General features: G+C 69.8%; 113 protein-coding genes (2 of these 113 running past the window's edge). 60 read left to right on the plus strand and 53 right to left on the minus strand.

Features of this window, described 5'->3' with window-relative positions:
* Together K8940_RS17925 and K8940_RS17930 are read right to left on the minus strand one after the other, a co-directional pair.
* Positions 1 to 305, minus strand: the start of a protein-coding gene (locus tag K8940_RS17925) for an alpha/beta fold hydrolase (RefSeq protein WP_223391420.1). Its footprint begins 694 nt before the window's first position; only the first 305 of its 999 coding nucleotides appear in the window; it begins with the start codon at positions 303 to 305; its stop codon lies beyond the left edge, outside the window.
* An 87-nt stretch (positions 306 to 392) separates the two neighbouring features.
* Positions 393 to 812, minus strand: coding sequence for an organic hydroperoxide resistance protein (locus K8940_RS17930; protein ID WP_223391421.1), 420 nt, complete (start codon positions 810 to 812; stop codon positions 393 to 395).
* Positions 813 to 958: 146 nt separating this feature from the next.
* On the opposite strand from K8940_RS17930, the gene K8940_RS17935 reads away from it, so the two are divergent.
* The 3 genes from K8940_RS17935 to K8940_RS17945 all read left to right on the plus strand — a co-directional run bounded on the left by K8940_RS17935 (position 959) and on the right by K8940_RS17945 (position 3344).
* Positions 959 to 1444: a MarR family winged helix-turn-helix transcriptional regulator gene (locus K8940_RS17935; RefSeq protein ID WP_223391422.1), complete on the plus strand. Its 486-nt coding sequence runs from the start codon at positions 959 to 961 to the stop codon at positions 1442 to 1444.
* Between the two features lie 60 nt (positions 1445 to 1504).
* Entirely contained in the window at positions 1505 to 2659 is a 1155-nt protein-coding gene (locus K8940_RS17940; protein WP_223391423.1) for an energy transducer TonB, read from the plus strand.
* A 115-nt stretch (positions 2660 to 2774) separates the two neighbouring features.
* Entirely contained in the window at positions 2775 to 3344 is a 570-nt protein-coding gene (locus K8940_RS17945; protein ID WP_223391424.1) for a sigma-70 family RNA polymerase sigma factor, read from the plus strand.
* Here K8940_RS17945 and K8940_RS17950 read toward each other — a convergent pair.
* Both K8940_RS17950 and K8940_RS17955 read right to left on the minus strand, forming a co-directional pair.
* Positions 3341 to 4504: a class V aminotransferase gene (locus K8940_RS17950; RefSeq protein WP_223391425.1), complete on the minus strand. Its 1164-nt coding sequence runs from the start codon at positions 4502 to 4504 to the stop codon at positions 3341 to 3343. The two genes, K8940_RS17945 and K8940_RS17950, sit on opposite strands and share 4 nt — an antisense overlap.
* Positions 4505 to 4520: 16 nt before the next feature.
* The gene (locus K8940_RS17955) at positions 4521 to 5312 is read right to left on the minus strand and encodes a tryptophan 2,3-dioxygenase (RefSeq protein ID WP_223391426.1); all 792 of its coding nucleotides are present in this window, start codon (positions 5310 to 5312) and stop codon (positions 4521 to 4523) included.
* Between the two features lie 104 nt (positions 5313 to 5416).
* On the opposite strand from K8940_RS17955, the gene K8940_RS17960 reads away from it, so the two are divergent.
* Positions 5417 to 5869, plus strand: a complete 453-nt coding sequence (locus K8940_RS17960; RefSeq protein WP_223391427.1) for an Lrp/AsnC family transcriptional regulator — start codon at positions 5417 to 5419, stop codon at positions 5867 to 5869.
* Between the two features lie 46 nt (positions 5870 to 5915).
* On the opposite strand, the gene K8940_RS17965 is transcribed toward K8940_RS17960, so the two are convergent.
* The 4 genes from K8940_RS17965 to K8940_RS17980 all read right to left on the minus strand — a co-directional run bounded on the left by K8940_RS17965 (position 5916) and on the right by K8940_RS17980 (position 9367).
* A complete protein-coding gene (locus tag K8940_RS17965) occupies positions 5916 to 6554 on the minus strand; it encodes a ChrR family anti-sigma-E factor (RefSeq protein ID WP_223391428.1) in 639 nt (212 codons plus the stop codon).
* Positions 6551 to 7111 carry a sigma-70 family RNA polymerase sigma factor gene (locus K8940_RS17970; RefSeq protein WP_223391429.1) on the minus strand — a complete coding sequence of 187 codons (561 nt, stop codon included), beginning with the start codon at positions 7109 to 7111 and terminating at the stop codon, positions 6551 to 6553. Before K8940_RS17970 ends, K8940_RS17965 begins: the two co-directional genes overlap by 4 nt.
* Before the next feature lie 124 nt (positions 7112 to 7235).
* Positions 7236 to 8006, minus strand: coding sequence for a DUF1365 domain-containing protein (locus K8940_RS17975; protein ID WP_223391430.1), 771 nt, complete (start codon positions 8004 to 8006; stop codon positions 7236 to 7238).
* Positions 8003 to 9367 carry an NAD(P)/FAD-dependent oxidoreductase gene (locus K8940_RS17980; RefSeq protein ID WP_223391431.1) on the minus strand — a complete coding sequence of 455 codons (1365 nt, stop codon included), beginning with the start codon at positions 9365 to 9367 and terminating at the stop codon, positions 8003 to 8005. The genes K8940_RS17975 and K8940_RS17980 overlap by 4 nt, the downstream gene beginning before the upstream one ends.
* Before the next feature lie 122 nt (positions 9368 to 9489).
* Between K8940_RS17980 and K8940_RS17985 the strand changes: the two genes are divergently transcribed.
* From K8940_RS17985 to K8940_RS18010, 6 genes are all read left to right on the plus strand, one after another.
* Positions 9490 to 9891 carry a DUF2177 family protein gene (locus tag K8940_RS17985; RefSeq protein ID WP_223391432.1) on the plus strand — a complete coding sequence of 134 codons (402 nt, stop codon included), beginning with the start codon at positions 9490 to 9492 and terminating at the stop codon, positions 9889 to 9891.
* A 150-nt stretch (positions 9892 to 10041) separates the two neighbouring features.
* Entirely contained in the window at positions 10042 to 11328 is a 1287-nt protein-coding gene (locus tag K8940_RS17990; protein WP_223391433.1) for a cytochrome c, read from the plus strand.
* A 7-nt stretch (positions 11329 to 11335) separates the two neighbouring features.
* Complete coding sequence (locus K8940_RS17995) at positions 11336 to 11824, plus strand: (2Fe-2S)-binding protein (protein WP_223391434.1); 489 nt, start codon at positions 11336 to 11338, stop codon at positions 11822 to 11824.
* The gene (locus K8940_RS18000; RefSeq protein WP_223391435.1) at positions 11821 to 14130 is read left to right on the plus strand and encodes a xanthine dehydrogenase family protein molybdopterin-binding subunit; all 2310 of its coding nucleotides are present in this window, start codon (positions 11821 to 11823) and stop codon (positions 14128 to 14130) included. The genes K8940_RS17995 and K8940_RS18000 overlap by 4 nt, the downstream gene beginning before the upstream one ends.
* Positions 14131 to 14187: 57 nt before the next feature.
* Entirely contained in the window at positions 14188 to 15186 is a 999-nt protein-coding gene (locus K8940_RS18005; protein ID WP_223391436.1) for a glycosyltransferase family 2 protein, read from the plus strand.
* Positions 15183 to 15626, plus strand: a complete 444-nt coding sequence (locus K8940_RS18010) for a GtrA family protein (protein WP_223391437.1) — start codon at positions 15183 to 15185, stop codon at positions 15624 to 15626. Before K8940_RS18005 ends, K8940_RS18010 begins: the two co-directional genes overlap by 4 nt.
* Positions 15627 to 15637: 11 nt before the next feature.
* Here K8940_RS18010 and K8940_RS18015 read toward each other — a convergent pair whose 3' ends face one another.
* Entirely contained in the window at positions 15638 to 17806 is a 2169-nt protein-coding gene (locus tag K8940_RS18015) for a DUF6311 domain-containing protein (RefSeq protein WP_223391438.1), read from the minus strand.
* A 182-nt stretch (positions 17807 to 17988) separates the two neighbouring features.
* On the opposite strand from K8940_RS18015, the gene K8940_RS18020 reads away from it, so the two are divergent.
* On the plus strand, positions 17989 to 18537 hold the full coding sequence (locus tag K8940_RS18020) for a hypothetical protein (RefSeq protein WP_223391439.1): 549 nt from the start codon (positions 17989 to 17991) through the stop codon (positions 18535 to 18537).
* A 2-nt stretch (positions 18538 to 18539) separates the two neighbouring features.
* Here the strand turns inward: K8940_RS18020 and K8940_RS18025 are convergent, their stop codons facing one another.
* The 3 genes from K8940_RS18025 to carB all read right to left on the minus strand — a co-directional run bounded on the left by K8940_RS18025 (position 18540) and on the right by carB (position 23761).
* Positions 18540 to 19010 (minus strand): DUF2269 family protein, encoded by a 471-nt coding sequence (locus K8940_RS18025; protein WP_223391440.1) that lies wholly within the window; start codon positions 19008 to 19010, stop codon positions 18540 to 18542.
* Positions 19010 to 20302 carry an NAD(P)H-binding protein gene (locus tag K8940_RS18030; RefSeq protein ID WP_223391441.1) on the minus strand — a complete coding sequence of 431 codons (1293 nt, stop codon included), beginning with the start codon at positions 20300 to 20302 and terminating at the stop codon, positions 19010 to 19012. Before K8940_RS18030 ends, K8940_RS18025 begins: the two co-directional genes overlap by 1 nt.
* A 162-nt stretch (positions 20303 to 20464) precedes the next feature.
* Positions 20465 to 23761: a carbamoyl-phosphate synthase large subunit gene (carB, locus tag K8940_RS18035; protein ID WP_223391442.1), complete on the minus strand. Its 3297-nt coding sequence runs from the start codon at positions 23759 to 23761 to the stop codon at positions 20465 to 20467.
* A gap of 228 nt (positions 23762 to 23989) precedes the next feature.
* Here carB and K8940_RS18040 point away from each other — a divergent pair, with 228 nt between their 5' ends.
* The 5 genes from K8940_RS18040 (at position 23990) to K8940_RS18060 (ending at position 26514) form a co-directional block, all read left to right on the plus strand.
* Positions 23990 to 24298 carry an autorepressor SdpR family transcription factor gene (locus K8940_RS18040; RefSeq protein WP_223391443.1) on the plus strand — a complete coding sequence of 103 codons (309 nt, stop codon included), beginning with the start codon at positions 23990 to 23992 and terminating at the stop codon, positions 24296 to 24298.
* Entirely contained in the window at positions 24295 to 24930 is a 636-nt protein-coding gene (locus K8940_RS18045; protein ID WP_223391444.1) for a hypothetical protein, read from the plus strand. The genes K8940_RS18040 and K8940_RS18045 overlap by 4 nt, the downstream gene beginning before the upstream one ends.
* 116 nt (positions 24931 to 25046) lie before the next feature.
* Positions 25047 to 25388: an ArsR/SmtB family transcription factor gene (locus K8940_RS18050; protein ID WP_223391445.1), complete on the plus strand. Its 342-nt coding sequence runs from the start codon at positions 25047 to 25049 to the stop codon at positions 25386 to 25388.
* Positions 25385 to 25843 carry an SRPBCC domain-containing protein gene (locus tag K8940_RS18055; RefSeq protein WP_223391446.1) on the plus strand — a complete coding sequence of 153 codons (459 nt, stop codon included), beginning with the start codon at positions 25385 to 25387 and terminating at the stop codon, positions 25841 to 25843. The genes K8940_RS18050 and K8940_RS18055 overlap by 4 nt, the downstream gene beginning before the upstream one ends.
* On the plus strand, positions 25840 to 26514 hold the full coding sequence (locus K8940_RS18060) for a glutathione S-transferase family protein (RefSeq protein WP_223391447.1): 675 nt from the start codon (positions 25840 to 25842) through the stop codon (positions 26512 to 26514). Before K8940_RS18055 ends, K8940_RS18060 begins: the two co-directional genes overlap by 4 nt.
* Here the strand turns inward: K8940_RS18060 and K8940_RS18065 are convergent.
* The gene (locus K8940_RS18065) at positions 26474 to 27664 is read right to left on the minus strand and encodes a patatin-like phospholipase family protein (RefSeq protein ID WP_223391448.1); all 1191 of its coding nucleotides are present in this window, start codon (positions 27662 to 27664) and stop codon (positions 26474 to 26476) included. The two genes, K8940_RS18060 and K8940_RS18065, sit on opposite strands and share 41 nt — an antisense overlap.
* Positions 27665 to 27775: 111 nt before the next feature.
* Positions 27776 to 27985 carry a cold-shock protein gene (locus K8940_RS18070; protein WP_223391449.1) on the minus strand — a complete coding sequence of 70 codons (210 nt, stop codon included), beginning with the start codon at positions 27983 to 27985 and terminating at the stop codon, positions 27776 to 27778.
* A gap of 282 nt (positions 27986 to 28267) precedes the next feature.
* On the opposite strand from K8940_RS18070, the gene K8940_RS18075 reads away from it, so the two are divergent.
* Together K8940_RS18075 and K8940_RS18080 are read left to right on the plus strand one after the other, a co-directional pair.
* Positions 28268 to 28477 (plus strand): hypothetical protein, encoded by a 210-nt coding sequence (locus tag K8940_RS18075; protein WP_223391450.1) that lies wholly within the window; start codon positions 28268 to 28270, stop codon positions 28475 to 28477.
* Positions 28478 to 28519: 42 nt separating this feature from the next.
* A complete protein-coding gene (locus tag K8940_RS18080) occupies positions 28520 to 28684 on the plus strand; it encodes a hypothetical protein (RefSeq protein ID WP_223391451.1) in 165 nt (54 codons plus the stop codon).
* A 3-nt stretch (positions 28685 to 28687) separates the two neighbouring features.
* Here K8940_RS18080 and K8940_RS18085 read toward each other — a convergent pair whose 3' ends face one another.
* Both K8940_RS18085 and pgsA read right to left on the minus strand, forming a co-directional pair.
* On the minus strand, positions 28688 to 30469 hold the full coding sequence (locus K8940_RS18085; RefSeq protein WP_223391452.1) for an SLC13 family permease: 1782 nt from the start codon (positions 30467 to 30469) through the stop codon (positions 28688 to 28690).
* Between the two features lie 229 nt (positions 30470 to 30698).
* Entirely contained in the window at positions 30699 to 31316 is a 618-nt protein-coding gene (gene pgsA, locus K8940_RS18095) for a CDP-diacylglycerol--glycerol-3-phosphate 3-phosphatidyltransferase (RefSeq protein ID WP_223391453.1), read from the minus strand.
* A gap of 172 nt (positions 31317 to 31488) precedes the next feature.
* On the opposite strand from pgsA, the gene K8940_RS18100 reads away from it, so the two are divergent.
* From K8940_RS18100 to K8940_RS18115, 4 genes are read left to right on the plus strand one after another with little or no spacing between them, the layout of a single operon-like run.
* Positions 31489 to 33174 carry a sensor histidine kinase gene (locus K8940_RS18100; RefSeq protein WP_223391454.1) on the plus strand — a complete coding sequence of 562 codons (1686 nt, stop codon included), beginning with the start codon at positions 31489 to 31491 and terminating at the stop codon, positions 33172 to 33174.
* Between the two features lie 10 nt (positions 33175 to 33184).
* A complete protein-coding gene (locus tag K8940_RS18105) occupies positions 33185 to 34093 on the plus strand; it encodes a kinase (RefSeq protein ID WP_223391455.1) in 909 nt (302 codons plus the stop codon).
* Positions 34093 to 34293 carry a hypothetical protein gene (locus K8940_RS18110; protein ID WP_223391456.1) on the plus strand — a complete coding sequence of 67 codons (201 nt, stop codon included), beginning with the start codon at positions 34093 to 34095 and terminating at the stop codon, positions 34291 to 34293. Before K8940_RS18105 ends, K8940_RS18110 begins: the two co-directional genes overlap by 1 nt.
* Positions 34294 to 34325: 32 nt before the next feature.
* A complete protein-coding gene (locus tag K8940_RS18115; RefSeq protein WP_223391457.1) occupies positions 34326 to 34766 on the plus strand; it encodes a hypothetical protein in 441 nt (146 codons plus the stop codon).
* 61 nt (positions 34767 to 34827) lie between these two features.
* Here the strand turns inward: K8940_RS18115 and K8940_RS18120 are convergent, their stop codons facing one another.
* The gene (locus K8940_RS18120) at positions 34828 to 35982 is read right to left on the minus strand and encodes a vWA domain-containing protein (RefSeq protein WP_223391458.1); all 1155 of its coding nucleotides are present in this window, start codon (positions 35980 to 35982) and stop codon (positions 34828 to 34830) included.
* A gap of 159 nt (positions 35983 to 36141) precedes the next feature.
* On the opposite strand from K8940_RS18120, the gene K8940_RS18125 reads away from it, so the two are divergent.
* Positions 36142 to 37236 (plus strand): HPP family protein, encoded by a 1095-nt coding sequence (locus tag K8940_RS18125; protein ID WP_223391459.1) that lies wholly within the window; start codon positions 36142 to 36144, stop codon positions 37234 to 37236.
* Between the two features lie 77 nt (positions 37237 to 37313).
* Here K8940_RS18125 and K8940_RS18130 read toward each other — a convergent pair whose 3' ends face one another.
* Positions 37314 to 39524: a methyl-accepting chemotaxis protein gene (locus K8940_RS18130; protein ID WP_223391460.1), complete on the minus strand. Its 2211-nt coding sequence runs from the start codon at positions 39522 to 39524 to the stop codon at positions 37314 to 37316.
* Positions 39525 to 39634: 110 nt separating this feature from the next.
* Here K8940_RS18130 and K8940_RS18135 point away from each other — a divergent pair, with 110 nt between their 5' ends.
* Together K8940_RS18135 and K8940_RS18140 are read left to right on the plus strand one after the other, a co-directional pair.
* The gene (locus tag K8940_RS18135; RefSeq protein WP_223391461.1) at positions 39635 to 40297 is read left to right on the plus strand and encodes a glutathione S-transferase family protein; all 663 of its coding nucleotides are present in this window, start codon (positions 39635 to 39637) and stop codon (positions 40295 to 40297) included.
* Between the two features lie 101 nt (positions 40298 to 40398).
* Positions 40399 to 40827, plus strand: coding sequence for a VOC family protein (locus tag K8940_RS18140; protein WP_223391462.1), 429 nt, complete (start codon positions 40399 to 40401; stop codon positions 40825 to 40827).
* 56 nt (positions 40828 to 40883) lie between these two features.
* Here the strand turns inward: K8940_RS18140 and K8940_RS18145 are convergent, their stop codons facing one another.
* Positions 40884 to 41843, minus strand: coding sequence for an alpha/beta hydrolase (locus K8940_RS18145; RefSeq protein ID WP_223391463.1), 960 nt, complete (start codon positions 41841 to 41843; stop codon positions 40884 to 40886).
* Between the two features lie 271 nt (positions 41844 to 42114).
* On the opposite strand from K8940_RS18145, the gene K8940_RS18150 reads away from it, so the two are divergent.
* The 3 genes from K8940_RS18150 (at position 42115) to K8940_RS18160 (ending at position 45189) form a co-directional block, all read left to right on the plus strand.
* Complete coding sequence (locus tag K8940_RS18150; RefSeq protein WP_223391464.1) at positions 42115 to 43101, plus strand: glycoside hydrolase family 43 protein; 987 nt, start codon at positions 42115 to 42117, stop codon at positions 43099 to 43101.
* Positions 43102 to 43219: 118 nt separating this feature from the next.
* On the plus strand, positions 43220 to 43591 hold the full coding sequence (locus K8940_RS18155) for a hypothetical protein (protein ID WP_223391465.1): 372 nt from the start codon (positions 43220 to 43222) through the stop codon (positions 43589 to 43591).
* Positions 43588 to 45189, plus strand: coding sequence for a methyl-accepting chemotaxis protein (locus tag K8940_RS18160; RefSeq protein ID WP_223391466.1), 1602 nt, complete (start codon positions 43588 to 43590; stop codon positions 45187 to 45189). The genes K8940_RS18155 and K8940_RS18160 overlap by 4 nt, the downstream gene beginning before the upstream one ends.
* Here the strand turns inward: K8940_RS18160 and K8940_RS18165 are convergent.
* Positions 45186 to 46139 (minus strand): alpha/beta fold hydrolase, encoded by a 954-nt coding sequence (locus K8940_RS18165; RefSeq protein WP_223391467.1) that lies wholly within the window; start codon positions 46137 to 46139, stop codon positions 45186 to 45188. The two genes, K8940_RS18160 and K8940_RS18165, sit on opposite strands and share 4 nt — an antisense overlap.
* 200 nt (positions 46140 to 46339) lie before the next feature.
* Here K8940_RS18165 and greA point away from each other — a divergent pair, with 200 nt between their 5' ends.
* From greA to K8940_RS18195, 6 genes are all read left to right on the plus strand, one after another.
* The gene (gene greA / locus K8940_RS18170; protein ID WP_223391468.1) at positions 46340 to 46813 is read left to right on the plus strand and encodes a transcription elongation factor GreA; all 474 of its coding nucleotides are present in this window, start codon (positions 46340 to 46342) and stop codon (positions 46811 to 46813) included.
* A 98-nt stretch (positions 46814 to 46911) separates the two neighbouring features.
* Positions 46912 to 48057, plus strand: a complete 1146-nt coding sequence (locus K8940_RS18175) for a mitochondrial fission ELM1 family protein (protein WP_223391469.1) — start codon at positions 46912 to 46914, stop codon at positions 48055 to 48057.
* 441 nt (positions 48058 to 48498) lie between these two features.
* The gene (gene pseG, locus K8940_RS18180; RefSeq protein WP_223391470.1) at positions 48499 to 49479 is read left to right on the plus strand and encodes a UDP-2,4-diacetamido-2,4,6-trideoxy-beta-L-altropyranose hydrolase; all 981 of its coding nucleotides are present in this window, start codon (positions 48499 to 48501) and stop codon (positions 49477 to 49479) included.
* Positions 49480 to 49531: 52 nt separating this feature from the next.
* Positions 49532 to 50392, plus strand: a complete 861-nt coding sequence (locus K8940_RS18185) for an SDR family NAD(P)-dependent oxidoreductase (RefSeq protein WP_223391471.1) — start codon at positions 49532 to 49534, stop codon at positions 50390 to 50392.
* Positions 50393 to 50456: 64 nt separating this feature from the next.
* The gene (locus K8940_RS18190; protein WP_223391472.1) at positions 50457 to 51701 is read left to right on the plus strand and encodes a DUF418 domain-containing protein; all 1245 of its coding nucleotides are present in this window, start codon (positions 50457 to 50459) and stop codon (positions 51699 to 51701) included.
* Positions 51702 to 52898: a DUF418 domain-containing protein gene (locus K8940_RS18195; protein WP_223391473.1), complete on the plus strand. Its 1197-nt coding sequence runs from the start codon at positions 51702 to 51704 to the stop codon at positions 52896 to 52898.
* Here K8940_RS18195 and pseI read toward each other — a convergent pair.
* The 4 genes from pseI to K8940_RS18215 form a co-directional block, all read right to left on the minus strand.
* The gene (gene pseI, locus K8940_RS18200; RefSeq protein WP_223391474.1) at positions 52895 to 53947 is read right to left on the minus strand and encodes a pseudaminic acid synthase; all 1053 of its coding nucleotides are present in this window, start codon (positions 53945 to 53947) and stop codon (positions 52895 to 52897) included. The genes K8940_RS18195 and pseI overlap by 4 nt on opposite strands.
* Positions 53948 to 54015: 68 nt before the next feature.
* Entirely contained in the window at positions 54016 to 54219 is a 204-nt protein-coding gene (locus K8940_RS18205) for a hypothetical protein (protein ID WP_223391475.1), read from the minus strand.
* A 90-nt stretch (positions 54220 to 54309) separates the two neighbouring features.
* Positions 54310 to 54642 carry a DUF5615 family PIN-like protein gene (locus K8940_RS18210; RefSeq protein WP_223391476.1) on the minus strand — a complete coding sequence of 111 codons (333 nt, stop codon included), beginning with the start codon at positions 54640 to 54642 and terminating at the stop codon, positions 54310 to 54312.
* Entirely contained in the window at positions 54639 to 54866 is a 228-nt protein-coding gene (locus K8940_RS18215; RefSeq protein ID WP_223391477.1) for a DUF433 domain-containing protein, read from the minus strand. Before K8940_RS18215 ends, K8940_RS18210 begins: the two co-directional genes overlap by 4 nt.
* Positions 54867 to 54988: 122 nt before the next feature.
* Between K8940_RS18215 and trxB the strand changes: the two genes are divergently transcribed.
* Positions 54989 to 55996: a thioredoxin-disulfide reductase gene (gene trxB / locus K8940_RS18220; protein WP_223391478.1), complete on the plus strand. Its 1008-nt coding sequence runs from the start codon at positions 54989 to 54991 to the stop codon at positions 55994 to 55996.
* A 172-nt stretch (positions 55997 to 56168) separates the two neighbouring features.
* On the opposite strand, the gene K8940_RS18225 is transcribed toward trxB, so the two are convergent.
* Positions 56169 to 57401, minus strand: coding sequence for a cell wall hydrolase (locus K8940_RS18225; protein ID WP_223391479.1), 1233 nt, complete (start codon positions 57399 to 57401; stop codon positions 56169 to 56171).
* A 17-nt stretch (positions 57402 to 57418) separates the two neighbouring features.
* Positions 57419 to 57898, minus strand: a complete 480-nt coding sequence (locus tag K8940_RS18230) for a Dps family protein (protein ID WP_223391480.1) — start codon at positions 57896 to 57898, stop codon at positions 57419 to 57421.
* A 60-nt stretch (positions 57899 to 57958) separates the two neighbouring features.
* Between K8940_RS18230 and K8940_RS18235 the strand changes: the two genes are divergently transcribed.
* The 6 genes from K8940_RS18235 to K8940_RS18260 all read left to right on the plus strand — a co-directional run bounded on the left by K8940_RS18235 (position 57959) and on the right by K8940_RS18260 (position 62245).
* On the plus strand, positions 57959 to 60358 hold the full coding sequence (locus K8940_RS18235; protein WP_223391481.1) for a PAS domain-containing sensor histidine kinase: 2400 nt from the start codon (positions 57959 to 57961) through the stop codon (positions 60356 to 60358).
* 66 nt (positions 60359 to 60424) lie between these two features.
* The gene (locus tag K8940_RS18240; protein ID WP_223391482.1) at positions 60425 to 60748 is read left to right on the plus strand and encodes an ArsR/SmtB family transcription factor; all 324 of its coding nucleotides are present in this window, start codon (positions 60425 to 60427) and stop codon (positions 60746 to 60748) included.
* On the plus strand, positions 60745 to 61194 hold the full coding sequence (locus tag K8940_RS18245; protein ID WP_223391483.1) for an SRPBCC family protein: 450 nt from the start codon (positions 60745 to 60747) through the stop codon (positions 61192 to 61194). Before K8940_RS18240 ends, K8940_RS18245 begins: the two co-directional genes overlap by 4 nt.
* 4 nt (positions 61195 to 61198) lie before the next feature.
* Positions 61199 to 61402, plus strand: a complete 204-nt coding sequence (locus K8940_RS18250; RefSeq protein ID WP_223391484.1) for a hypothetical protein — start codon at positions 61199 to 61201, stop codon at positions 61400 to 61402.
* An 11-nt stretch (positions 61403 to 61413) separates the two neighbouring features.
* Entirely contained in the window at positions 61414 to 61821 is a 408-nt protein-coding gene (locus tag K8940_RS18255) for a DUF1801 domain-containing protein (RefSeq protein ID WP_223391485.1), read from the plus strand.
* A 16-nt stretch (positions 61822 to 61837) separates the two neighbouring features.
* Positions 61838 to 62245, plus strand: a complete 408-nt coding sequence (locus K8940_RS18260) for a DUF1801 domain-containing protein (RefSeq protein WP_223391486.1) — start codon at positions 61838 to 61840, stop codon at positions 62243 to 62245.
* 200 nt (positions 62246 to 62445) lie between these two features.
* On the opposite strand, the gene K8940_RS18265 is transcribed toward K8940_RS18260, so the two are convergent.
* The gene (locus K8940_RS18265; protein WP_223391487.1) at positions 62446 to 62682 is read right to left on the minus strand and encodes a helix-turn-helix domain-containing protein; all 237 of its coding nucleotides are present in this window, start codon (positions 62680 to 62682) and stop codon (positions 62446 to 62448) included.
* Positions 62682 to 63146: a DUF2975 domain-containing protein gene (locus tag K8940_RS18270; protein ID WP_223391488.1), complete on the minus strand. Its 465-nt coding sequence runs from the start codon at positions 63144 to 63146 to the stop codon at positions 62682 to 62684. Before K8940_RS18270 ends, K8940_RS18265 begins: the two co-directional genes overlap by 1 nt.
* Positions 63147 to 63253: 107 nt before the next feature.
* Between K8940_RS18270 and K8940_RS18275 the strand changes: the two genes are divergently transcribed.
* From K8940_RS18275 to K8940_RS18285, 3 genes are all read left to right on the plus strand, one after another.
* Positions 63254 to 64195 carry an ABC transporter ATP-binding protein gene (locus K8940_RS18275; protein WP_223391489.1) on the plus strand — a complete coding sequence of 314 codons (942 nt, stop codon included), beginning with the start codon at positions 63254 to 63256 and terminating at the stop codon, positions 64193 to 64195.
* Positions 64195 to 64920: an ABC transporter permease gene (locus K8940_RS18280; RefSeq protein WP_223391490.1), complete on the plus strand. Its 726-nt coding sequence runs from the start codon at positions 64195 to 64197 to the stop codon at positions 64918 to 64920. Before K8940_RS18275 ends, K8940_RS18280 begins: the two co-directional genes overlap by 1 nt.
* A gap of 203 nt (positions 64921 to 65123) precedes the next feature.
* Positions 65124 to 67418 (plus strand): TonB-dependent receptor, encoded by a 2295-nt coding sequence (locus K8940_RS18285; RefSeq protein WP_223391491.1) that lies wholly within the window; start codon positions 65124 to 65126, stop codon positions 67416 to 67418.
* Between the two features lie 153 nt (positions 67419 to 67571).
* Here K8940_RS18285 and K8940_RS18290 read toward each other — a convergent pair whose 3' ends face one another.
* On the minus strand, positions 67572 to 70547 hold the full coding sequence (locus K8940_RS18290) for a TonB-dependent receptor plug domain-containing protein (protein WP_223391492.1): 2976 nt from the start codon (positions 70545 to 70547) through the stop codon (positions 67572 to 67574).
* A gap of 671 nt (positions 70548 to 71218) precedes the next feature.
* Here K8940_RS18290 and nadA point away from each other — a divergent pair.
* From nadA to nadC, 3 genes are read left to right on the plus strand one after another with little or no spacing between them, the layout of a single operon-like run.
* A complete protein-coding gene (gene nadA / locus K8940_RS18295) occupies positions 71219 to 72307 on the plus strand; it encodes a quinolinate synthase NadA (protein WP_223391493.1) in 1089 nt (362 codons plus the stop codon).
* Positions 72308 to 72350: 43 nt separating this feature from the next.
* Positions 72351 to 73883, plus strand: coding sequence for an L-aspartate oxidase (locus tag K8940_RS18300; protein ID WP_223391494.1), 1533 nt, complete (start codon positions 72351 to 72353; stop codon positions 73881 to 73883).
* Positions 73880 to 74728 (plus strand): carboxylating nicotinate-nucleotide diphosphorylase, encoded by an 849-nt coding sequence (nadC, locus tag K8940_RS18305; protein WP_223391495.1) that lies wholly within the window; start codon positions 73880 to 73882, stop codon positions 74726 to 74728. The genes K8940_RS18300 and nadC overlap by 4 nt, the downstream gene beginning before the upstream one ends.
* 126 nt (positions 74729 to 74854) lie before the next feature.
* On the opposite strand, the gene K8940_RS18310 is transcribed toward nadC, so the two are convergent.
* The 3 genes from K8940_RS18310 to K8940_RS18320 form a co-directional block, all read right to left on the minus strand.
* Positions 74855 to 75271 carry an MAPEG family protein gene (locus K8940_RS18310; RefSeq protein WP_223391496.1) on the minus strand — a complete coding sequence of 139 codons (417 nt, stop codon included), beginning with the start codon at positions 75269 to 75271 and terminating at the stop codon, positions 74855 to 74857.
* An 86-nt stretch (positions 75272 to 75357) separates the two neighbouring features.
* The gene (locus K8940_RS18315) at positions 75358 to 76209 is read right to left on the minus strand and encodes a prephenate dehydratase (RefSeq protein WP_223391497.1); all 852 of its coding nucleotides are present in this window, start codon (positions 76207 to 76209) and stop codon (positions 75358 to 75360) included.
* Positions 76206 to 76943, minus strand: coding sequence for a 3-deoxy-manno-octulosonate cytidylyltransferase (locus tag K8940_RS18320; RefSeq protein ID WP_223391498.1), 738 nt, complete (start codon positions 76941 to 76943; stop codon positions 76206 to 76208). Before K8940_RS18320 ends, K8940_RS18315 begins: the two co-directional genes overlap by 4 nt.
* A gap of 168 nt (positions 76944 to 77111) precedes the next feature.
* Between K8940_RS18320 and K8940_RS18325 the strand changes: the two genes are divergently transcribed.
* From K8940_RS18325 to K8940_RS18335, 3 genes are all read left to right on the plus strand, one after another.
* Positions 77112 to 77822: a c-type cytochrome gene (locus K8940_RS18325; RefSeq protein ID WP_223391499.1), complete on the plus strand. Its 711-nt coding sequence runs from the start codon at positions 77112 to 77114 to the stop codon at positions 77820 to 77822.
* 114 nt (positions 77823 to 77936) lie between these two features.
* Positions 77937 to 78455, plus strand: a complete 519-nt coding sequence (locus tag K8940_RS18330) for a thioredoxin family protein (protein ID WP_223391500.1) — start codon at positions 77937 to 77939, stop codon at positions 78453 to 78455.
* Between the two features lie 109 nt (positions 78456 to 78564).
* Entirely contained in the window at positions 78565 to 79611 is a 1047-nt protein-coding gene (locus tag K8940_RS18335) for an alpha/beta fold hydrolase (RefSeq protein ID WP_223391501.1), read from the plus strand.
* Here K8940_RS18335 and K8940_RS18340 read toward each other — a convergent pair.
* Both K8940_RS18340 and K8940_RS18345 read right to left on the minus strand, forming a co-directional pair.
* The gene (locus K8940_RS18340; RefSeq protein WP_223391502.1) at positions 79608 to 80441 is read right to left on the minus strand and encodes an NlpC/P60 family protein; all 834 of its coding nucleotides are present in this window, start codon (positions 80439 to 80441) and stop codon (positions 79608 to 79610) included. The genes K8940_RS18335 and K8940_RS18340 overlap by 4 nt on opposite strands.
* The gene (locus K8940_RS18345; protein ID WP_223391503.1) at positions 80438 to 81847 is read right to left on the minus strand and encodes a leucyl aminopeptidase family protein; all 1410 of its coding nucleotides are present in this window, start codon (positions 81845 to 81847) and stop codon (positions 80438 to 80440) included. The genes K8940_RS18340 and K8940_RS18345 overlap by 4 nt, the downstream gene beginning before the upstream one ends.
* Positions 81848 to 81932: 85 nt before the next feature.
* Here K8940_RS18345 and K8940_RS18350 point away from each other — a divergent pair, with 85 nt between their 5' ends.
* The gene (locus K8940_RS18350) at positions 81933 to 82739 is read left to right on the plus strand and encodes a tetratricopeptide repeat protein (RefSeq protein ID WP_223391504.1); all 807 of its coding nucleotides are present in this window, start codon (positions 81933 to 81935) and stop codon (positions 82737 to 82739) included.
* 152 nt (positions 82740 to 82891) lie between these two features.
* Here the strand turns inward: K8940_RS18350 and K8940_RS18355 are convergent, their stop codons facing one another.
* The 9 genes from K8940_RS18355 to K8940_RS18395 form a co-directional block, all read right to left on the minus strand.
* A complete protein-coding gene (locus K8940_RS18355) occupies positions 82892 to 83881 on the minus strand; it encodes a type II secretion system F family protein (protein WP_223391505.1) in 990 nt (329 codons plus the stop codon).
* A 10-nt stretch (positions 83882 to 83891) separates the two neighbouring features.
* A complete protein-coding gene (locus K8940_RS18360) occupies positions 83892 to 84869 on the minus strand; it encodes a type II secretion system F family protein (RefSeq protein WP_223391506.1) in 978 nt (325 codons plus the stop codon).
* A 3-nt stretch (positions 84870 to 84872) separates the two neighbouring features.
* Complete coding sequence (locus K8940_RS18365; protein WP_223391507.1) at positions 84873 to 86378, minus strand: CpaF family protein; 1506 nt, start codon at positions 86376 to 86378, stop codon at positions 84873 to 84875.
* Positions 86379 to 87896 (minus strand): CpaE family protein, encoded by a 1518-nt coding sequence (locus tag K8940_RS18370; RefSeq protein WP_223391508.1) that lies wholly within the window; start codon positions 87894 to 87896, stop codon positions 86379 to 86381.
* On the minus strand, positions 87896 to 88579 hold the full coding sequence (locus tag K8940_RS18375) for a CpaD family pilus assembly lipoprotein (RefSeq protein WP_223391509.1): 684 nt from the start codon (positions 88577 to 88579) through the stop codon (positions 87896 to 87898). Before K8940_RS18375 ends, K8940_RS18370 begins: the two co-directional genes overlap by 1 nt.
* An 8-nt stretch (positions 88580 to 88587) precedes the next feature.
* A complete protein-coding gene (locus K8940_RS18380; RefSeq protein WP_223391510.1) occupies positions 88588 to 90306 on the minus strand; it encodes a type II and III secretion system protein family protein in 1719 nt (572 codons plus the stop codon).
* A gap of 17 nt (positions 90307 to 90323) precedes the next feature.
* Positions 90324 to 91202, minus strand: a complete 879-nt coding sequence (gene cpaB / locus K8940_RS18385) for a Flp pilus assembly protein CpaB (protein WP_223391511.1) — start codon at positions 91200 to 91202, stop codon at positions 90324 to 90326.
* Between the two features lie 192 nt (positions 91203 to 91394).
* A complete protein-coding gene (locus tag K8940_RS18390) occupies positions 91395 to 91907 on the minus strand; it encodes a prepilin peptidase (RefSeq protein ID WP_223395898.1) in 513 nt (170 codons plus the stop codon).
* Between the two features lie 191 nt (positions 91908 to 92098).
* Positions 92099 to 92275, minus strand: a complete 177-nt coding sequence (locus tag K8940_RS18395; RefSeq protein WP_223391512.1) for a Flp family type IVb pilin — start codon at positions 92273 to 92275, stop codon at positions 92099 to 92101.
* Between the two features lie 315 nt (positions 92276 to 92590).
* On the opposite strand from K8940_RS18395, the gene K8940_RS18400 reads away from it, so the two are divergent.
* Genes K8940_RS18400 through K8940_RS18410 form a run of 3 tightly spaced genes read left to right on the plus strand, consistent with a single transcriptional unit; the run spans position 92591 to position 94102 of the window.
* Positions 92591 to 92980 (plus strand): pilus assembly protein N-terminal domain-containing protein, encoded by a 390-nt coding sequence (locus tag K8940_RS18400; protein WP_223391513.1) that lies wholly within the window; start codon positions 92591 to 92593, stop codon positions 92978 to 92980.
* Between the two features lie 7 nt (positions 92981 to 92987).
* Complete coding sequence (locus K8940_RS18405; RefSeq protein WP_223391514.1) at positions 92988 to 93545, plus strand: TadE/TadG family type IV pilus assembly protein; 558 nt, start codon at positions 92988 to 92990, stop codon at positions 93543 to 93545.
* On the plus strand, positions 93542 to 94102 hold the full coding sequence (locus K8940_RS18410) for a TadE/TadG family type IV pilus assembly protein (protein ID WP_223391515.1): 561 nt from the start codon (positions 93542 to 93544) through the stop codon (positions 94100 to 94102). The genes K8940_RS18405 and K8940_RS18410 overlap by 4 nt, the downstream gene beginning before the upstream one ends.
* On the opposite strand, the gene K8940_RS18415 is transcribed toward K8940_RS18410, so the two are convergent.
* The 5 genes from K8940_RS18415 to K8940_RS18435 form a co-directional block, all read right to left on the minus strand.
* Entirely contained in the window at positions 94103 to 94855 is a 753-nt protein-coding gene (locus K8940_RS18415; protein WP_223391516.1) for an aminotransferase class IV, read from the minus strand.
* Positions 94852 to 96180 (minus strand): aminodeoxychorismate synthase, component I, encoded by a 1329-nt coding sequence (pabB, locus tag K8940_RS18420; RefSeq protein ID WP_223391517.1) that lies wholly within the window; start codon positions 96178 to 96180, stop codon positions 94852 to 94854. Before pabB ends, K8940_RS18415 begins: the two co-directional genes overlap by 4 nt.
* Positions 96181 to 96266: 86 nt before the next feature.
* Positions 96267 to 97727 carry an MFS transporter gene (locus K8940_RS18425; RefSeq protein WP_223391518.1) on the minus strand — a complete coding sequence of 487 codons (1461 nt, stop codon included), beginning with the start codon at positions 97725 to 97727 and terminating at the stop codon, positions 96267 to 96269.
* A gap of 92 nt (positions 97728 to 97819) precedes the next feature.
* A complete protein-coding gene (locus tag K8940_RS18430; RefSeq protein ID WP_223391519.1) occupies positions 97820 to 98593 on the minus strand; it encodes a tyrosine-protein phosphatase in 774 nt (257 codons plus the stop codon).
* 1 nt (position 98594) lies between these two features.
* Complete coding sequence (locus K8940_RS18435) at positions 98595 to 99779, minus strand: acyltransferase family protein (protein WP_223391520.1); 1185 nt, start codon at positions 99777 to 99779, stop codon at positions 98595 to 98597.
* Between the two features lie 103 nt (positions 99780 to 99882).
* Between K8940_RS18435 and ygiD the strand changes: the two genes are divergently transcribed.
* A complete protein-coding gene (ygiD, locus tag K8940_RS18440) occupies positions 99883 to 100653 on the plus strand; it encodes a 4,5-DOPA dioxygenase extradiol (protein WP_223391521.1) in 771 nt (256 codons plus the stop codon).
* 43 nt (positions 100654 to 100696) lie between these two features.
* On the opposite strand, the gene K8940_RS18445 is transcribed toward ygiD, so the two are convergent.
* Positions 100697 to 101389, minus strand: coding sequence for a DJ-1/PfpI family protein (locus tag K8940_RS18445; RefSeq protein WP_223391522.1), 693 nt, complete (start codon positions 101387 to 101389; stop codon positions 100697 to 100699).
* A 110-nt stretch (positions 101390 to 101499) separates the two neighbouring features.
* Here K8940_RS18445 and K8940_RS18450 point away from each other — a divergent pair, with 110 nt between their 5' ends.
* Positions 101500 to 102441, plus strand: a complete 942-nt coding sequence (locus K8940_RS18450; RefSeq protein ID WP_223391523.1) for a GlxA family transcriptional regulator — start codon at positions 101500 to 101502, stop codon at positions 102439 to 102441.
* Here K8940_RS18450 and K8940_RS18455 read toward each other — a convergent pair.
* Positions 102438 to 102803: a VOC family protein gene (locus K8940_RS18455; RefSeq protein ID WP_223391524.1), complete on the minus strand. Its 366-nt coding sequence runs from the start codon at positions 102801 to 102803 to the stop codon at positions 102438 to 102440. The genes K8940_RS18450 and K8940_RS18455 overlap by 4 nt on opposite strands.
* Before the next feature lie 62 nt (positions 102804 to 102865).
* Here K8940_RS18455 and K8940_RS18460 point away from each other — a divergent pair, with 62 nt between their 5' ends.
* The gene (locus K8940_RS18460) at positions 102866 to 103216 is read left to right on the plus strand and encodes a DUF3147 family protein (protein ID WP_223391525.1); all 351 of its coding nucleotides are present in this window, start codon (positions 102866 to 102868) and stop codon (positions 103214 to 103216) included.
* Here the strand turns inward: K8940_RS18460 and K8940_RS18465 are convergent.
* Together K8940_RS18465 and K8940_RS18470 are read right to left on the minus strand one after the other, a co-directional pair.
* Entirely contained in the window at positions 103213 to 104124 is a 912-nt protein-coding gene (locus K8940_RS18465) for a carbon-nitrogen hydrolase family protein (RefSeq protein WP_223391526.1), read from the minus strand. The two genes, K8940_RS18460 and K8940_RS18465, sit on opposite strands and share 4 nt — an antisense overlap.
* A complete protein-coding gene (locus K8940_RS18470; RefSeq protein WP_223391527.1) occupies positions 104121 to 104675 on the minus strand; it encodes a DUF1003 domain-containing protein in 555 nt (184 codons plus the stop codon). Before K8940_RS18470 ends, K8940_RS18465 begins: the two co-directional genes overlap by 4 nt.
* Before the next feature lie 144 nt (positions 104676 to 104819).
* Between K8940_RS18470 and K8940_RS18475 the strand changes: the two genes are divergently transcribed.
* The gene (locus tag K8940_RS18475; RefSeq protein ID WP_223391528.1) at positions 104820 to 104999 is read left to right on the plus strand and encodes a YegP family protein; all 180 of its coding nucleotides are present in this window, start codon (positions 104820 to 104822) and stop codon (positions 104997 to 104999) included.
* A gap of 83 nt (positions 105000 to 105082) precedes the next feature.
* Positions 105083 to 105913 carry an SDR family oxidoreductase gene (locus K8940_RS18480; RefSeq protein WP_223391529.1) on the plus strand — a complete coding sequence of 277 codons (831 nt, stop codon included), beginning with the start codon at positions 105083 to 105085 and terminating at the stop codon, positions 105911 to 105913.
* Here K8940_RS18480 and K8940_RS18485 read toward each other — a convergent pair.
* A complete protein-coding gene (locus K8940_RS18485; protein WP_223391530.1) occupies positions 105873 to 107060 on the minus strand; it encodes a cell wall hydrolase in 1188 nt (395 codons plus the stop codon). The two genes, K8940_RS18480 and K8940_RS18485, sit on opposite strands and share 41 nt — an antisense overlap.
* Positions 107061 to 107176: 116 nt before the next feature.
* Here K8940_RS18485 and K8940_RS18490 point away from each other — a divergent pair, with 116 nt between their 5' ends.
* Positions 107177 to 107259 carry the 5' portion of a hypothetical protein gene (locus K8940_RS18490; RefSeq protein ID WP_223391531.1) on the plus strand. It continues 118 nt past the right edge of the window, so 83 of the gene's 201 nt are visible here — the first part of the coding sequence; its start codon is at positions 107177 to 107179; its stop codon lies beyond the right edge, outside the window.

The following is a 107259-nucleotide window of genomic DNA, read 5'->3' on the forward strand; positions in this document are numbered from 1 at the left end:
CGGAAGCGGGTCGAGCCGTAGCCGCGCAGATGCGGGACGATCACCCGCTTGCCGGCGGCGGCCAGGATCGGGGCGACCTGCGCGAAGGCGTGGATGTCGTAGGACCAGCCGTGCAGCAGGATTACCGGCTGTCCGGACGCCGGGCCGAGCTCGGCATAGCCGACGTCGAGGTCGCCGGCCGCGACCTGGCGCAAGGTCCAAGTGGGCGCGCCGGCGGCGGCGCGGGCGAGGGTCGGGGCGACGGCGGCCAGCGCCCCGAAGGCGGCGGCGGCGCGGAACAGGGCGCGGCGATTCAGGGCGGACATGACGGCGTTTCCTTCGGACGGCGAAGAGAGAGGATCGAAAAGCGCCGCGTCCGGGAGGGGAGCGGACGCGGCGCTTCCCGCGCGGGCTCAGACGAGGGTCAGGGTCACGTCGATATTGCCGCGCGTGGCCTTGGAGTACGGGCAGGTCTGGTGGGCGGCGTCGATCAGGGCGCGGCCGACGGTCGGGTCCAGGCCCGGCAGACTGACGTTCAGGCGGGCCTGCAGCTGATAGGCGTCGCCGACCTTGCCCAGGTCGATCTCGGCGTCGACGGCGGTGGCGGCCGGCAGGGCCACGCCCTGGGCGCGGGCGGCCAGGCCCATGGCGCCGATGAAGCAGGCCGACCAGCCGGCGGCCAGCAGCTGCTCGGGGTTCGTGCCGGGCGCGGCGGCGCCCGGAGGCGACAGGCGGGTCTCCAGCTTGCCGTCGTCGCTGCGGGCCGCGCCGTCGCGGCCGCCGGTGACATGGACGCGGCCGGTATAGAGGACGGTGTCGATCGGGGTGGTCATGGCTCGATTTCCTTTTTAGATCGGATACGATGTAATCGGTACCGATGTGATATGTCGCGCCAAACACCTTTGTCAACCTTCCGATTTCATCGGATCCGATTTATATTGAAGCCAGCATCATTCGCCGCCCGCCTAGAAAGGCCGCCATGTCCGACGCCGACGCCCCGCCCGCCCTGCCGAAACTGGGCGATTTCCTGTGTTTCGCGGTCTATTCCGCCAACCTCGCCTATGGCCGCGCCTACAAGCCGATCCTGGACGCCCTGGGCGTGACCTACACCCAGTGGATCATCATCGTGGCCCTGTGGGAGCAGGACGGCCAAAGCGTGAAGAGCCTGGGCGACAAGCTGTTCCTGGAGTCCAACACCCTGACTCCGATCCTCAAGAAGCTGGAGGGCCAGGGCTTCCTGACCCGCCAGCGCGATCCGGCCGACGAGCGCCAGGTGATCGTCAGCCTGACCCCGGCCGGCCGGGCCCTACGCGAACAGGGCGCCCAGCGCACCCTGGTCGCGGCCACCGGCCTGGAGCGCGAGGAGTTCGTCCGCACCCAGAAGACCATCACCAAGGTGCGCGACAACCTGATCCGGCACGTGGCCCGCGAAGGGGACGACACGGGCGCCGCCGCCGACATCTGAGCCCTTGACCGCCGCCCCACCGCCGGCGAAAGCTCCTCAACCTTAGATCGCGGAGCGTTCATGCGCGGCTTGTTGCTTCTGGCCCGGGCGGCCCTGGTCCCGGTCGTCCTGCTCCCCAGCGTTGCCGGCGCGGTCATCCCGCCGCCGCCCAGCGATCCCAAGGCCCCGGTCAAGCTGGTCAGCTTCGCGCCGCCGCCGGCCAGCGTGACCTGCGCGGGCGGCCCCGTCCGGCTGCTGGAGGGCGCGACGCCGCCGCCCAAGGTCTGGCAGGTCTGGATGCCGCCGGTCGGCCAGGCTGGCATGCCGCCGTACACGCCGCCCCCGCCGCCGACCAGCGAGGTCTACGGCTTCTCGATCACCGCCGACGGCCACGCGCAGGACCTCAAGCGCAAGACCCTGTCCGGCGGGCCGGGCGTCTGGAACACCGAGGAGCTGGCCGCCATCCTGGCCAGCTGGCGGTTCGCGCCCGGCGCGGCGGCCACGGACTGCCAGGTCGACCTGGCGCCCAGCTACCAGCCGCTGGCCGAGGCCTCTCCCGCCAAGCTGTTCGAGGCCCTGGCCGCCGAGCCGCGCAACGCGCCGCAGCTGCTGCGCAAGGCCGTGGCGGTCGGCGGCGACTGCGGCGGCGCCAGCCGGCGCCGACCCGAGACGATCGTCTATCCCGACACCCGTCCCTTCGACGACAAGACCGTCGATCCGGCCTGGGCGGGGCTGACCTTCGACATCGACGCCGCCGGGGCCACGCGCAACGTCCAGGTCGTCGCCCAGCACGGCGCGCCCGCCTTCGCCGCGGCCGCCGCCGGCGCGATCGCCAAGGGCCGCTACTTCCCCGGCCCGCCGCGCACCCGCTGCTACGTCGCGTTCAAGGCCATGCCCAAGGCCACCGAGGCGCCCCGGCGCGAGACCCCGCCGCCCGCCGACGACGAGGCCTGCAAGATCACCCGCGAGGAACTGAACCTGCCCGAGGACAAGTTCTTCCCGCCGGCCTTCGCCAAGCAGCGGGTCGGCGGCCGGGCGCTGTTGCGCTTCGACGTGGCGCCCTGGGGCCAGATCGGCGCGGTCGAGGTGCTGGAGAGCCAGCCCACCGCCACTTTCGGCGACGCCGCCCGCATGCTGCTGGCCAGCGCCCGCCCCAAGCCGCAGGCCACCGGCCATCACGGCTGCGTCGTGCCGATGGTCTACGCGATCCCGGCCATTCCCGACGAGACGGACTGAGCGTCTCCGTCCGCGCCCTGACGGCTCTCGGTGGGAATTCCTTTACGCCCGGCTGCAACCAAACCGCTCCGCCCCCGTTTGATAGCTTGAGTATTTTTTCCGAACGGGGGCCGTCATGGACCATCACGACCAGAAGACCTTCGAACGCGATCTGATCGCCCTGATCCCGCATCTGCGGGCTTTCGCGCGCTCGCTGTGCGGCGACGCCACCGCCGCCGACGACCTGGCGCAGGACGCCGTCGCCAAGGCCTGGGCCAGCCGCAACAGCTTCACCATGGGCACCAACATGAAGGCCTGGACCTTCATGATCCTGCGCAACCAGTTCTATTCCGACAAGCGCCGCAGCTGGCGCTCGGTGGCCCTGGACCAGGAGACCGCCGAACGGACCCTGGTGGCCAACACCAATTTCGACAGCGCCATCGCCCTGGACGACCTGCGCCAGGCGATGATGATGCTGCCCGAGAACCAGCGCGAGGCCCTGATCCTGATCGGCGCCGGCGGGTTCAGCTACGAGGAGGCGGCCGAGGTGATCGGCGTCGCCGTCGGCACGGTCAAGAGCCGCGTCAGCCGCGCCCGCGCCGACCTGGTCCGCATCTTCGAGACCGGCGACTACGAACGCGACGGCCTCCCGGTGCACGAGGCCATGGGCTCGATGCTGCGGGCGCTGGAACGCCTGGCGGCTTAAGGCTCCAGCGCGGCGCACGCCGCGCGGAACGCCTCCACATGCGCCTCGTCGTGATAGATCGACAGCCCGACGCGCAGCACGTCGTCGCGGACATCGACCACCACGCCCTTCTCGGCCAGCGCCTGCTTCCAGGCGCTGGCCTTTTCGTGTCGCAGGGCCAGGAACCGCGCCGAAGGGCCGGTGCCTGGCGGGTTCAGCACGACCGCGTCCTTCAGCGGCCCGGCCTCGCCCAGGGCGATCCTGGCCAGCAGCACCGACTTCAGCCGGGCGACGTGCCGCGCCATCGCCGTGGTGGTCAGGCCCTCGCGCTCCAGCATCGTCCCCGCCGCCACGAAGCGGTAGAGGCCCGACGGGTCGAAGGTCGCGCCCAGGAAGCGGCCGGCGTCGCGGACGTAGCCCACGCCGCCGGGCGGGCCTTCCAGGTCGCCGAACTCGGCGTACCAGCCGGTCAGCACGGGACGGGGGCCGAAGCCTGGCGGGGCGTGCAGGAACGCCGCCCCCTCCCCGGCCATGGCGTACTTGTAGCCGCCGGCCAGGTAGAAGATCCGGTCGGCCACCGCCGACAGGTCGGTCGAGACGGCGCGGAAGCCGTGATAGCCGTCGACCACGACCCACGGCCCCTCGGGCCGGGCCAGGTCGGCCAGCTCGAACACGCGGTCGAACACCAGGCCGGTCTTGAAGAACACGTGGCTGGCGAAGATCAGGTCGTGACCGCCTTCGCGCGCCGCCGCCAGGAACCGTTCGGCGAGGTCGGGACCTTCGCTGCCTACCAGGGTCAGTTCGATCTCGCCGGCCTCGACCCAGCGCTGGGCCTGGCGGCGGAACGAATGGAACTCGCCGTCCGTGGCCAGCACCCGCACCGGGCCGGAACGGTCGACAGCCGATAGCAGCACGGCCAGCAAGGAATGGGTGTTGGGCGCGAAGACCACCGTTTCCGGCGACGGCAGCTTCAGTTCGCGCGCCACCAGGCCCTGGGCGGCCGGGTAGACCTCGCCCAGCACCTTGTCCCACTTGTGGTCGGCCAGGACGGCGGCGTCGCGCCAGGCGTCGACCTGGGCGTCCAGGGTGACGTCCGGCCACAGGTGATGGCTGTGGGCGGCCATGTGCAGGCGGTCCGGAACGCCCAGCGCCCGCGAGAACAGGTCCTTGCGCGCGCTCATTACAGCTTGATCCTCGTCATAGCTTGGTCCTGAGCGACCATAGCTCCGGAAACGCCCGTCGGCGCAGGGTGCTGGCCAGGTAGCCGATCCCGTCGGTGCCGCCCGTGCCCGGCCGGCCGCCGATGATCCGCTCGACGGTCAGCACGTGCTTGTGCCGCCAGGTGACCAGGGCGTCGTCCAGGTCGACCAGCTTCTCGGCCAGCTGGTAAAGCTCCCAATAGCGCTGCGGGTCGCGATAGACCTCCAGCCAGGCGGCCTCGACCGCCTCGGACGGGGCGTAGGCCTGCGTCCAGTCGCGGTGGAGGGCGTCATCCGGCACGGCCAAGCCGAGCCTCGGCAGTTGCGCGATGGCCACGTCGTACAGGCTGGGCGCGGCCAGCGCCGCCTTCAGCAGCGCCAGGCCTTCGGAGCCCTCCTCCTGGAACTTCAGGAAGCTCTGGTCCTTCAGGCCCAGCAGGTATTCCAGGGTGCGGAACTGCGCCGACTGGAAGCCCGAGCTCGAGCCCAGCTCGCCCCGGAAGCTCAAGTAGTCGGCCGGGGTCATGGTGGCCAGCACGTCCCACGACAGGGTCATCACCGTCTGGATCCGCGACACCCGCGCCAGGGCCTTGTAGGCCGGCTCGACGTCGCCCGCCGCGATCAGCCGCCGGGCCAACCCGACCTCGTGGATGATCTCCTTGAGCCACAGCTCCTTGGTCTGGTGGATGACGATGAACAGGAGTTCGTCGTGCCGGTCGCTCAGCGGGGTCTGGGCCGCCAGCAGGGTGTCGAGCGCGAGGTACCGCGCGTAGGTCATGTCTTGCGCCATGGAAGGACCCTATGCCGATCGCCACGGCACATTGTCCTCGTTTGCACCGGCCGCCGCCAGCACGATAGAACGATGTCCTGATCAGACACCAACTGGCGGAACGAATGTCAGCCCTGAGCCGCATCGACCTGTCGATCCTCCGCATCCTGGAGGCCGACGCCCGCATCTCGTTCGCCGCCCTGGCCGAGCGCGTGGGCCTGTCGAAATCGCCGTGCTGGAGCCGCGTCCAGGCCCTGGAGAAGCAGGGCGTCATCACCGGCTACCACGCTCGCCTCGACGCCAAGGCGGTCGGCAAGGGCCTGACCGTCTACGCCCTGGCCACCGTCGAGTTCGCCCGCGCCGAGGCCTTCGAGGCCGCGGTCCTCAAGCACCCGGCCATCACCGAGTGCCACTCCACGGCCGGCGCGGGCGACTACCTGCTGCGGGTCGTGGCGGCCGACGTCGAGGACCTCGACCACCTGCTGCGCAGGGAGCTGAGCCAGCTGCCGGGCGTGCAGCGCTACACCACGACGGTGTGCATGAAGGCGATCAAGGCGGGGGGCGGGTTGATGGGGTGAGCGAAGGGCGGCGCGATCACGCCTTGATCGCGCACGACTGCGCCCCTCAGAGTCGAACGAAGGGCGCGAGCATGCGTCCGAGCCTTCCCGGCAGAACGATCTGGCCGTCCAGCGCCGCCACGCACAGGCAAGGCTCGGCCGAGACGACGCGGGGCTGGTGCGTGACGTTGGGGTCGGCCTCCTCGAAGTCGCCCAGCGAGAAGACGCCGTCCTCGGTGGCGTAGGCGCCGCTGATCACGCAGGTCAGCTCGACGCCGCCGTGCGTATGGCGCGGCGTGCACTGGCCGGGCGCGATCCGCAGCAGGATCACCCGGCAGTCGCCATCGCGCGGGCCCAGGACGTCGCGGACATAGACGCCTGGCCCCAGCCAGCGCCACGGACCGAGCGGGAAGTGACGCAGAGGCGCGGGGAGCGACGCGTCCGCGCCCTTCGGAGGCGTCGGCTCGACGCGCGGCTGGAAGGCGTCCAGACGGGCCAGCGCCGCTGCACCGGCCCGCTCGTCCAGCGCCAGCGGCTCGAGGTCTTCCAGCAGCGCGCCGCCGATGGCCTGGCCAAGCTCGGTCCAAACCCGCGTCTCCGGGCGCAGCGCCAGATGGGTCGCCACGACGACCGCCTCGGGAGGGCTGAGCGTACCGGCGGCGTAGGCCAGCAGGCGCTCCTCGCTGGGTTGGCGACGCGGGCTCATGCCGCGCCTCCCGTCTCGCGCTCGATGAAGACGCGCAGCTTCATCATGCCAAAACGGATGCGCGCCTTGATGGTGCCGAGCGGCACGCCCAGGGTCTCGGAGATTTGCGTGTGGGTCTGCTCTTGGAAAAAGGCCATTTCGATCGCCTGGGCCTGATCTGGGTTGAGGGTCCGCATCGCCGCCCTGACACGTTCCGCTTCCTGCGCGCCGTTCAGGATCGCGTCCGGCTGTGGCGGATCCTCGGCCTCGGGAGCGAAATCCTCGGCATAGACGGCGCGGTCCGCGCGGCGAAGACTGTCGATCCTGAGATTGCGCGCGATGGTGAAGATCCAGGCCGCCGCCGAGGCGCGCCCCTGATCGAAGAGGTGCGCCTTGCGCCACACGGTCAGCAGGGTCTCCTGGGCCAACTCCTCGGCCGCGAAGGCGGACGTCCCGCTACGGACCAGCAGCGCTTTCACCCGTGGGGCGTAGTGGTCGAAAAGCGCCCCGAACGCTTCTCGGTCGCGGTCGGCGGCGATCCGCGCGATGCAGGCGTTGAAGTCCCCCGGCGCGGTCATGGCGTGAGGGCTGCGAGCGCGGCGGGGATCAAGCTGAGTCGCATGCATGACCATGATACGCAACGAGACGGTCGACGGACGATGCGACGGCCATAAAATCTCGCGCGGACGGACAGGATCGGCCTCAGGCGGGATCTCCCAGGGTCACGGCGTGGACCGGCGGCGGCGGGCGGCGGCGCAGGCCGATACCGCGCGCCAGGATCCGCACGGCTTCCCAGTGTATGCCCGCGATTACCTTGAAGCTCAGAAGCGGATGGCGCAGCCAGGCTTTCAGCAGCGCGGCGTCGGTCAAGGGCGCGCGCTGGCCCGCGAACGCCGCCGTCAGGATCGGCTGGTCGCCGCGGCGGACGGTGACGACCACGGAGACGGCCTCGCCGGGCGGCCGGATCTCGAAGTCGTAGGCCAGGTCCATGTCCATGAACGGCGAGACGAAGAAGCGCTTCGGGGCGGTCTGGCGCACGCGTTCAGCCGACGGGTCCGGAACCGCGACCAGATAGCTGTGTCGCTCGCCGAAGGTGTTGCGCACCTCGTAGAGGATCGCCGCCAGGCCGCCGTCGGCGCGGTGGCAGAAATAGAGGCTGAGCGGATTGAAGCCATAGCCAAGGATACGCGGCATGCAGAGCAGGCGCACCGCCCCCCCGGCGACGATCTCGGCCTGGGCCAGCTGGTCGTTCACATAGGCCTTGAGGTCCGCGCCCGAACGGGCGCCATGGTCGGCGGCGCGAAACGACATCAGCCCGAACTTGCCCGCGCCGAGCAGCCGCAGGCGCGAGAACAGCCCCGGCAGGGCGTCGAGATCGAGCAGCAGCATGAAGATGCGGTAGCGCAGCCGATGCGTCTTCGGCGAGAACCGCGCGTGGGTGACGACGCCTTCGTAGATCGCCGAGGCGGTCATGCGGCGCGTTCGAGATCGGGCGCGCAGACGGTGATCCGTCCACTTTCGTCGGCCACCGACCATGGACGCCGGACGCCGCCCAGCTGTTCGGCGACGGCCAGGCCCGCCTGCAGACCATCCTCGTGGAAGCCCGCGCCGAAATAGGCTCCGCAGAACCAGGCGCGGCGCGCGCCCTGCAGGGTCCAGAGCTCCTTCTGGGCGGTCAGCGCGGCGGCGTCGAAGTGCGGATGCTCGAAGGCGCGCGTCTCGTGGATCAGATCCTCGCGCGGCTCCAGGTGCGGGTTGAGGGTGACGAACAGGGATGGACTCTGGCGCAGGCCCTGCAGGTGGTTCATCCAGTAGCTGACGCAGCCGCTGGCCGGGTCGTCGCGGCGTCCCAGGTGGTTCCAGCTGGCCCAGGCCAGGCGTCGGCGCGGCATCAGCCGGCGATCCCGGTGCAGCACCACCTGGTTGGGCGTGTAGCGGAACGCCCCCAGCAGCGCGCGCTCGCGGGCGTCGGCGTCGGACAACAGCCGCAAGGTGGTCGGGGCGTGGGTGGCGAACACCACGTGGTCGAACGCGGTCTCGCGGCCGCCGTCCTCGATGATCCGCACGCCGTCCTCGCGCCGCTGGACGGTCTCGATGCGGGCGGACAGCCGCGTACGGCCCTGGAAGGCCCGGGCCAGGCGGTCGACATAGTTGCGGCTGCCGCCATCGACCGTTCGCCAGGTTCGGCGGCCGACGAACCGCAGCAGGTCATGGTTCTCGAAGAAGCGGATAAAGGCCGCGGCGGGATGCTCGCCGGCGCCCTCGATGCTGGCCGACCAGATCGCCGCCGCCATCGGCAGCAGATGGTCCTGCCGCAGCGCCGCGCCGTAGCCGTGGGCGCGCAGGTATTCGCTCAGGGAGACGACAGGGTCCAACGTCGCCAGATGTCCCGGCGCGGTCCGGTAGAAGCGGTTGAGGTCGCGCAGCATCGACCAGAAACGCGGCCGCAGCAGGGCGCTGGGCTGGGCGAACAGCGAAGCCAAGCTCTTGCTGCCGTACTCCAGATCGCCATCGTCCAGCGAGATGGCCAGCGACATGTCGGCCGGCTTGGTCGGCGCGCCCAGATGGCGGAACAGCGCCGTCAGGTTCGGATAGTTCACCTCGTTATAGACGATGAACCCCATGTCGACCGCGATGGCGCCGCCAGGGGCGGGAACGTCGACAGTGTGGGCGTGGCCGCCCAGGCGGTCGGCCGACTCGAACAGCGTGACCTCGTGACCTTGGCTCAGCAGCCAGGCGCACGACAGGCCCGAGATCCCGGAACCGATGACGGCGATCCGCTGGGGCTTGGCCTGGCGAGGCTGGGAGGCGAACGGGAGGAGCGTGGCCTGCATCGAAGTCTCCTGGCGTCGAGCGCGAGGGTGGTGTCGATGAGGGTTACGGTCGATGCGGCCTCGCGGATGGATGCGTCCGACGGGATTTTTCGGGCGTAACCCTCCAACGAAGGGAGTTCGCCATGAGGATGTTGGTAGCCTATGTCAGCGCGCTGGCGGCGTTCGTCGCGCTCGATTTCGTCTGGCTGAGCCTGATGGTTCAGCGCCTCTACAGGCCCGAGCTGGGCGAGATCCTGGCCCCGAAGCCCAGGCTCGGCGCCGCCGTGGCCTTCTATCTGATCTATGCGGCCGGCCTGGTCGTCCTGGCGGTCGCCCCGGCGCTCAAGGAGGGCGCGGCCGGTCGCGCCGCGCTCAATGGGCTCGTGTTCGGCGCGGTGGCCTATGCGACCTATGACCTGACCAACCAGGCCACGCTGCGGACATGGTCGATGAAGGTCTCGATCGCCGACATCGCTTGGGGCGCGTTCGCCACGGCCTTGGCGGCGGTGGCGGCCTTCGCCTTGGCGCGGATGATCGCGCGATAGCGCCGAGCGCTTTGAACCGTCTTGCTGCAATCGTCTCGCAAGAGGCCCGCTCGCCTTGCCTGGCGTCGGTTTTTGCCCTCAAGCTCCGGCGTCCGGCCTCGTCGCCGTCAGGCGTCGAGCGTTCCCGCAGGACCGCCAGGAGGGCCTCTCGTGAAGCGAATCCTCATTGGACTACTGGCGTTCGCGGGCGTGGTCGTCGTCGCTTTCGGCGCGTTCGCCTGGCGCCCGGCGATCGGCAAGATCGCGCCGCCCGCGCCGACCAGCTTCGCGCCCGATCTGGTCGCGCGAGGCGAGGTCCTGGCCGGGGCGGGCTACTGCTCGACCTGCCACACCGCCAAGGGCGGCCAGCCGTTCGCCGGCGGCTACCCGATGAAGACGAGTTTCGGCGCGATCTACTCGACCAATATCACGCCCGACCCCAAGACCGGGATCGGAAGCTGGTCGGAGGCGGCCTTCAGCCGAGCGCTGCGCGAGGGCGTGGCGCGCAACGGCGCGCACCTGTTTCCGGCCTTGCCCTACGACCACTTCACCAAGCTGTCGGACGCCGACGTCTCGGCCCTCTACGCCTACATGATGACCCGACCGGCGGTCGTCGCCGAGAAGAAGCGCAACGGCATCCCGTTCCCGCTGAACATCCGCGCCCTGCAGGCCGGATGGAAGCTGCTGTTCTTCAAGCCCGGCCGCTTCGAGCCCGACAAGACCAAGAGCCCGGAGTGGAACCGCGGGGCCTATCTGGCGGAAGGGATCAGCCACTGCGGCGCCTGCCATACGCCACGTAACGGCCTGGGCGCGGAGAAGCGCGACAAGGCCTTCGCCGGGGCCGCGATCGACCACTGGATCGCCCCGCCGCTGACCGCCGCCAACCCCTCGCCCGCGCCCTGGGACCAGGCAGAGCTGGTCGCCTATCTGCGCACGGGCGTCAGCCGCTACCACGGCGTCGCCGCCGGGCCGATGGCGCCGGTCGTGCACGACGGTCTGGTCAAGCTGCCGGACTCCGACATCCAGGCCCTGGCGGTCTATTTCAACGATCGCGACGGGGGGGCGGGGCGGGCCTCGGCCCTGGCCCCAGCCCTGCAGAAGGCGGACGCCGCCGACCGGCTGAACGTCGGGCCACAGAGCGATCCGTCGGCGCGGCTCTACACGGCGGCCTGCGCATCCTGCCACTACAACGGCCCAGGCCAGCCCAATCCGCTGCGGCCGGACCTGGCCCTCAACAGCGCGGTCAATCTGGACGATCCCACCAACCTGATCCAGGTCGTGCTGCACGGCGTCGGCGCCAAGGAGGGGGCGCCGGGCGTGGTGATGCCGGCCTTCAACCGCTTCAGCGACGCCGACGTCGCCAGGCTGGCGGCCTATCTGCGGGCCACGCGCACGGACAAGCCCGCCTGGCCGGACCTGGAGAAGAAGGTCGCGGCGATCCGCGCGGAAGGAAAGTGAGCCCGCCATGACCCAGTTCACGATCAACGGCAAGGCTGTCTCCATCGACGCCGACGAGGACACCCCCCTGCTGTGGGTGATCCGCGACGAGGTCGGCCTGACGGGCACCAAGTTCGGCTGCGGCATCGGCATGTGCGGGGCCTGCACGGTCCATGTCGGCGGCCGGGCGACCCGCTCGTGCATCACCCCGCTGGGCGCCGTCGAAGGCGCGCAGGTGACGACGATCGAGGGCCTGGACCCGGCCGGCCAGCACCCGGTGCAGAAGGCCTGGCTGGACCTGCAGACCCCGCAGTGCGGCTACTGCCAGTCGGGCCAGATCATGCAGGCCGCGGCGATGCTGAAGGACTTTCCCGCCCCGACCGACCAGGACATCGACGCGACCATGAGCGGCAACCTGTGCCGCTGCATGACCTATGCCCGCATCCGCGCGGCCATCAAGCAGGCCGCCGCCGCGATGGGCGGCCAGGAGACGGGCGCGGCGGAGGCCAAGTCATGAGCCGCCTGTCCCCCAAGGATCACCCCGCCAGCCTTCTGTCGCGCCGCAACTTCCTGATCGCCTCGACGGGCGCGGGCCTGGCGTTCGGCTTCTCGGCCCTGGTCGAGGCCGCGATGGACCCGGCCGTCCCCGGCGGCGCGCCGATCGCCGAGACCGGTCCGAAGTTCGAACCCACCCTGTGGTTCGCCATCGACGGCGAGGGCGTCGTCACGGTCAACATCATCCGCGCCGAGATGGGTCAGCATGTGGGCACCGCCCTGGCCCGCATCCTGGCCGACGAGCTGGACGTGGCCTGGGACAAGGTCCGCATCGTCCATGTCGACACCGATCCCAAATGGGGCCTGATGGTCACCGGCGGCAGCTGGTCGGTGTGGCAGACCTTCCCGATCTTCAGCCAGGCCGGCGCGGCCGGGCGCATCGCCCTGGTCGAGGCCGGGGCCAAGCTGCTGAACGTCTCGCCGGCCGGCGGGACGGCGCGCGGCGGGGTGGTCCATGTCGGCGGCCGGTCGATCTCGTACGGCGACATCGTCAAGCGCGGCGGCGTCGCCCGGACGTTCACCCCCGAGGAGCTGGCCAAGCTGCCGATCAAGCCGGCGGCCGAGCGCAAGCTGATCGGCAAGCCCGGCAAGGCCCTGGACATCGCCGCCAAGACCAACGGGACGGCGGTCTACGGCATCGACGCCAAGGTCCCGGGCATGGTGTTCGCCCGCCCGAAGCTGCCGCCCACGCGCCATGGGTCCAGGGTGCTGTCGGTCGACGACGGCGCGGCCAAGAAGGTCAAGGGCTACCTGCGCTGCCTGACGCTCGAGGATCCGTCCGACACCGTGCCCGGCTGGGTGCTGGTGATCGCCGAAAGCTATCCCGCCGCCTTGCGCGCGTCGGAGCTGGTCAAGGTCAAGTGGACCGCCGGGCCTGGCGCGACCGTGTCGGAAAAGGACCTGCAGGATCACGCCGCCGGCCTGATCGCCAAGTCCGACGGCGGCGCGCTGCTGGAGAACAAGACCGCCGACACCGCCCCGGCCTTCAAGGCCGCCAAGTCGGTGCTGGAGCAGACCTACACCGCCGCCACCGTGCTGCACTTCCAGCTCGAGCCCCTCAACGCCCTGGCCTTCGAGAAGGACGGGGTGATGGAGATCCACACCGGCAACCAGTGGCAGAGCCTGATCCTGCCGACCCTGGCCAAGGCGCTGGGCCGCCCCGAGACAGGCATCGTCATGCGCACCTACATGCTGGGCGGCGGCTTCGGCCGGCGGCTGAACGGCGACTACGCCGTGCCGGCGGCGCTGGCGGCCAAGGCGCTGGGCAAGCCGGTGAAACTGGTGCTGACCCGCGAGGACGACGTGCGCTTCGACTCGGTGCGCTCGCCCTCGGTCCAGACGGTGCGCATGGCGTTCGACGGCGCCGGTGAGATCCTCGCCCAGGAGCATCACGCCGCCGCCGGCTGGCCCACCCTGGCCAACGCCCCGGCCCTGATGCCCAAGGGCAAGAACGGCGTGGCCTACGATCCCTTCGCCATCTCCGGCGCCGACCATTGGTACGAGGTGGGCGCGCACAAGGTGCGGGCCATCAACAACGACCTGGCCAACGAGACCTTCCGGCCGGGCTGGCTGCGCTCGGTGGGGCCGGGCTGGACCAACTGGGCCGGCGAAAGCTTCATCGACGAGGCCGCCCACCACCTGAAGACCGATCCGGTGGCCCTGCGCCTCAAGCTGCTGACCGGCGCGGGCGCCAACGCCGGGAGCGACGCCAGCACCAAGGGCGGCGCCAAGCGCCAGGCCGAGGTGGTGCGCCGCGCGGCCGAGGCCGCCGGCTGGGGCCAGGCCGTGCCCAAGGACACCGGCCTGGGGCTGGCCACCAGTTTCGGCCAGGAACGCGACATGCCCACCTGGGTGGCCTGCGTCGCGCGGGTCCACGTGGATCGCGCCAGCGGCGTGGTCACGGTCCAGAAGCTGACCCTGGTCACCGACGCCGGCACGATCGTCGATCCCGACGGCGCCCACGCCCAGACCGAGGGCGCGGCGCTGTGGGGCCTGAGCATGGCCCTGCACGAGGGAACCGAGTTCGTGAACGGCGAGGTCAAGGACCTGAACCTCGACACCTATACGCCGCTGCGGATCTCGGACACGCCCGAGATGGACATCCGTTTCGTCGACAGCGTCGAGGTCCCGGTCGGCCTGGGCGAGCCCGCCACGACCGTGGTCGCCCCGGCCATCGCCAACGCCATCTTCCGCGCCGTGGGGGTTCGCCTGCGCCACATCCCGATCACGCCGGCGGCGGTGCGCCAGGGGCTGTCGGGCAAGGCCTGACCGCTCGGTCGCGCCTCCCCCCTCCCCCTCCGCGCGCAACGCGGCTAAACCAGCGGCATGGTTTCGCCCGTCGCCTCCGCCGCCACGCCCGTCGCCCCCGCCGCCGTCACCCGCTCGCGGGTGGGCAAGCGGCTGTCGATCGTCGCGCCCTGCTTCAACGAGCAGGAGGTGCTGGACCTGTTCTTCGACCGCATCGACGCCGAACTGGCGGCGCTGGGGGTCGAGTACGAGATCGTCTGCGTCAACGACGGCAGCCGCGACCACACCCTGGCCGTGCTGCTGGCGCGCCACCAGGCCGACCCGCGCGTCAAGGTCATCAACCTGGCCCGCAACTTCGGCAAGGAGACCGCCCTGTCGGCGGGGCTGGACGCGGCGACCGGCGACATGGTGGTGCCGATCGACGTCGACCTGCAGGACCCGCCCGAGCTGATCGGCCAGTTCATCACGGCCTGGGAGGCCGGGGCCGACGTCGCCTATGGCGTGCGGGTCGACCGCAGCGCCGACTCCCTGCTCAAGCGCCTGACCGCCCAGGGCTTCTACAAGGCGTTCAACCGGCTGTCGGACGTCGACCTGCCCTACAACGCCGGCGACTTCCGGCTGATGGACCGGCGGGTGGTCGAGGTGCTGCGCCAGCTGCCCGAGCGCAACCGGTTCATGAAGGGCCTGTTCGCCTGGGTCGGCTTCAAGCAGGAGGCCATCCCCTACGCCCGGCCCGAGCGGGCGGCGGGGACCAGCTCGTGGCGCTATTGGAAGCTGTGGAACTTCGCCCTGGACGGCATCACCTCGTTCAGCACCGCGCCGATCCGGGTGTGGAGCTATGTCGGCCTGGCCGCGGGCCTGACGGCCGTGGCCTTCGCCGGGACGATCGTGGTGCGCACCCTGCTGTTCGGCCGCGACGTGCCCGGCTATCCGTCGCTGATGGTGGTGATCCTGATGGGCTTCGGCCTGCAGATGCTGGCCATCGGCGCGCTGGGCGAATACGTCGCCCGCATCTATCAGGAAGTGAAGGGCCGGCCGCTGTACGTGGTCATGGACCGCTACGGGTTCGACTCTTGAGCCTGGCGGCCCTGCTGACCCCCGCGCGGCGGGCGTTCCTGGTCTCGGCCCTGCGCTACGGCTTGGCGGGCGTAGTCAATACCCTGGTCGGCTTCTCGATCATCGTGGCGCTGGACGTCGGGCTGGGGCTGGACCCGCACCTGGCCAACGCCGTCGGCTACGCGGTCGGGATCTGCGTCAGCTTCGCCCTCTCCAAGCTGTTCGTGTTCAAGGCCCGGCGCACGGCCCGCTCGGCCCCGCTGCGCTATGTCGTGGCCGTGGCGACGGCCTTCGCCCTGAACCAGGGCGTGCTGACCCTGGCGCGGCTGGTCCTGCCCGAGGCGCCGCTATGGCGCGTGGCGGCGCAGGGGTCGGCGGCGGTCAGCTACACCGCCGCCCTGTTCCTGCTGTCCCACTTCTGGGTGTTCGCCCACGTGGAGGCCGAGCGGGAAGAGGCCTAGGGCCCCTCCCCCTACTGCAGAACCTTGATCTCCTGCACCCCGATGCCCAGCACCCGGGTGTCGGGACGGGCCGAGCGGGCGTCGGGCAGGTCGAAGGTGAAGACCATGGTCTGGCCCGGCTTGGCGACGTCGGCGGGCACCGTGAAGCGGTACTTGTCGAAGATCGACGACTCCACCTCGTGCGAACCCAGGGCGCGGCCCTCGGTGTAGAGGGTGACATGCTGGGGCCGGATCGGCTGGTCCGAGAAGCCGATCGCGGTGACGTCGATCACGAAACCGCCGGGGCCCATGTTGGCCGGGGCGTCCAGCTGGAACACCGCCTTGTGGCCGACCGTCCAGATGCCCTTGCCGCCGGGATCCAGGACGGACCAGCCCGAGACCAGGGCCGGCGACCTGGGCGGCTGGTCCAGGCGGATCGACAGGATCGGCTCGCGCGCCCGGCCCAGCTCGCCGGGGGCCACCGGGGTCAGGCCCTCCAGGCCGGAAAGATCGCGGCCGCAGATCACGCCCCGCGCGAAGCGATAGCAATCGGCGCGCTTGGCCACGGGCTGCAGGAAGCCGCCCTCCAGCCGGCCGTCCGACAGCACGATGGTCATGCGGCGGTCACCGGGCGCGGCGTCCTTGGTCACCTCGGGATCGACCACGTCGCAGGGTGTCGTGTCGGTGGCGCGGGCGGTGGCGAAGGTGTTCAGCGTTCCGCCGGTGCGGGTCGCCACCAGGGCCATCTGGCTGATGACCCGGATGTCGCCGTAGTTGAGGCTGCAGAAATAGGTCGGGCGGAACACCCAGGGCCGGTTGCGGATGGCCGGGCTGGTCAGCATGCCGGCCGGGACGGCGACCTTGTCCGGCTCGGCGAAGGTGGCCCGCACGCCCTGGCGCAGGGGGCTGGTGTCATAGGCCTGGACCAGCAGCAGCGCGGCCAGCAGGCCAAGGCCCAGCGGCCTCTGCAGACGGCTGACCCAGTTCACGCCGATGGCCAGCAGCAGATAGCCCGGCGCCCAGAAGAAGCGGCCGTGGGCGCGGAACACCGACAGGGCCTCGGCAAGCTTGCCGCTGGGCTTGGGGATGTCGAACAGGTGGGCCGGGCCGGCATAGACGATCCAGCCGACGGCCCAGGAGCTTAAGCCCAGCATGGCCAGGATCAGCGGCGTCCAACGGGTCCAGAAGCCGATCTCCGGACGGCGGCCCGAGACCAGGTCCTTGACCAGCAGGCCCACGGTGACGACCAGCAGCAGCAGGAAGCCCGCGCCCTGGTACTGGTAGCCCTCGAAGTACTGGCCGTTGGGGGCCAGGGTCTGGTCGAACCACGAGCCGTTCCAGTGCTGGCCCAGCAGGTTCGAGGCCTGCGGCCAGACCGGCCCCAGCAGGTTCATCGAATAGAGGCCCAGGGCGTCGGCGCCCCCGGTTCCGCCCACGCCCTCGGCGTAGCCCAGCAGGAAGGCCGAGGCCGCCACGGCCGTCAGCACGGCGACGGCGGCCAGCGGGACGCGCTTCCAGGCGTCGCCGCGCTGCTGGGCCAGTTCCGACAGCAGGGCCGCGCCGAAACAGGCCGCGACCGGGACCAGGTGATAGGCGTGGATGCCGGTGGCCAGGGCCGCCAGGCCGGCGAAGGCCGCCACTCGCTTGCCGGTCAGGCCGAAGCGCGCCGATGACACCGACAGCGCCAGGGCCCACAGCACGATCCAGTGGCCGCTCAGGGCGATGTGGCCGAACTGGCGGGCGATCCAGGCCGGCGTCAGCAGGGCCAGGCCCGCGCCCAGCAGCAGGGCCGCGCGGCTCTTGACGCCCAGCGACCGCAGCAGGGCGATCATGCCCCAGGCCTGCAGCGGGTAGCTGATCAGCAGGAACAGGCCCAGCGGATTGAAATAGGGGCCCAGTCCCGAGGCCTTCAGCAGGATCGCCAGCCAGGGGATGCTGTCGCTGAACACGATCGAGAACGGCTCGGGCTGCAGGCCCGAGACCATGGTGACCGGGAAGGTCCAGGGCTGACGGACATAGGCCTCGTAGGCCGCCGTCATGGCGATCATGTCGTTCTTGGGATTGGCCCAGAACTTGGCCGACGCCAGCGGGATGTCGAAGCCGAACATGAAGCCGCACAGCAGGATCGGCGCGATCGTGACGACGGCGGCGAAGGCGATCCGCTCGATCTGGCCGCGCGACAGGCTACTCGACAAACGCATGGATTCCCCCGGGACACGAGAACCGCTGCATAGCATCGAACCCCGACCTGGACACCCCTCCGGCGGTGACGGCGCGCGTCACGTCCAGGGGTTGCGACGCGAAGGTCGCCCGCTGAAAGTTTATGCTTGTAATTTTTAACGCGACCGCCGAACCTCTCGCCAGCGGTATGGGAGCGTTCGCGATGGCGGTGCTGGATTTCGGGACGCGCAAGGTCCGGCGCCTGTGGGCGCCGCTGGTCATCTCGGTCGTCGCGGTGACCGGGACGCTGGGCGCCTTCGTGTTCACCGGTTTCGACCTGGCGCGGTTCGAGCGCGAGAACGCCCTCCTGCCCTCGCCCTCCCGCGTGCAGATGGCGCGCTACCGGCCGCTGGCCCAGGCCGAGTGGCGGATCGTCCGCGCCAATCTGGAGACGCGCCTGAACCAGACCAATCCGCTGGAACTGGGCGCGGTGTGGTCCACCCGCACCGGCCAGATCTGCGGCCTGGTCAACGGCCGGGGCAGCTTCGGCGGCCTGACCGCCATGGCCCGGTTCTACACGGTCGACCAGCGGCCGGTGTTCCACCAGGACGTCGACCACATCCCCTTCCAGAAGGCCTGGTTCCAGTGCCAGCGCGACCAGTACGTGATGCTGCACGACGGCACGCAAGAGCCCGGCTTCTGCGGCACGGAGCTGGGGCGGCGGCGATGCTTCAATGTCCGGAACGGCGCTCCGGAGGGACCGCCGGAGTGAGGTCAGAATGCGGGCTTGACCACCATCAGCCAGACGATGCCCAGCACCGCCGCGAACGCCGGAAAGCCCAGCAAAAACCAGATCCGGAACAGCCGATCATAGGCCAGCGGCAGTGGCTGGCCGGCCTCGACGGCGGCCTGGGCCAGGCGCCGCAACCGCATCTGGATCCAGACCACCGGCAGCCAGCACAAGCCGGTGACAACGTAGAGAGCGAGGCTCGTTGCCACCCAACCTGTGCTCAGCGGAAGGCCAGCCAGATGGGCTAGCACCGCGCCCGTGACCGGCTGGGCGATCACGGCCGAGGTAGTGAACACGAAATCGGCCAGCACCACGATCCCCGCCGTGTGGGCGATCAGAACCGGCTGGCGCGTGCGGTGAGCCATCAGCATGAAGAAGGCGATCCCCGCCCCCGTCCCCAACAGCACCGCCGCGCCCACGATGTGGACCGCCTTGACCAGGCCGTAGAGGTCCATCAGCGCTCCTCCAGGACGGCGAGGGCCGCCAGGGCCAGAACGGCGGCGGGAATGCTCTTGATCAGTGGTCCCATGGGATCCAGCCACAGGTCGGGCCGCACGATCGCACCGCCGGCCAGGTAGCCGGCCGTGACCAGCAGCATACCCTTCAGGGCCAGGGCCGCTGTTCGTCGGTGAGCCACCAGCAGGGCCAGGGCGATGTCGACGAGGCTTCCGCCCACCACCGCCGCGCTGGCTTGCCCCGGCTCGACGCCCGCGACGCTCAGGGTCCGCACCGCCGCATCGAAGCCGACTGTCAGGCCGATCACGCCCGAGATCAACCAGAACGCGAACAGGCAGCTCAGGATCATGGGCTTGGCGAAGTACAGGCGCGCGAACCACCGCTCCTGGACGCCCGACGGCATGGTGGCCAGCAGGACGTCGAGGGACCGCAGCGTCAGGCCCAGCCGCGCCGCGTCGCCGGACTCGCCGCGCACGCCCATCCGCAGCTGGGCCAGGGCGGCGCTCCGCATCGGGCTTCGCCAGCCCAGAAAGGCCAGGACGTCAGCGCCGACGGCCGTGATCCGCGCCAGGGCCGGTGGCAGGTCGAGAACGGGCGCGGCCGGCAAGCCCAGCCAGCCGCGCAAGCGGGTCGTCAGGTCGGAGAGGGTCACGGTCTCGTCGCTGACCAAATCGAGCTTCGTCCGTGTCGGCGCATCGCATTCCAGGCAGCGGGCGACGGCGGCGGCGACGTCCTCCGCGCCGACCACCTGCACGCGGCTGTCGCCATGGACGACCGGGACGAACCCGGGAAAGCCCGCCAGCCCGCGCAGCAGCGCCGTGCCGCCATAGGCCGCCGGGGCCAGCACCAGGCCCGGGCGCAGGATAATCCAGTCGAGACCGCTGGCATCCTCCAGCAGGGCCTCAGCCTCGTGCTTGGTGGTGTTGAAGGCGGTCGGGCCGCCAGCCTCGACCCCGGCGGCCGAGATATGGACCAGTCGCGCGCCCAGGACCCGGCAGGCGTCCGCCAGACGCCGCACGCCCTCGACATGGACGGCGCGCAGGTCGTCGCGCGGGCTGTCCTGCAACGCGCCGGCGCAGTTGATCACGGCGGTCGCCCCGGCCAGCAGCGCGGTCCATGCCTCCACGCCGGTCGCGGCGAGGTCCGCCTGCTTCCAGTCGATCGCGGGAAAGCGCCGGCGCGCCTGGACCAGGTCCCGACCGACGCCGACGACCTCGTGGCCGTCCGCCAGCAACCGGGCGGACACATATGAGCCGACGAGCCCATAGGCTCCGATCACCGCGACGCGCATGAGGCCTAGTTATCCCTTCTCCCCTCGCGGGAGAAGATGGCTGGCGAAGCCAGACGGATGAGGGGCCGCCCAAACGAAAGCCGCCGCGACTGGCGGTGAGGCCAATCGCGGCGGATCCTGTCTTCAACGGCTCACCTGGCCCTTACGGCCGGGATGGGAGCGCTAGGACGCGTAGCTCTGCAGCGGGCGCACATCCAGGGCCTCGTCCGGGGCGCCGGAGATGGCCTGGGCCGCCGCCAAAGCGCCGGCCGACGTCGTGTAGTACGGCACCTTCATCATCAGGGCCGTGCGGCGGATCTCGAAGCTGTCCTCCAGGGCCTGCTTGCCCTCGGTGGTGTTGAACACCAGCTGGACGCCGCCGTTCTTCATCACGTCGACGATGTGCGGACGGCCTTCCAGGACCTTCTTCACGTGCTCGACCTTGACGCCCTGGGTGGCCAGATAGGCCTGGGTGCCCTCGGTCGACAGCACCGTGAAGCCGACCGCCTGCAGCAGCTTCACCGGCTCGACGATCCAGGGCTTGTCGCTTTCCTTGACCGAGACGAAGGCCGTGCCCTTGCGCGGCAGCTTCACGCCGCCGCCCAGCTGGCTCTTGGCGAAGGCGCGGGCGAAGGCCGGGCCCAGGCCCTGCTCGCCCTCGCGGATCCAGTCCAGACCCATGACCTCGCCGGTCGAGCGCATCTCCGGGCCCAGCACCGTATCGACGCCGGCGAAGCGGGCGAACGGGAAGACGGCTTCCTTGACCGCGATGTGGTCGTAGGGGACGTCCTTCAGGCCGAAGCTGGCCAGGGGCGCGCCGGCCATGACCTTGGCGGCGATGGCGGCCACCGGCTGGCCGATGGTCTTGGCCACGAACGGCACGGTGCGCGAGGCGCGCGGGTTCACTTCCAGCACGTAGATGCGCGGGTTGTCGCCGTGCGGCTCCTCGATGGCGAACTGCACGTTCATCAGGCCGCGCACGTTCAGGGCCAGGGCCATCTGCACCGTCTGGCGCTTCAGTTCCTCGACCGTCTCGGCCTTGAGCGAGAAGGGCGGCATCGAGCAGGCCGAGTCGCCCGAATGGACGCCGGCTTCCTCGATGTGCTCCAGCACGCCGGCCACGAACACGTCCTTGCCGTCGCACAGGGCGTCGACGTCCACCTCGGTGGCGCGGCTCAGATAGTGGTCCAGCAGGATCGGGTGCTCGAACGAGATCTCGCCGGCGTTGGCGATGTAGCGTTCCAGATGATCGTGGTCGCGGATGATCTCCATGCCGCGGCCGCCCAGCACGTAGGACGGACGCATCACGAACGGGAAGCCGATCTTGTCGCCTTCGGCCCGGGCCTCGTCCCAGGTGCGGGCGATGGCGTTCTCGGGCTGGGCGATGTTCAGGCCGTTCAGCAGCTGCTGGAAGCGCTCGCGGTCCTCGGCCAGGTCGATGGCGTCGGGGCTGGTGCCCAGGATCGGGATGCCGGCCTCTTCCAGCGCGTGGGCCAGCTTCAGCGGGGTCTGGCCGCCGAACTGGACGATGACGCCGGCCAGGGTCCCCTTGCTCTGCTCGACATGCAGCAGCTCCAGCACGTCCTCGGCCGTCAGGGGCTCGAAGTACAGGCGGTCGGAGGTGTCGTAGTCGGTCGAGACGGTCTCGGGGTTGCAGTTGACCATGATCGACTCGACGCCGATCTGGTCCAGCGCGAAGGCCGCGTGGCAGCAGCAGTAGTCGAACTCGATGCCCTGGCCGATCCGGTTGGGACCGCCGCCCAGGATCACCGCCTTCTTGCGGTCCGACGGGTCGCTCTCGCACTCGGGAACCTGGCCGAGAGCCCCGGTCTCGTAGGTCGAGTACATGTAGGGCGTCGAGGCCAGGAACTCGCCGGCGCAGCTGTCGATGCGCTTGAAGACCGGGCGGACCGACAGTTCCTGGCGCAGCGACCGCACGGCGGCCTCGGTGGCGCCGGTCAGCTTGGCCAGGCGGGCGTCGGAGAAGCCTTGCGCCTTCAGGGCGCGGAAGCCGGCGGCGTCGGTGGGCAGGCCGCCAGCGCGGACCCAGCCTTCCTGGCGGATCAGCTCGGCGATCTGGCGCAGGAACCACGGCTCGTAGCTGCAGGCGGCGTTGACCTCTTCCACGGTCAGGCCGTGGCGGAAGGCCTGGGCGATGACGCGCAGGCGGTCGGGCGTGGGGGTGCCCAGGGCGCGGATCACCGCGGCCTTGCCGGTGTCGGGATCGTCGGCGCCGTCGATCAGCACCTCGTCGAAGCCGGCCAGGCCGGTCTCCAGGCCGCGCAGGGCCTTCTGGACGCTTTCCTTGAAGGTGCGGCCGATGGCCATGACCTCGCCGACCGACTTCATGGCCGTGGTCAGCAGGGGTTCGCTGCCCGGATACTTCTCGAAGGCGAAGCGCGGGATCTTGGTGACGACGTAGTCGATGCTGGGCTCGAACGAGGCCGGGGTCGCGCCGCCGGTGATGTCATTCTGCAGCTCATCCAGGGTGTAGCCGACGGCCAGGCGGGCGGCGACCTTGGCGATCGGGAAGCCGGTGGCCTTCGAGGCCAGGGCAGACGAACGCGACACGCGCGGGTTCATCTCGATGACGACCATCCGGCCGTCGGCCGGGTTCAGGGCGAACTGGACGTTCGAGCCGCCGGTCTCGACGCCGATCTCGCGCAGCACGGCGATCGAGGCCGCGCGCATCCACTGGTATTCCTTGTCCGTCAGGGTCAGGGCCGGGGCGACGGTGATCGAGTCGCCGGTGTGGACGCCCATCGGGTCGATGTTCTCGATCGAGCAGACGATGATGCAGTTGTCCGCCTTGTCGCGGACGACCTCCATCTCGTACTCCTTCCAGCCCAGGACGCTTTCCTCGATCAGCACCTCGGTGGTCGGCGACAGGTCGAGGCCGCGCGCGACGATCTCCTCGAACTCCTCGACATTGTAGGCGATGCCGCCGCCGGTGCCGGCCAGGGTGAAGGACGGACGGATGATCGCCGGCAGGCCGACGAACTCCAGGCCTTCGCGGGCCTCGTCCATGTTGTGGGCGGCCTTGGACTTGGGGCTCTCCAGGCCCAGCTTGTCCATGGCGTCGCGGAACTTCTGGCGGTCCTCGGCCTTGTCGATGACCTCGGCCTTGGCGCCGATCATCTCGACGCCGAACTTGGCCAGCACGCCCTGCTCTTCCAGGGCCAGGGCGGTGTTCAGCGCGGTCTGGCCGCCCATGGTCGGCAGCAGGGCGTCGGGACGCTCCTTCTCGATGATCTTGGCGACCATCTCCGGCGTGATGGGCTCGATATAGGTCGCGTCCGCCACGTCCGGATCGGTCATGATCGTGGCCGGGTTCGAATTGACCAGGATGATCCGGTAGCCCTCGGCGCGCAGGGCCTTGCAAGCCTGGACGCCAGAATAGTCGAACTCACAGGCCTGACCGATGACGATCGGGCCGGCGCCGATGATCAGGATCGAGGAGATGTCTGTTCTTTTGGGCATCGAAAACTCGCGCGCAGAGACACGGTCGCGCACACCGCGCGCCCGCTGCCGACCATCTTGCAGGTTAAGCCGCCCGTTTAGAGACGGAGTCGGTCCGGCGCAACCCCGCATCTTATGAAGGGGTTAACGGCCCCCGCGAGCGAACGCGGTTCGCCTCCGGGAGGACATCGGCAATGCCATGAAGAAAGGGGCTGGACTCTTATTTCGATGTTTAGCTAAATTTCAAATATGAGCACCGTCTTCAAGGCCCTGTCCGATCCGACGCGGCGTCGCGTCCTGCAGTTGCTGCGGGAACGTCCAATGACCGCCGGCGAGCTGGCCAACCAGTTTTCCAGTTCCAAGGCGACGATGTCGGCCCACTTCGCCGCCCTGCGCGAGGCCGGCCTGATCTTCGCCAACAAACAGGGGACGACCATCACCTACACGCTGCGGCTGTCGGTGTTGGAAGACGCGTTGCTGGGCTTCGCCGAGTCCCTCGGGATCGGCCTTCAGATCCAGGGCGATCCTGCCCTGCGCAGCGAGGAGGGTTCGAAATGAAGGACAAGACCAAGATGGTGATGCTGCTCGCCGTCGGCGAAATGACACTGGTCGCCCTGGGGTCCCTGGCCTGGAAGCATCCTCAGCTTGCGCTGCTGACCGCGTTCGACGGTTCGCGAGAGTGGCGGCGACTGTTCGGCCAAGTGGCGGTGATCGCCTTCTGTCCGATCTGGCTGGCGGCGGGCTGGCTGGTTGCTCAGCGCCGCCTAGCCACGATGATTCCGCGTCCGACGCAGGACTACCGACGCTGGATCGAGGCCAGCCTGATCGCGTCGGGCCTGGCGCTGCTGGTCATGCAGGCCTGGGTAGCCCGCAACTTCATCGCCGAGGAGAATCTGGGTCGTGAAGCCCTGCTGCGAGCCATCACCCTGTTCCTGGGCGCGGTGACGACGGCGCAGGGCAACTTCCTGGCCAAGGTCGAACCGCCCGTCGGCGAGGGCGCGCCGGCTCCGGGCGTCTGGACGCGCGTCGCGCTGCGCATGGGCTGGGCCATGGCCGTGACCGGGCTGGGCATCATGATCGGCGCCCTGGTGCTGGACATGCCCGCCCTGTTCTTCGTGCCCCTGACGGCATTCCTGGCGCTGATCGCCAACGCCGTGCTCAGCCGCCGGGCGCTGCGCCCGCAGGGCTGAAGCGCCTCGCAGGATCCGACATCGCTAGAGCCGGAGGGACCCCCCTCCGGCTTTTCGTTTGACCGGGCCATATTCTTAATTTAACAAAATCATTAAATAACAGATGCGTTAAATAGATGACCGATCCCCTCTCCTCCACCTTCCAGGCCCTGGCCGACCCGACCCGGCGGGCGATCCTGGCGCGGCTCGCCAGCGGCGAGGCCACGGTCAACGAACTGGCCGAGCCGTTCGACATCAGCCTGCCGGCCGTCTCGCGCCACCTGAAGGTGCTGGAGGGCGCGGGCCTGATCAGCCGCTCGCGCGAGGCGCAGGCGCGGCCCTGCAAGCTGGAGCCGGAGGCCCTGAAGAAGGCCTACGGCTGGATCGACCACTATCGCCGCTTCTGGGACGCCAGCTTCGACCGCATGGCCGACTACCTGGCCGAGCTGCAGGCCGCCGAAAAGGATTCCGAGGCATGACCGACACGGTAGTGATCCAGGACGACGAGCTCCTGATCGAGCGCATCTTCGACGCCCCGCGCGAGCTGGTGTTCCGCGTCTGGACCAAGCCCGAGCACCTGATGAGGTGGTGGGGGCCCAAGACCTTCGAGCCGATCGGCGTCGAGCAGGATTTCCGCGTCGGCGGGACCTATCGCTACGGCATGAAGAGCGCCGAGGGCCGCGAGGTGTGGAAGTCGGGCGTCTATCAGGAGATCGTCCCGAACGAGCGCATCGTCATGACGTTCAAGTGGGAGGACGGCGCCTGGGGCGTCGACAACCTGGTCACGGTCACCTTCCTGACGATGGCCAGCGGCCGCACCCTGTTCCGCTTCCACCAGGCGCCGTTCAAGACCGTCGAGGCCCGCGACTCCCATGTCGGCGGCTGGACCAGCCTGCTCGACAAGCTCGCCGCCTATCTGGAGACCGTCCAATGAACGCGCCCACCGGCCCCCTCGTCTCCGCCTATGCCTGGGTCCCCGAGGTCGCGCGAGGCCGCGTCCGCGACCTGCGGGTGCGCTGGGCCCTGGAGGAAGCCGGCCTGGCCTATGACGCCGAGCTGATCCGCCTGGACGACAAGACCGCCTACCGCGCCAAGCAGCCGTTCGGCCAGGTGCCGGCCTATGTCGATGACGAGGTCGAGATGTTCGAGAGCGGCGCGATCGTGCTGCACATCGCCGAGCTGTCCGAGGCGCTGATGCCGCGCGACACGGCCGGCCGGGCGCGGGTCCAGACCTGGATGTTCTGCGCCCTGAACACCCTGGAGATCCCGATCGCCATGCTGGCCGAACTCAACATCTTCTGCGCCGGCCAGGCCTGGACCGAGGGGCACCGTCCGCGCGTCGAGGGCTGGGTCCGCCAGCGGCTGGGCGAGCTGGCCGCGCGCCTGGGCGACAACGCCTATCTGGACGGCGCGGCCTTCACGGCCGGCGACCTCCTGATGGCCGACGTGCTGCGCATGGTTCCCGAGGCGATGCTGGCCGAGACGCCGGCGCTGGAAGCCTATCTGGCGCGCTGCACCGCGCGGCCGACCTTCCAGAAGGCGCTGGCCGCGCAGATGGCCGACTTCACGGGCGCGCCGCCGGCGGGCTGGACGGGACCGCGATAGGCGGCTTGGCGTCCTCGGGGGTCGCGGGCGTGGTCCAGGCGGTCCCCGCCTCGGCCCGCTGGCGGCCCAGCTCGAACAGGAGCTGGCGGTTGGCGGCGCTGAAGTCGAGGCCCGAGGTGTCCCCCGCCGCGTCGTCGGGAATGGCCGAATAGACGAGGCTGCCGCCGTTGCGCCGGGCGAAAGCGGCGCTGGCGGTCAGGTGGGTGCGCATCAGGGCCTTGCTCATGGTCAGCCACGAGCGTCCCATCACCGACAGGGTGCCGCCCTTGGTGAAGCCGAAGGCCCCGCCGACCTTGCCGTTGACGAGCACGGTAATCCGGCCCGGCCGCGCCTCGCCGCCCTTGGGCGCGGTCCACAGCAGCAGGGACTCCGGGGCCACGAAGAACGGGGTCGTCACCCCGCCGTCGACATGCATCTCCGATAGCCGCCGGCCGCTGCCCTCGACCTCGATCAGGGTCGGCGGGAAGACGCCGGGGATGCTGGCCGAGGCCACCAGCACGTCGCGGAACAGCTTCAGGGACGCCTCGTCGCCTCGGGCGGCGATCGCGCCCATGTCCCAGATCACCGTCTCCTCGGTGTCGAGATTGGTGGTGGCGATCAAGAGGCGCCGGCCGCGGGCGTGTTCGGCGGCGATGGCCCACAGCATCGGCGGATCGACATATTTGCCGACCAGCGTCCGCAGCGCCTTGGTGTCGTAGAAGCCGGGCCGGAACAGCAGGTCCAAGCCGCGCCGCTCAAGGATCCGGTCGGCCGCCTTGCTGGTGTAGGCCTCGGTCAGGCGGCGGTCCCAGTCGGGACCCAGGAAGGCGAACGGCGCGGTCAGGGCGCCGGTCGAGACGCCGGTGACGATGTCGAACTCGGGGCGATGGCCGGTCTTGGTCCAGCCGACCAGGACGCCCGCTCCGTACGCCCCATTCGAGCCGCCGCCCGAGATGGCCAGGACGTCGAAGGTCTTCTGGCCCACGCGGCGGGTGCGGGCGGCCTCGGCGAAGCGGATGCCGGCGCCCGCGTCGCTGGCGTTGAAGCGGACGTCGCTGAGGCCCCGCGGAGCCTCGCCGGCCAGATCGCTGGCCGTGAACGGGTCACGCGGCAGCGAGCCGCAGGCGGCCAGCAGCAGGACGGACATCAACGCGGCGAGCAACCGGGCCATGGCCCATGGGAAAGCCGGGTGGGCGTTCGGCGTCAAGAGGCCTTCCGAAACGAAAATAGGCCAGCGCGAGCGCTGGCCTATCTCAGAGAACCTGACGGTCCGCTAGGGTCGTTAGACAGCTTGCAGCTGGCCGGCCGAGGTCTTGCCGCTGCGGCGGTCGACTTCCGGCTCGTACGAGATCTTCTGACCTTCGTTCAGCGAGCCGAGGCCCGCGCGCTCGACGGCCGAGATGTGGACGAAGATGTCCGAGCCGCCGTTGTCCGGCTGAATGAAGCCGAAACCCTTGACGCTGTTGAACCACTTCACGGTGCCAGTAGCCATGGCGAGTATCCTTGTAGGCATGATGTTCGTCGTCCGAAAACGTCCCGGCTGACGATCAAATTTCGTTGGAAGTTCGGAAGGCGCGTCCGGCGCTCCACCACGGGAGCAAGGAATAGCAGGCCGAGCGGCAGCGAATTCGATGCCGCATAAGTCGACATTTCAACTTGAAAGGCAAGAAAAATAATTTCCGGTCTACTTGGGAGGGATTCCGCACCCCGCCCGCCGTTTCGAGCGTTGCCTTATCGGACGAAACTCTTCGTCCGATGACGACCGGAATTCGGCATGACCTTGATCGAGAAAATTCCCACGCTCAGCGACACGGAACTGAAGCTGCTGCTGTCCAACGCCCGCCGGCTGGACATCACCGGCACGCCCGCCCAGCGCCGCGAGGTGGCCAGCGTGATCACCCCTCTAGAGCGCGAGGCGTCCCGCCGCCGCGCGGCCGTGACGAAAAGGCCGGTGAACGTGAAATCGATCTTGCGGGAGTCGTAATTGCAATTCATTCTCAGAAACATCATCGCGAAGGAGACGACGATGGTTCTGCGGATGACGGGCGTCAGCCTGCTGGCCTCGATGATGCGGGTCGGCCGCGAGGACGAGGACCGCCCCCCGGCCGATCCGGCCTGGCTGCTGGACGGCGCGACCGAGCCCGAAATGGCCGAGGCGCTGGAACGGCTGGCGGCGAACGACGCGTCTTGAGATCTACCGCGCGAACGGCCAGATCCAGGCGATCAGCCATGGCGCGACCAGCAGGATCATCGCGCTGAGCGGCGCGCCCAGACGGGCGTAGTCGCCGAACCGGTAGCCGCCGGGGCCCAGCACCAGGGTGTTGCACTGGTGGCCCACCGGGGTCAGGAAGTCGCAGCCCGCCCCGACCGCCACGGCCATCAGGAATGGATCGGGTGACAGGCCCAGACGCTGGGCCAGGCCCATGCCGATCGGGGCGGCGATCAGCACGGTCGCCGCGTTGTTCAGGAAGGGCGTGGCGGCCATGGCCACCGCCATCATCGCCGTCAGGGTGGCGATCGGCGGCAGGCCGTGGAATGCGCCCGACAACCAGCCGGCGATCAGGTCCGCGCCGCCGGTCTTCTGGATGGTGTCGCTGACCGGGATCAGGGCCGCGACCAGCACCAGGACCGGCGCCTCCAGCGCCGCATAGGCCTCGCGCATCCGCAGCGCGCCGCTGGCCACCACCAGCACCGCCGCCCCGAAGAAGCCCGCCGCCACCGGGATCACCCCCGTGGCCACCAGGGCCATGGCCGCGACGAGGATAGCCGTGGGCAGCACCGCATGACGCACCCCGCCCAGGCGCACCTCGCGCTCGGCCAGCGGCAGCAGGCCCAGCGCCTGCAGCGCGCCCGGCAGCGACTGCTCGGCGCCCTGCAGCACGATGAGGTCGCCGGCTTTGAGGCGGATGGTGGCCAGACGCCCGGCCATCCGATGGCCGCTGCGGCTCACGCCCAGCAGGTTGACGCCGTGGGTGTCGCTCAGGGTCACGCCGCGGGCCGACTTGCCGATCAGGTCGGATTCGCCGCCGATCACCGCCTCGACCACCCGGACCTCCTCGGTCGGCTTGTTCATGACCAGGGGACGGTCGGCGTCGCGAAGCTTCAGCTTCGCCGCGACGATCAGCTGGTTCAGCTCCTGCTGTTCGCCCTCCAGCAGCAGGACGTCGCCGGGCTGGATCTTGAGGTTGGCGTGCGGGGCCTCGATCCGCTCGCGGCCCCGCAGGATGGCGACGACCGAGACCGCGCCGCTGGTGGCCTTCTTCAGCGCCCCCACGCGCCCCTCTTCGAAGCTCCACTCCTCGGGGACCTCGACCTCGGTGACATAGGCCTGGGCGGCCAGGGCGGCGTCGATATCGATCGCCGCCCGGCGCTCACGCGGCAGGAGACGGTAGGCGAAGGTCAGATAGATCACCGCGATCACGGTCAGGAGGCCGCCGACCGGGAAGAAGTCGAACATGCGGAACGGCTGGCCCAGGGTCTCCTGGCGCACCTCCGAGACGATGATGTTGGGCGAGGTGCCGACCAGCACCGCCAGGCCGCCGACCAGCGAGCCGAAAGCCATCGGCATCAGCAGGCGGCCGGGCGAGACGCCCGTGCGCCGCGCCAGTTGCAGGGCGCTGGGCAGCATCAGGGCCAGGGCCCCGACGTTCTTGGTGGCCATCGACAGAACCGCCGTGGTTCCGGCCAGGACCGGGACCTGCGTGCGCTCGTCCTTCAGCCTCGGCAGCAGCGGGGCCATCAGCAGGTCGACGACGCCCGACCGGGCCACGGCGGCCGAGAGCACCAGGGCGCTGGCGATGATGATGACGATGTCGTTGGCGAAGCCCTCGAAGGCCGCCTTCACCGGGATCAGGCCCATGGCCATACCGGCCGCCAGGGCGACCAGCGCGATCACGTCGTAGCGCCAACGCCCCCAGATGAACGCGACGATGGTCGCCGCGATCAGGGCGAAGGCGAGGCCTTGATGAAGCGTCACGTGATCAAATCCCCCCGAAGCTGTGCTTGGGAGGAACGGACGGGACGAGCGGATGGTTCAGCGCGAGGTCACAATCCCTCCTCCCCATTAGGGGGAGGTGGATCGCCGCGAATACGCGGCGAGACGGAGGGGGTCCGCGAAGCGGTTCTGAGGTTCAGCGCCTCAAAGCCCCCTCCACCGCCGTTCGGCGGTCCCCCTCCCCCAAAGGGGAGAGGAGAGAGGGTTCGGTTTACCCCAGCGCCTTGCGCGCGGCTTCCCAGTACTGGGCGCCGGTGATCAGGGTCACCAGGGTAGCGAGCCACAGCAGGCCGTGGGCGGCGACCGTGAAGCCACCGATCAGGCCGGGCTCCGGCGACAGGCCGAAGGCGGCCCAGGACGCCAGGACCAGCTCGGCGCCGATGGCGACCAGCTGCAGGGTCGTCTTCCACTTGGCCAGCAGGGTCACCGGCAGCTTGACGCCCTTGCCCGCCCCGACCTCGCGCAGGGCGCTGACGGTGAATTCGCGGAACAGGATCAGGCCGGCCGGCAGCACGACCATGGCGTTGGGGCCCAGGGCCATCAGGCCCAGCAGCGCGCCGCAGACCAGGATCTTGTCGCCGATCGGGTCCAGGATCGCGCCCCAGATGCTGACCGCGTCCAGCTTGCGCGCCAGCCAGCCGTCGAAGAAGTCGGTCACCGAGGCGACGACGAAGGCGTAGAACGCCCAACGCTCCAGCCGCAGCTGGCTTTCGGCGGTCAGCTGGTCGCTGACCCACGGCACCGCGCCGGCGGCGGCCGCCAGAGCGACGAACATGAACAGCGCCATCACCAGGCGCGAAGCGGTCAGGATGTTGGGCAGGTTCTTCATGGCCGTCTCATAACGCACAAAGCCCCGCCAGGGATACGGCCCAGCTACATAACAGACACCGTTCGGCTCCCGAACTGAAACGGCGGATTTTTGGGACGCCGGACGCGACTCGCTTCGCTATACAAGCTCAGAGGGCGATGCGGCGCTCTCGTCGCAGCGGGCGCGCCTGCGCATGGATGGCTCCGGAGGCGCGAACCTCGAAGGAGAGGATTACGGCCCGCGACGCCGCGTCGGCTCCGTGCGCGGCCGCCTCGTCCTCCTGACCGTCAGCCTGCTGGTCCCGGCCCTGCTGTCGATGGGCCTGCTGCTGGCCAGCGCCGATCGCGAGTCGCGCGGACAGCTCTACCAGCAGCTGGTCACCACCGCCCGGGCCCTGTCGGGCGCCGTCGACCGCCAGGCCGCCGTCGGCATCTCGGTCGCCGAGACCCTGGCCACCGACCAGGCCCTGCTCAACGGCGACTGGGCCGACTTCCACGCCCGCGCCCAGCGCGTGGCCCAGAAGCGGCCGGGCTGGATCGTCGTGTCCGACGTCGACGGCCAGCAGATTCTCAACACCCTCAAGCCCTACGGCGCGCCCCTGCCCCGGTCGACGCGCGCCAACGAGCTGACCACCGCCCTGCTGGCCGGCCGCAGCAAGATCTCGGACCTGCGCCAGGGCAAGGTCGCCGGCAGGCCGGTGATCACGGTCGCCACCCCGATCATGGTCAAGGGCAAGCCCTACATCCTGGCCTATGTGGTGGAGGCGACCTCGTTCACCTCGGTGTTCCGCCAGCAGCGAGTGCCCGACAACTGGGTGGCCACCCTGCTGGACAACAATCGCCGGGTCATCGCCCGCTCGCGCCTCAACGAGAAATTCACCGGCGCCCTGGCCTCCAAGGACATGGAGGAGAACCTGCGCCACTCCACCGAGGGCGTGAACAAGAGCCAGTCCCTGGAAGGCGTGCCGACGATGGTCGCCTACACGCGCTCGCCCCAGACCGGTTGGACCCTGGTGGTGGCCATCCCGCGCCAGGACCTGGCCAGCGCGGTCAATCGCTCGGTGGCCCTGGGCGGCGGGATCTTCCTGGTGCTGCTGGGCCTGGGGATCGCCCTGTCCCTGGTCTATTCGCGCCGCATCAACGACGAGATGCGCCAGCTGGTCCTGGACGCCCAGGCCATCGGCCGCCGCGAGAGCCTGCCGCCGGCCCCCACCGGCAGCCTGGAGGAGATCGCCGCCGTCCACGCCGCCCTGCGCTCGGCCTCGCGCGAGCTGAAGGCCCGCGAGGAACGCCAGGGGGTGATGATTAACGAGCTGAACCACCGGGTGAAGAACACCCTGGCCACCGTCCAGGCCCTGGCGCGCCAGACCTTCGCCAAGGTGGACGGCGCGCCGCTGGAGGTGTTCACCGACCGGCTGATCGCCCTGTCGGCCGCCCACGACCTCCTGACCCGCAGCGGCTGGCGCGAGGCCGACATGGGCGCGCTGGTCGCCGCCAGCGTCGGCGCCCATGCCGAGCGCGTCGACCGGGCGGGGCCCGAGATCGCCCTGGCCCCGCACACGGCGGTGGGGCTGTCGATGGTGTTCCACGAGCTGGCCACCAACAGCGCCAAGTACGGGGCCCTGTCGGCGACCGGCGGCCGGGTCGAGATCACCTGGCGGCTGGATCCGGTGACCGACGTCCTGGCCTTCTCCTGGCGCGACGTCGGCGGCCCGCCGGTGACGCCGCCCGCCCAGCCCGGCTTCGGCACCCGCCTGATCGAGGGCTCCATCCGCCGCGAGCAGAAGGGCCAGGCCCGCTTCGACTTCCGGCCCGACGGCCTGGTCTTCGAGGCCAGTCTGCCGCTGCCCGAGCAGGCGCGCTGGAGCAACGCGTTCTGATGGCCAGGCCATGACCAGCGAGAGCGCCCTGGTCTCGGCCTTCGTCCGCGACGAGCGCCTGCCGCCCAGCTTCGCCGACCTGGCGGCGCGCCTGCACCGGCCGCTGGCCCGCCGCCTGGCCTTCTGGGCCGAGGAGCGCGAGGGCGGCCCGCTGACGGTCGGGCTATGCGGCCCCCAGGGCTCGGGCAAGTCGACCCTGACCAGCCTGCTGGCCTGGCTGCTGGAGGCGCGCGGTCTGAAGGTCGCGACTCTGTCGATCGACGACCTCTACCTGCCCCGCGCCGCGCGCGAGCGGCTGGCCCGCGCGGTCCATCCGCTGCTGCGCACGCGCGGCGTCCCCGGCACCCACGACCCGGTCCTGGGCCTGGCGACGCTGGACGGCCTGGCCAGTCCGGGTCCCACCGCCCTGCCCCGTTTCGACAAGGCCGCCGACGATCGCGTCCCCGTCGCCGACTGGCCGGTCTTCGAGGGTCCAGCCGACATCGTGCTGCTGGAAGGCTGGTGCGTGGGGGCCCATCCCCAGCCGTCCGAGGCCCTGGCGGCGCCGGTCAACGCGCTGGAACGCGACGAGGACCCTGACGGAACCTGGCGCGGCTTCGCCAACGCCGCCCTGGCCGGTCCCTACAGCGCCCTGTTCGCGCGCCTGGACCGCCTGGCGCTGATCACCGCCCCGGACTTCGCCGTCGTCCGCGCCTGGCGCGGCGAGCAGGAGGACAAGCTGCGCGCGCGCCTCGCCGATCTGGGCCGCGATCCCGGCCAGACGATGGATGGCCCCGCCCTCGACCGCTTCGTCGCCCACTACGAGCGCCTGACCCGCTGGATCGCCCAGGACCTGCCCGCCGCCGCCGACGTGGTCATCCGGCTGGACGCCGAGCGCCGACCGACGGAGAGTCTGACATCCCCTCGAGGAGACCCGTAATGTGGCTGACCCCACGCCGAGCGGAAGGCGTCCGCATACTGGCCCTGGCGGTCGTCTTCGTTGTCGCCCTGGCCCTCGCCATCACCTTCAGCGTTCCCGGGTGGTCGTCGGTGCTGGCGCCGGACATGAGACTGCTCAATGTCATCGTCGGCGGGATCGTCGTGTCCCTGCTCGTCAGCGGGATCAGCAAGCTTCGCTAGAAATGGCGAACAACGTTCCCTAAATGGCGGGCATGACCGCCTATACGAACGAAGCCATCGCCGCCCTCGCCGAACGCCTGCTGGACCGGACCCTGCCCAAGGACCAGTGGACCCACGCCGCCCACCTGACGGCCACCCTGCGCCTGGTCCGCGTCCGCGACGCGGGACTGGAGCGCGACCTGCCGAACATCATCCGCGCCTACAACGTCGCGGTCGGCGGGGTGAACGACGACCACGGCGGCTATCACGAGACCATCACCCAGGCCTATCTGGCCGGCATCCGCGCCTTCGCCGCCGGCCTGGCCCCGGAAACGCCCGACGCCGAGGCCGCCGCCGCCCTGCTGGCCACGCCGATGGGCGACAAGGCCTGGCCCCTGACCCACTGGTCGCGCGAGCGCCTGTTCTCGGTCGAGGCCCGGCGGGGCTGGGTGGATCCAGACCTGAAGGCCCTGGCGCATCCGCCTGGGGCGTGAGGAAACGCGACCGCGATGGGCGCGCGCCGGTCGTTTCGGCCTTGCTCGATGAGGCGAACGCTCAGCGGGCCGCGTCCGCCGCTGAATCGATGCGCCGTTTCGCCCCCGCCTCCGCGGCGGTAAGTCTGGCCCGATAGGCCTCAAGCCTCGCCCGCAGCGCGTCGTGGCGCGCCTTCAACAAGGCCTTGGCGTCCTCCCGGAAGGATACGGGGCGGCCGGCCACTTCGCGATCCGTGAGGTCGATGGACATGGCCGTGTCCTCGTCAGTGGCGAGAATTGAGACGCAGGTCTCGGCGTCGGTGATGGCGATGCTGGTCGCCACATTGTTGTCGGTCGTGGCGATGCTGGTCGCGACCTCGTTGTCCGTCCGTCGGATCGATTCCCGCACTTCCGCCGTGAATCGCTCGAGCTCCGCCGCGTTGGACAGGTTGACGAACCCGCCGCCGCCCGCGCGCGCGACCGCGGTCAGTTTCGCAGCCTCGCCCGACGGCAGGTTGAAGCCGATGACGTTGACGATCGCCCGCGTGCGGCCGCTGTTGATCCGACGGGCGACGGCCACGGGATCGCCGCCGCACGTCTCTTCCCCGTCCGACACGACATAGATGACCTGCTCTCCGGGCGTGGCGGAGGCGGCCAGCAGCGCTTCGGCCCGATCGAGTCCGGCGGCCAGCGGCGTCCATCCGACCGCGCGGACCTGCCCCAGCGCCGCGCGGAGTGGCCCCTGATCCGCCGACATCGGCGCGAGCACGTCGATGGCGGAACAGGATTTCGCCTTGCCGGCCTGGCTATTGTCGCCCTGCTGGCCAAAGACCAGCAGAGACGTCTGCACCGACGCGGGCAGTCCGTCGACGAAGCCGAGCGCCGCCTCCCGCGCCAGCTCGAGCTTGGTCCGCCCGCCCATGCGTCCGGCCATCGAACCGGACCCGTCGATCATCACGATCACGCGGGTCGGCGGAACCCGCGGGGCGATGTCGCCGACAGGACCCTTCAGCGCCGGCTGCTTAAGCGCCACATCCTCTTTGAAGCACGTGTCCGGATCCTTCTTCGTGAACTGGGCGACATAGGCCCGAGCCTCCGCCGAACCTCTCGGGACTTTTCCCCCCGCTTTGGCCTGGTCGCGGTCCGCGGCGCTCTGACCGCCCGAGGGGCCTCCGCAGCCGATCAGCGTAAGGGCCAGCGCACAGGTCACGAGACTACGAACTGGAACGGCCTTCATTTCCGCGTCCTCTCGGGCAGAGTGAGACGCCGAGCGTAGCAGACCAGCACGGATTGGCTCGACATTACCTGCCGAGGCAGCCCGGCCCCGGCATTTCTTGAACCGGCTGTACAAAAAACCGAAAGACCAGGCCGCGCGGTCGGTCTAAGAGCGCCGGCCATGATCGCGCGTCTCCACACCCTCGTCCGGGGCAAGAGCCCTATCCGGCCGATCGACGCCCTGCGCGGCGGCGCGGGGGCGCTGCTGGGCCTGCTGTTCGCTGGTCTGCTGGGGCGTTTCGCCGTGGGCGGCGCCGATTGGCTGCACCCGCTGCTGGTCGCGCCGATCGGGGCGTCGGCGGTGCTGGTGTTCGCCGTGCCGGCCAGTCCGCTGGCCCAGCCACGTTCGGTGCTGGGCGGCAACATCGTCTCCGCCCTGGTCGGGATCACCGTGGCCATGCTGGTCCCCCAGACCCTGGTCGCTGCGCCCCTGGCCGTGGGGGCCGCGATCGCGACGATGATGCTGCTGGGCTGCCTGCACCCGCCGGGCGGGGCCGTGGCCCTGATCTGCGTGATCGGCGGGCCCAAGGTGGCCGAGGCCGGCTACCTGTTCGCGTTCAATCCGGTGGCGGTCGACTCCCTGCTGCTGACCGGCGCGGGGATGATCTGGGGCCGGCTCACCGGCCACTCCTATCCGCACCGCCCGCCCGTCGCCCCGGCCAGCCCGCACGGCACCAAGGATCCCGCCCCGGCCGCCCGGATCGGCTACAGCACCACCGACCTGGATGTGGCCCTGGCCCGCTACGGCGAGCTGCTGGACGTCAGCCGCGAGGACCTGGACGCCCTGTTCCGCGAGGTCGAACTGTCGGCCGCCCAGCGCCTGCACAGCCAGATCCGCTGCGGCGACGTGATGTCCCGCGACGTCATCAGCCTGCACCACGACCAGTCGGCCGAAAGCGCTCTTGCGTACATGCGCGAGCACGACCTGCGCGCCGCCCCGGTGGTCGACGCCGAGAACCGGGTGATCGGCATGGCCCGCCGCGCCGAGCTGCAGACCAATCGCCGGCGCAAGGTCGAGGCGGCGCTGGACCCGTTCGTCCACAAGGTCATGGAAGGCACGCCCGTCGCGGCCCTGCTGCCGATCCTGTCCAGCGGCCACACCCACGAGGCCATGGTGGTCGACGGCGAGCGACGGCTGATCGGGGTGATCACCCAGACGGACCTGATCGCGGTGCTCTACCGGGCGCACATCGTCGAAAGCGTGGTGGGGAGCTAATTCCGCGCGCCACTCACTCTCTCGCTCGCTCCTTCAATTTGCCTTCCTAGGCACAAGGCCTAGGAAGGCAAGAATGGTTATGCAGCGCGGCGAGCAGCAGCGCCCCGTCCCAGCCGGAAGCGGCCGACCAGGTCCATCAGCCGCGCGCCCTGGCCGGCCAGGGCCTGGTCGGCGACGCGGGCGTTCTCGACCATGGCCAGGTTCGCTTGCGTGAAGCGCTCAATCTCGGCGACCTCGCCGTTGACGGCCGAGAGGTCCTGGGCCTGTTCGCGGACCGACGAGGCGATGCGGGTGGCGGCCGCGTCGATGCCGGCCATGCGGCCGGCGACGCCGTGCAGGGCCGCGCCGGTGCGCTCGACCTGGGCCACGCCCGCCTCGACGCGGACGTTCGATTCGCCGATCAGGGTCTTGATCTGCCGGGCCGAGTCCGCCGAGCGCTGGGCCAGGGCCCGGACTTCCTGGGCGACCACCGCGAAGCCGCGACCGGCCTCGCCCGCCCGGGCCGCCTCGACCCCGGCGTTCAAGGCCAGCAGGTTGGTCTGGAAGGCGATCTCGTCGATCAGGCCGACGATGTCGCCGATCTGGCGCGAAGAGGCGTCGATCTCGCCCATGGTGCGGGCGGACTCGCTGACCAGCGACCCGCCTTCGTCGGCCTCGGTGCGCGCTGAAGCGACCAGGCGACGGGTCTCGTCGGCCCCGCCGGCGACCTCGCCCATGGCGCCGGTGACGGCGTTCAGCGAGCCTGCGGCGCGCTCCAGGCCCTGGGCCTGGCGCTCTGTGCGACGGGCCAGCTCGGTGGACGATTGCGAGAGGGTGTCGCTGGCCGCGCCGATCGCGTCGGCGGCCTCGGCGATCTCGCCGATCGCCTGGTCCAGGCTCTCGACGGCGCGGTTGAAGTCTGCGCGCAGCGGCTCGTAGACCGGCGCGAACGGACCGGCGATGCGGCGGGAAAGGTCGCCCTCGGCCACGGCGGCCAGGGCCTCGCCCACCTGGCGGACCACGGCGGTCTGCTCGTCGATCGACAGGGTCAGGGCGGCGGCGCGGTCGCGGTCGGCGTCGGCGGCCTGGCGCAGGGCGTCCTGCTGGTCGCGCAGGGCCTGGGCTCGCTCCAGCTCGGCGCGCAGGGTCTCCAGCGAGCGGGCGATCGAACCGATCTCGTCGGCGCGCTCCAGCTCGGCCACCGGCTGGTCGTAGCGGTGCTCGGCCATCACCCGTACGGTGTCGCGCAGGGTCAGCAGCGGCTTGGCGATCAGCTTGCGCGAGGTCGCGGCCAGCACGCCCAGGGCGGCCAGCAGCAGCACCAGGCCGCCGATGGCCAGGCCCAGGGCCAGCTGCCGCGCGGGGGCCAGCAGGGCCTCCTCGGTGACGTCGACCACCACCGCCCAGGTCGCGCCCGAGGCCAGCCGCACCGGGGCCACCAGGCGCTCGGCGCGCTTGTCGCCGATCTTGACGCCCGCGATCACGGTCGGCCCGCCGCCGGCGATCACGGCCTTGATCTGGTCCAGGCCCGGATCGGCATAGGCCTTCATGCGCAGCGCCGCCTCGGGGTGCGAGACCCACAGGCCGCCGGGCGAGACCAGCATGGCGCGGCCGCCGTCGAAGGGCTTCAGGGCGTTGAGGCGACCGGCGATGTCGTCCAGCGCCAGGTCGGCGCCCATGACCCCCACGGTCTTGCCGCCCGCGATCACCGGGTAGGTGATCGAGGTCATCAGCACGTACTTGGTCTGGCCGCCGTCGGTGATGTTGTCGCGATAGGGCTCCAGGATCGCCGGCTTGCCGCTGTCGAAACTGGTCTTGAAGAAGTCCTCGCCGAACTCGTTGTCCTCGCCCTGCTCGGCGGTCAGGGTGTCGCCGTTGCGCACCCAGTAGCCGATGAAGCGCCCCTGGGCCGTCGAGCCCAGGTCGGCGCGGCCGGCGACGGCGGCGTCGTCGCCCAGCGCGCCGGGCGCGAACATCAGCCAGCCGCCCAGCATGGTCTTGGACGCGGCCGAGATCGGCTTCAGCTGGGCCAGGTACTGGGCGCGGTCGCGCTGGCCGGCCTCGTAGGACGCGGCGAACAGGCCGGCCGAAGCCCGAACGACGGCGTCGGCGTCGTCCAGGTCGTTCTTGATCTCCTGGCCGGTCTGGGCGGTCACGGTGGCGGCGTAGCGCTCGGCCAGGCCGCGCATTGCCTTGCCGCTCTGCCAGGTGATCAGCAGCGATCCCGCGATCAGCAGCGCGCCAAGCGCGGCGCCGCCCGCCGTCATCAGCTTTCCAGCCAACGACAACCGCTTGAACGCTCCGATCATTCCAGTCCCCCGACTCGACTCAAAGGAGAAGGAAGCTTGGTAAACCTTGCAGAACGTTGAACGAGTGATCATCGTTCACGCAACAAGACGTACATGACGGGGAGCGTCCGATGATCGTAGTCCACCACCTGAACAACTCGCGCAGCCAGCGGGTGCTGTGGCTGCTGGAGGAGTTGGGTCTCCCCTACGAGATCAAGCGCTACGAGCGCGACGCCAAGACCATGCTGGCCCCGCCCGAGCTGAAGGCCATCCACCCGCTCGGCAAGTCGCCGGTGATCACCGACGGCGACAAGGTCATCGCCGAGACCGGGGCGATCGTGGAGTACATCCTGGAAAACTACGGCGACGGCCGGCTGATCCCGGCGGCGGGCACGCCCGAGCGCCTGCGCCATACCTACTGGCTGCACTACGCCGAGGGCTCGGCCATGACGCCGCTGCTGCTGAAGCTGGTCTTCACCGCCCTGCCCGCCCGCGCGCCCGGGCTGATGAAGGGCCTGGTCAAGTCGATCGCCGGCAAGGCCCAGGCCAGCTTCGTCGACCCGCAGCTGAAAGCCCATGTCGACTACTGGGAGGCCGAGCTTTCCAAGTCCGAATGGTTCGCCGGAAGCGAGATGACCGGGGCCGACATCATGATGAGCTTCCCGCTGGAGGCCGGCGCCGCGCGGGGCGGGGCCTCGACCCGTCCGCATGTGAAGGCGTTCCTGGCCAAGATCCACGCCCGCCCCGCCTACCAGCGCGCCCTCGAGCGCGGCGGGCCATACGCCTATGCATGAGGGCGCCTACGCCCGAGGGTGACTGCTGACAGGTCCCGGCGCCCTGGCGTGAAACCGTCGCGGACATCGGTTACCGTCAGGGAAACCCGAGGAGGAACGCAATGAAGATCGTCACCAGCCTCTCGTTCAAGGGCGAGTGCCGCCAGGCCTTCGACTTCTACGCCCAGGTGCTGGGCGGCAAGGTCACCGCCGCCTTCCCGTTCGGCGAGGGCCCGCCCGGCGGCCCGCCGATGGATCCCCAGTACAAGGACTGGCTGATGCACGCCTGGCTGGACGTCGGCGACCAGTCGATCATGGGCGCGGACATGCCGCCCGAGTTCGCCCCCAACATCGACAAGCCCAAGAACGGCTTCGACGTCACCTACCACACCGACGACCCGGCCGAGGCCCGCCGGGTGTTCGACGCCCTGTCCGAAGGCGGCAAGGTCGGCATGCCCTTCGCCGAGACCTTCTGGTCCCCGGGCTATGGCAGCCTGACCGACAAGTTCGGCATCCCGTGGATGATCAACACCACGCCCAAACAGGGGTGAGGACATAGACGGCGGAGGCCCGCCGCGAGCGCGCCTCCGCCGTCATCCGGAGCGGTCTACGACTTGGCCTTCAGCAAGCCGTGCATGCCGAGCCAGCGCACATAGGCGTCGAACCAGCCGGTGCTGGTCGTGGGCTTCTGGTACATGCCGAACCCATGCCCGCCTTGCTCGTAGAGGTGAAACTCGACCGGACGCTTGGCGGACCGCCAGCTGTCGATCAGCCCCACGCCGCTGTTGGCGAAGAATGGATCGTCGGCGGCCAGGGCGACGAACATCGGCGGGGCGTCGGCCGGGGCGACCACGGGCGAAAGCGGCCCATAGATCAGGCCGATGAAGGCGGGCTTGGCGTCTTCCCCCGCCAGGGTCGTCGCCAGGGTCAGCATCGCGCCGGCGGAGAAGCCCACCATGCCGATGCGATCGGGATCGATCCGCCACTCCGCCGCCCGCTGGCGAACGAGCGCGAACGCCGCGCGCGAGTCGGCGATCTGAGGCGCCAGACCCGCGATCGCCGCCCGCGGATCGGGTCGCGGCCTTTGCGCGGTGGCCGAGAACATCTCGCTCATCGAACGCTCGAAGCCGGGCATGTCCGGCGGCGTCTGGTTCAGCCGGTATTTGAGCACGAAGGCGGCCACACCCTTGTCGGCCAGCGCGCGGGCGACATCCCAGCCCTCGTTTTCCATCGACAGGGTGCGAAACCCGCCGCCCGGGGCGACGATGACCGCCGCCCCCGTCGCCTTGGCCGGATCGGGCAGGAAGGGCGTCAAGGTCGCGACGGTGACATTGCGGGCGAAGACGCTGTTGTACTGCCGATGCCAGGATTCCGGCGAGGTCGCGCCCGGCAGGGTCCCCGTGCCCAGCACGATCGCGTTCTGCTGCGCGGGAACGGGAATGGGCGTCATCTTGCTGTCTTGAGCCTCGGCCGCGGGGCCCAGCGCCAGGGCGAGAACCCAGGCTCCCAGCGCGGCGACGAGCGGCCGCGCCCGACGACCCGGTCGCGCCAAACGGTGATCTTTCATGGACTTTCCTCCCTTGTGTTTTTTTGGATGCGCCACGCCGGGCATGACGCTCGCGCCAAGAGGCGTTTCGCGGCTCACGAGCGGCGCAGCTCATGTCCGACAAATGGTAGCGCTAACATATCAACGCGCGCAATGGGTCATTGAAAGCTCCTTCACACGGTATTCCGGGCCGAAGCGGCGCTCCAATACCGACCTTCGGACAATTGACGACAAAATTTGTCTGAGTAATTCTGGCGCGGGGAACGCAAGGATCATGACAATGGGATTGAGGTTGGCGACGCTTGCGCTGGTCGCGGCGCTATCGGTCGGCTCGTCGTCCGCGGCGAGCGACGGAAAGGGCGCCGAACCGGGCTCGAACCCACTCTTTCGGGACAGGTTCACCGCCGACCCCGCGCCTCTGGTCGTCGGCGATCGCCTGTTTCTCTACGTCGGCCACGACGAGGCCCAGCGCGACGAGATGTTCAACATGCGCGAGTGGCTGGTCTACTCGACGACGGACATGAAGACGTGGACGTCGTATCCGCCGATCATGAAGGCCACGGACTTCAAGTGGGCCAAGAAGGACGCCTGGGCGTCGCAGGCGATCCAGAAGAACGGCAAGTTCTACTTCTACGCCGCCGTCGAACACGACAGCGCCCATCCGGGCAAGGCGATCGGCGTGGCGGTCTCGGACAAGCCCACCGGTCCGTTCGTCGATGCGCGCGGGTCCGCCCTGATCACCAACGAAATGACGCCCAAGGGGACCCACAGCTGGGAAGACATCGATCCCACGGTGTTCACCGACGACGACGGGACCACGTGGATCGCCTGGGGCAATCGCCAAGCCTATATCGCCAAGCTCAAGCCGAACATGATCGAGATCGACGGTCCGATCACCGAGATCACCCCGCCGCATTTCGAGGAAGGGCCGTGGCTGCACAAGCGCGGCGGCCTGTACTACCTGACCTACGCCTCGCTCGACCGATCGACGCAGCGCGACGAGCACGTGTCCTACGCGACGGCGCCCTCCATCACCGGCCCCTGGACCTATCGCGGCCTGCTCACCGGATCGGGCAAGTACAGCTTCACGATCCATCCCGGCATCGTCGAGTTCAAGGGCGCCTGGTACATCTTCCTGCACAACGCGGACCTGGCGATCGGTGACCAGAGCGGCGCGATCGGACGCCGGGCCGTGACGGTCGAGCGCCTCCACTACAATGCCGACGGGACGCTTCGGCCCGTGGTCCAGACGCGAGCCGGGGTCACCGCGCCGCCCTGATCCCCCCTGCGACCAACCGTCGCCGGCTCCTTAGCGTTAAGGCTTCGCAAACGCCGCCAATCGCAACGTCCCTGCGCGCGGTGGGGTTTTTCCCGGCGCGTGAAGGAGACGCCCTGTCTTGAGCACTCGGATCCCAGCGACGCGCCGCCTCGCCGCCGTCGCGGGTCCGGCCGCCCTCGCGACTCTCGGCGTTCTTCTCAGCCTGTTCGCGGCCGCCGCCGTCGACGCCCAGCCCCGGACGCCGGGACGGGTGGCGGCGGTGTTTCCGCCGTGGTGGAGCCCCGCCCAGATCGTCGGCGCGGCCGGATCGGCCGGCGACATCGCCGGGGCCGGCGGCGCGTCGTTCATCGTGATCCTGCGTGGCGACCCGGCCGACCTTTCGCAACGCGCCCGGCAAGCCGGCGCGCTGCTGCTGCTCGATCCCGCCCTGGCCGGCGTCTGCGCGCGCCCGGTCCCGGACCTTTCCTCTCAAGAGCCTGTCTCGCCATGAAGCTCTCGTTCTCGAACCTCGACGCCCAACGCGCGGTCGGCGGCAAGCTGATCATCATCCTGGCCTGGGCCATGATCCCGGTGGTGCTGGCCGCGCGCCTGACCGTGCACGGCGGCGTGGCGGGCCTGTTGGTCGCCTCGGCGCTGACGGCGACGGGCGCGACCCTGGCCTGGCGCTTCGGTGGCGAGACCTCGGCCGGCCGCTCGCTGGTGGGCGTGGCGCTGATGGCCCAGGTCTCGCTGCTGGTCGCCGCCCTGGGCGGTCACGCCTGGCAGAGCGACATGCACATGGCCTATTTCGCGGCCCTGGCCCTGCTGGTCGTCTATTGCGACTGGGTGGTCATCGCCGCCGCCGCCGCCACCGTGGCCGTGCACCACCTGGGCCTGTCCTACCTGCTGCCCAGCGCCGTGTTCCCCGGCTCGGCCAGCCTGGGCCGCGTGATCGTCCACGCCGTGATCCTGATCGTCGAGGCCGGCGCCCTGATCGCCGTCACCGCCAGCGTCAGCTCGATGTTCGCCGTGGCCTCCAACGCCCGCGCCAAGGCCGAGGCGGCCGTCGGCGAGGCCCGCGCCGCCAACGACGCCGCCGAGGACGCCCGCCGCTCGGAGGAAGAGACCCGCGTCGTCAACACCGCCGCCCGCGAACGGGCCGAGGCCCAGCGCGACGCGGCCATCGCCGCCCTCGGCCAGGCCCTGTCGCACCTGGCGCGCGGCGACCTGACCGCCCGCCTGGAGCAGCGCTTCGCCGAGGCTTACGAGCCCCTGCGCGCCGACTACAACACCGCCGCCGACAAGCTGGCCGACGCCCTGTCGGTGATCGAGGGCCGGGTCGACGGCGTGCGCGCCGGCTCCGACCAGATCGCCGACGCCTCGGTCAACCTCTCGCGCCGCACCGAGCGCCAGGCCGCCAGCCTGGAAGAGACCGCCGCGGCCATGGACGAGATCACCGTCACCGTTGGCCAGACCGCCTCGGGCGCCAAGAAGGCCGCCGACGTCGTGGCCCGCGCCCGCGACGACATCCGCCGTTCGGGCGAGGTGGTGCAGCAGGCCGTCACCGCCATGACCGCCATCGAGGGCTCCTCGCAGGAGATCACCCACATCATCTCGGTGATCGACGAGATCGCCTTCCAGACCAACCTGCTGGCCCTGAACGCCGGCGTCGAGGCCGCCCGCGCCGGTGACAGCGGCCGAGGTTTCGCCGTCGTCGCCCAGGAGGTCCGGGCCCTGGCCCAGCGGTCGGCCGAGGCCGCCAAGGAGATCAAGACCCTGATCTCGACCTCGTCCCAGCAGGTCGAGGCCGGCGTCGGCCTGGTCGGCCGCACCGGCGAGGCGCTGGAGCGGATCGTCTCGCAGATCGCCGAGATCGACGGCCTGGTCAGCGAGATCGCCGCCTCGGCCCAGAGCCAGGCCCACGGCCTGACCCAGGTGAACGGCGCGGTGAACCAGATGGACCAGGTGCTGCAGGAGAACGCCGGCATGGTCGAGCAGACCTCGGTGGCCACCCAGACCCTGACCGCCGACGCCGCCCTGCTGGCCGACCTGGTCGGCCAGTTCGAGCTGCCGCGCGGGGCCTCGCAGCCCGTCCGCCGCCGGGCCTAGGCCTCGTTGGCGCGGAGGAAGGCCGACACCGCCGCGCGCCAGGCGTCCGGCTGGTCGAACTGGATCATGTGACCCGCGTCGGGGATCTCCTTCAGGGATCCTCGCGCGAGCCTGCCGACCAGTCTCGTCTCGGCCGCCCGGGTCATGATGTCGAATTCGCCGAACAGCAGCTGGGTCGGCGCCGCGACGCGGCCCAGCAGCGGCTCGTCGTCGAAGCCCTTCAGCACGCCATCGAAGCCGTCGATCCGACCGCCCGTCAGGGCCATGGCCAGGGCGTCGCCGCGATCCTCCGGCGTCGCGGCCATGTAGGGCATGCCGACGTCGCGCACCGAGGTGCGAGCCAGATGCTTGCGCATGAAGGCCTTCAGCGCCAAGGCATAGGCTGGGTCGTCGGGCGATCCGCTGGCCAGGATACGGCCCTGGCCGTCGGGCAAGGCCGCGTACAGGCTGTCGACGCTGACTTTCAGGCCGCGATCCGACAGCGGCGCGCCCTGCAAGATCAGGCTGTTCAGCCCCGCCGGCCGGCCGGCGGCATAGCGGTTGGCGACGATGCCGCCCCAGCTGTGTCCCAGAAGATGCAGGCGCTGGATCCCCAGGGCCTGGCGGATCGCCGTGATTTCGGAGGCGAAGCGGTCGACGGTCCAGTTGGCCGGGTCGCCCGGCGCGTCGGAGCGTCCGCTGTCCAGCTGGTCGTACAACACCACCGCCCGGTCCTTGGCCAACGGCAGGGCCGGGAACAGCTGCCATAGCGCCCCGCCGGGCCCGCCATGCACGCACAGCAGCGGCGGACGCGGCCCATTCAGCTCGCCGTTCACCCTTACGTAGAGCCCGCCGCCCTTGACCGGAACGCGCAGCTCGCGGTCGGCGGCGGGCACGCCAGGCTCGGCGGCGGCGAGTGAGACGGAGGCGGCGGCAAGCCCACCCATCACGGTCCTGCGTGTCGGATCCATGTCGCTCTCCAGCATACCGGCGTGAGCATAGCGGCAAAACCGGCGGCCGCGAGGTCCAGCGGCCGGACACCCTGCGTTCCCGTAAGGCCAAGCTCGCCCCCTTGCGCATCCAGAACGGGGCGCCTATCCTCCCAGCCCCCGGTTGCGAGCGCCCGTGACTGGAAGTCTTTCCTCCCAAGGCGTCCGAGCTAAAATCCGCAATGGAAAAAGTGCCGATGACCGTCGGTGGGTATCAAACCCTCGACGAAGAACTGAAGCGTTTGAAGACCATCGAACGACCGGCCGTGATCGCCGCGATCGCGGAGGCGCGCTCGCACGGCGACCTGTCGGAAAACGCCGAGTACCATGCCGCGAAGGAGCGTCAGGGCTGGATCGAAGGCCAGATCGCCGAGATCGAGGACAAGATCGCGCGCGCCCAGGTGATCGACGTGTCGAAACTGTCCGGCAAGCAGATCAAGTTCGGCGCCACCGTCTCGGTGATCGACGAGGACACCGAGGACGAGGCTCGCTACCAGATCGTCGGCGAGCATGAGGCCGACGTGAAGTCGGGCCGCATCTCGGTCTCGTCGCCGCTGTCGCGCGCGATGATCGGCAAGGAGGTCGGCGAGGTGGTCGAGGTCAACACGCCCGGCGGCGTGAAGGCCTACGAGATCACCAAGGTGGAGTGGCTGTAAGGGCGGTTCGCCGCCCCAGCTGCGCCATATTGCGAGTTCAATGGAACGAGGCCGCTTGAGCTAAAGCGGCCTTGTTTCGTTTGCGGGAACCACGCGTCGTGACCGAAACTCCCAAGCTTCCCCTGAAGGTGTGGGCCGTGTCCGACGGCCGCGCCGGCATCGAGGCCCAGGTCGTGGGCCTGTCGGAAGCCCTGGCGCGCCTGGTCCCCTGCGAGGTCACGGTCAAGCGCGTCGGCTGGAAGGGCAGCATCGGCCGCCTGCCCTGGTGGCTGAACCTCCTGCCCAAGCGCTGGCTGACACCGGAAAGCGGCGTCCCGACCGGCAAGGGCGACGAATGGCCTGACCTCTGGGTCGCGGCCGGCCGCGCCACCCTGCCGCTGTCGATCCGGGCCAAGCGCTGGTCGGGCGGCCGGACCCATGTGATCCAGATCCAGGACCCGCGGGTTCCGGCCCACATGTTCGACCTGGTGATCCCGCCCAAGCACGACCGCCTGACCGGCGACAACGTGCTGCCGATCACCGGCTCGCCGCACCGGATGACGCCGGCGCGACTGGAAACCGAGTACGCGGCCTTCAAGACCCTGATCGATCCCCTGCCCCGCCCGCGCGTGGCTGTGCTGGTCGGCGGCAAGTCCAAGGCCTTCGACCTCTCCAGCGAGCGCGCCGCCCAGATCGCCCACTCGATCCAGATCCCGCTGGAGCAGGAGGGCGGCAGCCTGCTGATGACCTTCTCGCGGCGGACGCCCGAGCCGGCCCGCGCCCTGATGACCGCGCGCCTGCGTCACCTGCCGGGGGTGATCTGGAACGGTGAAGGCCCCAACCCCTACTTCGCCTTCCTGGCGGGCGCGGACTACATCCTCGTCACCGAGGACTCGGCCAACATGGCCACCGAGGCGGCCTCGACCGGCAAGCCCGTCTTCGTGCTGAAGATGGACGGCTCCAGCCTGAAGTTCCGGCTGTTCCACGAGGAGCTGGAAAGCCTGGGCGCGGCCCGCCCCTATGGCGGCGCCTTCCACGGCTGGACCTACGAACCGGTCAACGAGACCGACCGCGCCGCCCGGGCGGTGCTGGAGAAGATCGGGGTCGCGATCCCCGAGCCGGCTGTCGCGGCGCCGGTGGTCGAGGCGATGCCGAAGCCGAAGCGCAAGCCTCGGGCGAAGACGTTGGAAGCGGACGTCGAAGCGCCGACGGAATCCCCCGCGCCGAAGCCCCGGAAACCTCGCGCGGCTAAGCCGAAAGCCTGATTTTTCCAGTTGCGATCGCGAGAATGTTCTCGTTATGTTCGCGACATGGTTGAGCCGCCAATCATACTCCCGCCAGGTAAGGCGGCGCGAAACGAACAGCGCAAGGCGTTGGCGGCGACCTGCAACGCTGCGTCCGTCGCTTTCGTGGGCTCGGCGTTCCTCCAGCCCTTGGTGGCGGGTCATGCCAACGCGTTACTGATGGTTGGCGCCCTGGTGAGCTTCGTTGCCCTGCAAGGCGCGCTGCACTACATTCTCTATCGTGTGGAGGATTGAATGGATCCTTTCTTTCGAATGCAGCTGATCCTCTGGCTGGCCATCTTGGGCGCGTTCGGCGTCCATTGGTTCTTCATGCGCGACTACATCCGCGCCCGGAAGCAGCAACAGCGCAATCGAGACTCCTAGAAGCCGCCCCCCCCGCCGACGACAACAACGATCCACGGGATGACCCGCATCCTCTTCATCTGCGCGGCCGGCCCCACGGTGGGCGGCGGCCATGTCATGCGGTCGCTGACCTTGGCCAGGGCGCTGGAGGCGCGCGGCGCGACCTGCGCGTTCCGGACGACGCCCGACGTCGCCAAGGTGCTGGACGCCTTCGCCGTCGGCATGGCCCGCGCCAAGACCGATGACGACGTCGACGCCCTGGTGTTCGACAGCTACGCCCTCGCCGCCGACGATCATCGCGCGATCGCCAAGGGTCGCCCCAGCCTGGTCATCGACGACCTGGCCGACCGGCCGCTGGCGGCCGACATCGTCCTGGACTCCGGCCCGGCGCGACGGGCCGAGGACTATGCCGGTCTCGTCCCGCCGGACGCCAGACTGCTGCTGGGTCCCGCCTTCGCCCCCGTGCGGCCCGCCTTCGCGGCCCTGCGCGACGAGGCCCTGGCCCGACGCGCGCGGAAAGGCCCCGTGCGGCGCATCCTGGTGTCGCTGGGCCTAACCGACGTCGGGGGGATCACCGAGCGGGTCGCCCGCCTGCTGCGGCCCCTCGCCGGCGAGGCCAAACTGGACCTCGTCCTGGGCGGCGGCGCGCCCAGCCTGCCGGCGCTGTGGGCCCTGGCGGCCGAGGACCCGCGCCTGGAGCTGCACGTCGACACCCAGCACATGCCGCAATTGGCCCTGGAGGCGGACCTGGCCATCGGGGCCGGCGGCTCGACCACCTGGGAGCGCTGCGTGCTGGCCCTGCCGACCCTGACCCTGCTGCTGGCCGACAACCAGGTCGCCGCCGCCCGCGCCCTGGAGGCGGCCGGCGTCTCGCCCTGCCTGGACGTCCACGCGCCGGACTTCGAGACCGCCTTCGTGCGCCAGGTCGAGGCGCTGGTGGCCAGCCCCGATCGCCGCGCGGCCCTGTCGACGGCCAGCGCCACCGTCTGCGACGGCCTGGGCGCGGACCGCGCGGCCGAAGCTTTTCTGGCGACCCTCTAGCGAACAGCGTTCGCCTGCCCCACTCTCCTTCCAGGCCTAGGGAGGGCGAGACATGGCGCAGAAGAAATCCGTGGTGGTCACCGGCGTCTCCACCGGCATCGGCTGGGGCGCAGTCAAGGTGCTGACGGGCAAGGGTTTCCACGTGTTCGGCAGCGTGCGCAAACCGGCCGACGCCGAGCGCCTGAAGGGCGAGTTCGGCGAGGCGTTCACGCCCCTGCTGTTCGACGTCACCGACGAGGCGGCGGTCAAGGCGGGCGCGGCCCAGGTCGAGGCGGCGCTGGACGGCGCGACCCTGGCCGGCCTTGTCAACAACGCCGGAATCGCCGTGGCCGGTCCACTGCTCTACCTGCCGATTGACGAGTGGCGCCAGCAGCTGGAGGTCAACCTGACCGGCGTGGTCATCGCCACCCAGGCCTTCGCACCCCTGCTCGGCGCGGGTGGCGCGCGCGTCGCCGCTCCGGGCCGGATCGTCAACATCTCCTCGGTCGGCGGCCGCAACGCCAACCCGTTCATGGCCCCCTACTGCACCAGCAAGTTCGGGCTGGAGGGGCTGTCGGAGTCGCTGCGCCGCGAGATGCTGCCGTTCGGCGTCGACGTGGTGGTGGTCGCCCCCGGCGCGGTGGCGACGCCGATCTGGGACAAGGCCGACCAGGTCGACACCAGCCGCTACGCCAACACCCCCTACGCCACGGCGCTGGACCGGCTCCGCGCCTACATGCTGCAAATCGGCAAGGCCGGCCTGCCGCCCGAGGCGATCGGCGAGGCCATCGCCACGGCGCTGACCGCGCCCCGGCCCAAGGTCCGCTACGTCGTCTCGCCCTCGCCCATTCAGGTGCTGATGACCGAGATCCTGCCCAAGCGCACCCTGGACCGCATCACCGGCCAGCGACTGGGTCTGCTGCCGGGATCATAGATTTAAGATTGTAATTCCCGCTCCGCGCGCTCAGCATCGCCACCCTGCGCGGAGGGAGGAATCAATGCCGAGGGATCAGGCCGGCGATCGGCGGAGGGATGGCGCGAAGGACCGCATCGTCCTGCTGGACTCGCTGCGCGGCCTGGCGATCCTGGGCATCCTGATCTGCAACATCCCGCTGGCCTTCGAGCCCGAGAGCGTGGCCGAGAGCGCGCCCTTCTGGCCGCATGGCCAGGCGCCGGCCAGCCTGGCGGTCTGGTGGATCACCCAGGTGTTCTTCCAGCAGAAGTTCTACACCCTGTTCGGCATGCTGTTCGGGGCCTCGGTGCTGCTGGTCGGCGGCGAGGGCGGCGATCGCGACCGGACCGTGATGGTCGTCAGGCGCCTGCTGGCCCTGCTGGTCATCGGCTTCCTGCACGGCCTCTTCCTGTGGCAGGGCGACGTGCTGTCGTACTACGCGCTGATCGGCTTGGTGGCGCTGCTCGCGCGCGGCTGGTCGCCCCGCTGGCTGCTGACGGCGGGGATCGTGCTGCACCTGGTCGTCAACGCCCGCAAGCTGTGGCGCCCGCTGAGCCGCGCGGCGATGCTCGACAAGCCCTTGCCGCCGGAGATGCTGGCGCGGATGGCCAAGGACACCCAGGCCCAGACCGCCGCCTTTGGCGGCGACTTCGCCAGTTCCCTGACCGCGAACGCCCATGGCTATTGGGACTTCTTCGCCGGATCCTGGAAGTGGATGCCGGTGTGGCCGATGGCGGTCCTGGCCCTGATGCTGATGGGCATGGGCCTGTTCAAGAGCGGCCTCCTGAAGGGCCAGGCCTCGCCGGCGATCCACAAGGCGCTCGTGACCGTCGGCGTTTCGGCCATGGTCCTGGTGGCGGCCGCGGAGAGCTTCTACCTGGCGGTTCCCTCGCATCCGAGATCGCTGAACGGCCTGGCCTACTGGATGCAGAGCGTCACCGCCCCGGCCGTCAGCCTGGGCTATCTGGGCCTGCTGGCCCTGGCGGCGAACACGAAGGGATGGCGCGCCATCCCGGCGATCCTCGCCCCGGTCGGCCAGATGGCCTTCACCAACTATCTGATGCAGTCGGTGATCATGACCGTGCTTTCCTACGGCGGTCGCGGGCCCGTGCTCTACGGCAAGCTGGACCGGCCGGCCCTGGCGGCGATCGTCGTGGCGATCTGGATCGCGCAGATTCTGTGGTCGCGCTGGTGGCTGGCGCGGTTCACCATGGGGCCGCTGGAGTGGGTCTGGCGCCTGGCCTATCGCGGCCCCGCGCCGCTGCGGCGGACGGTCCGGGGAGACGCCTAGATGGAGAAGGACCGCATCGTCCTGCTGGACTCGCTGCGCGGCCTGGCGGTGCTGGGCATCCTGATCTGCAACATCCCGCTGGCGGCCGAGCCGCACGCGGTGGCCACCAGCCTGACCGGCTGGCCGCACGGCATGGCGCCGGCCTCGGTCGGGGTGTGGTGGATCACCCAGGTGTTCTTCCAGCAGAAGTTCTACACCCTGTTCTCGATGCTGTTCGGCGTCTCGATCCTGCTGGTCGGGGGTCCAAATGGAGAGGGGAGCGACGGCGGCCGAACGGCGATCCTGGTCCGGCGGCTGCTCAGCCTGCTGGTGCTGGGGGTGCTGCATGGGGCGCTGCTGTGGAATGGCGATGTCCTGACCTACTACGCACTGCTGGGCCTGGTCGTGATGCTGGCGCGGTCGTGGTCGCCCTGGCGGCTGCTGGCCGCCGGCGTGGCCCTGGACCTGACGCTGTCGGCGGCGACCGGGATCAAGCTGCTGGCCGACACGGCCCATCCCGCGCTCCCACAGCCGGCCGACCTGGCCGGCCAGGCGATCGCCAGCGCCCGCTACGCCGGAACCTTCGCCCAGTCCCTGGCCCAGAACTTCGCGGACTACCGGACGGTGATGAGCCATGTCTGGCAGCAGTTCCCCTCGAACTGGCCATTGACCGTCCTGGCCCTGATGCTGATGGGCATGGGCCTGTTCAAGCTGGGGGTGCTGAGCGGGCGGGCCGGGACCGCGACCTATCGCGCCCTGGCGGCCGCTGGCCTCTTCGCCCTGCTGATCGGCGCCCTGCCCTGGGCGCTGTACGTCGCCGCGCCCGACCATCCGGCGGTCCTGCGCGAGCTCGCCCGCTGGACCCAGCGCGCCACCGCCCCGGTCGTCGGCCTGGGCTATGCCGGCCTGCTGGTCCTGGCGGCGGGCGCGCGGACCTGGAAGGCGATCCCCGCCATGCTCGCCCCGGTCGGCCAGATGGCCTTCACCAACTACATCGCCCAGTCGGCGGTGATGACCATCGCCTTCTACGGCGGCCGGGGCCCGGCGCTGTACGGCCAGCTGGACCGCCCCGCCCTGGCGGCGATCGTCGTCGCGACCTGGATCGCCCAGACCCTGTGGTCGCGCTGGTGGATGGCCCGCTTCACCATGGGCCCGCTGGAATGGGTCTGGCGCCTGGCCTATCGCGGCCGGACGCCGCTGCGGCGGGCAGGCGCCTAGCCCACCATCGACCAGTCCAGCGGCTCGCCCCGCGCAAGGTCGCGCGTGGCGGCCTTGCCCAGGACCTTGTCCAGGTCGCCGGGCGGCAGGCCGTTGCCGGGGCGGACCGAGCGGATGTTGGCGCGAGACAGCGTCTCGCCAGCCCTGACGTCGGCTGTGACGTACAGCGAGCGGCGGAACTGCAGGTTGGCGCGCTCGGCGCCCAGCACATCGTAGTGGGCCGCGCCGAGGGCCGCCCAGGCGTTCTTCGTATCGCTCACCAGCGCCTTGAACTCGGCGGGCTCCAGGCTGAAGGCCGCGTCCGGACCGCCGTCGGCGCGGGCCAGGGTGAAGTGCTTCTCGATGCAGCAGGCGCCGACCGAGACCGCCGCCACCGAGGCGGCCGTCCCCGGCGTGTGGTCCGACAGCCCGACCGGGCAGCCGAAGCGGGCGGCCATGTCCGGCACCGTCCGCACATTGGCGTCGGCGAAGGTCGAGGGATAGCTGGACACGCAGTGCAGCAGCAGCACGCCCGCCGCGCCGGCGGCCAGGGCTGTGTCGCGCGCCGTTTGCATCTCCTCGAGATTGGCCATGCCGGTCGAGATGATCAGCGGCTTGCCCTTGCTGGCCGCGTACCTGATCAGCGGCAGGTCGACGGCCTCGAACGAGGCGATCTTGAAGGCCGGCGCGCCCAGGCTGTCCAGCAGGTCGACGGCGGTCTCGTCGAAGGGGCTGGAGAAGATCGTCACGCCGCGCTGGCGGGCGCGCTCGAAGATGGCCGCGTGCCATTCGAACGGGGTCTGGGCTTCCTGGTAGAGCGCGTAGAGGGTGCGGCCGTCCCACAGGCCGCCATGGATCGTGAACTCGGGGCGGTCGACGTCCAGGGTGATAGTGTCGGCGGTGTAGGTCTGGATCTTGATCGCGTCACAGCCGGTGTCGGCGGCCGCGTCGACCATCTCCAGGCAGCGCTCTAGGCTGCCGTTGTGATTGCCCGACAGCTCGCAGATCACATAGGGCGCGTGGTCGACCCCGATCTTGCGACCGGCGATCTCGATGAAGGGGTGGGACATGACGGACCGCCCGGAAACGTGGTTGCCGCCAGTTTAACCCATCAAAGGTGGACGAGGCGTCAATCGTCCTAGTCGATGAGGCTTCGCTCCATCACCGGCGGCTGGACGGGCCGCGCGTCATAGTCGCGCTTGCCGATCGCCGCCGCGATGGCGGCGAGCGCGGCGAACACCGCGATCATCGCGACCCCGACGGTCAGGTTTCCAAACCAGAAGTTGGCAAGGCCCGCGAACAGGACAACCAGTCCCACACCCAGCAGAATTCCGAGCTTCATCAGGGTTCCTCCGTATGGCTTGTGTGTCGCCACTGGATGGGAAGTGCACACCATATTTAGCAGGCTGTCCACGGATCGCCCGCCAGGCGCCTAGCGTCCGACCTCGATAACCGTCGCATCGCTGTCCAAAGCGTCCTCAAGCCTGGGCCAAGCCGCCTCGAACCGGGCGATCAAGACGTCGCGCCGTATGTTGCCAAATCGGACCCAAAGGATCCGCGCCTTGGGCGCTCGAGCCAGCGCCCAATCCACGAAGTCACGGTCCTTGGTGACGATCATGGAGCCTTCAGCGATCGCCAGCGTCCAGATGGCGTCGTCGGGCATGTCGCCCCGCCCCACATCGACAACGTGATGCGCCTCATGCCCCTTCGATCGCAGCCAGGCCGCCAAGGCTGGCGGCAGTTGAGCGTCGACGAGGAACCTCAAGCGGCGACGACGGCGGTGTCGCTCACCGCAGCAGCGGCATAGGCAAGCGCGGCTCGGACGTCATCGGCCTCAAGGTAAGGATAGTCTTCAAGGATTTCCGCCGTGGTCATGCCATTGGCCAGCATTTCCAGGACATCCTGCACACGAATCCGCAGGCCGCGAATACAGGGCCGCCCTCCGAGCTTGCCGGGTTCGATGGTGATGCGTTCCAGCAACGGGTTCATGGCGGTAGCATAGCGCCAATGGCCAATGACCGCCACAGGGCGACAGAACCTCGACGCAGCATGAGTTTTTCGCTGCTCCCGGCCCATCGCCTCGGCGCGGAATCGCCACTATATGTGCGGCCATGTCCACGACCGCTCCTCGCCAAACCCGCTGCCTGATCATCGGATCGGGTCCCGCCGGCTATACCGCCGCCATCTACGCCGCCCGAGCGCTGCTGAAGCCCGTGCTGATCGCCGGCATCCAGCCGGGCGGCCAGCTGACCATCACGACCGACGTCGAGAACTATCCGGGCTTCGCCGACGTGATCCAGGGTCCGTGGCTGATGGACCAGATGCGCGCCCAGGCCGAGCATGTCGGCACCGAACTGGTCAACGACATCGTGCTGTCGGTGGACCTGTCCAAGCGCCCGTTCACGGTCAAGACCGACAGCGGCCAGGACTGGATCGCCGAGACGATCATCATCGCCACCGGCGCCCAGGCCAAGTGGCTGGGCCTGGAGAGCGAGAGCAGGTTCCAGGGCTTCGGCGTCAGCGCCTGCGCCACCTGCGACGGCTTCTTCTATCGCAATAAAGAGGTGATCGTGGTCGGCGGCGGCAACACCGCCGTGGAAGAAGCCCTGTTCCTGACCAGCTTCGCCAGCAAGGTCACCCTGGTCCACCGCAAGGACGAGCTGCGCGCCGAGAAGATCCTGCAGGAGCGCCTGATGGCCCATCCGAAGATCGAGGTGGTCTGGGACAGCGTCATCGACGAGGTCACCGGCCAGACCGACCCGATGGGCGTCACCGGCGCGCGCCTGAAGAACATCAAGACCGGCGAGACCACCGACATCACCGCCGACGGCGTGTTCATCGCCATCGGCCACGCCCCGTCGTCGGAGCTGTTCGCCGGCCAGCTGGAAACCGGCCCGGGCGGCTATCTGAAGGTCAAGCCGGGCACGGCCTCGACCGCGATCGAGGGCGTCTACGCGGCCGGCGACGTCACCGACGACGTCTACCGCCAGGCCGTGACGGCGGCCGGCATGGGCTGCATGGCCGCCCTGGAGGCCGTCCGCTTCCTGGCCGAGGAAGACCACAAGGCCGCGCACCACCCGATCAGCCACGCCGAGGCGAACAAGATCGGGGTTTGGTGATCCACGCCCCGATGTAATCCTTCTCCTCCCCCTCTGGGGGAGGGGGACCGCCGAACGGCGGTGGAGGGGGCTTTGGGGCGCTGCGAACTCCGCACGCTTACGCGCCCCCCTCCGTCTCGATGCGTATTCGCATCGATCCACCTCCCCCTAATGGGGAGGAGAAAACCGTGCCTCAGTTCAACGGATTCAGCAGGCTCGGCGGCCGGGGCTTCGGCTTGGGCGGCGGGGGTGGCGGCGGCGGTGGCGCGGCCGGGGCTTCGACGGCCGGCGGCGCGGGTTCGCTCACCGCTTCCAGCGCCTTGTTGATCCGGGCGATCTCGTCCGCCGTCGGGATGCGGCGACCGGCCACCGTGCCCTGCACGGTCACCCGCTCGCCCGTCGGCGAATTGGCGTCGGGCACAGAGACCAGCTTGGCGTCGGGCAGGACGAGGTTCGAGACCCCCAGCATCTGGGCGGCCGCGCCGACGGCCGGGGCCGGGGCGTTCTGGGCCGCCAGCACCTCGGGCGGAGCCGCTTCCAGCGTGCGCGGGTCGGCCGCCATCAGGATCTCGGCCGAGACGGTCTCGTTGCCGGAGTAGCGGCCGGTGAAGGCCCGCAGCATCCCCGACGGGCCCGTCCAGCGGTAGAAGATGTGCTGGCCGAACTGCTTCAGCTTGACCAGGGTCGGGGCCCAGTACGGCGAGACATAGTCGGCGTGATAGTGCGTGGCCGTGCCCACCGGCTTGAACACGAAGCCGTTCAGCGCCCGCCGCGCCACGCTCTGCGCATTGGCCCACAGGGTGGGCACCGGGATGCGAGCCAGCGAGCCGTCGCAGGCGAAGCTGAACTGGCAGCCGGTCGCGCGCGCCGCGCCCTCGTAGATCACCCCGCAGATCGACTTCGGATAGCCGGGATGGCGCATGCGGTTGATCACCGTCTGGGCCACGGCCATCTGGCCCTCGCCCGGCTCGAAGCCGGCCTCGTAATAGACCGCCTGGGCCAGGCAGTTCAGCGCCTTGGCGCGAGCGTCGGACGAGCCGGTCAGCACGAATGGCTTGGCGGCCTCCAGATCGTCGGAAACCATCGGACGCAGCGAATTGATCAGCCGCGCCTCGTCGAAGTCGGGATCGCGGTCGCCGATCCGGGGGATGTCCTTGAGATTGATGACCTCCCAGCCCCGGACGCGTCCCCAGTAGTCCTTGCGCGGACGCGGGTCGTGACGGCGCGCCAGGGCCAGCATGGCGGGGTCCATGTCGGCGACATAGCGTCGCAGGCCCCGCTCGCTGAAGCTGGAGGTGATGCGCATCAGGCCGCCTTCGCGCCCCGCGCCGGCCGGCACGTAGTGGGTCGTGCACGCGGCGAGGCCGCCGACGACCAGCAAGGTCGCGGCACCTCTCCAGGCCTGGTTCTCGATCAGGGTCCCCACCCCGCCCCCCGGCGCGGCTATTTGCTACCGAGGGTGGAGCGCAGCATCCAGGCGTGTTTCTCGTGGGCCTGGAGGCGCTGGGTCAGAAGGTCGGCGGTGGCCTCGTCGCCGGCGTCGTCGGCGACCGGGAACGCATCGCGCAAGGTGCGGATAAGCGTTTCATTGTCGGCTTTCAGCTCGCCCAGCATGGCTTCCCACTCATTTTCGGGATTGCCGTCCTTGATGCTGGAGAGGTTGCCGAACGCGCCGTAGCCCTGCGGCGCCAACTCGCCCAGAGCGCGAATACGTTCGGCGATGTCGTCCAGCGCCGCCCACTCTTCCTGGTACTGACCCTCGAGCAGAACGTGCAGCGACTGGAAGTTCGGGCCGCGAACATTCCAGTGATAACCGTGCGTCTTGAGATAGAGCGCGTAGCTGTCGGCGAGAACCTTGCTGAGCGAGGCGGCGATATCCGCGCGCTGCTTGGCGGTCAGTCCGGTGTTGAGGGCGTCGGCCATCAATGATCTCCCGTGTTGCGTGCTCTAGGTAAGCGTGTCCATGCTCATGACAAGACATCTTTGCGGGGAGCAGAGGTGGAGAATAAAGACGCCCCGAACTTGGCCTCCGACGAGCACGGTCGAATCCATAGCCTGCTTAGCGCATGGCTGATCCCTCCGGTTCCGCCGCCGGCCTGGCGATGCGCGTTCGCCGCCCTGATCGGGGTGGCGATGGCGGTCATGATGCGTGTCGCCCTCCTGGGCCTGCACGGCGGCGTGGGGGCCACCCAGCCGTTCTTCCCGGCGATCATGCTGGTCACCCTCTACGCGGGCTGGCGCTGGGGCCTCGTGCCCGTGGCGGCCGGGGCGGCGTTCGGCTGGTGGCTGTGGGGCGGACGCGACCACGACCCCCTCACCGAGGACGAGCTGGCCACCATGGTCATCTTCCTGCTGTGCGCGATCATGGTGGTCGCGGCGGCGGAGGGCCTGCGCGGGGCGATGCGCAGCCTGGCCCGGGCCCGCGAGGAGCGCGCCGAAGCCGAGGCCCGCCTGCGGGTGACCCAAACCGCGGCGGGCGTCGGTCCCTGGGACTACGATATGCTGACCGGCGAGGTCTACATGTCGATCCCGGCGCGCCGGGGCATGGGCGTGCCGGACGATGCGGTGATCCGCCTGGACGACATCCCCCGCTATATCCATCCCGACGACCGCGCCATGATCCGGGAGCACGTCCGGCGAGCCTTGAAGGATTTCGAGGACTATGAAGTCGAGTACCGCCTAGCCGACACCAGCCAGGGCGAGCGTTGGATCCACGGCCGTGGCGAAGTGGTCCGCGACGAGGACGGCAAGCCGATCCGCATGATCGGGCTGAACTTCGACGTCACCAACCGCCGCCGCTCCGAGGAGCAGGTGCGCGAGAGCGAGGCGCGGTTCCGGAACCTGGCCGACAGCGCCCCGGCCCTGATGTGGGTCTCGCGGCCCGGCGGCATCCGCGAGTTCGTCAACCGCGCCTATGTCGAGTTCGCGGGGCTGGACTACGACGGGGCCCTGACCCTGGACTGGCGCACGCGGCTGTTCCCCGAGGACCTGCCGGGCATCCTGAAGGCCCAGATCGCGGGCGAGGCCTCGCGCCGGCCGTTCAACCTGGAGGGCCGCTATCGCCGGGCCGACGGCGAGTGGCGCTGGCTGAAGTCGTTCTCGCAGCCGCGCTACGGCCCCGACGGCGCCTTCCAGGGCTTCATCGGCATCGCCTTCGACACCACCGACACCAAGCAGGCCGAGGCCAAGCTGACCGGCGTCAACGAGCTGCTGGCCGACCGGGTCGAGGCCGCCGTGGCCGAGCGCGACGCGGCCCAGGCGGCCCTGCTGCAATCGCAGAAGCTGGAGGCGATCGGCCAGCTGACCGGCGGGGTGGCCCACGACTTCAACAACCTGCTGACGGTGATCATCGGGGCCCTGGACGTGGTCGAGCGCCATCCCGACGACGCGGCCCGGCGCGAGAAGATGGTCGGGGCGGCCCTGGCGGCGGCCAAGCGCGGCGAGAAGCTGACCCAGCACCTGCTGGCCTTCGCCCGCCGCCAGCCGCTGAAGCCCGAGGTCTGTCGCGTCGACCGCCTGATCGCCGAATCCGAGGGCTTGCTGCGGCGGGCCCTGGGCGACGCCTACACCTTCCACCTGCGGCTGGGGGCCGGGGTGCGCTCGGCCCGCATCGACGCCGGCCAGTTCGAGGCGGCCCTGCTGAACCTGGTCGTCAACGCCCGCGACGCCACCCCGCCCGGCGGCGAGGTGACCATCGAGTCCCGCCCGATCACCATCGCCAAGAAGCAGGGCGAGCTGGAGCCCGGCAAGTATCTGCGCGTGGCCGTGCGCGACACCGGATCGGGCATGGACCCGGCGACGATCGCCCGCGCGGTCGAGCCGTTCTTCACCACCAAGGCGCCCGGCGAGGGCACGGGCCTGGGCCTGAGCCAGGTCTACGGCTTCGCGCGGCAGTCGGGCGGCTGGGTCGATATCGAGAGCAAGCTGGGCCAGGGCGCGACCGTGGCCCTGCTGCTGCCGGTCGTCGACGGCGACACCGCCATCCTGGCCGCGCCCAAGGTCGACCATGTCCAGGCCCAGGTCCCCTCGCGGGTGCTGCTAGTCGAGGACGATCCCCAGGTGGCCGAGCTGATCGACGCCATGCTGCACGACCTGGGTCACAGCGTCGTCCGGGCCGGCGGCGTCGACGAGGCCCTTTCGCGCCTGGAGCAGGACGTCGGCATCCAGCTGGTGCTCAGCGACGTGATCATGCCCGGCGGCAAGAGCGGCGTCGATCTGGCCGAACAGCTGGCCGAGACCCGGCCGGGCCTGCCGGTGGTGCTGTGCTCGGGCTACACCGGCGGCGACCAGGGCCGCGCGCGGGCGGGCGACTGGCCGTTCATCAGCAAGCCGTTCTCGCTGGAGACCCTGGCGCAGGCCCTGGCCCGCGCGCGACCGCACTAGACGGCTTGACTCATCCATAACCATACAGTTATGAAATAACTCATAGCCCAACGGTTATGAGTTTACATGCAAACCCCGCCCGACACTCTCTTCCGAACGCTCGCCGATCCGACCCGGCGCGCCCTGTTCGAGCGGCTGTGCCGCGACGGGGAGCAGACGGTCGGGGCCCTGACGGCCCAGGCCGGGGTCAGCCAGCCGGCGGTGTCCAAGCACCTGATCGTGCTGCGCGACGCCGGGCTGGTGCGCGACCGCCACGAGGGGCGCCAGACCCACTATTCCGCCCAGCCGGGCGCCCTGGCCCCACTGATCGACTGGACGCGCCAAATGGCTGGCTTCTGGGAAGCCCGCTTCGACGCGCTCGAGGACCTTTTGAAGAGGATGGACCAATGATCCAGAACATCCCTGGAGAGACCAAGACCGTCGTCGTCGAACGCGACATCGCCCACCCGCCCGAGAAGCTGTGGCGAGCCCTGACCCAGCCGCATCTTATGGAGGCCTGGCTGATGCAGAACGACTTCAAGCCGGAGATCGGCCACCGCTTCAACCTGCGCGGCGAATGGGGCGGGGTGCTGGACTGCGAGGTGCTGACCCTCGAGCCGAACACGTCGCTGTCCTACAGCTGGAACTTCAAGCACGAGGATCCGGCCTACGACCTGACCAGCGTCGTGACCTTCACCCTGACCCCAACGGCGACCGGCACGCGGCTGCGCATGGAACAGGCCGGCTTCCGTCCCGACCAGAAGCAGGCCTTCGGCGGCGCCCATGCCGGCTGGAAGGCGTTCCTCGACAAGCTGGACACCCTGCTGGCCCAGCAAGACGCGACCAAGGAGGCCTGATCCGATGAGCAAGCTGATGCGCCAGGTCCACCGCTGGCTGTCGATCGCCTTCACTGCCGGGGTGCTGGGCTACATCGCGGTGATGACCCAGGGCCAGCCGCCCTATTGGGTCGGCCTCTTCGCCCTGATCCCGCTGATCCTGCTGCTGGCCACGGGGCTGTATCTGTTCGTGCTGCCATACGCCTTGAAGGCGCGGCGGCAAGCCTAGGGGACCTCGCCATGACCGACCCGACCCGGCTGTCCGGCGGCAATCCGCGGATCGCCAAGGGCGACGGGAACGCGCCCGTCCAGGCCTATATCGCCGCCATGCCGGACTGGACGCGCGCGGTCGGCGCCCGCGTGGACGCCCTGGTCGACGCCGCCGTCCCCGGCGTGCGCAAGGCGGTGAAGTGGAACTCGCCCTTCTACGGCGTCGAGGACAAGACCTGGTTCCTGAGCTTCCACGTCTTCGCCAAGTACGTGAAGCTGGCCTTCTTCAAGGGCGGTCAACTGGACCCGCTCCCGCCCGTCGCGTCCAAGCAGAAGGACGTGCGCTATGTCCATATCCACGAGGGCGACGTCCTGGACGAAGCCCGACTGTCCGACTGGATCGCCCAGGCCGCCCGCCTGCCCGGCGCCCGGATGTGACCGAAGGAAACGACCCATGAGCAAGATGAAGCCCGCGCCGGAAGGCGTTCCCGTCTCGGACCTGATCGACAACGCCATCGCCGAGCTGGGCGACTGGCGCGGCGAGATCCTGGCCCGCCTGCGCGCCCTAATCCTGGAGGCCGATCCCGACGTGGTCGAGGAGTGGAAGTGGGGCAAGCCGGTCTGGTCGCATGACGGCCTGATCTGCACCGGCGAGACCTACAAGGCCTACGTCAAGACGACGTTCGCGAAAGGCGCTGCGGTCCCCGACCCCAAGGGCCTGTTCAACTCCAGCCTGGACGGCAATGTCCGCCGGGCCATCGACTTCCGGCAAGGCGAGTCGATCGACGAGGCGGCCTTCAAGGCCCTGATCCGCGCCGCGGCGGCGGTCAACGCGGCGGGGAAGAAGAAAACCAAGGCCTGACGAGGCCGCCGGGCCGAGAGGCCCACGCCGCTAAATGCGCGCTCAGACGGAACCGTCGCGGCGAAACGGCGGTTTTCCAAGTCTCCCCTGGAAAAAGCCAGATGGGGAGCGCACCGGCCTCGTCGTCTGTCGTGAGGCGGCGTGGCCGTGCCGGCCGTACGGTGGGGGCCGGCGGCCGGGAGCGTCCGCTCGGCCCCGGCTCAATCCTCGTCCGGCGCGCTCAGGTCGGCGGGGTCGAAGTCGTAGTCCAGCAGGTCGCCCGGCCGGCACCCCAGGGCCGCGCACAGCCGCGCCAGGGTGCGGAAACGGATGCCCTTCACCTTGCCCGAGCGGAACAGCGACAGCTGGGTCTCGCTGAGTCCGACCTCGGCCGCCAGGTCGCGGGCCTTGAGGCCTTTCGCGACGATCAGGGCGTCCAGGGTGACGCGAACGGGCATCAGATCATCTCGTCGAGTTCGGCCTGCGCCGCCAGGGCCTGGTCCATCACCCGGCCCAGCAGGAACAGCGCGCCGCCGATCATCCCGAGGGTCATGCCGGCCACGTCGAACTGCACATAGCCGCCCGCGCCGTCGCCGACCAGCCGCTTCAGGCCGCCGACCACGAACACGCTGATCACGCCGCCCACGCCCAGCGAGATCCCGACCCTGCGAAGGACCGAGGGCAGAGCCGCCTGGATCAGGCGCCCCTTGGCGATCTGGCCCATGGCCCGGCCGATCGACCAGACGCCGAACAGATAGCAGATCGCCGGCAGGCTCCAGATGACGCCCGCCAGCTTGTAACCGCGCGGAAGAACCAGCGGGAGAAGGACGATGATCGCGCCGACACCGCCCACCATGATCATCGCCATCCAGCGGAACTGCGCGCACACGCGGTGAAAATACTGGGTGTCGTTCGCGCCCACGGCGGCCTCCGATCCTGTCTTGTCTTTAATCTTGACTTAAAGACGCGCTGCTCGCAACTTTATGTCTAACTTAAATTTCTCAGCCCTAGAGGACGAGCGTAGCGACCATGCCCGCCGCCATAGAGACCGAAGGCCTGACCCGACGCTTCGACGCTTTCCTGGCGGTCGACGGCGTGTCCATGACCGTGCCCGAACGGGCCGTGTACGGCTTCCTGGGCCGCAACGGCGCGGGCAAGACCACGACCCTGAAGATGGTGCTAGGCCTGTTGCGGCCGACCGCGGGCGCGGTGCGGATCCACGGCCTCGACGTCGCCCGCGAGCGGATCGCCGCGGCGCGCAAGATCGGGGCGCTGCTGGAGGCGCACGGCTTCTACGCCAACCTGACCGGGGCCCAGAACCTGTCCCTGACCGCGACCCTGCTGGGCGTTCCCGCGACCGAGGTCGACCGGGTGCTGGAGGTCGTCGAGATGCGCGCCGACGCCGGCCGCCGGGTCGGCGGCTATTCCCTGGGCATGCGGCAGCGCCTGGGCCTGGCCCGGGCCATGCTGGGCGCGCCGCCGGTGCTGGTGCTGGACGAGCCGACCAACGGCCTCGACCCCGACGGCATCGCCGACATGCGCGGCTTCCTCAAGCGCCTGCCCGAGCGCGCCGGCGCGACGGTGCTGCTGTCCAGCCACCTCCTGGGCGAGATCGAGCAGATCGCCAGCCATGTCGGCGTCGTCAGCGACGGCCGGCTGGTGCTGGAGGGCGAGCTGTCGCGGCTGAAGGCGGGGCTGGCGCCGGAGATTCTGCTGCGCACCGACGACGACCAGCGGGCGGCCGGCCTGCTGGCCCAGCACGCCCCCGCGCCGGTCGCGACCGAGGCCGGACTGGTGGTGGCGCTGCGCCCCGGCGCGGACCCCGACCAGGCGACGGCGGCGCTGAACCGCGCGCTGGTCCAGGCAGGCTTCGCGGTCTTCGCCATCGGCCCCCGCGCCCGCTCGCTCGAGGACATCTACCGCCAGGTCACGGTGTCCGATCAACGCCAGCCCCAGATCGAGGCCGCCTGATGCTCGCCGTCCTGTCCGTCGAACTGCGCAAGCTGAGCCGCTCATTGGCGCCCGTCCTGGTCCTGGCCGGGCCGGGGCTGGTCGCCCTCCTGACCTTCTTCATCGTGCTGAACGGCCGGCGCGCCACGCCGTGGGACCGGCTGATGGAAGGCGTCAGCGGCGTCTGGGCCGTCTTCCTGCTGCCGATGAGCGTGACCGCCCTGACCGCCCTCGTGGCGCAGATCGAGCATGGCCCGCGCGCCTGGGACCACCTGCGGGCCCTGCCCGTTCCCCGCTGGCGGCTCTACGCCGCCAAGGCGATCTGCGCGGTCGCCCTGGTCGTGATCATGACCGGCCTGACCCTGCTGCTGGGCTGGGCCTCGGCCGCGGCGGCCATCGCGCTGAAGCCCGCCGTCGCCCCGCCGGCCGCGCTCGACCTGTCCAAGCTGCTGCTGATCAACGGCAAAGTCGTGATCGCCGCCCTGCTGCTGATCGCTATCCAGCTGTGGACCGCCCTGCGCTTCTCCAGCTTCGTACCGGCCCTGGCCCTGGGCATCGGCGGGACGTTCTTCTCGGTCATGGCGACCCGGGCCAGGGCCGGGGTGTTCTCGCCCTGGCAGATGCCGTTCAACATGTTCTCGCCCGAGGCCTGGCGCGTCGACACGGCCCTGGCCCTGGGCGGCGGCCTGGGCGTCCTGGCCCTGGTCGCGGTCGTCCTGCACCTGGCCCGGCGCGAGGTGCTGTAGGGTCTGCCGCGCGACCTGAGGCGCGGCCGCCACAGGTCGCGCCCTTCCCGCTTCAAGTAAGTAAAAGTTTCACTGAACCGACATCGAAGCCGCCTATAGCGCGGACACGCGTGGGGGAGCGCCGGGACGAATCACGCCCGGCCCGCCAAGCCCCTGGCGCTTCACGAAGACGGCCGCCAACGGCCGCGATGAAAGGTTCTCTCATGCACACTTCCCGCAAGCTGGCCTACATGCTGGGCGCGGCCGCCATCGCCTTCGCCGGCGCCGCCCACGCCCAGCAGGCCGCCCCCGCCGACGCCGCCAGCGCCACGGCCCTGGACCAGATCGTCGTCACCGCCGAGCGCCGCTCGGAGAACCTGCAGAAGGTGCCGCTGTCGGTGGCCGCCGTCTCGGGCGACCAGCTGCGCGCCGTCACCGCCGACGGCGGCGACATCCTGGCCCTGTCGGGCAAGGTGCCCAGCTTCTATGCCGAGACCACCACGGGCCGGATCTTCCCGCGCTTCTACATCCGCGGCCTGGGCAATATCGACTTCTACCTCGGCGCCTCGCAGCCGGTGTCGATCATCCACGACGACGTCGTCATGGAGCACGTGGTTCTGAAGTCGAACCCGCTGTTCGACATCGGCCAGGTGGAAGTGCTGCGCGGCCCGCAGGGCTCGCTGTTCGGCCGCAACACCACCGCCGGCATCGTCAAGTTCGACACCATCAAGCCGAGCGAGGACTTCAAGGGCCGCTTCTCGGCCTCGTACGGCACCTACGGCACGACCACCTTCGACGGCGGCGTCGGCGGCCCGATCGCCGACGGCCTGATGTTCCGCGCCTCGGTGCTGTACCAGCACCGCGACGACTACGTGGACAACACCTATTCGGGCGCCAGCGCCGACGGCACCATGACGGCCAAGAAGAACGCCCTGGGCGGCTTCACCGAAAAGGACGCCCGCCTGCAGGTCCTGGCCAAGCCGAACGACAAGCTGTCGGTCCTGGCCTCGGCCCACGTCCGCAGCTACGAGGGCACCTCGACCCTGTTCCTGCGCGGCGCCTTGACCAAGGGTTCGAACGACACCAGCGCGCCGCGTGACAGCGTCGCCCTGGACGAGGCCAACTACAATCCGCAGGCCTACGACACCGAAGGCGCGTCGCTGCACGTCGACTACGACTTCGGCCCGGTCACCCTGACCTCGATCAGCGCCTACGAGCACACCGCCGGCTACAGCCGTGGCGACACCGACGGCGGCGCGGCGGCCAACTTCCCGGTCGGCGGCGTGCCGAACGGCTTTGGCCAGTCGATGGGCCAGGTCCGCGACCTGGACCAGATCACCCAGGAGATCCGCCTGGCCAGCAATGGCGAAGGCAAGCTGAAGTGGCAGGTCGGCGGCCTCTATTTCGACTCGCGCGACACCACCGACTTCTATCAGCGCGGCTATTTCCTGCTGCCGACCTCGGCCGGCTACAACCCCAACAACTGGGTGCGGCTGAACAACCTGAACACCTCGTGGGCGGTGTTCGGTCAGGTCAGCTACCAGCTGACCGACGCCCTGACGATCACGGGCGGCCTGCGTGACACCTATGACGCCAAGAAGACGGTCCTGAAGAAGACCTCGAACAACGCCGCCAACGTCTCGACCTATGCCGGCCGCCGCTATGTCCGCATGGCCGACGAGCAGGTCAGCTGGGACCTGTCGGCCAACTACCAGGTCAATCCGGACGTCAGCGTCTACGCCCGCGCGGCCAAGGGCTTCCGCGGTCCGACCATCCAGGGCCGCTCGGCGGTGTTCAACGCCGACTTCACCACGGCCGACAGCGAGACGATCGTGTCGTACGAAGCCGGCTTCAAGAGCTTCCTGCTCGACAACACCCTGCGCTTCAACGCCTCGGCCTTCACCTATGACGTCAGCGACATCCAGCTGAACGGCAACGACAGCAACGGCAACGGCGTGCTGTTCAACGCCGACAAGGCCAAGGCCTACGGCGTCGAGGCCGACCTGGAATGGCGTCCGGTCCAGAACCTGCTGCTGACGGCCGGCGCCAGCTACCTGCACAGCGAGATCAAGGACAAGCGCGTCTACGCCCAGGTCTGCGCGCTGAACGGCGTGGTGGTCTGCACGGTGGAAAACCCGACGATCAAGGTGGGGGCCAACACCTTCGCCCAGATCGACGGCCAGCCGCTGCCCAACGCCCCGAAGTACAACCTCAACTTCACGGCCCGCTACGACATCCCCGTCGGCGAGGCCGGTCGCTTCTTCGCGGCCACCGACTGGAACGTCCAGGGCTACACCAACTTCGTGCTCTACAGGACCAAGGAGTTCTACTCGAAGGGCAGCTTCGAGGGCGGCCTGAAGCTCGGCTACGAGAACCTCGACAAGGGCTACGAGGTCGCCCTGTTCGGCCGCAACATCACCAACGAGAAGAACCTCAAGGGCGTCATCGAGAACTACATGGCCGCCGTCTACAACGAGCCCCGCATCGTCGGCGTCTCGGTCAGCGCCAAGCTGAAGTAGCCCCTTCCTCCCCGGTCCTGGCCAATCCCCGGCCAGGACCACCCTTGCCTGGCCCCGGAGTGAAAGCTCCGGGGCTTTTCTTTGGGGCGCCCAAAAGGAAAGGGCCGGCTCCTTTCGGAACCGGCCCCGCAACGCACCCGAGGGTGAGCTGTCCTAGTACTGGAAGCGCACGCCCAGCTTGAACGTCCGGCCGATCAGGCCGGCGTAGTGGAAGGCGCTCAGGTAGTTCGGGTTCGAGGTGTAGGCGCCCGGCGCGACCGGGGCCTTCTCGTCGAACAGGTTGCCGACATTGCCGTAGACTTGGACCTGGTCGGTCACCTGGGCGGTGGCGTTCAGGTCGACGTTCACGAAGCTCTTGATGTGGCAGAACTTCTTGCCCATCGCCTCGTCGCCGTTGTTGTACAGGTTGCCCTTGGCGCAGCTGGTGTCCTCGTACACGTCGGCGGCGACCTGCTTGATCTTGCCGACATAGTAGGCCGTGGCCGACAGGGTGTACTTGTCGCCGAACGCCAGGGTGTTCTGCCAGTTGCCACGCCAGTTCGGCGTGCCGTTGCCGGCCGACAGACCGTTCGGACCCAGGGTGCCCGCGTACTTCTGCACCTTGCCGTCGGCGGTGTGCAGGTCGGACTTGAACACGTGGGTGACCTCGACGCGGCTGGTCCAGCGGATGTCGTCGGTGATCGGCGCCTTGACCGTGGCCGCGACGTCGATGCCCGAGGTGATCTGGTAGTTGGCGTTGACGAACGGGGCGTTGATGATCAGCACCCGCGGCAGGGCCGTCGGGAACTGCGGATCGATGCCGTCGACCAGGTTACACGAGTAGCCCGGACCGATGGCCGCGACCGCGGCGCAGCCGTCGGTCTGGTTCGTCTTGCTGTAGTAGGCCGCGCGGGCCTGGGCCAGCAGCGGACCGGCCACGATCAGGCCCGACTTCTTCACATTGTAGTAGTCGGCCGTCATGCTCAGCCAACGGGTCGGCTCGAAGATCACGCCGCTGGTGAAGCTGCGCGAGATTTCCGGCTTCAGGTCGGGGTTGCCGTTGTAGCCGCCGCCGATCGAGTACTGGCCGGCATAGGGGTTCTTGTTGCCGCCGGTGACCGTACCGCCGTGGGCGATCTGGAAGCTGGTCGGCGGGGTGTAGTTCGAGAAGCCGGCGTATTGCGAGCGGGCGCTGGCCTCGGCGAACGTCGGGGCGCGGAAGCCCTTGGCGTAGGTGCCGCGGAAGGCCAGTTGCTTCAGCGGCGTGTATTTCACGCCGAACTTCGGCGAGAAGTGGCCGTAGCCTTCCGAATAGTGGTCATAGCGACCCGAGACGTTCAGCTCGACCTTGTCCAGCACCGGCGCCAGCACTTCGAAGTAGCCGGCCGACACGGTGTGCTTGCCGAACGCCGACGAGGTGGTCAGGGTCCAGGTGTCCAGACGGGCGTTCTGGTTGTTGTTCTCCAGCTCTTCGCGACGGATCTGGCCGCCGACGGCCAGCTGCATGTCGCCGCCCGGCAGGGTCCACAGGCGCTTGGTGATCGAGCCTTCCAGCGCCATCAGCGACGAGTGCGACGGCGTGGTGATGTCCGGCGCGATGGACTGGCGAACCGCGGCGGTGTTCTGCTCGGGGTTCACGAAGTTGTACGAGCCGGTGTTGATGGCCTTCAGCGTGTTGGCGATGTTCAGGTAGCCGTGCTGGACCAGGCGCAGGTTGTCCTTGGCGCCGACAGCCTCGATCTTCCAGTTCCAGTCGTCGCCGAAGCTGCCGGTCAGGCCGGCGGTGCCGCGGATGACCTCGTTGCGGCGGTCGCTGCCGAACGGGATGTCGCCGAACACGTAGTAGATGCGCGCCGCGCCGTTGGTCGGATCGGCGGCGTAGGCGGCGGCGTACGGGTTGTTCGGGTTCAGGCGACGGTCAGCGGCCGTGGCGCAGTTCGTGCCCGACGAGCAGATCCACACCGGCAGCACCATGCCTGGATTGTTCGAGGCCAGGGTGGCGGGCGCGCCGAAGGGCTGACGCAGACGGGTGTTCTGGGGCTGGCCCTTGATGCTGACTTCGCTGCGCGAGAAGCTGCCGGTGGCGTAGGCCTCGATGTTCTCGTTCAGGCGCACGCTCAGGCGGCCGTTGACCGCGAAGCGCTTCTGCAGCGGCGCGATCTGGTTGTACTTGTCGGCCAGATTGTACTTGCAGCTGGTGCCTTGGGCCGCGCCGCTGGTGACGGTGAAGGTGCCGTCCGCGCAGTTCAGGTTCAGGGCCTGATACTGGTTGTTGATCGTGCCCACGCCCCCGGCCAGCGGGTTGTTCAGGTCGGTCTGGACGACGCGGGTGACGACGGCGGTCGGCGTACCCGTCGTCGGGATCATGCTGCTGTCGCCGGTGTTGTTGTCCACCCCGCCGATCGGCGTCAGGTCCAGGGTGTTGTACGGGAAGCCGCGGCTGTGGTTGGTGACCCGGCCGTCCTTCTGGTACTCGGCGTTGACATAGACGTTCCAGCCGCTCTCGGCGTAGTCGCCATAGCCCAGGGTCAGGTCGGCGCGCTTGTGCTCGGCGTCGCCGCGATCGCTCTCGCCGGCTTCCATGCTGCCGGCGACGCCGACGAAGGTCTTCTTCAGCTTCAGGTTCACCACGCCGCCGATGGCGTCGGCGCCGTACGACGACGAGGCGCCGTCCTTCAGCACTTCGATCTTGTCGATCAGGCTGAACGGGATCGAGTTCAGGTCGACATAGGCGTTATGGCCGTCGTCGTTGATCGGGAAGTTGGCCGAACGCAGGCCGTCGACCAACACCAGGGTCGAGGAGACGCCCAGGCCGCGCAGCGAGACGGCCGAGCCGCCGGCGCTGAAGCCGCCCTGGAAACCGGTCGGGATCGAGCCCGCGCCGTCGGCCGAGATCGAGCGGATGGCGTCGGCGGCGGTGCTGATGCCCGCGCGCTGCAGGTTTTCCGAGGTCAGCACGGTGACCGGCGACGGGGTCTCGGTGTCGGTGCGGCGGAACAGCGAACCGGTGACGACGATCTCTTCGACCTGCGTCTGTTCGGCGGCGGGTGTGGTCTGCGCCACGGCCTGGCTCGCCCCCAGCAGGGCCACGGCGGTTCCGCAGATCATGGAGGAAGCGAGCAGGCGCTCCCGGATGGACTTCGTATTCAAGTTTAACTCCCCAGCGTCTAGCGCGCGTAGACGGGCGCGCACGGCTCCGAACTCGTCGTTGAATTCGGCTGGCCGGGAGGTACGGATCGAAATGATCGCAGGTCAACGACCATTGCTACATCGAAACAAGTCGCAATCTTAGAGTCTCTTTAAAGTCACATGATTACACAAATGTAACGTCAATACTTTTAAGTTGCGGAAAAATATACAAGAAGACGAACTTGCCACCTTCGGTTAGACAAATCACTCAAATTCATCGAATTTCGATACCGCGAAAGCTTTTACAACACTTGTACAGAAATTACTGTACACGCCCGACAAGGCGACAACTGCACGAAGTTTTCGCGTATCCGGCGCTGTGGCGGAATTTTTCTTCCACATTGCCGATATGTAAGGATCAACTCTGGCGCCCTGCCGACTGATCTTGGCAACCGCTCGCCGCGCGCGTCCACGCATCCAACCCGTACGCGCTCGCGCCCTTTCCCTCGCGCCGAGAAATTGGCGCGCCGCTTTTAGAGAAGCCGGGTTTGCAATCCGCTGCTCAGGGTCTATATGTGACGGGTAGGTTATGCTCACTTTCAGCATAACCAGGACGCCGGCGGGTTTCTCGAAGAGGGCCGGCGTTTTTTGAGGCCCTGGAAATGCTCACTTTGAGCATAACGGAGGATCAGATGGCCGACGGGTTTGCCGCCCCGCTCGAATTCACCGCCCAGATCGAGGCGGAGACGGCGGGGATCTGGGACAAGGTCAAGCACCACGTCACCCCGATGGAGTGGCGGGCTCAGGCCCCGCTGATCGCCGAGATCAACCGCCTCAAGCGCGAGAAGAACGCCGCGATCCTGGCCCACAACTACATGACGCCGGACATCTTCCACGGCGTGGGCGACTTCGTGGGCGACAGCCTGGCCCTGGCCAAGGAGGCCGCCAAGAGCGACGCCAAGATCATCGTCCAGGCCGGCGTGCACTTCATGGCCGAGACCAGCAAGGTCCTCTCGCCCCAGAAGAAGATCCTGATCCCGGACCTCAAGGCCGGCTGCAGCCTGGCCTCGTCGATCACGGGCGCCGACGTGCGGCTGATCAAGCAGCGCTATCCGGGGATCCCGGTGGTCACCTACGTCAACACCACGGCCGACGTGAAGGCCGAGACCGACATCTGCTGCACCAGCGCCAACGCCGTGCAGGTCGTCGAGTGGGCTGCCAAGGAATGGGGGACCGACAAGGTCATCCTGATCCCCGACGAATATCTGGCCCGCAACGTCGCCCGCCAGACCGACGTCAAGATCATCGCCTGGGCCGGCCACTGCGAGGTGCACAAGCGCTTCACCGCCAGCGACATCGCCGACATGCGCGCGGCCTGGCCCGGCGCCGAGATCCTGGCCCACCCCGAGTGCCCGACCGAGATCCTGGAGGCCGCCGACTTCGCCGGTTCGACCGCGGCGATGAACGACTATGTGGCGGCCAGGAAGCCGGCCCAGGTGGTGCTGATCACCGAGTGCTCGATGGCCAGCAACGTCCAGGCCGAGAGCCCGGCGACCCAGTTCATCGGCCCCTGCAACATGTGCCCGCACATGAAGCGGATCACCCTGCAGAACATCCACGACGCCCTCGTTCACGAGCAGTTCGAGGTGACGGTCGACGCCGATGTCCTCGACCGCGCGCGCCTGGCCGTGCAGCGGATGATCGACCTGCCGCCGCCGGCCGTTCCGGCGCGGTACGACCTGGTCAAGGCGCGGCATCACGTGAATGTCGAGCTGATCTAAGCCTCTCGTCGCTTTCCTCCCCCCTCCCCTGGGAGTTGCTTCAGTGATCGAACGCGTGAACTTCGACGGCCCCGTCATCCTCGGCGCTGGTCTCGCCGGCCTCTCGGCGGCCCTCGCCGCCGGCAAGGCCCTCGTGCTGTCGCCGACGCCGCTGGCGACCGGCTGCTCCAGCGCCTGGGCGCAGGGCGGGATGGCGGCGGCGTTGTCGGGCGAGGACAGCCCCGCCCTGCACGCGGCCGACACCATCGCCGCCGGGGCGGGTCTCTGCGATCCGATCGCCGTCGACCTGCTGACCCGGGAAGGCCCGCAAGCCGTCCGCGACCTGGCCGCCCTGGGCGCGCCGTTCGACCGCAAGCCTTCCCTTGATGGAAAGAATGGCGGCGACTTCGTGCTCAGCCTGGAAGCCGCCCACGCCAAGGCTCGCGTCGCTCGCGTTGGCGGCGACGGGGCCGGCGCGGCGATCATGGCCGCCGTCATCGCGACAGTGCGCGCCACGCCGGGCATCGAGGTCCGTGAGAACGCCCGCGCCCGCCGCCTGCTGCAGGACGACACCGGCCGCGTGGTCGGGGTGCTGGCTCAGATCGACGACGACCTGGTCGAGATCCGCAGCCATAGCGTGATCCTGGCCACTGGCGGGGTCGGCGGCCTCTACGCCGTCACCACCACGCCGGCGCAGGTGCGCGGCGAGGGCCTGGGCCTGGCCGCCCTGGCCGGCGCCACGATCGCCGATCCTGAGTTCGTGCAGTTCCACCCCACGGCCATCGACATCGGCCGCGATCCCGCGCCCCTGGCCACCGAGGCCCTGCGCGGCGAGGGCGCGATCCTGCGCAATACCGACGGTCGCGCCTTCATGGCCGACTACCACCCGGCCAAGGAGCTGGCCCCGCGCGACGTGGTGGCCCGCGCCATCCACGCCGAGCGCGCCGCCGGCCGAGGCGCCCTTCTCGATGCGATCGAGGCGGTCGGCGACCATTTCCCGCACGAGTTCCCGGCCGTGTTCGAGGCCTGCCGCGGCGCGGGGATCGACCCGCGCCGCGAGATGATCCCGGTCGTCCCGGCCGTGCACTACCACATGGGCGGGGTCGCCACCGACCTCGACGGCCGCGCCAGCCTGCCGGGCCTCTACGCCGCCGGCGAGTGCGCCTCGACCGGCGTGCAGGGCGCCAACCGCCTGGCCTCCAACAGCCTGCTGGAAGCGGCCGTGTTCGGGGCCCGCGCCGGCCGCGCGGCGGCGGCCGAAGGGGCGACTGGCGGCGAGCCGGTCAGCCTGGCGCCCCTGCCCGACCTGCCAGACGCCACGCTGCAGGTGCTGCGCCGGGCCATGAGCCGCGACGCCGGGGTGATCCGCGACGAGGCCGGCCTGACCCGCCTGCTGGAGCAACTGAACGCCCTGGAGCCGGCCTATGGCCCCTGCCCGCCGCTGGTCGCCGCCCGCCTGATCGTCGAGGCGGCCCTGGCCCGCCAGGAAAGCCGGGGCGGCCACTATCGCAGCGACTTCCCCGCGACCGCCGCGCCGGTCCGCACCTTTGTGACCCTGGAGAGCGCGGACGTCGCCGTCCGCTACGCCGCCGAATGAGCATCACGCCCCTAGACGATCTGCTGGTGCGCCCCATCGTCGACCTGGCCCTGGCCGAGGACCTGGGCCGGGCCGGCGACATCACCGGCCAGGCCTGCATCGACCCGAACGCCCGACTGTCGGTGGTCTGGGCCAGCCGGCAGGATGGGAGGGTTTCCGGTCTTTCCTGCGCGCGCCTGTCCCTGGCCGCCCTGGACCCGACCGCCGCGTTCGAGGTGGTGACGCCCGACGGCGCCGACGCCGCGCCGGGCGCGATCCTGGCCCGCGCCGAGGGCGCCGCCCGCGCCATCCTGGCCGCCGAACGCACGGGCCTGAACCTGCTGGGCCGCCTGTCGGGCATCGCCACCCTGACGCGGGCCTATGTGCGCCTGGTGGCGGGCACCGGCGCGACCATCGTCGACACCCGCAAGACCACGCCAGGCCTGCGGGCGCTGGAGAAGTACGCCGTCCGCTGCGGCGGCGGGGTCAACCATCGCTTCGGCCTGGATGACGCCATCCTGATCAAGGACAACCACGTCGCCGCCTGCGGCGGGGTCGGCGAGGCTGTCCGCCGGGCGCGGGCCCATGCCGGGCACCTGGTCAAGGTCGAGGTCGAGGTCGACGGCCTGGACCAGCTGGACGAGGCCCTGAAGCACGGGCCCGACGTGGTGATGCTGGACAATTTCAGCCTCGACGACCTCAAGACCGCCGTGGCGCTGGCCAAGGGCCGCGCGGTGCTGGAGGCCTCGGGCGGGGTGAACCTGACCACCGTCCGCGCCATCGCCGAGACCGGCGTGGACGTGATCAGCATCGGCGCGCTGACCCATTCGGCCCCGGTGCTGGATATCGGGCTGGACGCGGTGTGAGCCTGAAATCTGCTCCCCCTCTGGGGGAGCTGTCGCGGAGCGACTGAGGGGGCAGCTCGGCGTATGCGGAGAAGCCCCCTCCGGCCCTCTGGGCCACCTCCCCCAGAGGGGGAGGAGATTTGCACGCTAGAACAGCCGCATCAGCTCCCGCACCACCATCGCCGCCAGCACGCCGGTGGAGATCGCGAACAGCAGGAAGCGAACGGCCACCAGGTTGATGCTGATCTGCAGCAGGCTGTGCAGCGCGCGGACGGCCACATAGGCCCAGGCCAGGTGGACGCCCGTCGCGTCAGCGTGGCCCGCGACCTGGATGGCCAGCGCCGCCGCGTAGAAGATCGTCGGCTGCTCCATCAGGTGGTTGTAGTTGTCGGCCGCCTGGCGGGCCGTGTCCGGCAGCTTGTCCAGCGAGCCCGGGAACCGCGCGTCCTGCGGCTTGATCCCCGCCTTCTGCATGGCCGGGATCCGCTGGACGTACATCCAGACCCAGATCAGCAGCGACCACCCCACGAGCGCCATCACCGGCGCGACCATCGACGTCTGCATCTTGGCTCCCTCCCCAGGGATTCTTGTTTTGACCTGGGGAGGAAATCAGAGAACGACGATATCGAAAATGGTGACGTTCGGGGAAGCTAGCTCCCCCGGTCCCGGAACGGGTCGGCCGGATAGACGCCCAGGATCTCGAACCGCTCCGAGAAGAACTTCAGCTCGTCCAGGGCCAGGGCCAGGGCGCGGTCCTCGGGACGGCCGTCGACCTCGGCGTAGAAGAAGGTCGCCGTGAAGTTGCCGCCTTCCATGTAGCTTTCCAGCTTGGTCATGTTGACGCCGTTGGTCGCGAAGCCGCCCAGGGCCTTGTAGAGGGCCGCCGGCAGGTTGCGGACGCGGAACACGAAGCTGGTCACGCAGCGATGGGTGAATTCCGGGGCCGGCGGGTTCGGGTCGGCCGTCATCACCAGGAAGCGCGTGGTGTTGTGGCGCTCGTCCTCGATGTCGCGGGCCAGGATGTCCAGGCCGTAGATCTCGGCGGCCAGGGCCGGGGCGACGGCGGCGCGATGCGGGTTCGGCTTCAGGGCCAGTTCCTTGGCCGCCCCGGCGGTGTCGCCGGCGGCCTCGGTGGTCACGCCCAGCTTCTTGAGGCTGTTGCGGCACTGGCTGAGCGCGATCGGCATCGAGGCCACGACCTCGACGTCAGACAGCTTCACACCCTTGTTGGCCATCAGCTGGAAGCGGATCGGCTTGAAGCGCTCGCCGATGATCTTCAGGCCCGAGGCTGGCAAGAGGTGGTGCACGTCGGCGACCCGGCCGGCGATCGAGTTCTCGATCGGGATCATGCCCAGCTGGGCCGCCCCGGTCTTGATGGCCTCGAACGCCTCCTCGAACGTCTTGCAGGGATAGGCCTCGTAGTCCGGGAAATAGGTCCGGCACGCCTCGTGGCTGTTGGCGCCGGGCTCGCCCTGGAAGGCGATCTTCTTGAGGATGCTCATTGGCTCTTTCCTGCGGCAGCACGCGCCGCTTCGAGGTCGGAAGGATTGTCGACGGAGATCGGGGCTTCGGCCGCCACGGCGGCGCGGATGGTCAGGCCCAGCTCCATGGCGCGCAGCTGCTCCAGCTTCTCGCGCTTCTCCAGGGGCGAGGGGGCGGCGGCGTTGAACGCCGCCAGCGCCGCGCGGCGATAGCCATAGATGCCGATGTGGCGCCAGACGGGCGCGTCGCCATAGAGGGTGGAGCGGGTGAAATAGAGCGCGCGGCCGCTGCTTCCGTCCGCCTCCATGGCCAGCACGGCCTTGACCACGTCGGGATTGGACCGGTCGGCCGGCGAGGCCTCAGGCGCCACGACGGTCGCGATGTCGGCGTCGCCGAACTCCTTAAGTACGCGAGCGCAATCGCTCAGCACGGCCGGATCCACGAACGGCATGTCGCCCTGCAGATTGATGACCACGTCGTGCTTCAAACCCGGATCGAGTTGCGCCAGGGCCGCCAGGATCCGGTCCGAGCCGGAGGGCAGTTCGGGGTCGGTCAGCACCGCCAGGCCGCCAGCGGCTTGAACCGCCTCGACGATTTCGGGATCGCCAGCGGCCACGGCCACGGGGCCGACGCCGGCCTTCAGCGCCTGGTTCAGGACCCGGACGATCATTGGAACGCCGCCGATGTCGGCCAGCGGCTTGTCGGGCAGACGTGTCGCGGCCATCCGCGCGGGGATCAGGACAATCGGATTCATGGGCGGGTTCGTGGCCTCAAATCTTTGCTGCCCGGTTGCGCGAGGGGCGGTAGCGTGTAAGAGACGCGAGCGCAACATGAGGCGTGCTGGGGACTCAGAGGGGGATTCCGGCGCGCGGGTTCAAAGCCCGCCCCTGGGGTGGGCCGACAAGAGGCTGACAAGGCTGAAATGAGCGACCTGACGTTCAACAAGATCGCTGGCGGCGTGCTGCTGACCGGCCTCGTTATCTTCGGTCTCCGCGAAGCGTCCGACATCGTCTTCAAGAAGCACGAAGTCGAGAAGGCCGGCTACGAGATCGCGGTCCAGGAAGAATCGGCCGGCGGCGGCGAAGCCGTCGACACCCCGCCCGACTGGAATGCCGTGCTGACCCCGGCCAACGTCGCCGCCGGCGCCGCCGTCTCGGCCAAGTGCGCCGCCTGCCACAAGCTGGACGCCTCGAACGCCAACGCCACCGGCCCCGGCCTGTGGGACGTGGTGGGCCGCAAGCCGGCCGCGCACCCGGGCTTCAACTATTCGGGCGCGATGAAGGACTTCTCGGGCAAGACCCCGATCTGGGACTACGACGCGCTGTACACCTTCCTGAAGGCGCCCGGTAAGGACGTCCCCGGCACCAACATGACCTTCGTGGGTCTGAAGAAGCCGGAAGACCGCATCGCCATGATCGCCTACCTGCACAGCCTGGGCAGCAAGCTGCCGGTGCCGCCGCCGCGTCCGGCCGCCGCCGCGGCTCCGGCCGCTGGCGCCGAGGCTGCTCCGGCCGCCGAAGGCGCCGCTGCTCCCGCCGCGGGCGCTGCTCCGGCTCCCGCCGCGGGCGCTGCTCCGGCTCCGGCCGCTGGCGCTGCTCCGGCCGCCGCCGCTCCGGCCGCGCCGAAGGCCTGATCGCTTTCAAAGCCGATCACGGAATCTGAAAGGGCCGCGAAGTTTTCTTCGCGGCCCTTTTCCTATGGCGGAGCTAGGGTTTGCGAACCGATCGTTCGCTTGAAAGCCCGTCCCATGAAGTTCCGCGTCCTGGCCGCCGCCGGCCTGCTGGCCTTTTCCTTCCTGGCCTCTCCGGCGCTCGCCGGCGGCGCCAAGGCCCCCGCCGTCGCCCTGCAGTCGATCGACGGCCTGCCGACGCCCCTGCCCTATCCCTATGACGAGAAGGCGGACGCCGAGGCCGACCTGGCCGCCGCGATCAAGAAGGCCAAGGCCCACAAGAAGCTCGTCCTGATCGACCTGGGCGGCAACTGGTGCGGCGACTGCCGCGTGTTCGCCGGCGTCATCGAGCAGCCCGACGTCAAGCGCTGGGTCGACAAGCACTACGAGGTCGTGACGATCAATGTCGGCCGCTACGACCACAACATGCAGATCCCGGCCCGCTACGGCGTCGACAAGCTGAAGGGCGTGCCGTCCTTCCTGGTCGTCGACACCAAGGGCAAGCTGGTCAACGACGGCGCCTTCTTCGCCCTGACCGACGCCCGCCACATGACCCCGCAGTCGATCGTCGACTGGCTGGCGCAGTGGCCGAAGTAGGCGCCGGGACAGGCGGGAAGCGCCAGATTTCCGCCGCCTCGCGCCGCTAGCGGTGTCGCCCCCGCCCGACTCGCGCGAGAGATTGGCGAGACGGATGTCTGGGGGCGTGATGAAGCGTTTGTGGGTGGTCGCGGCGGCGCTGGTGGCGCTGGCCTCGGGAATGGACACGGCCAAGGCGGCGGAGCTCAACCCCGCCTGCCGCACGCCCGGCAAGCCGGTCTCCGAGGCTGGCTTCGTCCAGATCGGCGGCATCCGCCAATGGGTCGTGGTCGACGGCCAGGACTGCGCCAATCCGGTGGTCCTGATCGTCCACGGCGGGCCGGGCAATCCCAACACCCCCTTCGCCCACGCCCTGTTCGGGACCTGGGCCAAGGACTTCACCGTCGTCCAGTGGGACCAGCGCGGCGCGGGCAAGACCTACGGGGCCAACAAGCCGGCCGAGGACGAGCCTCTGAGCATGGAGCGCCTGGCCGCGGACGGGGTTGAGATCGCCCGCTACGCGACCCAGCGCTTCGGCAAACGCAAGGTCATCCTGATGGGTGGCTCGTGGGGCTCGGCCCTGGCGGTCAACATCGCCATGACCCAGCCGGACCTGTTCAGCGCGTATGTCGGGACCGCCCAGCTGGCCAACTACCAGCTGGACGTGGGGACCAGCTACGCCAAGGCCCTGGTCCTGGCCCGCGCCGCCGGCGACACGGACGCGGTCGGCAAGCTGGAGGCCCTGGGCGCGCCGCCCTGGACCAATCCCCGCGCCTTCGGGATTCTCCGCCGCGTCACCCGGAAATACGAGGCCCAGGCGACCGAGCCGCCGCCCAAGGACTGGTTCGCCTTCGGCCCGGGCTACGACACCCCCGCCTACGAGGCCGACTACACGGCCGGCGAGGACTATTCGTTCCTGAACTTCGTCGGGCTAAAAGGCGACGGCATGGGCCCGAGGATCGACCTGCGCAAGCTGGGGACCCGGTTCGCCATGCCCGTCTGGATGTTGCAGGGCGAGGCCGACCTGGTGACCCCGCCCGAGGTGTCCAAGGCCTATTTCGACGCGATCCAGGCCCCGAAGAAGACCTGGGTGACCCTACCCCGCACGGGGCACGATCCGAACCGCATCATGATCGACGCCCAGTTCGCGGCGCTGAAGGCGGCGGCGGGCCGCTAAACCCGCCGATACCCCAGCGGCGCGCCGGTCGGCGTCGCCGCGATCCGGGCGATGGCCTCGGCCAGGGGCTCGATGGCCGTGGCCATGTGGTGGGCGTTGGCGTGGAGGATGGTGTCGCGGTCCAGCAGGATGGCGACGTGGCCCTTCCAGAACACCAGGTCGCCGCGCCGGCGGTCGGCCTCGGCCACCTCCGGGAAGAAGCCCCTCTGCATGTCGGTGTCGCGCGGGCAGGCGCGGGCGCAGGCGTAGAGGGCCTGCTGCACCAGGCCCGAGCAGTCCAGGCCCAGGCTCTCGCGGCCGCCCCACTGATAGGGCGCGCCCAGGAAGCGTTCGGCGACGGCGACAGGGTCGGTCTCGCCCCGCCCGATGGGCGTCAGGTGGTCCTCGACGAACCAGCCCGTGCCGGCGCCCTTGGCGAAGCGGCCCTCGCGCTCCTCGATCGTCACCAGGGCGTTGAGGCTGTAGAGGCCCTCCGGCCGCGACTTGATATCGGGCTTGCTGAAGGCGTAGGTGCGGATGGCGCTGACCGCGTGGGTCGGCGGATGGCCTTGCGGCGCGAGGGCGCTGGTCGCCACATAGCCGACATAGCCGTCGCGCGGCGCCTGGCCCCAGGCGAAGCCATCCTTTTCCTCGAGCACGCGGAAGACCTCGCCGAACAGCAGCTGGTCCCACTGCTCGGCGTCGGGCGAGGCGCTGGCGCGGATGGCCGCGGCCGGGACCGCGCAGACCATCACCCGGCTCTCGGCATAGCGCTCGGCCGGGGCCAGGCCTTCCAGGCGCTGGTCGGCCAGGTCGGGTCGGGCCAGGGTGATGCGAGTATCGAGGCTCATGCGAAGCGGCTCTTGATCATGGCGAAGGCGGCGCGGATGGCCTGGACCTCCGCCCCTACCGGGAATCCGGGGCGTCCCTTGGGGTTCCAGGCGAAGACGTCGAAGTGAGCCCAGGGGCCGACGTCCTCTCCAGATGGCGCGAACCGTTGCAGGAACAAGGCCGCCGTGGTGGCGCCGGCCTGGGCCCAGCCGTCGGGATCGTTCTTCAGGTCGGCGATGTCGCTGTCCAGGGCGTCGCGATAGGCATCGGTCAGGGGCAGGCGCCACAGCGGGTCGGCGACGGTCTTCGAGGCCGTCTCGATCTGCGCGGCCAGCTTGTCGTCATCGGTCCAGAACGGGATCACGAACGGGCCCATGGCGATGCGGGCCGCGCCGGTCAGGGTGGCGAAGTCCAGGGTCAGGGCGGGCTTCAGCTCGGCGGCGCGGGTCAGGGCGTCGGCCAGGATCAGGCGGCCCTCGGCGTCGGTGTTGCCCACCTCGACCGTCAGGCCCGCGCGGGTCTGGAGGACGTCGCCCGGCCGCATGGCGTCGCCGGCGATGGCGTTCTCGACCACCGGGGTCAGGATGACGAGGCGGACCGGAAGCCCGGCCTCCATGATCATCCGGCCCAGGGCCAGGGCGTGGGCGGCGCCGCCCATGTCCTTCTTCATCAGCCGCATGCCCGCCGAGGGCTTGATGTCGAGGCCGCCCGTGTCGAACACCACGCCCTTGCCCACCAGCGCCAGCACGGGATGCGAGGGATCGCCCCAGCTGACCTCGATCATGCGCGGCGCGCGGGCGTCGACGGCGGCGCGGCCCACGGCGTGGACGGCCGGATAGTTCTCGCGCAGCAGGTCGTCGCCACGCACCACCGACAGGGTCGCGCCGTACTTCTGGGCGATCTCGCCGGCGATGGTCTCGATCTGCAGCGGCCCCATGTCGTTGGCCGGAGTGTTGACCATGTCGCGGGCCAGGGCGCAGGCGTGGGCGAAGGCGGTGACGGCGGCGGCGTCGACGCCCTTGGGCGCGACCAGGCGCGGGATGGGCTCGCCGTGCTTCTTCTTGTAGCGGTCGAAGCGATAGGTCCCGAGGGCGAAGGCCAGGGTCGCCTGCTCGGGATCGATCCCCTTGGGGATCCTGGCCAAGGCGTACTGGCCGGCCGGCAGCTTGCCCGCCAGGGTGCGAAACAGCGACAGATCAACGCGGCCCGAGCCTGTCCCGAGCAGCACGCGCTCGACCGCGCCGCTGGCCCCGGGGACCGCCAGCACCTGACCGGCCTTGCCCGTGAACGCGTTGGCGGCAGCGTAAGTCCTTACCGGAGCACGCTTTTGCGCCAGGAACGCCTCGACCTCGCCTTCGGCCAGCGGATGGACCGGGATCGCCTGCCCGTCGGCCTCGACGAGGATCGGATGCGTCGCGTCGGTCATCGGCGGAACCTCTTGGAATTATGCTTAACGCTTCGTTGAGGGCGTCGCCCGGACAATGGGCGCGTTCTCTGGAGACATGTCTCTCATGTGTCGCAACCGCGCGCTCGTCGCAACCGTTCTCGCCGGCCTGCTGGCGGCGGCGCCCGCGTTCGCGGCGGACGCGCCCAAGCCGGCCGAGCCCACTCGGGCCGCCCCGGCCAAGGCCTCGCCCCAGCAGCGCGCCGAGGCGCGGCGCCTGGACCCGCTGGCCCGCGCGGCCTTCTGGGGCTCGGAGTTCGAGATCGATCCGGCCGACGCCGAGGCCGGCGCGGGCCTGGCCCAGGCGCTGCGCGCCTTGGGCCGAGACGACGACGCGGCGCGGGCCGCCTCCCAGGCCCTGATCGCCCATCCTGACGACACCGCCTTGCTGCTGGAGCTGGCCCGCGCCCACATCGCGCGCGGCCAGGGCTTCTACGCCATCGAGCCGGCCCGCAAGGCCGCCGCCCTCAATCCCAAGGACTGGCGTCCGCAGACCCTGCTGGGCGTGGCCTACGAGCAGGCCGAGCGCGACGACGAGGCCGACGCGGCCCACCGCCAGGCCCTGGCGCTGGCGCCGGGCGAGGCGACGCCGCTGGCCAACTACGCCATGCACCTGGCCGCCCGGGGCGACCTGGCCGACGCCGAGGTCCAGCTGCGCCACGCCGCCGCCCTGCCCTCGGCCGGGATCCAGGTGCGCCAGAACCTGGCCCTGGTGGTCGGCCTGCGCGGCCGCCTGCCGGAAGCCGAGAAACTGGCCCGCGCCGATCTGCCGCCCGAACAGGTCGCCAACAACCTGGCCTACCTGCGCGCCGCCATCGGCCAGGCCGGCGCGAACCGCTCCTGGGACGCGCTGAAAGCCGGCGGCGGGCAGTAGGACTTCTCCTCCCCATGAGGGGGAGGTGGATCGATGCGGATACGCATCGAGACGGAGGGGGTCCGCGCAGGCGGTTCTGAGGTTCAGCGCCCAAGCCCCCTCCACCGCCGTTCGGCGGTCCCCCTCCCCCTGAGGGGGAGGAGAGATACCCCTCAGTGCTTTCCGAAGATGTCCTGCACCCGCATGATCGCCGGGCCCAGGATCATCACGAACAGCACCGGCAGAAAGAACAGGATCATCGGCACGGTCAGCTGGGCCGGCAGGGCCGCGGCCTTCTTTTCGGCGGCCGAGAGGCGCAGGTCGCGGTTTTCCTTGGCCATGACGCGCAGGGCCGCGCCCAGCGGCGTGCCGTAGCGCTCGGCCTGGATCATGGCCGTCGCCACCGACTTGACGCCCGGATGGTTGTTGCGGCGGGCCAGGCCCTCATAGGCCATGCGGCGGTCGGGCAGGTACGACAGCTCGGCGGTCAGCAGGCTGAGTTCCTCAGCCAGCTCCATCGACTGGGCGCCGACTTCCGAGCCGACCTTCTGGATCGCCGCCTCGATCGACATGCCGCTCTCCACGCAGATCAGCAGCAGGTCCAGCGCGTCGGGAAAGGCCGCCACGATCGACTCGCGACGCTTCTGGGCGACATTGGTGATGTAGACGTTGGGCGCGTAGTAGCCGGCCGCCAGGAAGGCCACGCAGGCGCAGATCTTCTGGATGGGCAGCATGCCGAAGCCGTTGACCACGGTCAGGTAGAACGCCACCACCGCGGCGAACACGAACGGCATGACGAAGCGGAAGAAGTAGAAGGTCGTCACCGGGCCGGGGCCGCGGAAGCCCGCCTGGGCCAGGTTCTCGACGACCTTGGGATCCTCCAGCAGCTTGGACAGCTGCAGGCGCTCGACGACGGTCTTGTAGAGGTCCTTTTCCTGGTGACGCAGGGTGGCGGGCCCGCCCCCGCCGCCGCGCGCGGCGAGGCTCTGGCGCGAGCGCCGGCGCAGTTCCTCGCGACGGTTGGCCACCGACTTGAGACGGCCCTCCAGGCCGCTGTTGCGCATCACCGGCGAGGCCAGGGTGATGATGGTGGCGAACACCACCAGGGCGATGAACGCCGTCAGGATGTTCGAGGGATCGGTCAGGGTCTCGACGATGTTCACGCGCCCCCCGTCAGAACTTGAAGTTGATCATGCGGCGCATGACGAAGATCCCCAGCGCCATCCAGATCCCGCCCGCCAGCAGCATCAGATGGCCGCGCGGGTCGGTGAACATCGGCCGCATGTAGGCGGGCGAGGTCACGCTGATCAGGGTGACGACGCCGGGCGGCAGCGAGCCGATGATCATGGCCGAGGCGACGGCTTCGGCCGACAGCGCCTTGATCTTCTCCTTCATCAGCTTGCGGGCGCGCAGCACGCCGGACAGGTTGCTCAGCGCCTCGGCCAGGTTGCCGCCGGTCTTCTGCTGGATGGCCAGCACGATGGCGAAGAAGCGCAGCTCGCTGGTCGGCATGCGCTCGTACATCTTGTCCAGGGCCGCATCCATCGGCACGCCCATGCCGATGTTCTCGGTCAGCATGCGGAACTCACCGGCCAGGGGCTCGGGGCTCTCCTTGCCGATGATCTTCAGGCAGTCGTGGACCGGCAGGCCCGACTTCACGCCGCGCACGATGATGTCGATGGCGTCCGAGAAGGCGGCCGTGAACTTGGCGGTGCGGCCCTTGGCCAGGATCGCCAGAACCCAGCGCGGCAGGCCCGCCCCGGCGGCGAAGCCCGCGCCCAGGGCGACCAGCGGCGACTGGCCCAGCAGCAGCACCATCAGGGTCACGAAGACGCCCAGCACGCCGCTGACGATCCAGAACATCCGGACGTTCTCGCCCAGGCCGGCGGCCTGCATGCGCGACCCGATGCTGAGAAGGCTCTTCTTCTGCCGGCGCTCCTGCTCCTTCAGCGCCTTGAGGATGGCCTGGCGGCGGGCGTCGGGGGTGTTGGCCGCGGCCTTGTCGCGCACGCGCGCTTGGCGCTCGCCGCCGCCGGCGATCAGCTGGGCGCGCTTGGACGCCTTGGCCGAACCGCCGTCGCCGCCGACGAAGGCGAAGCCCAGGCCCGCGATCATCAGGAAGCCCAGGGCGCCGGCGATCACGTACAGCATCGCCTACTCCGCCGCGTCGAGGGCTTCGGCCAGCTCGCGCTCCAGGCCGTAGTAGCGGGCGCGATCCCAGAAGCGCGGGCGGGCGATGCCGGTCGAGCGGTGCTTGCCCATGACCCTGCCCTGCTCGTCCTCGCCGGTGATCTCGTAGACGAACAGATCCTGGGTGACGATCACGTCGCCTTCCAGGCCGAGCACCTCGGTGATGTGGGTGATGCGGCGCGAGCCGTCGCGCAGGCGGGCGGCCTGGATGATCACGTCGACCGAGCCGACGATCATCTCCTTGATGGTCTTCGAGGGCAGGCCGTAGCCGCCCATGGTGATCATGCTCTCCACGCGGCTGATCGCCTCGCGCGGGCTGTTGGCGTGCAGCGTGCCCATCGAGCCGTCGTGGCCGGTGTTCATGGCCTGCAGCAGGTCGAACGCCTCGGGGCCGCGCACTTCGCCGACGATGATCCGTTCGGGGCGCATCCGCAGGCAGTTCCGAACGAGGTCGCGCATGGTCACAGCGCCCTGGCCTTCCAGGTTCGCCGGCCGGGTCTCCAGGCGCACCACGTGCGGCTGCTGCAGCTGCAGCTCGGCGGCGTCCTCGCAGGTCACGACCCGCTCGGTGGGGTCGATGAAGGCGGTCATGGTGTTGAGCAGGGTCGTCTTGCCCGAGCCCGTGCCGCCCGAGATGACGACATTGCAGCGGCAGGCGCCGATGACGCCCAGGACCCGCGCCCCTTCCGGGCTGATGGAGGCGAACTCCACCAGGTGCTTCATGGTCAGCTTGTCGCGCCTGAACTTCCGGATGGTCAGGGTCGGGCCATCCAGGGCCAGCGGGGGCGCGATGACGTTGACGCGCGAGCCGTCCGGCAGGCGGGCGTCGCAGATCGGCGAGCTTTCGTCGACCCGGCGGCCGACCTGGCTGACGATCCGCTGGCAGATGTTCATCAGCTGGAGATTGTCGCGGAAGCGGATGTTGGTCAGCTGGACCTTGCCGCCCACTTCGATGAACACCCGGTGCGCGCCGTTGACCATGATGTCGGCGATGTCGTCGCGGGCCAGCAACGGCTCCAGCGGGCCATAGCCGAGGACGTCGTTGATGATGTCCTGGACCAGGTGCTCCTGCTCGACGACGGACATCGAGACGTTCTTGATCGCCACCAGCTCGGCGACGATGTCGCGGATCTCCTCGGCCGCCGCCTTGGTGTCGAGCTGGGCCAGCTGGCTCAGGTCGATCGTGTTCAGCAGGGCGTTGAAGATCGTGGTCTTGGTGGCGTGGTAGTAGTCGCTCTGCTCGCGGGCGATCGCGGCTGTCTGCGGCTGGATCTGGGTGGCGCGCAGCTGGTCCAGGCCCGCCGTCGGCTTGGGGACGGGACCGTTGACCTTGGGCGGCGGCGCCTTGGGTTCCAGCGCGGGCGGCGGCTCGGCGCGCGGCGGGCGCGCGGCGACGGCCGCCTCGCCGGCGGGCGCCGGGAGCGGGGCCTTCTGGTCGGCGTTGGCTGTCGTGTCGCGCTTGCCGAACATCTATCGCTTCTTGAACAGGCCCGAGAACATCGAGGTCTTCTGGACCGGCGGCGGCTCGCGCCGGCTGATCAGGCGCGCCAGGTGCTCGACGCCCTCGGCGGCCTTCGACTTGGGCGCCACCTCGGCCAGCATCTGGCCGTTGTTGGCCGCCTGGCCGTAGGGCTTGGGATCGAACGGCAGGACCAGCGAGGGCAGGACGCCCAGAGCCTCGCCGAAATCCTTGACCGGGATCTCGGGGCGGCCGGGCACGCCCACCTGGTTCAAAACCAGGCGCGGCGGCGCGTCGTTGGGCCGCGCGCCTCGCACCAGGTCGATGATGTTCTTGGCGTTGCGCAAGCTGGCCAGGTCCGGCGTGGCCACCACCACCAGGTCGTCCGAGCCGACCAGCACCCGGCGGGTGGCCGCATTCCAGGCGTGCGGGATGTCCAGCACCACGAACGGCGCGGCGCCGCGGATCTTCTGGGTGACTTCCTCGTAGGTCTCGGCGTCGAACGCGTAGTCGTCCTCCAGCGTGGCCGGGGCCGCGAACAGCGACAGGCGGTCGCCGCAGCGGACCATCATCCGGTCCATCAGCACCGGGTCCAGCCGTTCGGGCTGGGTCAGGGCGTCCAGCACGCCCTGCAGGGGATCCTGGTTGAAGTCGAGGCCGGCGGTGCCGAAGGCCAGGTCGAGGTCGACCAGCACGGTGGCCGTCTCGAGCGTCTCGGCCATGGCCCAGGCGAAGTTGTGGGCCAGGGTCGAGGCCCCCACCCCGCCCTTGGCGCCGACGAAGGCGATCTGGCGGCCGACGAACGGGGCGGACGGATCGGCATAGAGGCCGCCGACGGCGCGGATCACCTGCAGCGGCGACAGCGGCTGGGTCAGGTACTCGCTGACCCCTCGGCGCATCAGCTCGCGATAGAGGGCGATGTCGTTGGCCTGGCCGACCACGACCACCTTGGTGCCCGGATCGCAGACCTGGGCCAGGCCGTCCAACTGGTGCAGCAGGCGCTGGGCGGTGTCGATGGTCTCGACCATGACCAGCGAGGGCGTCGGCTGGTTCTGGTAGTACTCGACGGCCGCTTCCAGCCCGCCGTCGCGGACGATCGTCGTGGCGCGCCCCATCCGGCGGTCGGCGGCGGCGTGCTCGATCAGCCTGGCCGTCTCGGGCCGGGCGCAGAATGCGTGGATGGTGATGCGCGGGATGACCGCATCGCCCAGGCCGTCGTCGGCGAGGGGCTCGTGATAGTTCGGCGCGGGCGGCGGCTCGGGCGCCTCGGCGACGAGCGGGTGGCCGCCGGCGTGCTGGGGCGCTCGCGGCGTCGGACGTGTGGCCGGCGCGGCGTCCAGGGGCCCGCGCGCGGGCGGCGCGTCGTCGCGCGGACGGGCCGGCGGGAACTCGGCGAACGGATCCTCGAAGCCGCCCACGGCCGGCTTCAGCGACGGCGCGGACGACCGCCAGGGATCCGACGCGCCGGTCGTGAACGCGTCGTCGGCGTCGAAGCCCAGGTCGAAGGGATCGTTGTCGGTCGGCCGCATTACTTGATGGCCTTCGACAAGGCGCCGGTGGCCTGCTCGTCCTTGGCCGAGCTGGTGATCTCGCCCTTGCGGTACTTGCCGAACACGGTGTCGCGGCGGCCCGCGTCGGGCGGCGTCATGTCGCGCGGCCGGACCAGGTCCTCGGGATTGGCGACCTGGGCCGCGAGGTTGGCGGCGACGGCGCAGCCGAAGTTGTCATAGGCCGCGTTGTCGCGGGTGGCCGCCAGGTTGCCCCAGTGCTGACCGCACTTGATCGGCTCGGCCACGTGGCGGAGGAAGCCGACGCGAATGGTGGCGTCCTCGGGGCCGACCGGGTCGAAGCCGACGACGCGCACGCGCGCGGCCGGCGCGCCCAGGGTGATCAGGCGCTCGCGGATCTGGGCGGCCATGGCGCCGGCGGCGTTGGGCGCGGTGACGACCAGCTCGCGGGCCTCGGCCTCCAGCCAGCGTCCCATCAGGTCGTCCAGGGCGGCCGACTGGTTGGCCGACAGGCCGGCGGCGTGAGGCGCCAGCACGATCTCGTCGGGCGAGGCCGTGACCTTGATGCGGTCCATCCACTGCTGGGTGTCGGTGGCGGCGGTCTTCGAGGGTCCCTGGTCCGGCGGCGTCGTGGTCGCGCAGGCGGCCAGGCCCGCGAGGGCCGAGGCCAGGAGGACGGTCTTGACGGAGGCGCGAAGCGTCATGAGGCGTCCTACTCGATCACGTAGCCGACGGGGCCCTGATAGGCCCGCCCGGCATTGGCCCCGGCCGGCGCCTTGACCACCTTGTTGAGCCGTCCCAGCAGGACCGTGCTCATGTCGTTGGCGATATCCAGGCCGTCGGCCGGCGTCTGCAGGTTCTGCGGGCGGGTCGGGTCGACGAGGTAGGGCGTGACGATGATGACCAGCTCGGTCTGGCCATCCAGGTAGTCGCGCGAGCGGAACAGCGAGCCCAGGATCGGCAGGCTGGTCATGCCCGGCAGCGAGTCGATGGTCTGCTTGGTGGTCTGCTGCAGCAGGCCCGCGATCATGAACGAGCCGCCCGACGGCATCTCGACCGTCGTCTCGGCGCGGCGCACCGACAGGCCCGGCACGGTCAGGGTCGTCGTCGTATTGCCGCTGGAGCCGGCGGCCAGGGTGAAGGCGCCCAGGCTGGAGAGCTCGGAGACCTCGGTCGAGATCTTCAGCGAGATGCGGCCGCCCGACATCACCACCGGCGTGTAGCCCAGGCCCACGCCGTACGGCTTGAACTCGATCGTCACCTTGCCGGTGTCGTCGCTGCCGGTCGGGACCGGGAACTCGCCGCCGACCAGGAAGTGGCCGGCCTCGCCCGACACCGCCGCCAGGTTCGGCTCGGCCAGGGTGCGCACCAGGCCCACCCGCTCGAACGCCTGCAGGCAGGCGCCCAGGTCGTTGCCGGCGACGGTCTGCCAGGCGGTGGAGGCGGCGCTGCTCAGCACGCTGCCGAGGGCGCTGGACGCGCCGCTGGAGGTGCTGGTGTTGTTCGAGTTGGTCGTGGTCACGCCGTTGGCGTCGACGGTGGTCCCCGAGACGACGTTGCTGACGCTGTTGCTGCTCGACGATGTGGAGCTGGTCTGGTTCGAGCCGCTGCTGCTGTTGCTGTGGTTCGTCGTGCGGATGTTGTTGCGGCCGTAGCAGGCGCCGCCGCCGCCCAGCAGCGATCCGTTGACGCCGAACGTGTTGTCGCGCCCCAGGCTGTAGGACTTGTAGCCGTCGTTCAGCAGGTTGCTGGTCGAGATGCCCAGCTGCTTGACCACGTTGCGCTGCACCTCGACGATGCGGACCTGCAGCATCACCTGGTCCTTGCCGCCGATGCTGATCATGTTCAGCACCTTGTCCTCGCCGCCGACGAAGCGGGCGGCGATGCGCGAGGCCATCTCGGATTCCGAGGCCGAACGGACGGCGCCGGTCAGCACCACGCTGTCGCGGATCGGCCGCACGCTCAGCCGGGCGTCGGGCAGGATCTGGTTCAGTGTGTCGGCCAGCTGGTCGACCGGCTGGGTGACCCGGATGTTCAGAGACACGATGCGACGACCGGCGGCGTCGAAGAAGGCCGCGTCGGTCACGCCCTCGGCCAGGCCCACCACGTAGATGCGGCGTTTGTCGCGCAGCACCGCGTCGGCCACGGTCGGGTTGGTGACCAAGAGGTCGCGGACGTCGGTGGGCAGCTCGATGATCGCCGACTTGCCCCTGGCCAGCTCGATGGCGGCGGCGCTCTGGTCGGCGGTCAGGGTGATGCGGGTGACCTGGTCGGCGGGCGCGACGGCCCGCGCGGGCGCCGGCGTCGGACGTGCGACGCGGGCGGCGGGGCGATAGACGTGCGAGCCGGCGACCGGACCATCGGCCAGGGCGGGCGCGGTCCAGGACAGGGCCAGCGCGGCGGCCGTCGCGAGAAGGCGCTTGGCGGACATGGAGGCTTTCACCGGGCTCAAGGGCGCACCGCCACGCTGGTGGTCGCGCCGCCGCGGTTGATGCGGACGGTGGAGTCGCCTCCGGCGGGGCCCGTGACGCCCGACGGACCGCCCAGGTCCGTATAGGCGCGCAGGGCCAGGGTGACGGGGCCATACGCCTTGGCGCGGGCCAGGGTCTCGGCCTCGACCGGGCCGACCTCGAGGGTGGCGGTGGCCGCGACGATCGACTTGGCGTCCTTCTCGGCGACGGCGCTCTGGTCCAGGGCCAGGACGCGGATGTTCTGCAGCACCGTCTCGGCGATGATCACCTTGCCGGCGGCGACGCTGTCGGGGACGGCCGGGGCGTCGCGGGTCGAGACGACGTCGACGCGATCGCCCGGCAGGATGAAGCCGCCCACCGCGGTGTCGGAGGTGACGGGCACGGACATGGCCCGCTTGCCCGGGGTGAGCACGACGGACAGGTAGCCGCCCTCGCCGCCGCGTACGATCTTGCGGGCGGTGATCGGCTCGCCGGTCAGGATGGGGTCGCGGACGATCGCGCCGTCGACGACCTTGGCCGGGTCGACGCCGGCCATCTGGTCGGCCGTGGCGGCCAGGGTGGCCTTGGCGGCCTCGACCTTGCCATCCGGCGCCGCGCCGTTGGTGATGAAGGCGCCGTTGACCGCGCCGGACGGCCAGGCTTGCCAGGCGACGTCGGCGGCCACCAGGCGCGTCCCGATCGGCAGGTCGCGCTTGGCGACCAGGACCTGGGTCATGGACCTCGCGGGCTCGGCGACGGGCGCGGCCCGCGCGACGGGCGCGGCGGGTTCGCCGCCCAGGGCGCGCTTCAGGACCACGGCGAGACCGATGGCCGAGACGGCGGCGACCAGGACCATGATGAGACGAACGGGATTCATGGACGCGGGCTGAAACTCTCGGGTGAGCCGCCCGCCCGCCTTCCGGCATACGCGCGCGATTCGTCATTCAGCCTTTCTGGCCATCGCCATGTTCGCTCGCACATGGTTAACGCCCGCTAAAATGTTCGCGGCGTCGCGGGACGTCGACGCGCGACAGGGTGTCGCGGAAAGGCGTGGGCGCGCGCCCGGGATTCACCCCAGGACAGCCAGGGCCAAGGTCCCGCGCGGGAAGGCCGCCAGGGCGCCGATGGCGATGGCGACGCCGTACGGCAGGTCGCCGCCGGTGGCCCCCAGCCGACGCACCCAGGCCGGCGCGCCAGCCACGGCGGGAGCCAGGTAGCCCGAGCGCAGGGTCAGGATGGCCAGGGTCAGGGCCCCGCCCGCCAGGGCCGTGTAGAGCAGGAACATCAGGGCGCCCGGCCAGCCCATCCACAGGGCGCAGGCCGCCAGCAGCTTTCCGTCGCCGCCGCCGATCCAGCCGGCCGCGAACAGGCCCATGCCCAGCACCAGCGCGCCGAGGCCGACGGCCAGGCACAGGCCGATCTGCGACAGCGGCGCGCCGCTGACCAGGGCGGCCGGAACGAAGGCGGCGATCAGGGCCAGCGAGATCCAGTTGGGGATGGTGTAGCTGGTCAGGTCCTTCAGGCCGCCGATAACGGCCAGGACCGGAAAGATCATCAGCAGCGGGATCTGGATAGCGTGCATGCTCATGCGCCTGGGCGCCCTCTCGGGGATTGCGCCATCCTGGGCGCGGACGGGTGAAGCAAACGTTTCGGGGATGGCCTTCTCCCCCCGCCCTTTCGTCGCGGGCCGCGCCGCGGGCGACGGACCAGCGACCAAAGAAAAAGGGCCGAGGCTGAACCTCGACCCTCTTCTTTTCGAGCGTGCGGCGAAGATCAGGTGCCGGCGTTGGCGACCTTCGTCGAGACGTCCGTGAACTTGGCGTTCAGGTTGGTGCCAAGGACGGTGACGCCCGAGATGATGACGACGGCGATCAGGGCGGCGATCAGGCCGTATTCGATGGCGGTGGCGCCCGATTCATCCTTCAGGAAGCGCGAGACGAACTTGGTCATGACTTGGTCTCCAAACCAGAGCTGGTTGATTTGAGGCTTCAAGCCGGTCGACTTGTTCACCCCCGAAAACATGATCACCTTCACGGAACGCGTTTAATGTGCAGTAAATACTAGATGGTTTATTCGCTATTTATTTTGATTTACTTGAATTTACCATTAGCGATCCTTAACCATAAAAGAAAAAATGCCCATCTACGCCTTATGAATCAAGACTTTCCCTGCGCGCCACCTAGCCGCATGCTGTTTCGCCTTAGGCTTTTGTTGACCAAAGAAAGGGATGATCGCGTCCATTCGGATCCGGGATCTAAGACCCTCATGCGTCGCCTTTCGCTCGTCATCGCCGCCCTCACGGCCCTCTCGGGGACCGCCGCCGGCGCCCAGGGCCGCACGGCCGACCTGCCGGTCGCCGCGGGCCAGGCCTCGTATGTGAGCCTGGGCGGCGCGGTGCGCGACGTCGTGGTCGGCGACCCCAGCATCGCCGACGTCAGCGTCGTCAACGACCGCACCCTGGTGGTCCTGGGCAAGCGTCCGGGCGTGACCAGCCTGCTGGCCTTCGGGGCCGGCGGCCGGGCCCTGGCCGACCGCCAGGTCGTCGTGTCGGAGAACGGCGCCGGCTCGGTCACCGTCTATCGCGGCGCCAGCGCCAGCAACTACGCCTGCGCCAGCCAGTGCACGCGCCTGACCCCGGCCGCCGGAACGCCGTAGCCCGCCCATGGCCCACAGCCTCGACCGCGCCCGACGCCGGACAGTCCGCTTGGGGACGGCCCGTCTCGCCGACCGTCTGGCCGCCCGCTTCGCGCGGGCCGACGACGGGGCCACGGCCGTCGAGTTCGCCCTGGTCGCCATTCCCTTCATGATGCTGGTCTTCGCGATCATCGAGCTGGGCCTGGTCTTCCTCGTGTCCCTGACCCTGGAGAACGCGGTCGTCGATGCGGGCCGCGCCATCCGCACCGGCCAGATCCAGACCGGCGGCGGCACGGCCGCCAGTTTCAAGGCCACCGTCTGCGGCAAGATCGGCTGGATGGGCGGCGACTGCGACAGCGCCCTGGCCATCGACGTGCGCACCTTCCCCGACTACACGAGCGGCGCCACGGCGGCCGTGCCGACGACCATGGCCTGGACCCCGGGCGGGCCGGGCTCGACCGTGCTGATCCGCGCCTACTACACCTGGCCGCTGGTCACGCCGCTGCTGCAGACGGGCCTGCAGGACGTCAGCGGCAAGAAGCTCATCTACGCCGCGACCGCCTTCACCAACGAGCCCTATCAATGAGCCGCCCTGGACCGCGCCGCGTCCGGGGGTTCTGGCGCGACCGCCGGGGCGTATCGGCCGTCGAGTTCGCCCTGATCGCGCCGCTGCTGATCCTGATGTACTGCGGCATGGCCGAGCTTTCCCTGGCGATGATGGCCCAGCGCCGGCTGTCCAACATCGCCTCGGCGATCGGCGACCTGGTGGCCCAGAACGCCCAGACCGGCCCCACGAGGACGGCCGACATCTTCCGGATCGGCGACACCATCATGGCGCCGTTCGCGACCACCGCGCTGAAGATGTGCCTGGCCAGCGTATCCTCGGACGCCAAGGGCAAGAACACGGTGTCCTGGTCGCAGGCCTCGGTGTCCGGCATGGCCAATTGCCCGGCCCAGAACGCGGTCCTGACCGACGTGCCCGCCGGCGTGCTGTCCGCCAGCCAGACGGTGATCCTGGCCCGGGCCAGCTACACCTACACCCCGACGATCAAGCTGGTGTTCCCCGGCGGCGTGACCTTCAACCGCACCTACTACCTGCGCCCCCGCCGAAGCGACGCGGTGATCTGGAGCGCCTCGAACTAGCTAGCCGAAGGCGGCTTTCAGCGCCTCCACCAGCGGGTGCGGCGCCAGCGGCCGCGCCCCCAGGCGCGAGACCGGGCGCATGCCGATCAGGCTGTTGGTCAGGAAGATCGCATCGGCCGCTTCCAGCGCTTCGATCCCGACCATAACCTCTTCCACCAGGCGCGAGGCCAGGACGCGCGCGCGGGTGATCCCGGCCAGCGCGCCGCAGTCCAGGCGCGGCGTGAAGAGCCTGCCTTCCGAAATCCAGAACAGGTTGGCCGCGCCGGCGCAGGCGACCTCGCCGCGATTGTTCAGCATCACCGCCTCGTCGGCGCCGGCCTCGCGCGCCTCGGCGCGGGCCAGGACATTGTCGAGATAGGACAGCGTCTTAAGCCGCGAAGCGGGCGAGCCCTCGTTGCGGCGCGTGGTCGCGACGATCAGGCTGGCCGGCGTCGTCGCCGGGGCCGACGGCGCGGCCGTGGCGAACAGGCGCGGAGCCGGCGCGGCGGGCCGGTCCAGGCCCCGACCGCCCGAGCCGGCGGTCAGGGTCAGGCGCACGGCGAACCGCCCCGCGGCCGGCGCCGCCGCGCGGGCGAGACGCTGGGCCTCGGCGCGGTCGAACGGCAGGCCCAGGACCACGCAGCCGGCGGCCATGCGGTCGAGGTGGGCGACCAGATGCGGCAGGTCGCCATCCAGGGCCAGCATCGTTTCGAACAGGCCGTCGCCCAGCAGCAGGCCGCGATCGTCGCCAGGAACGCCAAGAGGCGGGATCATTCGGTCAGGGCCTTCTTCAGCGCCGCGATCTTGGCCTCGGTCTCCAGGCGCTCGCCGCGAGGATCGCTGTCGGCGACGATCCCGGCCCCGGCCCGGGCCTCCAGCCGCCAGCCCTGGGCGTCCTGCGCGAGCCCCACGGTGCGGATCAGCACGCTGCTGTCGAGCGCCCCGTCGAACCCGGCCCAGAACAGGCTGCCGCAATAGGGCCCGCGCGGCGGCTCCAGGCCGGCGATCACCTTCATCGCCTGGACCTTGGGGGCGCCGGTGATCGAGCCCGGCGGGAAGCTGGCCCGCAGCAGGTCGGCCACGCCCTTGCCGCCGGCCAGCTGGCCGGTCACCGTCGAAACAAGGTGATGGACGTTGGCGAAGCTCTCGACCTTGAAGAGCTCGGGCGCCCTGACGCTGCCGGGCGCGCTGACCCGCGCCAGGTCGTTGCGCATCAGGTCGACGATCATCAGGTTTTCGGCGCGGTCCTTGTCGCTGGCCAGCAGCTCGGCGGCCAGGGCCAGGTCCTCGGCGGGGTCGCGGCCGCGCGGGCGAGTGCCCTTGATCGGCTTGGTCTCGATGGCGCCGGCGGGGTCCAGCTTCAGGAAGCGCTCGGGCGAGTTGGAGACCAGGGCCCGGCCGGGCAGGCGCCAATAGGCCGAGAACGGCGCGGGACTGGCGGCGCGCAGGCGCGTGAACAGGTCGAACGGATCGGCGCCCGGCGCCAGGCGGCCGGTCCAGCCGCGGGCGATGTTGGCCTGGAAGATCTCGCCGCCGACGATCCGCTCGACCACCTCCGCGACGGCGGCCTCGTAGGCGTCGCCGTCGGTGACGGCGAGGTCGGCGCACAGGGGGCGGGCCGGCTCGGGATGAGGCGGCGCCGGGACGTCCAGCCAGGCCAGGGCGTCGCGGGCGCGGGCCTTCGCCTCGGCGTCGGTCTCGCCGCGCCCGACCGCGACGACCTGGCGGCCGTGGTGGTCGAAGGCCAGCAGGGCCGGATAGCGGGCGCAGGCCAGGTCGGGCCAGTCGGTGCGCGAAAGGCCCAGCGCCTCGACCCGGTCGCCCAGCTCATAGGCGGCCAGGCCGACGACGCCGCCCTGGAACGGCGGCCCGTCGGGATCGCCCGGCAGGCGGGGGCCGATCAGGCCCTCAAGCCTCGCGAAGGGATCGACGACGTCGGCGGGCAGGATGTCGAAGGTCTGGTCCGGCGCGCGCAGCAGATAGGACCACCGCGCCTGCCCACCCGTGATCAGGGCGCAGGCGTACGGCTCGTCCCGGAACGGAGCCAGCGCCCAGACCGGCTCGCGCCAGGGGACTGTGAGGAGGGCGACGCGGCGCATGGTCGGGGTTTAGCAGGCTGTGGAGCCTCCCTCCACCGGCGTTCGGCGGTCCCCCTCCCCCAATGGGGGAGGAGAGCAACACCCTCCTATTGGGAAACCTCCCGTCCCCCGCCCTTGACGGTGAACAGGCCGATCAGCCCCAGGGCCAGCAGGCCGGCGATCGGGATGAAGCCGGCGACCTGGCTCTCGAAGACCCTGGTCGCCAGGGCCACCAGCAGCGAGCCCAGCCACATGGTCGCCGTGCCCGACAGCGAAAAGAGGCCGAAGAACGCGGCCATGCGGTCCTGCGGGGCCAGGCGCACGAGCAAGGTGCGGCTCGAGGCGTACTGGGCGGTGACGAAGACGGCGATCAGCAGGCCCATGCCCAGATAGACCAGCTCGGGCAGGGTGCGGAACAGCGGGCCGTTCCAGACCGCCGGGTGGGTGGCCGCGTCCCAGGTCCAGAAGAACAGGATCTTCTCGCGGCCCATGCCCAGCGTGCCCATCAGCATCAGGATGCAGCCGGCGATCTCGACCTGCACGGCGCGGCGCGGGCCCAGCTTGTGGTCCAGCCACGGCGCGATCAGCCCGCCCAGCACGCCGAAGATCGACAGCGAGATGCCGTAGGCCAGCATCTCCAGCTCGCCCCACTTCATCAGCCCGGCGGCGAACAGGCCGCCGAAGATCAGCAGGGCCGTCATGCCGTCGCAGTACAGCATCCGCGCGCCCAGGAACTTGGCGACCTCGGCGTGGCCCTTGAGGTTGCCGAAGGTGTCGACGATCAGCTTTGCCCCCTCCTTCAGCGAGGCCAGGACCGAGACGCCGGTGCGCGGCGCGTCGCGGGTCCACAGGAAGAAGGGGATCGCCCCCAGCAGCATGACCGCGCCCGCCAGCGGGCCGACGATGCGGCTGGGCTCGTGCTCGGTCTGGCTGAGGCCGAACAGCGGCGCGGACGGCACGAACGACCATGGCACGGCCCCCGGCAGCACGAAGGCCCACATCACGAAGATCAGCAAGCTGACCGACAGGCCGTTGGCGACCGCGTAGCCCAGGCCCGACAGCACCGGCTCCTGTCCTGGGTCGGACGCACGGGCCAGCAGCGAGTTGTTGGTCACGTCGCCCCAGTTATAGGCCACGCCCAGCACGATCAGGGCCCAGCCGACCATGTCGACCGGCATGCCGCCGGGCTTGGCCAGCCACAGGGCGAACAGCAGCGGGACCATGATGGCGATGATCAGGGCCATCAGCGGCTTGCGCGGCCCGAAGCGCTCGATCGAGGCGCCCAGCAGCGGCGCGGTGCAGGCGGTGATCAGGCCGAAGATGGTGGAGATGTCGGCGACGGTCGCCTGGCCCTTCACCGGATCGCCGACCAGCACCCGCGAGAAATAGGGCGAGAAGACGTAGATGGTGATCAGGATCACATAGGGGTCGCGCGTGCCCTGGTGCAGGATCCAGCTGAGCGCGCTTCGGGAGAGCCGTTTGGGCGGGGCGGGAATGAGGACGTCCTCCGCCCCCTTGAGACCCGCGACATCACTTACGCCCGGAGGCGTACCCGCCAACTCGCTCATGCCACACCCTAAGCTGACCGGCCCTCTGTCGGGGCTGTCAGGGAAGGCTGGACCTTAAACGAGCGTTTGTCACCTTACGGATTTGATCGGGATCAAAGCAGGATATGCGCCCGCACCTTGTCGCGCGCGGCGGCGTCGACGCCGATGACCTGTTCCAGATAGCCATCCAGCGAGCCGTGCTCGGCCTTGATCACTTCGAAGGCGGCGGCCAGGTAGCGGGCCTCGACGCCCATGGCCGCGCGGATCGCGCCCTCGGTCGGACGGCGGCCGGTGGCGGCCTCGACATAGTCCATGAAGCCGACGCCGCGCCGCTCGAAGCGGGTGGGGTCGTTGGTCAGCAGGTAGTCGTCGATGACGTCGTCGTCCGCGACGCCGGCGATGTGGTGGGTCAGGGCCGCCAGCACCCCCGTGCGGTCCTTGCCGGCCGCGCAGTGGATCAGCACCGGCCCTTTCGCTTCGGCCAGGGCCTGGAAGTAGCGGCGGAAGAGGTCGATGTGCCGTTCCTTGAATGGCAGCCGGCGATAATACGCGTCCATGTAGCCGTGGACCGAGGTCTCGGTCAGGTCCTGGCTCTTCATGAACTCCAGCCAGGGATCCGGCCCCGTCACGCCCAGGTCGTTGTCGATCACCTGGGCGGCGAAGCCCGTCCAGCGACGCGAGGGCGAGTGCTGGCGTTCGTTGGGGCGGCGCAGGTCGACCAGGGTGGCGATGCTCAGCGAGGCCAGGGTCTCGAGGTCGGCGTCCGTCGCCTCGGCCTGGTGGGCGGCGCGGAACAGCACGCCCCGCTTCAGATGTCCCACCCCCGCGGCGTAGTCGCCGAAATCGCGGAAGTTCTCGACGCCCTGGAGGGGGATGTGCCGGGTCATGTCATTTCCTCAAGAGCGGCTGCAGGCGATCCTGGATCGGCTGGTCGACACAGGTGTGGAACAGCCACGCCGCGCCGTAGGCGATCGGGAAGCCGGCCAGCCACATCAGCCACTGCCAGCCAATGCCGATCGGCACGGTCTCGATCAGCTTGTGGACGGCGCTCCAATAGATCACGCCGACGAAGATGTGGGTGATGAACAGGGCGAAGGACAGCTTGGCGCCCTCTTCGATCCACGCGCGCGGGCGCTTGACCGGCAGGCGGCCGGCGCCCAGCACGATCAGGGCGATGGCCAGCAGCGACGGCGCGTCGAACAGCCACGGGTCCGGCAGGGCGTAGCGGTCGAGGGGCTGGGTGATCACCAGCAGGGCGACGCCGCCCCACAGCATGGCCCGGGCCATCGGCTCGGACGGCCAGCGCATGTCGACGGCCCGCGCCAGGCAGACGCCCAGGATGAACAGCGGCAGGGCCCGCACGACGCCGAACTGGAACTGCAGGTCGGGCAGCGGATGGTGGAAGGCCCGGCGGGCGATGATCTCGAACACGCCCAGGATCACCGCCGCGCCCAGCGGTAGAATCCAGGCGTGGCGCACCTTGCTGACCGTGCGCCAGAAGAGCGGGAACAGGGCGTAGCAGACGATCAGGGCCGACAGCGACCAGCTGGGCAGGTTCCAGCCGTCGCTGGGGAAGCCCCAGGCGTGGATCAGCAGGGCCTGGGTCGGAAGCTGGTCCCAGGCGAAGCGGCTGGGCTTGTGGGCGTCGGTGCCGAGGGTGTTGAGCAGCAGGACCAGGATGGCCAGGAGGCCCAGCACGACCAGGTGACCCGGCCACACTCGCGCGGCGCGGCGGGCCCAGAAGCGCGGCGTGGAGAGCCGTCCGCTCAGCACCGAGCCGCCATAGGCCCGGCCCAGCACGTAACCGGACAGCATCAGGAAGAAGTCGGTGGCCAGGAACCCGCGCGAGAACACCTGGCCGAAGCGCTCGATCCGCATCGGGCTCTCGGCGCCATAGTGGTAGACCACGATCAGCAGCGAGGCGAGGAAGCGGAGGAAATCCAGGGCCCCGCCGCGCACGGCCTCCCGGTCCGGCCGTTCCAGAACGACCGCGGCCTGCGGTTCGTCGTTGGCGGAGACAGGAGTCTCGCCCGGCGGAATCTGGGAAAGCGGGACGGTCACGCGGGTGGCCATAGCAAAGGCCGCCCCTTGGTAAAAGCCGTCTCCGGACGGTCGTCTTGCGATATGGCGCCGCGGCCACTATCTGCAACCACAGTTGTTTCTAATAGGTCCCGCCATGTCTCGCATGCCCGTCCTGTTCGTCGGCCACGGCTCGCCGATGAACGCCATCGAGGACAACGCCTGGAACCGCGACTGGGCGCGCCTGGGCCGTGAGCTGCCGCGGCCCAAGGCCGTGCTGATGATCAGCGCCCACTGGGAGACGCGCGGCGCCTCGGCGGTGAGCAGCTCGGCCGCGCCCGAGACCATCCACGACTTCGGCGGCTTCCCGCAGGCGCTGTTCGACGTCCAGTACCCCGCGCCCGGCGATCCGGCCCTGGCGGCGCGGGTCGCCGACCTGCTGTCGCCCGATCCGGTGGTGCAGCATCCGACGCGGGGCCTGGACCACGGCGCCTGGGGCGTGCTCAGACCGATGTATCCGGACGCCGACGTGCCGGTGGTGCAGCTGAGCCTGGATCGCGGCCGCCCGGACCGCTGGCACTACCAGGCCGGCAAGCGCCTGGCCCCGCTGCGCGACGAGGGCGTGCTGATCATGGGCAGCGGCGACATCGTCCACAACCTGCGCGCCATCGACTGGCGCCAGCCCGAGGCTCCGGCCTGGGCGGATCGCTTCAACGACACCGCCAAGCGGCTGATCGCGGCCGGCGACCACGACCCGCTGATCGACTGGCGCTCGCTGGGCCCCGACGCCGAGGCCTCGATCAACAGCGCCGAGCACTACCTTCCCCTGCTCTACGTGCTGGGCGCCCAGGACAAGGACGAACCGGTCGGCTTCTTCAACGACGACGTCTGGGCGGCGATCTCGATGACCGGAGTGAAGATCGGGTGATCTCCCTTCCCCTCCTCCCCATCAGGGGGAGGAGAGCGGCGGCCTAGACCCTCTCCGCCGCCCGCTTCGCCGCCGCCAGCCGCCCGTCCATGTCCCGGCCGTAGATCCCGCTGACCCGCCGCAGCACCGCCTCCGGCGCCGTCTCCGGCCGGCCCGCGTCGAATGGCGGGGCGGGCGCGTACTCCACCGCCAGCTGGATCCCCTGGGCCATGTCGTCGCCGGCAAGCTCGGCCACCACCGTCAGGGCGAAGTCGATGCCCGCCGTGACGCCGCCGCCGGTGATGTAGCGCCCGTCGCGCGCCACCCGCGAGGGATCGGGGATCGCCCCGAACAGCGCCAGCTGGTCGCGCCAGGCCCAGTGACAGGCCGCCCGCCGGCCCTTCAGCAGCCCCGCCGCGCCCAGCACCAGCGAGCCCGTACAGACCGAGGTCACATACCGAGCCCCGTCGGCCAGTCGGCGGATCTCGGCGATGAAGTCGCGGTCGCCCATCGCCTCGGTCACGCCGAAGCCGCCCGGCACGATCAGCACGTCGCACGTCTCGATATCCGACAGCCGGGGCAGGCGGGCGAAGACCAGGCCGTCGGCCTCGATCTCGCCGCCCGCCAGGCTGGCGACGGTGACCTTGGCGCCGGGCAGGCGGCACAGGATCTGATGCGGACCGGTGAAGTCCAGGTGCGTGACGCCGGGAAACAGCGCGATGACGATTTGCAGCGAGGCGCTTGAGGTCTGGCTCATGCGAGGATCTCCGTCAGGATTGACGCGGAGAACATGGTTCGACTAGCGTCTGTCTGAAATGACATAGTTCCCACGGTTTCAGCCACGGTTCCCGGCCAGGATTTTTGGGCATGCCCCGCGCGATCGGCTTCCTCGTCTATCCCGGCTTCCAGCTGCTGGACGCCACCGGGCCGATCGCGGCCTTCGAGATCGCCGGGCGGTTCTCGCCGGGCACCTATTCGCTGCACTTCCTGTCGCTGCGCGGCGAGCCGACCCCCAGCACCTCGGGCGTGGTCATCCAGACCACCGCCCTGGCCGACGCGCCCCGGCTGGACACCCTGATCGTCTCGGGCGGCGACGGCGTGAAGGTCCCGGCCAGCTGCGCCGAGACCCTGGCCTTCGTCCGCGAGGCCGGGCGGCTGTCGCGGCGCGTGGCCAGCGTCTGCTCGGGGACCTACGTCCTGGCCGAGGCCGGCCTGCTGGACGGCAAGCGCGCCACCACCCACTGGAGCCGGACCAAGGACTTCCAGCGCCGCTATCCCAAGGTCCGGCTGGAGCCTGACCGCATCTGGATCCAGGACGGGGCGGTGTGGAGCTCGGCGGGCATCACCGCCGGCATCGACCTGGCCCTGGCCCTGATCGGCGCCGACGTGGGCGAGGCCATCGCTCGCCGCACGGCTCAGCAGCTGGTCGTCTATCACCACCGCCCCGGCGGCCAGTCGCAGCACTCGGCCCTGATCGACCTGCGCCCCGGCCGCTTCGACGCCCTGCTGTCCTGGGCCCGCCAGAACCTGGCCGAGCCCCTCAGCGTCGAGCAGCTGGCCGGCCGCGCCGCCATGAGCCCGCGCAACTTCGCCCGCCTGTTCGCCCAGGAGACCGGCGTCACCCCGGCCAAGGCCGTCGAGCGCCTGCGGGTCGAGGCCGCCCGCGCCCTGCTGGACAGCGGACCGCTGCAGGTCGAGGACGTGGCCCTGGAGACCGGCTTCGGCGACGCCGAACGCATGCGCCGCGCCTTCATCCGCGCCTTCGGCCAGCCGCCCCAGTCGCTGCGGCGGGCGGCCAAGGCCGGCTAAACGCGCGGCGTCATCAGCTCGATGCGGTTGCCGAACGGATCGTCGGCATAGACGCGATCCCAGCCTTCCAGCGGCTCGTCCTCGACCACCCGCACGCCGGCCGCCTTCAGCCGCGCGGCCAGGGCCAGGACATCGTCGACCACCAGGGCCGGGTGCGCCTTTCGCGCCGGCCGGAAGTCGGCCTCGACGCCCAGGTGGATCTTCACCGCCCCGTCCTCGAACCAGCACCCGCCCCGCGCGGCCAGGCGCGGGGGCTTGGCCTTCTCGGCGACGCCCAGCAGGTCGCGATAGAAGGCCCGCGCCGCGTCCTCCCCGCCCGTCGGCATGGCCAGCTGCACGTGCTCGATCGCCAGGATGGTCATGGACGCCTCCCGCTGGCCCCTCCACGCTTGGCCCGGACAGCGGATCGGTCCAGGCTGGCGGCATGCTCTATCTCGTGGTCAAGGCCGCCGTCTCGGGCGTCATCGTCGCCGCCGTCGCGGAGATTTCCAAGCGCTATCCGGGCTTGGGCGGCCTGGTCGCGTCGCTGCCGCTGGTCTCGGTGCTGGGCATGATCTGGCTGTGGCGCGACACCCACGATCCCGTGCGGATGGCCGACCACGCGACGGGCACCTTCTGGTTCGTCCTGCCGTCGCTGCCGATGTTCCTGCTGATCCCGGCCCTGCTGAAGCGCGGCGCGCCGTTCTGGGCCGCCCTGGTCGCCGGCTGCGTCCTGACCATGGCGCTGTACGCGGCGATGGTCTGGGCCGGACCTCGGCTGGGATTGAAGCTCTAGAGCGAGCCCCGGTCGCGCGACCTCGGATCCTCGACCAGCTCGCCCGAGTGCAGCACCCCGTCGATCGCCCGGTCGCGCCAGGCGACCGTGCTGTCGTAGATGTCGGCCTCCGGATCCACGACCTGGACGGTCCACTCCTCGACCTCGGGCTGACAGGCCCAGGGGATCACTCCATCGGGCCGGACCTTAAACGACGGCCAGCAGCTCCTCGGCGCGCAGGAGTTGGCGCAACTGATCCACATGTTGTTGTTCGACGCCGCCGCGATCATCCCGGCCGGCATGGTGATCCCCGGCAGGGTGGTTCCCCCCGTCAGGACGTGACGCCCCACGTGCGCCTCCATCGCCGCGAACCGCTCGGCCGCCAATCCGCCGGCGTGGAAGCCGTGGAACATCATCCGCACGCCCAGCCGATGATAGGCTCGATAGAGCTCCGGATAGCGGTAGTCATGGCAGATCAGGACGCCGCAGCGCACGCCCGCGATGTCGAACACCGCGAAGTGGTCGCCGGGCGTGTAGTGGGCCAGGTCTCCCATCTTTCCTTCCGCGTCGCCAGCGCAGAACCGCTTGTCGTAGCGATCCACCAGCGCCCCCGAGGCGTCGATCACATAGGCGCAGTTGTGCGGCTTGCGTCCGTCGGACAGCCGATGGGCCGAGCCCAGGATGGTCCACAGCTCCAATTCGCCGGCCGAGGCCATGACGCGGCGTGTCGCGGCCTCCAGGCGCGCCCAGTCGAAACCGTCGAAGCTTTGGAAATCGACGCCCGCATAGCCGGACAGAGCCGCCTCCGGGAAATGGACGACATCGGCGGCCGCTGACCAGGCCTGGCGCATCAGGCGTTCGATCGCCGCCAGGTTGGCGTCGATGTCGGCCGAGACCGCGAACTGGGCGGTGACGAAGGTGAGGCTCATCCCCGCTCCGCCCGCAGGCGCATCACCTCTTCCTGCAGGTCCGACAGGCGCGTGGCGTGTTCGCGGCACAGGACCATCAGTTCGTCGCTGCGCAGGGCGTCCAGCTTGTCGATCACCCGCATGATCTCCAGCTCGGCCCGCAGGTTCACCGCGTAGTCGTGCTCGGCGGTCTTGCGATCCTTCGCCGCCTGGCGGTTCTGGCTCATCATGATCACCGGGGCCTGGATGGCCGCCAGGGTCGAGAGCAGCAGGTTGAGGAAGATGAACGGATAGGGGTCGAAGGCGTGCTTGAACGGGGTGAGCGCCAGGTTCACCCCCATCCACAGGACCAGGGCCAGGCCGAAACCGCCGATGAAGCCCCACGAACCGCCGACCGCCGCCACCCGGTCGGCCAGCCGCGTCCAGTAGGTCGAGTCCTCGTCCTGCTCGGGTCCCTCCGTCGGCTGCTCGGCCAGCACCAGGTCGATGGTCCGCCGCTGGACATCGTTCAGCTCTTCATAGGGCCGGCGCAACAGTTCGCGCGACAGCTGGTCGAGGTGTTCCTGGGTCATGAAGGGACTCGTGGCGACGGGAGGCCGATCATCGTCGCGACGCGGCGAGCATGACAAGCTCGAGATTGACAGAGCGGCGTCGGGAAGGCGACGTTCGGCCATCGGGGGGCCGATAACTTCGCAACCTTCAAAAGGAGCAAGCCGATGGCCCACAAGTTTCTGATCAAGAAGAACAAGGCCGGCGAGTTCGTCGCGTACTTCACCTACAACGGTGAGAGCATCTTCTGGACCGAAGGCTATTCCTCGAAGGCCGGGGCCAAGAACGCCATCGAGTCGGTCAAGAAGAACGGCCCCGACGCCGAGATCGACGACCAGACGGACTAGGGCGTAGACGGCTCTCCTCCCCCGTGAAGGGGGAGGAGAGAGAACCAATGCCTTGACCCTTCCCGCGCTCGGGTCTCTGATCATTGATAACAATGATACGGGAGGGGAACGCCATGGCCGCAAACGGCCGGAAATCCATCTTCATCACCGGCGCCGCCAGCGGCATCGGCCTGGCCTGCGCCAAGCGGTTCGCCGCCGCCGGCTGGTTCGTGGGCCTGTCCGACATCGACAAGACCGGCCTGACGGCCGCCCTGCGGGCGATCGGTCCGGACAACGGCTCGGCGCACGTCCTGGACGTGCGCGACCGCGACGGCTGGGCCAATGCGCTGGGCGCGTTCGGCCGCGAGACCGGCGGCAAGGCCGATGTCCTGCTCAACAACGCCGGCGTCGCCCGCTTCGGGGTGCTGGAGGACCTGTCGGACGCCGATTGCGACATCCAGGTCGACATCAACATCAAGGGCGTGATCAACGGCGCGCGGGCCGGCCTGCCGCTGCTGAAGGCGGCCGGCGGGCGGCTGGTCAACATCGCCTCGTGCGCGGGGCTCTACGGCTCACCCAAGCTGGCGGTCTATTCGGCGACCAAGTTCGCGGTGCGGGGCCTGTCCGAGGCGCTGGACGTCGAATACGCCCAGCACGGGGTCAGCGTCGCCTGCGTGATGCCGTGGTTCGTCGAGACGCCCATCCTCAACGCCGGGGCCTCGGGCTCCAACGAGCAGATGGCCGACGCCCTGCGCAAGGGCGGACTAGAGGTCTACCCCGTGGAGGACGCCGCCCAGGTGGTGTGGGACGCCGTGCACGGCAAGTCGCTGCACTACTTCGTGGGCAAGCGGGCCAAGCAGATGCGCTTCGCCACCAGCCACATGCCCAACGTCGTCAGGAAGCAGCTCCGCTCCCGGCCCCTACTGTCGTCTTGAGACCGTCCAGGCTGGGCTTGTCGGTCGACATCGACTTGACCGGGGTCAGGGTCGGGGCCGGGGCCTTCGGCGCGGTGGCGATCGGCGCAGAGGCCGGCTCGCTGACCGGACCGATCGGACCGCCCATGCCGGCGCCGGCCCCCATGCCCATTTGGGCCGGCTCCAGGCGGCCGAGGGCGCTGGCGGCGTAGACGACCGGCGGCTTGCCGTCGGCGGTCAGGCTGGCGATCTCGGACGGGGCGATGTCGTCGACGGTCGGCAGGTGCGACGGGACCAGACCCGCCGGCGCGCCGTGGCGGCCGAAGCGATAGAAGATGTGCATGCCCACCTGGGCGACGCGCAGCAGGCGCGGGCCCCAGCCGGGCGAGACGTTGATCGTGTGGAAGTGCGTCGCCGAGCCGACCACGTTGGAGCCGTCGCCGGCCAGGGTGCGCGAGGCGACCTTGCGGGCCCGATTCCACGCGCCGACGTCGCGAGCGCGGCGCATCGAGCCGTCGCAGGCGAAGCTGAACTGGCAGCCCGTGCGGTGGTAGGCGCCCTGGAACACCACGCCGCAGATCGACTTCGGGAAGGCCGGGTGGCGCACGCGGTTCATGACCACCTGGGCCACGGCCGCCTGGCCGCTGGGGGTCTCGCCGCGGGCTTCGTAATAGACGGCGTCGGCCAGGCACTCGAGCTCGCGCGAGCTCTCCAGAGCGTTGCCCAGCTGGAACGGGCCATTTTGGAACAGCGCCGGCGCGGAGACGTTGAATGCGGAGCCGAAGCTGGCGCGGAGCATCAGCGGGCCGGTGCGGCCGCTCTGGCCGGGACGCAGATTGTTCGCGGCGCCGGCGCCTTCCAGGCGAGCGGTCAGCATGGCCGACTGGCGGTCGCGCTGATCAAGGGCGGCGAACAGGTAGGGATCGTGACGCTTGGCCACGGCGAGGGCGCCGGGGTCCATACGCGTAGAGGCGCTCAGCATGGCCGCGTCGGAGAACTCCCCCGAAGCGCCTTCCGCCAATCGGGCGACGCGGGCGTGGGTGGAGGCCGATTGGGCCAGGCCACCCATAAGGTAAACGCCGCCCAGGGCCAGACCCGTGATGGATCCGACCAATACGGCGCCGACCAGCCCGCGCGCATCCGCGCGCGTCTGCGACTTGATATACAAAACTCGTGTCCTGCGCGGCGAGGGCGCTCCGGCCCCCCGACAAAAACCGCCTCGAAATCCCCGGTAAAAGCACTGGCGGGGAGCCCTTCGAAGCGGAGGATTGGCCGTATCACGACGTGGCCAGGATCCTGCTTATGGCGGCTTATGACGTATCGGTGACCGACTCGCAAGCACTTGCCGCACCGCAGCATGGCCCATT

The sequence above is a fragment of the Caulobacter segnis genome (assembly GCF_019931575.1).
GTDB classification, from domain to species: Bacteria; Pseudomonadota; Alphaproteobacteria; order Caulobacterales; family Caulobacteraceae; genus Caulobacter; species Caulobacter segnis_C.

What these genes read in the sequence shown, in the direction of transcription:
- K8940_RS17930 (WP_223391421.1), bottom strand. Translation starts at nt 812, where the DNA reads ATGACCACCCCGATCGACACCGTCCTCTATACCGGCCGCGTCCATGTC.
- K8940_RS17935 (WP_223391422.1), top strand. Translation starts at nt 959, where the DNA reads ATGTCCGACGCCGACGCCCCGCCCGCCCTGCCGAAACTGGGCGATTTC.
- K8940_RS17940 (WP_223391423.1), top strand. Translation starts at nt 1,505, where the DNA reads ATGCGCGGCTTGTTGCTTCTGGCCCGGGCGGCCCTGGTCCCGGTCGTC.
- K8940_RS17945 (WP_223391424.1), top strand. Translation starts at nt 2,775, where the DNA reads ATGGACCATCACGACCAGAAGACCTTCGAACGCGATCTGATCGCCCTG.
- K8940_RS17950 (WP_223391425.1), bottom strand. Translation starts at nt 4,504, where the DNA reads ATGAGCGCGCGCAAGGACCTGTTCTCGCGGGCGCTGGGCGTTCCGGAC.
- K8940_RS17955 (WP_223391426.1), bottom strand. Translation starts at nt 5,312, where the DNA reads ATGGCGCAAGACATGACCTACGCGCGGTACCTCGCGCTCGACACCCTG.
- K8940_RS17960 (WP_223391427.1), top strand. Translation starts at nt 5,417, where the DNA reads ATGTCAGCCCTGAGCCGCATCGACCTGTCGATCCTCCGCATCCTGGAG.
- K8940_RS17965 (WP_223391428.1), bottom strand. Translation starts at nt 6,554, where the DNA reads ATGAGCCCGCGTCGCCAACCCAGCGAGGAGCGCCTGCTGGCCTACGCC.
- K8940_RS17970 (WP_223391429.1), bottom strand. Translation starts at nt 7,111, where the DNA reads ATGACCGCGCCGGGGGACTTCAACGCCTGCATCGCGCGGATCGCCGCC.
- K8940_RS17975 (WP_223391430.1), bottom strand. Translation starts at nt 8,006, where the DNA reads ATGACCGCCTCGGCGATCTACGAAGGCGTCGTCACCCACGCGCGGTTC.
- K8940_RS17980 (WP_223391431.1), bottom strand. Translation starts at nt 9,367, where the DNA reads ATGCAGGCCACGCTCCTCCCGTTCGCCTCCCAGCCTCGCCAGGCCAAG.
- K8940_RS17985 (WP_223391432.1), top strand. Translation starts at nt 9,490, where the DNA reads ATGAGGATGTTGGTAGCCTATGTCAGCGCGCTGGCGGCGTTCGTCGCG.
- K8940_RS17995 (WP_223391434.1), top strand. Translation starts at nt 11,336, where the DNA reads ATGACCCAGTTCACGATCAACGGCAAGGCTGTCTCCATCGACGCCGAC.
- K8940_RS18000 (WP_223391435.1), top strand. Translation starts at nt 11,821, where the DNA reads ATGAGCCGCCTGTCCCCCAAGGATCACCCCGCCAGCCTTCTGTCGCGC.
- K8940_RS18005 (WP_223391436.1), top strand. Translation starts at nt 14,188, where the DNA reads ATGGTTTCGCCCGTCGCCTCCGCCGCCACGCCCGTCGCCCCCGCCGCC.
- K8940_RS18015 (WP_223391438.1), bottom strand. Translation starts at nt 17,806, where the DNA reads ATGCGTTTGTCGAGTAGCCTGTCGCGCGGCCAGATCGAGCGGATCGCC.
- K8940_RS18020 (WP_223391439.1), top strand. Translation starts at nt 17,989, where the DNA reads ATGGCGGTGCTGGATTTCGGGACGCGCAAGGTCCGGCGCCTGTGGGCG.
- K8940_RS18025 (WP_223391440.1), bottom strand. Translation starts at nt 19,010, where the DNA reads ATGGACCTCTACGGCCTGGTCAAGGCGGTCCACATCGTGGGCGCGGCG.
- K8940_RS18030 (WP_223391441.1), bottom strand. Translation starts at nt 20,302, where the DNA reads ATGCGCGTCGCGGTGATCGGAGCCTATGGGCTCGTCGGCTCATATGTG.
- carB (WP_223391442.1), bottom strand. Translation starts at nt 23,761, where the DNA reads ATGCCCAAAAGAACAGACATCTCCTCGATCCTGATCATCGGCGCCGGC.
- K8940_RS18040 (WP_223391443.1), top strand. Translation starts at nt 23,990, where the DNA reads ATGAGCACCGTCTTCAAGGCCCTGTCCGATCCGACGCGGCGTCGCGTC.
- K8940_RS18045 (WP_223391444.1), top strand. Translation starts at nt 24,295, where the DNA reads ATGAAGGACAAGACCAAGATGGTGATGCTGCTCGCCGTCGGCGAAATG.
- K8940_RS18050 (WP_223391445.1), top strand. Translation starts at nt 25,047, where the DNA reads ATGACCGATCCCCTCTCCTCCACCTTCCAGGCCCTGGCCGACCCGACC.
- K8940_RS18055 (WP_223391446.1), top strand. Translation starts at nt 25,385, where the DNA reads ATGACCGACACGGTAGTGATCCAGGACGACGAGCTCCTGATCGAGCGC.
- K8940_RS18060 (WP_223391447.1), top strand. Translation starts at nt 25,840, where the DNA reads ATGAACGCGCCCACCGGCCCCCTCGTCTCCGCCTATGCCTGGGTCCCC.
- K8940_RS18065 (WP_223391448.1), bottom strand. Translation starts at nt 27,664, where the DNA reads ATGGCCCGGTTGCTCGCCGCGTTGATGTCCGTCCTGCTGCTGGCCGCC.
- K8940_RS18070 (WP_223391449.1), bottom strand. Translation starts at nt 27,985, where the DNA reads ATGGCTACTGGCACCGTGAAGTGGTTCAACAGCGTCAAGGGTTTCGGC.
- K8940_RS18075 (WP_223391450.1), top strand. Translation starts at nt 28,268, where the DNA reads ATGACCTTGATCGAGAAAATTCCCACGCTCAGCGACACGGAACTGAAG.
- K8940_RS18080 (WP_223391451.1), top strand. Translation starts at nt 28,520, where the DNA reads ATGGTTCTGCGGATGACGGGCGTCAGCCTGCTGGCCTCGATGATGCGG.
- pgsA (WP_223391453.1), bottom strand. Translation starts at nt 31,316, where the DNA reads ATGAAGAACCTGCCCAACATCCTGACCGCTTCGCGCCTGGTGATGGCG.
- K8940_RS18100 (WP_223391454.1), top strand. Translation starts at nt 31,489, where the DNA reads ATGGATGGCTCCGGAGGCGCGAACCTCGAAGGAGAGGATTACGGCCCG.
- K8940_RS18105 (WP_223391455.1), top strand. Translation starts at nt 33,185, where the DNA reads ATGACCAGCGAGAGCGCCCTGGTCTCGGCCTTCGTCCGCGACGAGCGC.
- K8940_RS18110 (WP_223391456.1), top strand. Translation starts at nt 34,093, where the DNA reads ATGTGGCTGACCCCACGCCGAGCGGAAGGCGTCCGCATACTGGCCCTG.
- K8940_RS18115 (WP_223391457.1), top strand. Translation starts at nt 34,326, where the DNA reads ATGACCGCCTATACGAACGAAGCCATCGCCGCCCTCGCCGAACGCCTG.
- K8940_RS18120 (WP_223391458.1), bottom strand. Translation starts at nt 35,982, where the DNA reads ATGAAGGCCGTTCCAGTTCGTAGTCTCGTGACCTGTGCGCTGGCCCTT.
- K8940_RS18125 (WP_223391459.1), top strand. Translation starts at nt 36,142, where the DNA reads ATGATCGCGCGTCTCCACACCCTCGTCCGGGGCAAGAGCCCTATCCGG.
- K8940_RS18130 (WP_223391460.1), bottom strand. Translation starts at nt 39,524, where the DNA reads ATGATCGGAGCGTTCAAGCGGTTGTCGTTGGCTGGAAAGCTGATGACG.
- K8940_RS18135 (WP_223391461.1), top strand. Translation starts at nt 39,635, where the DNA reads ATGATCGTAGTCCACCACCTGAACAACTCGCGCAGCCAGCGGGTGCTG.
- K8940_RS18140 (WP_223391462.1), top strand. Translation starts at nt 40,399, where the DNA reads ATGAAGATCGTCACCAGCCTCTCGTTCAAGGGCGAGTGCCGCCAGGCC.
- K8940_RS18145 (WP_223391463.1), bottom strand. Translation starts at nt 41,843, where the DNA reads ATGAAAGATCACCGTTTGGCGCGACCGGGTCGTCGGGCGCGGCCGCTC.
- K8940_RS18160 (WP_223391466.1), top strand. Translation starts at nt 43,588, where the DNA reads ATGAAGCTCTCGTTCTCGAACCTCGACGCCCAACGCGCGGTCGGCGGC.
- K8940_RS18165 (WP_223391467.1), bottom strand. Translation starts at nt 46,139, where the DNA reads ATGGATCCGACACGCAGGACCGTGATGGGTGGGCTTGCCGCCGCCTCC.
- greA (WP_223391468.1), top strand. Translation starts at nt 46,340, where the DNA reads ATGGAAAAAGTGCCGATGACCGTCGGTGGGTATCAAACCCTCGACGAA.
- pseG (WP_223391470.1), top strand. Translation starts at nt 48,499, where the DNA reads ATGACCCGCATCCTCTTCATCTGCGCGGCCGGCCCCACGGTGGGCGGC.
- K8940_RS18185 (WP_223391471.1), top strand. Translation starts at nt 49,532, where the DNA reads ATGGCGCAGAAGAAATCCGTGGTGGTCACCGGCGTCTCCACCGGCATC.
- K8940_RS18190 (WP_223391472.1), top strand. Translation starts at nt 50,457, where the DNA reads ATGCCGAGGGATCAGGCCGGCGATCGGCGGAGGGATGGCGCGAAGGAC.
- K8940_RS18195 (WP_223391473.1), top strand. Translation starts at nt 51,702, where the DNA reads ATGGAGAAGGACCGCATCGTCCTGCTGGACTCGCTGCGCGGCCTGGCG.
- pseI (WP_223391474.1), bottom strand. Translation starts at nt 53,947, where the DNA reads ATGTCCCACCCCTTCATCGAGATCGCCGGTCGCAAGATCGGGGTCGAC.
- K8940_RS18205 (WP_223391475.1), bottom strand. Translation starts at nt 54,219, where the DNA reads ATGAAGCTCGGAATTCTGCTGGGTGTGGGACTGGTTGTCCTGTTCGCG.
- K8940_RS18215 (WP_223391477.1), bottom strand. Translation starts at nt 54,866, where the DNA reads ATGAACCCGTTGCTGGAACGCATCACCATCGAACCCGGCAAGCTCGGA.
- trxB (WP_223391478.1), top strand. Translation starts at nt 54,989, where the DNA reads ATGTCCACGACCGCTCCTCGCCAAACCCGCTGCCTGATCATCGGATCG.
- K8940_RS18230 (WP_223391480.1), bottom strand. Translation starts at nt 57,898, where the DNA reads ATGGCCGACGCCCTCAACACCGGACTGACCGCCAAGCAGCGCGCGGAT.
- K8940_RS18240 (WP_223391482.1), top strand. Translation starts at nt 60,425, where the DNA reads ATGCAAACCCCGCCCGACACTCTCTTCCGAACGCTCGCCGATCCGACC.
- K8940_RS18245 (WP_223391483.1), top strand. Translation starts at nt 60,745, where the DNA reads ATGATCCAGAACATCCCTGGAGAGACCAAGACCGTCGTCGTCGAACGC.
- K8940_RS18250 (WP_223391484.1), top strand. Translation starts at nt 61,199, where the DNA reads ATGAGCAAGCTGATGCGCCAGGTCCACCGCTGGCTGTCGATCGCCTTC.
- K8940_RS18255 (WP_223391485.1), top strand. Translation starts at nt 61,414, where the DNA reads ATGACCGACCCGACCCGGCTGTCCGGCGGCAATCCGCGGATCGCCAAG.
- K8940_RS18260 (WP_223391486.1), top strand. Translation starts at nt 61,838, where the DNA reads ATGAGCAAGATGAAGCCCGCGCCGGAAGGCGTTCCCGTCTCGGACCTG.
- K8940_RS18265 (WP_223391487.1), bottom strand. Translation starts at nt 62,682, where the DNA reads ATGCCCGTTCGCGTCACCCTGGACGCCCTGATCGTCGCGAAAGGCCTC.
- K8940_RS18275 (WP_223391489.1), top strand. Translation starts at nt 63,254, where the DNA reads ATGCCCGCCGCCATAGAGACCGAAGGCCTGACCCGACGCTTCGACGCT.
- K8940_RS18280 (WP_223391490.1), top strand. Translation starts at nt 64,195, where the DNA reads ATGCTCGCCGTCCTGTCCGTCGAACTGCGCAAGCTGAGCCGCTCATTG.
- K8940_RS18285 (WP_223391491.1), top strand. Translation starts at nt 65,124, where the DNA reads ATGCACACTTCCCGCAAGCTGGCCTACATGCTGGGCGCGGCCGCCATC.
- nadA (WP_223391493.1), top strand. Translation starts at nt 71,219, where the DNA reads ATGGCCGACGGGTTTGCCGCCCCGCTCGAATTCACCGCCCAGATCGAG.
- nadC (WP_223391495.1), top strand. Translation starts at nt 73,880, where the DNA reads ATGAGCATCACGCCCCTAGACGATCTGCTGGTGCGCCCCATCGTCGAC.
- K8940_RS18310 (WP_223391496.1), bottom strand. Translation starts at nt 75,271, where the DNA reads ATGCAGACGTCGATGGTCGCGCCGGTGATGGCGCTCGTGGGGTGGTCG.
- K8940_RS18315 (WP_223391497.1), bottom strand. Translation starts at nt 76,209, where the DNA reads ATGAGCATCCTCAAGAAGATCGCCTTCCAGGGCGAGCCCGGCGCCAAC.
- K8940_RS18320 (WP_223391498.1), bottom strand. Translation starts at nt 76,943, where the DNA reads ATGAATCCGATTGTCCTGATCCCCGCGCGGATGGCCGCGACACGTCTG.
- K8940_RS18325 (WP_223391499.1), top strand. Translation starts at nt 77,112, where the DNA reads ATGAGCGACCTGACGTTCAACAAGATCGCTGGCGGCGTGCTGCTGACC.
- K8940_RS18330 (WP_223391500.1), top strand. Translation starts at nt 77,937, where the DNA reads ATGAAGTTCCGCGTCCTGGCCGCCGCCGGCCTGCTGGCCTTTTCCTTC.
- K8940_RS18335 (WP_223391501.1), top strand. Translation starts at nt 78,565, where the DNA reads ATGAAGCGTTTGTGGGTGGTCGCGGCGGCGCTGGTGGCGCTGGCCTCG.
- K8940_RS18340 (WP_223391502.1), bottom strand. Translation starts at nt 80,441, where the DNA reads ATGAGCCTCGATACTCGCATCACCCTGGCCCGACCCGACCTGGCCGAC.
- K8940_RS18345 (WP_223391503.1), bottom strand. Translation starts at nt 81,847, where the DNA reads ATGACCGACGCGACGCATCCGATCCTCGTCGAGGCCGACGGGCAGGCG.
- K8940_RS18350 (WP_223391504.1), top strand. Translation starts at nt 81,933, where the DNA reads ATGTGTCGCAACCGCGCGCTCGTCGCAACCGTTCTCGCCGGCCTGCTG.
- K8940_RS18360 (WP_223391506.1), bottom strand. Translation starts at nt 84,869, where the DNA reads ATGCTGTACGTGATCGCCGGCGCCCTGGGCTTCCTGATGATCGCGGGC.
- K8940_RS18365 (WP_223391507.1), bottom strand. Translation starts at nt 86,378, where the DNA reads ATGTTCGGCAAGCGCGACACGACAGCCAACGCCGACCAGAAGGCCCCG.
- K8940_RS18370 (WP_223391508.1), bottom strand. Translation starts at nt 87,896, where the DNA reads ATGCGGCCGACCGACAACGATCCCTTCGACCTGGGCTTCGACGCCGAC.
- K8940_RS18375 (WP_223391509.1), bottom strand. Translation starts at nt 88,579, where the DNA reads ATGACGCTTCGCGCCTCCGTCAAGACCGTCCTCCTGGCCTCGGCCCTC.
- K8940_RS18380 (WP_223391510.1), bottom strand. Translation starts at nt 90,306, where the DNA reads ATGTCCGCCAAGCGCCTTCTCGCGACGGCCGCCGCGCTGGCCCTGTCC.
- cpaB (WP_223391511.1), bottom strand. Translation starts at nt 91,202, where the DNA reads ATGAATCCCGTTCGTCTCATCATGGTCCTGGTCGCCGCCGTCTCGGCC.
- K8940_RS18390 (WP_223395898.1), bottom strand. Translation starts at nt 91,907, where the DNA reads ATGCACGCTATCCAGATCCCGCTGCTGATGATCTTTCCGGTCCTGGCC.
- K8940_RS18395 (WP_223391512.1), bottom strand. Translation starts at nt 92,275, where the DNA reads ATGACCAAGTTCGTCTCGCGCTTCCTGAAGGATGAATCGGGCGCCACC.
- K8940_RS18400 (WP_223391513.1), top strand. Translation starts at nt 92,591, where the DNA reads ATGCGTCGCCTTTCGCTCGTCATCGCCGCCCTCACGGCCCTCTCGGGG.
- K8940_RS18405 (WP_223391514.1), top strand. Translation starts at nt 92,988, where the DNA reads ATGGCCCACAGCCTCGACCGCGCCCGACGCCGGACAGTCCGCTTGGGG.
- K8940_RS18410 (WP_223391515.1), top strand. Translation starts at nt 93,542, where the DNA reads ATGAGCCGCCCTGGACCGCGCCGCGTCCGGGGGTTCTGGCGCGACCGC.
- K8940_RS18415 (WP_223391516.1), bottom strand. Translation starts at nt 94,855, where the DNA reads ATGATCCCGCCTCTTGGCGTTCCTGGCGACGATCGCGGCCTGCTGCTG.
- pabB (WP_223391517.1), bottom strand. Translation starts at nt 96,180, where the DNA reads ATGCGCCGCGTCGCCCTCCTCACAGTCCCCTGGCGCGAGCCGGTCTGG.
- K8940_RS18425 (WP_223391518.1), bottom strand. Translation starts at nt 97,727, where the DNA reads ATGAGCGAGTTGGCGGGTACGCCTCCGGGCGTAAGTGATGTCGCGGGT.
- K8940_RS18430 (WP_223391519.1), bottom strand. Translation starts at nt 98,593, where the DNA reads ATGACCCGGCACATCCCCCTCCAGGGCGTCGAGAACTTCCGCGATTTC.
- K8940_RS18435 (WP_223391520.1), bottom strand. Translation starts at nt 99,779, where the DNA reads ATGGCCACCCGCGTGACCGTCCCGCTTTCCCAGATTCCGCCGGGCGAG.
- ygiD (WP_223391521.1), top strand. Translation starts at nt 99,883, where the DNA reads ATGTCTCGCATGCCCGTCCTGTTCGTCGGCCACGGCTCGCCGATGAAC.
- K8940_RS18445 (WP_223391522.1), bottom strand. Translation starts at nt 101,389, where the DNA reads ATGAGCCAGACCTCAAGCGCCTCGCTGCAAATCGTCATCGCGCTGTTT.
- K8940_RS18450 (WP_223391523.1), top strand. Translation starts at nt 101,500, where the DNA reads ATGCCCCGCGCGATCGGCTTCCTCGTCTATCCCGGCTTCCAGCTGCTG.
- K8940_RS18455 (WP_223391524.1), bottom strand. Translation starts at nt 102,803, where the DNA reads ATGACCATCCTGGCGATCGAGCACGTGCAGCTGGCCATGCCGACGGGC.
- K8940_RS18460 (WP_223391525.1), top strand. Translation starts at nt 102,866, where the DNA reads ATGCTCTATCTCGTGGTCAAGGCCGCCGTCTCGGGCGTCATCGTCGCC.
- K8940_RS18465 (WP_223391526.1), bottom strand. Translation starts at nt 104,124, where the DNA reads ATGAGCCTCACCTTCGTCACCGCCCAGTTCGCGGTCTCGGCCGACATC.
- K8940_RS18470 (WP_223391527.1), bottom strand. Translation starts at nt 104,675, where the DNA reads ATGACCCAGGAACACCTCGACCAGCTGTCGCGCGAACTGTTGCGCCGG.
- K8940_RS18475 (WP_223391528.1), top strand. Translation starts at nt 104,820, where the DNA reads ATGGCCCACAAGTTTCTGATCAAGAAGAACAAGGCCGGCGAGTTCGTC.